At 57.7% G+C, this 104521-nt stretch carries 106 protein-coding genes and 7 riboswitches (1 of these 113 only partly in view); of the genes, 61 read left to right on the forward strand and 45 right to left on the reverse strand.

Annotated features, from left to right (window positions below; genetic code table 11):
• Nucleotides 1-686 carry the 5' portion of a tetratricopeptide repeat protein gene (locus A4E33_RS02935; RefSeq protein ID WP_292346186.1) on the reverse strand. Its footprint begins 94 nt before the window's first position, so 686 of the gene's 780 nt are visible here — the first part of the coding sequence; its start codon is at nucleotides 684-686; the stop codon falls past the left edge of the window.
• Between the two features lie 172 nt (nucleotides 687-858).
• Between A4E33_RS02935 and A4E33_RS02940 the strand changes: the two genes are divergently transcribed.
• From A4E33_RS02940 to A4E33_RS02965, 6 genes are read left to right on the forward strand one after another with little or no spacing between them, the layout of a single operon-like run.
• The gene (locus tag A4E33_RS02940) at nucleotides 859-2439 is read left to right on the forward strand and encodes a CTP synthase (RefSeq protein ID WP_292346187.1); all 1581 of its coding nucleotides are present in this window, start codon (nucleotides 859-861) and stop codon (nucleotides 2437-2439) included.
• A gap of 36 nt (nucleotides 2440-2475) precedes the next feature.
• Entirely contained in the window at nucleotides 2476-3393 is a 918-nt protein-coding gene (gene guaA, locus A4E33_RS02945; RefSeq protein ID WP_292346288.1) for a glutamine-hydrolyzing GMP synthase, read from the forward strand.
• Nucleotides 3394-3433: 40 nt separating this feature from the next.
• Nucleotides 3434-4576, forward strand: a complete 1143-nt coding sequence (locus A4E33_RS02950) for an aspartate aminotransferase family protein (protein WP_292346188.1) — start codon at nucleotides 3434-3436, stop codon at nucleotides 4574-4576.
• The gene (gene hisC / locus A4E33_RS02955) at nucleotides 4548-5606 is read left to right on the forward strand and encodes a histidinol-phosphate transaminase (RefSeq protein ID WP_292346189.1); all 1059 of its coding nucleotides are present in this window, start codon (nucleotides 4548-4550) and stop codon (nucleotides 5604-5606) included. Before A4E33_RS02950 ends, hisC begins: the two co-directional genes overlap by 29 nt.
• Nucleotides 5603-6115: an adenylate kinase family protein gene (locus A4E33_RS02960; protein ID WP_292346190.1), complete on the forward strand. Its 513-nt coding sequence runs from the start codon at nucleotides 5603-5605 to the stop codon at nucleotides 6113-6115. The genes hisC and A4E33_RS02960 overlap by 4 nt, the downstream gene beginning before the upstream one ends.
• On the forward strand, nucleotides 6112-6708 hold the full coding sequence (locus A4E33_RS02965; protein WP_292346191.1) for a CDP-alcohol phosphatidyltransferase family protein: 597 nt from the start codon (nucleotides 6112-6114) through the stop codon (nucleotides 6706-6708). The genes A4E33_RS02960 and A4E33_RS02965 overlap by 4 nt, the downstream gene beginning before the upstream one ends.
• Nucleotides 6709-6745: 37 nt before the next feature.
• Here the strand turns inward: A4E33_RS02965 and A4E33_RS02970 are convergent, their stop codons facing one another.
• From A4E33_RS02970 to A4E33_RS02980, 3 genes are read right to left on the reverse strand one after another with little or no spacing between them, the layout of a single operon-like run.
• Complete coding sequence (locus A4E33_RS02970; RefSeq protein ID WP_292346192.1) at nucleotides 6746-8539, reverse strand: sensor histidine kinase; 1794 nt, start codon at nucleotides 8537-8539, stop codon at nucleotides 6746-6748.
• Nucleotides 8540-8576: 37 nt separating this feature from the next.
• A complete protein-coding gene (locus A4E33_RS02975) occupies nucleotides 8577-9233 on the reverse strand; it encodes a TfuA-related McrA-glycine thioamidation protein (protein WP_292346193.1) in 657 nt (218 codons plus the stop codon).
• Nucleotides 9196-10407: a YcaO-related McrA-glycine thioamidation protein gene (locus A4E33_RS02980; protein WP_292346289.1), complete on the reverse strand. Its 1212-nt coding sequence runs from the start codon at nucleotides 10405-10407 to the stop codon at nucleotides 9196-9198. Before A4E33_RS02980 ends, A4E33_RS02975 begins: the two co-directional genes overlap by 38 nt.
• A gap of 278 nt (nucleotides 10408-10685) precedes the next feature.
• On the opposite strand from A4E33_RS02980, the gene A4E33_RS02985 reads away from it, so the two are divergent.
• Both A4E33_RS02985 and A4E33_RS02990 read left to right on the forward strand, forming a co-directional pair.
• Complete coding sequence (locus A4E33_RS02985; RefSeq protein ID WP_292346194.1) at nucleotides 10686-11030, forward strand: hypothetical protein; 345 nt, start codon at nucleotides 10686-10688, stop codon at nucleotides 11028-11030.
• Nucleotides 11031-11116: 86 nt separating this feature from the next.
• Complete coding sequence (locus A4E33_RS02990; RefSeq protein WP_292346195.1) at nucleotides 11117-11479, forward strand: heavy metal-binding domain-containing protein; 363 nt, start codon at nucleotides 11117-11119, stop codon at nucleotides 11477-11479.
• Nucleotides 11480-11881: 402 nt separating this feature from the next.
• On the opposite strand, the gene fen is transcribed toward A4E33_RS02990, so the two are convergent.
• Both fen and A4E33_RS03000 read right to left on the reverse strand, forming a co-directional pair.
• The gene (gene fen, locus A4E33_RS02995) at nucleotides 11882-12883 is read right to left on the reverse strand and encodes a flap endonuclease-1 (RefSeq protein ID WP_292346196.1); all 1002 of its coding nucleotides are present in this window, start codon (nucleotides 12881-12883) and stop codon (nucleotides 11882-11884) included.
• A 22-nt stretch (nucleotides 12884-12905) separates the two neighbouring features.
• On the reverse strand, nucleotides 12906-13220 hold the full coding sequence (locus tag A4E33_RS03000) for a hypothetical protein (protein ID WP_292346197.1): 315 nt from the start codon (nucleotides 13218-13220) through the stop codon (nucleotides 12906-12908).
• Nucleotides 13221-13276: 56 nt separating this feature from the next.
• On the opposite strand from A4E33_RS03000, the gene A4E33_RS03005 reads away from it, so the two are divergent.
• On the forward strand, nucleotides 13277-14185 hold the full coding sequence (locus A4E33_RS03005; RefSeq protein ID WP_292346290.1) for a presenilin family intramembrane aspartyl protease PSH: 909 nt from the start codon (nucleotides 13277-13279) through the stop codon (nucleotides 14183-14185).
• A gap of 308 nt (nucleotides 14186-14493) precedes the next feature.
• Here A4E33_RS03005 and A4E33_RS03010 read toward each other — a convergent pair whose 3' ends face one another.
• Nucleotides 14494-14910: a hypothetical protein gene (locus A4E33_RS03010; RefSeq protein WP_292346198.1), complete on the reverse strand. Its 417-nt coding sequence runs from the start codon at nucleotides 14908-14910 to the stop codon at nucleotides 14494-14496.
• Nucleotides 14858-15127, reverse strand: coding sequence for a hypothetical protein (locus A4E33_RS03015; RefSeq protein ID WP_292346199.1), 270 nt, complete (start codon nucleotides 15125-15127; stop codon nucleotides 14858-14860). Before A4E33_RS03015 ends, A4E33_RS03010 begins: the two co-directional genes overlap by 53 nt.
• Before the next feature lie 741 nt (nucleotides 15128-15868).
• A riboswitch (Fluoride riboswitch) is annotated at nucleotides 15869-15930 on the forward strand.
• Between the two features lie 8 nt (nucleotides 15931-15938).
• Between A4E33_RS03015 and A4E33_RS03020 the strand changes: the two genes are divergently transcribed.
• The 3 genes from A4E33_RS03020 to A4E33_RS03030 are packed head-to-tail and all read left to right on the forward strand — an operon-like array spanning nucleotide 15939 to nucleotide 17847.
• A complete protein-coding gene (locus A4E33_RS03020) occupies nucleotides 15939-16826 on the forward strand; it encodes a prenyltransferase/squalene oxidase repeat-containing protein (RefSeq protein WP_292346200.1) in 888 nt (295 codons plus the stop codon).
• An 8-nt stretch (nucleotides 16827-16834) separates the two neighbouring features.
• Entirely contained in the window at nucleotides 16835-17230 is a 396-nt protein-coding gene (locus A4E33_RS03025; RefSeq protein WP_292346201.1) for a HEAT repeat domain-containing protein, read from the forward strand.
• Complete coding sequence (locus A4E33_RS03030) at nucleotides 17227-17847, forward strand: hypothetical protein (protein ID WP_292346202.1); 621 nt, start codon at nucleotides 17227-17229, stop codon at nucleotides 17845-17847. Before A4E33_RS03025 ends, A4E33_RS03030 begins: the two co-directional genes overlap by 4 nt.
• Before the next feature lie 76 nt (nucleotides 17848-17923).
• Here the strand turns inward: A4E33_RS03030 and ilvD are convergent, their stop codons facing one another.
• Nucleotides 17924-19573, reverse strand: a complete 1650-nt coding sequence (ilvD, locus tag A4E33_RS03035) for a dihydroxy-acid dehydratase (RefSeq protein ID WP_292346203.1) — start codon at nucleotides 19571-19573, stop codon at nucleotides 17924-17926.
• A gap of 107 nt (nucleotides 19574-19680) precedes the next feature.
• Nucleotides 19681-19743, forward strand: a riboswitch (Fluoride riboswitch).
• A 103-nt stretch (nucleotides 19744-19846) separates the two neighbouring features.
• Here ilvD and glnA point away from each other — a divergent pair.
• The 7 genes from glnA (at nucleotide 19847) to A4E33_RS03070 (ending at nucleotide 25927) form a co-directional block, all read left to right on the forward strand.
• Nucleotides 19847-21175 carry a type I glutamate--ammonia ligase gene (gene glnA, locus A4E33_RS03040; protein ID WP_292346204.1) on the forward strand — a complete coding sequence of 443 codons (1329 nt, stop codon included), beginning with the start codon at nucleotides 19847-19849 and terminating at the stop codon, nucleotides 21173-21175.
• 183 nt (nucleotides 21176-21358) lie between these two features.
• A riboswitch (Fluoride riboswitch) is annotated at nucleotides 21359-21420 on the forward strand.
• Between the two features lie 167 nt (nucleotides 21421-21587).
• Nucleotides 21588-22349, forward strand: a complete 762-nt coding sequence (locus A4E33_RS03045) for a coenzyme F420-0:L-glutamate ligase (protein WP_292346205.1) — start codon at nucleotides 21588-21590, stop codon at nucleotides 22347-22349.
• 32 nt (nucleotides 22350-22381) lie between these two features.
• A complete protein-coding gene (locus tag A4E33_RS03050; RefSeq protein ID WP_292346206.1) occupies nucleotides 22382-22627 on the forward strand; it encodes a hypothetical protein in 246 nt (81 codons plus the stop codon).
• A gap of 102 nt (nucleotides 22628-22729) precedes the next feature.
• Nucleotides 22730-22794: riboswitch (Fluoride riboswitch) on the forward strand.
• A gap of 132 nt (nucleotides 22795-22926) precedes the next feature.
• Nucleotides 22927-22993: riboswitch (Fluoride riboswitch) on the forward strand.
• Nucleotides 22994-23004: 11 nt separating this feature from the next.
• The gene (locus A4E33_RS03055; protein WP_292346207.1) at nucleotides 23005-24180 is read left to right on the forward strand and encodes a cation:proton antiporter; all 1176 of its coding nucleotides are present in this window, start codon (nucleotides 23005-23007) and stop codon (nucleotides 24178-24180) included.
• Nucleotides 24181-24242: 62 nt separating this feature from the next.
• Complete coding sequence (locus tag A4E33_RS03060) at nucleotides 24243-24422, forward strand: hypothetical protein (protein WP_292346208.1); 180 nt, start codon at nucleotides 24243-24245, stop codon at nucleotides 24420-24422.
• A gap of 56 nt (nucleotides 24423-24478) precedes the next feature.
• A riboswitch (Fluoride riboswitch) is annotated at nucleotides 24479-24541 on the forward strand.
• Nucleotides 24542-24549: 8 nt separating this feature from the next.
• Nucleotides 24550-25740, forward strand: coding sequence for an MFS transporter (locus A4E33_RS03065; protein ID WP_292346209.1), 1191 nt, complete (start codon nucleotides 24550-24552; stop codon nucleotides 25738-25740).
• The gene (locus tag A4E33_RS03070; RefSeq protein ID WP_292346210.1) at nucleotides 25733-25927 is read left to right on the forward strand and encodes a hypothetical protein; all 195 of its coding nucleotides are present in this window, start codon (nucleotides 25733-25735) and stop codon (nucleotides 25925-25927) included. Before A4E33_RS03065 ends, A4E33_RS03070 begins: the two co-directional genes overlap by 8 nt.
• 130 nt (nucleotides 25928-26057) lie before the next feature.
• Here A4E33_RS03070 and thsA read toward each other — a convergent pair whose 3' ends face one another.
• Nucleotides 26058-27719 carry a thermosome subunit alpha gene (gene thsA, locus A4E33_RS03075; RefSeq protein WP_292346211.1) on the reverse strand — a complete coding sequence of 554 codons (1662 nt, stop codon included), beginning with the start codon at nucleotides 27717-27719 and terminating at the stop codon, nucleotides 26058-26060.
• 39 nt (nucleotides 27720-27758) lie between these two features.
• Nucleotides 27759-27823: riboswitch (Fluoride riboswitch) on the reverse strand.
• An 87-nt stretch (nucleotides 27824-27910) separates the two neighbouring features.
• Nucleotides 27911-29062, reverse strand: coding sequence for an alpha/beta fold hydrolase (locus A4E33_RS03080; RefSeq protein ID WP_292346212.1), 1152 nt, complete (start codon nucleotides 29060-29062; stop codon nucleotides 27911-27913).
• A 104-nt stretch (nucleotides 29063-29166) separates the two neighbouring features.
• Between A4E33_RS03080 and A4E33_RS03085 the strand changes: the two genes are divergently transcribed.
• Both A4E33_RS03085 and A4E33_RS03090 read left to right on the forward strand, forming a co-directional pair.
• Nucleotides 29167-29820 (forward strand): helix-turn-helix domain-containing protein, encoded by a 654-nt coding sequence (locus tag A4E33_RS03085; RefSeq protein ID WP_292346213.1) that lies wholly within the window; start codon nucleotides 29167-29169, stop codon nucleotides 29818-29820.
• A 47-nt stretch (nucleotides 29821-29867) separates the two neighbouring features.
• Nucleotides 29868-30077 carry a hypothetical protein gene (locus A4E33_RS03090; RefSeq protein WP_292346214.1) on the forward strand — a complete coding sequence of 70 codons (210 nt, stop codon included), beginning with the start codon at nucleotides 29868-29870 and terminating at the stop codon, nucleotides 30075-30077.
• 2 nt (nucleotides 30078-30079) lie between these two features.
• Here A4E33_RS03090 and A4E33_RS03095 read toward each other — a convergent pair whose 3' ends face one another.
• Both A4E33_RS03095 and A4E33_RS03100 read right to left on the reverse strand, forming a co-directional pair.
• On the reverse strand, nucleotides 30080-30844 hold the full coding sequence (locus tag A4E33_RS03095) for a YkgJ family cysteine cluster protein (RefSeq protein ID WP_292346215.1): 765 nt from the start codon (nucleotides 30842-30844) through the stop codon (nucleotides 30080-30082).
• A 13-nt stretch (nucleotides 30845-30857) separates the two neighbouring features.
• A complete protein-coding gene (locus A4E33_RS03100) occupies nucleotides 30858-31982 on the reverse strand; it encodes a KamA family radical SAM protein (protein WP_292346216.1) in 1125 nt (374 codons plus the stop codon).
• Nucleotides 31983-32288: 306 nt separating this feature from the next.
• Between A4E33_RS03100 and A4E33_RS03105 the strand changes: the two genes are divergently transcribed.
• Nucleotides 32289-32675, forward strand: a complete 387-nt coding sequence (locus tag A4E33_RS03105) for a hypothetical protein (protein WP_292346217.1) — start codon at nucleotides 32289-32291, stop codon at nucleotides 32673-32675.
• A gap of 42 nt (nucleotides 32676-32717) precedes the next feature.
• Here the strand turns inward: A4E33_RS03105 and A4E33_RS03110 are convergent, their stop codons facing one another.
• The 13 genes from A4E33_RS03110 to A4E33_RS03170 form a co-directional block, all read right to left on the reverse strand.
• Nucleotides 32718-33236 carry a DUF6653 family protein gene (locus A4E33_RS03110; protein ID WP_292346218.1) on the reverse strand — a complete coding sequence of 173 codons (519 nt, stop codon included), beginning with the start codon at nucleotides 33234-33236 and terminating at the stop codon, nucleotides 32718-32720.
• A gap of 52 nt (nucleotides 33237-33288) precedes the next feature.
• Nucleotides 33289-34704, reverse strand: a complete 1416-nt coding sequence (locus tag A4E33_RS03115; RefSeq protein ID WP_292346219.1) for a sodium-dependent transporter — start codon at nucleotides 34702-34704, stop codon at nucleotides 33289-33291.
• A 150-nt stretch (nucleotides 34705-34854) separates the two neighbouring features.
• The gene (locus tag A4E33_RS03120; protein WP_292346220.1) at nucleotides 34855-36378 is read right to left on the reverse strand and encodes a potassium/proton antiporter; all 1524 of its coding nucleotides are present in this window, start codon (nucleotides 36376-36378) and stop codon (nucleotides 34855-34857) included.
• Nucleotides 36379-36592: 214 nt separating this feature from the next.
• A complete protein-coding gene (locus A4E33_RS03125; RefSeq protein ID WP_292346221.1) occupies nucleotides 36593-37426 on the reverse strand; it encodes an NAD(P)H-dependent oxidoreductase in 834 nt (277 codons plus the stop codon).
• Nucleotides 37427-38078: 652 nt separating this feature from the next.
• The gene (locus A4E33_RS03130; RefSeq protein WP_292346222.1) at nucleotides 38079-38900 is read right to left on the reverse strand and encodes a mechanosensitive ion channel family protein; all 822 of its coding nucleotides are present in this window, start codon (nucleotides 38898-38900) and stop codon (nucleotides 38079-38081) included.
• A gap of 1 nt (nucleotide 38901) precedes the next feature.
• Nucleotides 38902-39615, reverse strand: coding sequence for a DUF432 domain-containing protein (locus A4E33_RS03135; RefSeq protein ID WP_292346291.1), 714 nt, complete (start codon nucleotides 39613-39615; stop codon nucleotides 38902-38904).
• A 103-nt stretch (nucleotides 39616-39718) separates the two neighbouring features.
• Nucleotides 39719-42232 carry an HAD-IC family P-type ATPase gene (locus tag A4E33_RS03140; protein ID WP_292346223.1) on the reverse strand — a complete coding sequence of 838 codons (2514 nt, stop codon included), beginning with the start codon at nucleotides 42230-42232 and terminating at the stop codon, nucleotides 39719-39721.
• Between the two features lie 111 nt (nucleotides 42233-42343).
• A complete protein-coding gene (locus tag A4E33_RS03145) occupies nucleotides 42344-43939 on the reverse strand; it encodes a Na/Pi cotransporter family protein (RefSeq protein ID WP_292346224.1) in 1596 nt (531 codons plus the stop codon).
• 50 nt (nucleotides 43940-43989) lie between these two features.
• The gene (locus A4E33_RS03150) at nucleotides 43990-44865 is read right to left on the reverse strand and encodes a universal stress protein (RefSeq protein ID WP_292346225.1); all 876 of its coding nucleotides are present in this window, start codon (nucleotides 44863-44865) and stop codon (nucleotides 43990-43992) included.
• Nucleotides 44866-44989: 124 nt separating this feature from the next.
• Complete coding sequence (locus tag A4E33_RS03155) at nucleotides 44990-46408, reverse strand: DASS family sodium-coupled anion symporter (protein ID WP_292346226.1); 1419 nt, start codon at nucleotides 46406-46408, stop codon at nucleotides 44990-44992.
• A gap of 284 nt (nucleotides 46409-46692) precedes the next feature.
• A complete protein-coding gene (locus A4E33_RS03160) occupies nucleotides 46693-47907 on the reverse strand; it encodes a cation:proton antiporter (protein WP_292346227.1) in 1215 nt (404 codons plus the stop codon).
• A 156-nt stretch (nucleotides 47908-48063) separates the two neighbouring features.
• The gene (locus tag A4E33_RS03165) at nucleotides 48064-48597 is read right to left on the reverse strand and encodes an NYN domain-containing protein (RefSeq protein ID WP_292346228.1); all 534 of its coding nucleotides are present in this window, start codon (nucleotides 48595-48597) and stop codon (nucleotides 48064-48066) included.
• A gap of 198 nt (nucleotides 48598-48795) precedes the next feature.
• Entirely contained in the window at nucleotides 48796-49845 is a 1050-nt protein-coding gene (locus A4E33_RS03170) for a GTPase (protein ID WP_292346229.1), read from the reverse strand.
• A 61-nt stretch (nucleotides 49846-49906) separates the two neighbouring features.
• Here A4E33_RS03170 and A4E33_RS03175 point away from each other — a divergent pair, with 61 nt between their 5' ends.
• The 3 genes from A4E33_RS03175 (at nucleotide 49907) to A4E33_RS03185 (ending at nucleotide 51742) form a co-directional block, all read left to right on the forward strand.
• Nucleotides 49907-50785, forward strand: coding sequence for a CBS domain-containing protein (locus A4E33_RS03175; RefSeq protein ID WP_292346230.1), 879 nt, complete (start codon nucleotides 49907-49909; stop codon nucleotides 50783-50785).
• Nucleotides 50786-51174: 389 nt separating this feature from the next.
• On the forward strand, nucleotides 51175-51402 hold the full coding sequence (locus A4E33_RS03180; RefSeq protein WP_363053692.1) for a histone: 228 nt from the start codon (nucleotides 51175-51177) through the stop codon (nucleotides 51400-51402).
• Between the two features lie 85 nt (nucleotides 51403-51487).
• Nucleotides 51488-51742 carry a PRC-barrel domain-containing protein gene (locus A4E33_RS03185; protein WP_292346231.1) on the forward strand — a complete coding sequence of 85 codons (255 nt, stop codon included), beginning with the start codon at nucleotides 51488-51490 and terminating at the stop codon, nucleotides 51740-51742.
• Here the strand turns inward: A4E33_RS03185 and A4E33_RS03190 are convergent.
• From A4E33_RS03190 to A4E33_RS03205, 4 genes are all read right to left on the reverse strand, one after another.
• A complete protein-coding gene (locus A4E33_RS03190) occupies nucleotides 51724-52422 on the reverse strand; it encodes a phosphoglycolate phosphatase (protein WP_292346232.1) in 699 nt (232 codons plus the stop codon). The two genes, A4E33_RS03185 and A4E33_RS03190, sit on opposite strands and share 19 nt — an antisense overlap.
• On the reverse strand, nucleotides 52416-53393 hold the full coding sequence (gene radA / locus A4E33_RS03195) for a DNA repair and recombination protein RadA (protein WP_292346233.1): 978 nt from the start codon (nucleotides 53391-53393) through the stop codon (nucleotides 52416-52418). Before radA ends, A4E33_RS03190 begins: the two co-directional genes overlap by 7 nt.
• Before the next feature lie 80 nt (nucleotides 53394-53473).
• Nucleotides 53474-54763, reverse strand: coding sequence for a nucleic acid-binding protein (locus tag A4E33_RS03200; protein WP_292346234.1), 1290 nt, complete (start codon nucleotides 54761-54763; stop codon nucleotides 53474-53476).
• Between the two features lie 110 nt (nucleotides 54764-54873).
• Complete coding sequence (locus A4E33_RS03205; RefSeq protein WP_292346235.1) at nucleotides 54874-56022, reverse strand: LL-diaminopimelate aminotransferase; 1149 nt, start codon at nucleotides 56020-56022, stop codon at nucleotides 54874-54876.
• Nucleotides 56023-56117: 95 nt separating this feature from the next.
• On the opposite strand from A4E33_RS03205, the gene cutA reads away from it, so the two are divergent.
• The 6 genes from cutA to A4E33_RS03235 all read left to right on the forward strand — a co-directional run bounded on the left by cutA (nucleotide 56118) and on the right by A4E33_RS03235 (nucleotide 58539).
• Nucleotides 56118-56462, forward strand: coding sequence for a divalent-cation tolerance protein CutA (gene cutA / locus A4E33_RS03210; protein ID WP_292346236.1), 345 nt, complete (start codon nucleotides 56118-56120; stop codon nucleotides 56460-56462).
• Nucleotides 56459-56626, forward strand: coding sequence for a hypothetical protein (locus A4E33_RS03215; RefSeq protein WP_292346237.1), 168 nt, complete (start codon nucleotides 56459-56461; stop codon nucleotides 56624-56626). The genes cutA and A4E33_RS03215 overlap by 4 nt, the downstream gene beginning before the upstream one ends.
• A gap of 200 nt (nucleotides 56627-56826) precedes the next feature.
• Complete coding sequence (locus A4E33_RS14695; protein ID WP_363053720.1) at nucleotides 56827-57276, forward strand: formate dehydrogenase accessory sulfurtransferase FdhD; 450 nt, start codon at nucleotides 56827-56829, stop codon at nucleotides 57274-57276.
• On the forward strand, nucleotides 57273-57746 hold the full coding sequence (locus A4E33_RS03225) for a DUF1890 domain-containing protein (RefSeq protein WP_292346239.1): 474 nt from the start codon (nucleotides 57273-57275) through the stop codon (nucleotides 57744-57746). The genes A4E33_RS14695 and A4E33_RS03225 overlap by 4 nt, the downstream gene beginning before the upstream one ends.
• Complete coding sequence (locus A4E33_RS03230; RefSeq protein WP_292346240.1) at nucleotides 57734-58009, forward strand: DUF1894 domain-containing protein; 276 nt, start codon at nucleotides 57734-57736, stop codon at nucleotides 58007-58009. Before A4E33_RS03225 ends, A4E33_RS03230 begins: the two co-directional genes overlap by 13 nt.
• A gap of 131 nt (nucleotides 58010-58140) precedes the next feature.
• Nucleotides 58141-58539 (forward strand): response regulator, encoded by a 399-nt coding sequence (locus tag A4E33_RS03235; RefSeq protein WP_292346241.1) that lies wholly within the window; start codon nucleotides 58141-58143, stop codon nucleotides 58537-58539.
• Nucleotides 58540-58568: 29 nt separating this feature from the next.
• Here the strand turns inward: A4E33_RS03235 and A4E33_RS03240 are convergent, their stop codons facing one another.
• A complete protein-coding gene (locus A4E33_RS03240) occupies nucleotides 58569-59540 on the reverse strand; it encodes a HEAT repeat domain-containing protein (RefSeq protein ID WP_292346242.1) in 972 nt (323 codons plus the stop codon).
• 225 nt (nucleotides 59541-59765) lie between these two features.
• Between A4E33_RS03240 and A4E33_RS03245 the strand changes: the two genes are divergently transcribed.
• The 16 genes from A4E33_RS03245 (at nucleotide 59766) to A4E33_RS03320 (ending at nucleotide 74428) form a co-directional block, all read left to right on the forward strand.
• Nucleotides 59766-61418: a 2-oxoacid:acceptor oxidoreductase subunit alpha gene (locus A4E33_RS03245; RefSeq protein ID WP_292346243.1), complete on the forward strand. Its 1653-nt coding sequence runs from the start codon at nucleotides 59766-59768 to the stop codon at nucleotides 61416-61418.
• Complete coding sequence (locus A4E33_RS03250) at nucleotides 61415-62266, forward strand: thiamine pyrophosphate-dependent enzyme (RefSeq protein ID WP_292346244.1); 852 nt, start codon at nucleotides 61415-61417, stop codon at nucleotides 62264-62266. Before A4E33_RS03245 ends, A4E33_RS03250 begins: the two co-directional genes overlap by 4 nt.
• Nucleotides 62267-62387: 121 nt before the next feature.
• Nucleotides 62388-63200 (forward strand): hypothetical protein, encoded by an 813-nt coding sequence (locus tag A4E33_RS03255; protein WP_292346245.1) that lies wholly within the window; start codon nucleotides 62388-62390, stop codon nucleotides 63198-63200.
• 90 nt (nucleotides 63201-63290) lie between these two features.
• Nucleotides 63291-64283: an IPT/TIG domain-containing protein gene (locus tag A4E33_RS03260; RefSeq protein ID WP_292346246.1), complete on the forward strand. Its 993-nt coding sequence runs from the start codon at nucleotides 63291-63293 to the stop codon at nucleotides 64281-64283.
• Between the two features lie 117 nt (nucleotides 64284-64400).
• Nucleotides 64401-65000 (forward strand): DUF2179 domain-containing protein, encoded by a 600-nt coding sequence (locus A4E33_RS03265; RefSeq protein ID WP_292346247.1) that lies wholly within the window; start codon nucleotides 64401-64403, stop codon nucleotides 64998-65000.
• Nucleotides 65001-65088: 88 nt separating this feature from the next.
• Entirely contained in the window at nucleotides 65089-65595 is a 507-nt protein-coding gene (locus tag A4E33_RS03270; protein WP_292346248.1) for a TspO/MBR family protein, read from the forward strand.
• 66 nt (nucleotides 65596-65661) lie between these two features.
• On the forward strand, nucleotides 65662-66927 hold the full coding sequence (locus tag A4E33_RS03275; RefSeq protein ID WP_292346249.1) for an AAA family ATPase: 1266 nt from the start codon (nucleotides 65662-65664) through the stop codon (nucleotides 66925-66927).
• 3 nt (nucleotides 66928-66930) lie between these two features.
• A complete protein-coding gene (locus tag A4E33_RS03280; protein WP_292346250.1) occupies nucleotides 66931-67485 on the forward strand; it encodes a hypothetical protein in 555 nt (184 codons plus the stop codon).
• Between the two features lie 105 nt (nucleotides 67486-67590).
• On the forward strand, nucleotides 67591-67731 hold the full coding sequence (locus tag A4E33_RS03285; protein ID WP_363053722.1) for a rubredoxin: 141 nt from the start codon (nucleotides 67591-67593) through the stop codon (nucleotides 67729-67731).
• A 12-nt stretch (nucleotides 67732-67743) separates the two neighbouring features.
• Nucleotides 67744-68928: an FprA family A-type flavoprotein gene (locus tag A4E33_RS03290; protein WP_292346252.1), complete on the forward strand. Its 1185-nt coding sequence runs from the start codon at nucleotides 67744-67746 to the stop codon at nucleotides 68926-68928.
• Between the two features lie 18 nt (nucleotides 68929-68946).
• Nucleotides 68947-69327, forward strand: a complete 381-nt coding sequence (locus A4E33_RS03295) for a desulfoferrodoxin (RefSeq protein ID WP_292346253.1) — start codon at nucleotides 68947-68949, stop codon at nucleotides 69325-69327.
• Nucleotides 69328-69420: 93 nt separating this feature from the next.
• Nucleotides 69421-70878: a TrkH family potassium uptake protein gene (locus tag A4E33_RS03300; RefSeq protein ID WP_292346254.1), complete on the forward strand. Its 1458-nt coding sequence runs from the start codon at nucleotides 69421-69423 to the stop codon at nucleotides 70876-70878.
• Between the two features lie 87 nt (nucleotides 70879-70965).
• Nucleotides 70966-71778: a Ni-sirohydrochlorin a,c-diamide reductive cyclase ATP-dependent reductase subunit gene (cfbC, locus tag A4E33_RS03305; RefSeq protein ID WP_292346255.1), complete on the forward strand. Its 813-nt coding sequence runs from the start codon at nucleotides 70966-70968 to the stop codon at nucleotides 71776-71778.
• Nucleotides 71744-72784 carry a nitrogenase component 1 gene (locus tag A4E33_RS03310; protein WP_292346256.1) on the forward strand — a complete coding sequence of 347 codons (1041 nt, stop codon included), beginning with the start codon at nucleotides 71744-71746 and terminating at the stop codon, nucleotides 72782-72784. The genes cfbC and A4E33_RS03310 overlap by 35 nt, the downstream gene beginning before the upstream one ends.
• Complete coding sequence (locus tag A4E33_RS03315; protein WP_292346257.1) at nucleotides 72777-73907, forward strand: nitrogenase component 1; 1131 nt, start codon at nucleotides 72777-72779, stop codon at nucleotides 73905-73907. The genes A4E33_RS03310 and A4E33_RS03315 overlap by 8 nt, the downstream gene beginning before the upstream one ends.
• A gap of 110 nt (nucleotides 73908-74017) precedes the next feature.
• Nucleotides 74018-74428, forward strand: a complete 411-nt coding sequence (locus A4E33_RS03320) for a hypothetical protein (RefSeq protein WP_292346258.1) — start codon at nucleotides 74018-74020, stop codon at nucleotides 74426-74428.
• Nucleotides 74429-74483: 55 nt separating this feature from the next.
• Here A4E33_RS03320 and A4E33_RS03325 read toward each other — a convergent pair whose 3' ends face one another.
• On the reverse strand, nucleotides 74484-75269 hold the full coding sequence (locus A4E33_RS03325; protein ID WP_292346259.1) for a 4'-phosphopantetheinyl transferase superfamily protein: 786 nt from the start codon (nucleotides 75267-75269) through the stop codon (nucleotides 74484-74486).
• Nucleotides 75253-77946, reverse strand: a complete 2694-nt coding sequence (locus tag A4E33_RS03330; RefSeq protein ID WP_292346260.1) for an AMP-binding protein — start codon at nucleotides 77944-77946, stop codon at nucleotides 75253-75255. Before A4E33_RS03330 ends, A4E33_RS03325 begins: the two co-directional genes overlap by 17 nt.
• Nucleotides 77947-78216: 270 nt before the next feature.
• On the opposite strand from A4E33_RS03330, the gene A4E33_RS03335 reads away from it, so the two are divergent.
• The 3 genes from A4E33_RS03335 to A4E33_RS03345 are packed head-to-tail and all read left to right on the forward strand — an operon-like array spanning nucleotide 78217 to nucleotide 80781.
• Entirely contained in the window at nucleotides 78217-79224 is a 1008-nt protein-coding gene (locus A4E33_RS03335; protein WP_292346261.1) for an ABC transporter substrate-binding protein, read from the forward strand.
• Entirely contained in the window at nucleotides 79221-80009 is a 789-nt protein-coding gene (locus A4E33_RS03340) for an ABC transporter ATP-binding protein (RefSeq protein WP_292346262.1), read from the forward strand. Before A4E33_RS03335 ends, A4E33_RS03340 begins: the two co-directional genes overlap by 4 nt.
• Nucleotides 79993-80781, forward strand: coding sequence for an ABC transporter permease (locus tag A4E33_RS03345; RefSeq protein WP_292346263.1), 789 nt, complete (start codon nucleotides 79993-79995; stop codon nucleotides 80779-80781). The genes A4E33_RS03340 and A4E33_RS03345 overlap by 17 nt, the downstream gene beginning before the upstream one ends.
• 33 nt (nucleotides 80782-80814) lie before the next feature.
• On the opposite strand, the gene A4E33_RS03350 is transcribed toward A4E33_RS03345, so the two are convergent.
• Nucleotides 80815-82341, reverse strand: coding sequence for an AMP-binding protein (locus A4E33_RS03350; protein ID WP_292346264.1), 1527 nt, complete (start codon nucleotides 82339-82341; stop codon nucleotides 80815-80817).
• Between the two features lie 198 nt (nucleotides 82342-82539).
• On the opposite strand from A4E33_RS03350, the gene A4E33_RS03355 reads away from it, so the two are divergent.
• Nucleotides 82540-83421, forward strand: coding sequence for a PAS domain-containing protein (locus tag A4E33_RS03355; RefSeq protein ID WP_292346265.1), 882 nt, complete (start codon nucleotides 82540-82542; stop codon nucleotides 83419-83421).
• 233 nt (nucleotides 83422-83654) lie between these two features.
• On the opposite strand, the gene A4E33_RS03360 is transcribed toward A4E33_RS03355, so the two are convergent.
• Genes A4E33_RS03360 through A4E33_RS03370 form a run of 3 tightly spaced genes read right to left on the reverse strand, consistent with a single transcriptional unit; the run spans nucleotide 83655 to nucleotide 86570 of the window.
• Nucleotides 83655-84776: an isocitrate/isopropylmalate dehydrogenase family protein gene (locus tag A4E33_RS03360; protein ID WP_292346266.1), complete on the reverse strand. Its 1122-nt coding sequence runs from the start codon at nucleotides 84774-84776 to the stop codon at nucleotides 83655-83657.
• Entirely contained in the window at nucleotides 84764-85282 is a 519-nt protein-coding gene (locus tag A4E33_RS03365; protein WP_292346293.1) for a 3-isopropylmalate dehydratase small subunit, read from the reverse strand. The genes A4E33_RS03360 and A4E33_RS03365 overlap by 13 nt, the downstream gene beginning before the upstream one ends.
• Nucleotides 85283-85319: 37 nt before the next feature.
• Entirely contained in the window at nucleotides 85320-86570 is a 1251-nt protein-coding gene (locus A4E33_RS03370; RefSeq protein WP_292346267.1) for a 3-isopropylmalate dehydratase large subunit, read from the reverse strand.
• 728 nt (nucleotides 86571-87298) lie between these two features.
• Between A4E33_RS03370 and A4E33_RS03375 the strand changes: the two genes are divergently transcribed.
• The 3 genes from A4E33_RS03375 (at nucleotide 87299) to hisE (ending at nucleotide 88925) form a co-directional block, all read left to right on the forward strand.
• Nucleotides 87299-88021 (forward strand): SIMPL domain-containing protein, encoded by a 723-nt coding sequence (locus A4E33_RS03375; protein ID WP_292346268.1) that lies wholly within the window; start codon nucleotides 87299-87301, stop codon nucleotides 88019-88021.
• A 161-nt stretch (nucleotides 88022-88182) separates the two neighbouring features.
• Complete coding sequence (locus tag A4E33_RS03380; RefSeq protein WP_292346269.1) at nucleotides 88183-88626, forward strand: NusA-like transcription termination signal-binding factor; 444 nt, start codon at nucleotides 88183-88185, stop codon at nucleotides 88624-88626.
• Complete coding sequence (gene hisE / locus A4E33_RS03385) at nucleotides 88623-88925, forward strand: phosphoribosyl-ATP diphosphatase (protein ID WP_292346270.1); 303 nt, start codon at nucleotides 88623-88625, stop codon at nucleotides 88923-88925. The genes A4E33_RS03380 and hisE overlap by 4 nt, the downstream gene beginning before the upstream one ends.
• Before the next feature lie 23 nt (nucleotides 88926-88948).
• On the opposite strand, the gene A4E33_RS03390 is transcribed toward hisE, so the two are convergent.
• From A4E33_RS03390 to A4E33_RS03410, 5 genes are all read right to left on the reverse strand, one after another.
• The gene (locus A4E33_RS03390) at nucleotides 88949-89401 is read right to left on the reverse strand and encodes a bifunctional nuclease family protein (protein ID WP_292346271.1); all 453 of its coding nucleotides are present in this window, start codon (nucleotides 89399-89401) and stop codon (nucleotides 88949-88951) included.
• Nucleotides 89402-89457: 56 nt separating this feature from the next.
• Nucleotides 89458-90477, reverse strand: coding sequence for a flippase-like domain-containing protein (locus A4E33_RS03395; RefSeq protein WP_292346272.1), 1020 nt, complete (start codon nucleotides 90475-90477; stop codon nucleotides 89458-89460).
• A 153-nt stretch (nucleotides 90478-90630) separates the two neighbouring features.
• Nucleotides 90631-91206, reverse strand: a complete 576-nt coding sequence (locus A4E33_RS03400; protein ID WP_292346273.1) for a DUF357 domain-containing protein — start codon at nucleotides 91204-91206, stop codon at nucleotides 90631-90633.
• Nucleotides 91203-91952: a diphthine synthase gene (dph5, locus tag A4E33_RS03405; protein WP_292346274.1), complete on the reverse strand. Its 750-nt coding sequence runs from the start codon at nucleotides 91950-91952 to the stop codon at nucleotides 91203-91205. The genes A4E33_RS03400 and dph5 overlap by 4 nt, the downstream gene beginning before the upstream one ends.
• A gap of 196 nt (nucleotides 91953-92148) precedes the next feature.
• The gene (locus A4E33_RS03410) at nucleotides 92149-92856 is read right to left on the reverse strand and encodes a hypothetical protein (RefSeq protein WP_292346275.1); all 708 of its coding nucleotides are present in this window, start codon (nucleotides 92854-92856) and stop codon (nucleotides 92149-92151) included.
• Between the two features lie 649 nt (nucleotides 92857-93505).
• Here A4E33_RS03410 and A4E33_RS03415 point away from each other — a divergent pair.
• The 3 genes from A4E33_RS03415 (at nucleotide 93506) to A4E33_RS03425 (ending at nucleotide 97151) form a co-directional block, all read left to right on the forward strand.
• Nucleotides 93506-94222 carry a metal-dependent transcriptional regulator gene (locus A4E33_RS03415; protein ID WP_292346276.1) on the forward strand — a complete coding sequence of 239 codons (717 nt, stop codon included), beginning with the start codon at nucleotides 93506-93508 and terminating at the stop codon, nucleotides 94220-94222.
• Nucleotides 94219-96201, forward strand: a complete 1983-nt coding sequence (feoB, locus tag A4E33_RS03420; protein ID WP_292346277.1) for a ferrous iron transport protein B — start codon at nucleotides 94219-94221, stop codon at nucleotides 96199-96201. Before A4E33_RS03415 ends, feoB begins: the two co-directional genes overlap by 4 nt.
• A 320-nt stretch (nucleotides 96202-96521) precedes the next feature.
• Nucleotides 96522-97151 carry an undecaprenyl diphosphate synthase family protein gene (locus tag A4E33_RS03425; RefSeq protein ID WP_292346278.1) on the forward strand — a complete coding sequence of 210 codons (630 nt, stop codon included), beginning with the start codon at nucleotides 96522-96524 and terminating at the stop codon, nucleotides 97149-97151.
• Between the two features lie 5 nt (nucleotides 97152-97156).
• Here the strand turns inward: A4E33_RS03425 and A4E33_RS03430 are convergent, their stop codons facing one another.
• The 3 genes from A4E33_RS03430 to A4E33_RS03440 are packed head-to-tail and all read right to left on the reverse strand — an operon-like array spanning nucleotide 97157 to nucleotide 99694.
• Nucleotides 97157-97867, reverse strand: a complete 711-nt coding sequence (locus tag A4E33_RS03430; RefSeq protein WP_292346279.1) for a hypothetical protein — start codon at nucleotides 97865-97867, stop codon at nucleotides 97157-97159.
• 55 nt (nucleotides 97868-97922) lie between these two features.
• Nucleotides 97923-98705 (reverse strand): polyprenyl diphosphate synthase, encoded by a 783-nt coding sequence (gene uppS, locus A4E33_RS03435; RefSeq protein ID WP_292346280.1) that lies wholly within the window; start codon nucleotides 98703-98705, stop codon nucleotides 97923-97925.
• Complete coding sequence (locus tag A4E33_RS03440) at nucleotides 98702-99694, reverse strand: radical SAM protein (RefSeq protein WP_292346281.1); 993 nt, start codon at nucleotides 99692-99694, stop codon at nucleotides 98702-98704. The genes uppS and A4E33_RS03440 overlap by 4 nt, the downstream gene beginning before the upstream one ends.
• 233 nt (nucleotides 99695-99927) lie before the next feature.
• On the opposite strand from A4E33_RS03440, the gene A4E33_RS03445 reads away from it, so the two are divergent.
• The 4 genes from A4E33_RS03445 to A4E33_RS03460 form a co-directional block, all read left to right on the forward strand.
• Nucleotides 99928-101400 carry a hypothetical protein gene (locus A4E33_RS03445; RefSeq protein ID WP_292346282.1) on the forward strand — a complete coding sequence of 491 codons (1473 nt, stop codon included), beginning with the start codon at nucleotides 99928-99930 and terminating at the stop codon, nucleotides 101398-101400.
• Entirely contained in the window at nucleotides 101393-102919 is a 1527-nt protein-coding gene (locus tag A4E33_RS03450) for a PKD domain-containing protein (RefSeq protein ID WP_292346283.1), read from the forward strand. Before A4E33_RS03445 ends, A4E33_RS03450 begins: the two co-directional genes overlap by 8 nt.
• A gap of 90 nt (nucleotides 102920-103009) precedes the next feature.
• Nucleotides 103010-104080, forward strand: a complete 1071-nt coding sequence (locus A4E33_RS03455) for a type IV pilin N-terminal domain-containing protein (protein WP_292346284.1) — start codon at nucleotides 103010-103012, stop codon at nucleotides 104078-104080.
• A gap of 18 nt (nucleotides 104081-104098) precedes the next feature.
• Nucleotides 104099-104521, forward strand: a 423-nt coding sequence (locus A4E33_RS03460; RefSeq protein WP_292346285.1) for a SusD/RagB family nutrient-binding outer membrane lipoprotein, incomplete at its 3' end; no start/stop codon positions are given.

Raw genomic sequence — 104521 nt, forward strand, 5'->3', positions numbered from 1 at the left:
ACAAGGATGATTCCCATGAGGATGCTCATGGTCCGGGATGAGTCTGCCTCACCTTTCCGTGCCACATCGAGGCCGTCAGCGGCAGCAACATTGAAAGGATCGGTCTCATTTGCCCGGATGAACGCTGCTGATGCTTCCTTGTATTTTCCCATCCCGGCCAGGAGATTTCCCTGGTTGATAAGGGCGTTGGTGTAATTCCCGTCGAAGGATACTGCCTTGTCGTACGCTGCCAGGGCATCCTGTTTCCTCCCGAGCTGCTCGAGGGCCCAGCCCTTGTTGTTCCAGAGCATGGGATCCTTTGGATACACGGCAAGACCGGCTTCAGCAGTTGTAACTGCTCCGGTAAAATTCTTCATCTGGATCAGGGCGTAGGTTTTTCCCTGGTAGAGGTACTGGAGACCGTCTGTTTTTTTCAGCATCGTGAGGTTCTCAGAAAGGGCCCGGTCATACAGGGAAATTATACCGGGATAATCGCAGGTATCGCCGCACCCGGCAAGCTGGCGCTGTGCGTAATTGAAATATTTCGTTGCCACATCCTGTTCAAGATCTGCTGTCTGGTTCGTGACGCTGGTCACGTTTTTGCCGGTAATGAATTCTGTCACGTTTGCTTCTGACAGGACCGGTTGAACGAGGAGGACGGCAAGGAGAAGGATAACCGGAAGTATGCGATATCGCCTGAAATTCATGGTATATCGTTTCCCGGCCGGTCACATTAAGATTCCTTATCCGGGGGTTATCCGGCATTTCCGGCCTGGTGGGTAAACGGGACAGCCGGATCCGGCCGGTCTCCCGGTTCCGACGTTAAGATACAACTAATAGGGATTGTGAGCAAGATATAGACCAACGGGGAGATCTCCAGTGAAGTACATCATTGTTACCGGCGGCGTGATGAGCGGCCTTGGGAAAGGCATCACCGCTGCGTCAGTAGGACGGATCCTGAAAAACCGCGGTTACCGGGTTACCGCTGTCAAGATCGACCCTTACCTGAACATCGATGCCGGCACCATGAACCCCGCCCAGCACGGCGAAGTGTTCGTGCTCAAGGACGGAAGCGAGGTCGACCTTGACCTCGGGAACTACGAGCGCTTCCTTGACATCGAGCTGACGGCCTCCCACAACATCACGACCGGAAAGGTGTACCGCACGGTCATCCAGAAGGAACGCCGCGGGGATTTCCTTGGCGAAACCGTCCAGATCATCCCCCACATCACCGACCAGATCAAGACCTGCATCCGGCAGGCCGCCGAGGAGGAGTTCCCGGACGGGACCCGGGCCGATATCTGCCTTGTCGAGGTCGGCGGTACCGTGGGCGACATCGAGAGCATGCCGTTCCTCGAGGCCATCCGGCAGATGCGTGGCGAGCTCCCCCCGCACGACTACGTCCTGATCCATGTCACCCTGATCCCGCAGGACACAATGGGTGACATGAAGACCAAGCCCACGCAGCACTCGGTCAAGGCACTGCGGGAGCTGGGACTCCACGCGGATATCATCGTCGGCCGGAGCCCAAACCCCATCGGTGCCGGTACAAAACGGAAGATCTCCGCGTTCTGCGATCTCCCGCAGAGCGCGGTCATCTCGGCGGCCACGGCACCGGATACGTACGCTGTCCCGATGGAGATGGAGAAGGAAGGGATCGCAGACGTGCTCTCCGCCCATCTCGGCCTTGACAAAAAAGAGGCCGACACGACGTGGTACCGGATCGTCAACAGGGAATACACGAACCGGGTGACGGTTGCCATCGTGAGCAAGTACGGCATCGAGGACGTGTACATCAGTATCAAGGAGTCCCTCAAGCACGCGGGCCGGGCGCTCTCGACGGAGGTCAAGATCGCGTGGCTCGATGCGGAGCGCTACGAGCGGTGTTCCCTCAAGGATTACGACGGGATCCTCATACCGGGCGGCTTCGGCAAGCGGGGGATCGAGGGGAAGATCGAAGCGATTAAGTTCGCCCGCGAAAACAAGGTCCCCTTCCTTGGTCTCTGCCTCGGGTTCCAGCTGGCGACCATTGAATTTGCCCGGCACAAGGCAGGAATTACGGACGCCACGAGTGAGGAGTTCGGCGAAGGTACGCATGTGATAGCGCTCCTCCCCGAGCAGGAAGGCCTCAACCAGCTCGGCGGCACGATGCGCCTCGGGAACTACACGGCAGACATCCGGGAGGGAACGCTCGCGAACAAACTCTACGGGACGAAACAAATTGTCGAGCGCCACCGGCACCGGTATGAAGTGAACCCGGTCCACATCGAGAGGCTGGAGAAGGCCGGACTCGTCTTCTCGGCAACGAACCGGAACAGAATGGAGTGCCTCGAGCTGACGGATCACCCGTTCTTCTTTGCCACCCAGTTCCACCCGGAGTTCAAGTCCCGGCCCACGAAACCGTCGCCGCCGTATCTCGGTTTTGTTGAGGCGTGCAGGGCGAACAAGCGGACAAAATAAGAAACGAACGACAGGATCAGACGATTGGAGAATACCATGGTCAATACGAAAAAATTCATTGAAAAAGCAATAGACGAGATAAAAACAGCGGCAGGAAACGAGAAGGTTGTCATGGCCCTTTCAGGGGGGGTCGACAGCTCGGTCTGCGCTGCGCTTGCAGCACGGGCTGTCGGCGACAACCTGATCCCGATCTATATCGATACCGGCCTGATGCGGAAAGGCGAGACCGAGAGGATCCGCACCATCTTTTCGGATATCCGCCTTGACGTTGTGCATGCGGAGGACGAGTTCCTCGGATCCCTGAAGGGCATTGTTGATCCCGAAGCGAAAAGGAAAGCGATCGGTGAACGATTCATCCGTGTCTTCGAGCGGGAGGCAAAGAAGAACGGGGCGAAATGCCTGCTGCAGGGAACCATCTACCCCGACCGGATCGAGAGCGAGGGCGGGATAAAAAGCCACCACAACGTCGGCGGCATGCCGCTCCACATGGAGTTTTCGAAGGTGATCGAGCCGATCCGGGACCTGTACAAGGATGAAGTGCGGGACGTTGCGGGTGCGCTCGGGCTTCCGAAGGAGATCCAGCACCGGATGCCGTTTCCGGGTCCCGGCCTTGCCGTCAGGGTGCTCGGCGAGGTAACAAAGGAGAAGGTCGCGGTTGTCCGGGAAGCGAACTGGATTGTCGAGGACGAGATCGTCGAGAAATACCGGCCGTGGCAGTGTTTCGCGGCGCTTCTCGGGCTCGGGACGGGTGTCAAGGGCGACAACCGCATCCATGGCTGGATCGTTGCCGTGAGAGCCGTGAACTCGCGGGATGCCATGACCGCCGACCCCATCGACATCCCCTTCGCGCACCTGACCAGAATCGGGTCGAGAATCACTGCAGACATCCCGAGCGTTGCCCGGGTTGTCTACGATATCACGGCGAAACCGCCGGCAACGATCGAATATGAATAACCGGAAAACTACAAAACCAGACGAAACAACGTGATACACAATGGAAAAAACGAGCATCTACAAGCAACTCGATGAACAATACTTCATGCCCGCGTTCACCCGTGAAATTGCCCTCGTCAAGGGCAAGGGAACGAAAGTCTGGGACGCGGAAGGGAAGGAATACCTCGACTGCGTTGCCGGTATCGCCGTCTGCAGCACCGGCCACTGCCACCCCGCTGTCGTGAAGGCGATCTGCAGCCAGGCCCGCGAGCTCATCCACTGCTCGAACCTGTACTATGTCCCGCACCAGGGTGACCTTGCAAAGAAACTCGTGGAGATCACCGGGATGCACAAGGCCTTCTTCTCCAACTCCGGCGCCGAATCGACTGACGGGGCGCTCAAGCTTGCCCGCGTCAGGACCGGGAAGAAGAAATTTGTTGCCTTCACCCACGGGTTCCACGGGCGTACTGTCGGCTCACTCGCCGTTACCCACAAGCCCCCCATCCGTGAGCCGTTCGAACCGCTCGGCATGGTGAAGACCTTTGTGGAGTACGGTGACGTGGACGGGCTCCGGAAGGCGGTTGACAGCGACACGGCCGGTGTCATCGTTGAACCCATCCAGGGCGAGGCCGGCGTCATCATCCCGCCTGACAGTTTCCTCGAAGGCATCCGCGATGTCTGTGACAAAACAGGAGCCCTCATGATCGTCGATGAGGTGCAGACCGGCATGGGCCGCACCGGGAAATGGCTCGCCATGCAGCACACAAAAGTGCAGCCCGATATCGTCACGCTGGCAAAGGGGATAGCGAGCGGTTTCCCCATGGGCGCCCTTGTAGCCCGCGAAGGGCTCGAGTTCAAAAAGAGCGAGCACGGCAGCACCTTTGCCGGCGGCCCGCTTGCATGCGCAGCAGCGCTTGCAACCATCGGGGTCATCGAAAAGATCCTCCCCGACATCAGCCGGAAAGGCGAACGCTTCCGCACGGGGCTCGCGAAGCACAACCCGCGGGTACGCGGGCTGATGATCGGCGTGACTGTCGGAGACAAGTGCCCGGAGATCCAGAAGAAATGCGCGGAAGAGGGCGTTTTGGTCAACTGTGCGGCTGACGGGAACCTGCGGCTCGTCCCCCCGCTCACCATCACCAATGCCGAGATCGACCGTGTCGTGAAGGTTGTCAATGGAGCGATTGGTCAGGTCGTGCTATAAGCAAAAGAGCGGCTACGCTTTTGCGAAGAAAGCGGAGGATATTGCGCGCGAGTACGGCATCGACCGTGTCGCCCGCCTGGCGAGCAACGAGAACCCGGAACCCCTTTCCCCCCTTGCGCTGAAGGCCGCTGAGGAAGCCCTCCGGACCGTGAACCGCTATCCCGACGAGCGGGTGAACGTGCTGATGAACGCCCTCCGTCAACACTACGGGGACTACCACTTCGTCACGGGCGTCGGCATGGACGGGGTCATCGAAACCCTCTTCCGGACGCTTGTGGAGCCCGGCGAGAAGGTTGCCGTATCCACGCCCACGTTCTCCTTCTATGCCCTTGCAGCCATGGGGCAGGGCGCCGAAGTCGTTACCGTCCCCCGCGAGCCGGACTTCTCGGTCGATCCGAAGAAACTTATCAGGGCCGCAAAAGAGTCGAAGGTGACTGTCCTCTGTTCCCCCAACAACCCGACGGGGAATGCAACCGGCACGGATGTTGTCCGGGAGATCCTCGAGGCGATCGAAGGTGTGCTCTTCCTTGACAATGCCTACGTGGAGTTCTCGGGCATCGACTATCTCCCGCTGATGAAGAAGCACGAGAACCTTGTCCTGGGCCGGACCTTCTCCAAGGTCTACTCCCTTGCCGGTCTCCGGATCGGGTACGCGTTCTCCCCGCGCTGGCTGCAGCCGTGGTACAACCGGGCCGGAACGCCTTTTACGGTGAATTCGGTCTCGATGGCCGCAGCCGCTGCGGCACTGTCCGACACGGGTCACGCGGATCGCTACATCGTCCAGGTAAAACGCTGGCGGAAGAAATTTGCAAAGGACGTCAGGTTCCCGGTCCTGCCTTCGGACGCGAATTTCGTCATGATCGATGTCGCACCCCGGAGCGGCGATGAAGTGGTCGGGGAGCTTGCGCGGAAGGGCGTTATCGTCCGGTCCTGCCGGAGTTTTGCCGGGCTCGAGGACCACTATATCCGTGTCAGTGTCGGCGAGGACTGGGAGAACGAGCGCTTCGTGCAGGAGATCAACGCGCTATGATGTGCGGCATCACGGGAACGCCCGGGACCGGCAAATCGCTGATCGGTGAGGAGCTCTCCCGCCGCGGGCACACGATTGTCCACCTGACAACCACGGTGGGTCCCTATGTCATTGACGAGGATGACGAGCGGAACGTGCAGGTCATCGATACCGACCGGTGGGTTGCGGAGTTCAGACCCGTGGACGGGTTTGTCGAGGGCCATATGGCCCATTACCTCCCCTGCGACAAAATTGTCGTGCTCCGCTGCCGGCCCGACGAGCTGAAAAAACGCCTTGCCCAGCGGAAATACCCGGAGAAGAAGATCCGGGAGAACGCTGATGCAGAAGCCCTCGACGTCATCCTGGTCGAGACCGTGGAGGCATTCGAACCCGGGCAGATCCTTGAACTGGACACGACAGGTCATGACGCGGCGTACGGCGCCGGCATCATCGAGGGATTTGCCCGCGGCGCGATCCCGGCAGACTTCGGCCATATCGACTGGTCGGGATATCTCGGGGTGCAGCCATGACCCTCGACCAGTACCGCTCGCAGGCAAAGGTGTTCATGGATCCGCTGGTCTCCGTCGCGATCCGCCTCCGCCTCACCCCGAACTTCTTCACCATCGCGGCCCTGCTGGCATCGGCAGCCGCAGGCATCCTGTTCTTCGGAAATATGCTCTTCTGGGGTGTCGTTGCCGTTGCCCTCAATGCCCTCTGCGATGCCCTTGACGGGGCGGTTGCCCGCGAGATGAAGATCCAGAGCAGACGCGGCGACTTCCTCGACCATGCCGTGGACCGGTATGCGGACATCTTCATCATCTGCGGGCTCTTTGCCGGTGGCATGGTTCCGTGGCCGATCGGCGTCTTTGCCCTCACGGGCGTCCTCATGTCCTCCTACCTCGGCACGCAGGCGCAGGCCGTCGGCGTCGGCCGGTATTACGGCGGGGTCCTCGGACGTGCGGACCGGCTGGTCATGATCATGGTTGTCGGGATCATCGATCTTGTTATGCCGATGAGCTGGTACGGGCTCACGTGGACGGGCTGGATGCTCGTCCTTTTTGGGGTCTTCGGGCATATCACCGCGTTCCAGCGGTTCGCGTACGTGTGGGCGAAGGTTGAGTAAACCCCTCCCGGCCGCGCCCTTTACCCGGAACGGGAATTCAGTCCTTTTTTCCGGCCCGGTAATTCTTTTTCGGGACCGTCATCTCGAACCGGGCTCCGGCGCCCGGCACCCCGGTCTCCCGGATGGTTATTTCCGTAATCGTGAGGATCTCCCGGGCAAGGAACAACCCGAAACCGGTATTTTTCCCAAATCCCTTGTCGAAGATACGCTCTTTTTCATCAGCAGCGATCCCTGTCCCGTCATCTTCGCAGACGATGACTGCTGCCTCCCCTGACTCTTCGCACAGGAACCGGATCCGGGTAATTTTTCCCCCGTAATGCACGGCGTTCTCCATGAGGTTGTAGAACACCTTGCCGATAAGCGGGTCGGCAAAGACTTCTGTTCCCTGCACAACCGTATTTTCGATCCATACGGGTCCGAGGGTGACCTGCTGTGCCGCAGTGCTGATAACCGCATGAAGGTCCTGCCACACAGGGGAACTGACACCGATCTCCTCGTACTCCCTGGTGAACTGTATCATGGCTGCGATGCGCCGGCTGGTCTCTGTGATACGGGAGAAATACTGCTCGACATCGGGGCTTGCGGTCTTCTTATGCAGGAATGCGATAAAGCTGTCCAGCACGAGGAGCTGGTTTTTGATGTCGTGGCGTGTGATGCCCGACAGAAGGTTCAGTTTCCTGTTCACTTCCCGCAGCGCAGCTTCGACACGTTTTCGTTCCGCAATGTCCTCTTCGAGATCCTGCCCGAGCTGACGCAGCTTCCTGTTCGCGATGGTGAGCCGTGCCGACAAGGCAACGAGGATGATGATGAGGATGGTTACTGCAACGATCCAGTACAGGTACTGGCGGACGAGCTCCCCGGGCGTGATCACCCCGTAATTCTCGTACGGGGGGGCCCGGATCTCCTTTAAGCAGTCCGCCACGGATTCGTAGTTGACGGGGATGGTCCACCTGCCCATCTTTGCAGCCTTCGCTGCCGGCATATCCGGGGTTATCGAGAGCAGGGCGAAGGCAACTGAGGAAGCGACCGTGTCATCGGTGCGGTTCAGCTTGGAAAACGCCCATTCCGGGTAAAGGCGGGTACTGTAAAGGTATGGGTAACCGGGACTGGCGAACTTGTCGTCCGGGGGGAAGATGTACAGGTCTGAAAGCGAGATCTTCCCTTCTTCCTGCATCTGTTCGAGGATCCCCGTGCGGACGATTCCTGCATCGGCCTTCCGGCTGATAACATCATCGACGACAACCGTGTGAGACTCGGAGAAGGTCAGGGACGCAAAATCGCGGTCCGGGTGAATCCCGTGTTCCAGGATCTCCCGGTATGCTGAATACCACCCTCCGAACGAATTGTTTCCTGCTGCGACAACACGTTTTCCTTTCAGGTCAAGGTAACTCCTGATATCCCCGCGATCGCTTCGTGCGATAATGACGCCGCCGAATTCCTTGATAAACTGTCCGTCATGGTAGGTGTTGAGCGTCAGCATCCGGCTCGTGCCATAGGTATCTTCAAGAGCTGCATCGATGCCGGGGTTACTCAGGACGAAATCCACGTCGCCCTCCGCGACAGCCGGAGTGATATTCTCAAAGGTGAGGGGGACGAGCTCGAAATGATACCGGGGGAGTGCCGTATTCAGGTAATCGATCGTGGGCTGCCACAGGACCCTGCAGGTTTCGATCCCCTGGTTGGCCAGTACCCCGATCCTTACATCCGTTGTAGCATTTTCCGCCGTGACCGGAACCATGCACCATGCCGTCAGCACCAGCAGCAGGAGAAGCGGACACCAGTATTTCCTCTGCAGGGTTATCGGGAGATGCCGTACGGTCAGATGTTTCATGATATCCATGCCTTGGTGCAGTGGCTTCATATACGTTTCAGCCAGGGAAAGAAACGGCTGTCTTCCGGATATACTCCAGCGCCGCAACCGCATCCTTCCGTTTCTGGTCAACGGCATGCTCCTTCACCCAGCCAAGGAACCGTTCGCGGGAGTCGGGAGGTATGGCATCACCCGCAGCCGCTACAATTTTCGCATACGTCCGCTGCGGGTAGAAGACCGATTGCGCTGCAGCAAGCAGGGCCGCGTGGTCCTGCGGGGTGAGAATTCCCTGCCGTTCCGCTTCCTTCAGCGTGAACCGGATATTCACGAGCGGCTCGGACAGTGCGAAGCCGGTCTCCGGGTCGAAGACCAGGGCCACCTCGTCGTCCGATACCAGTTCGCCGCTTTTGTACATCCGGTACACCTCCCCGATCCCGGTCATGCCGAGCGTGTCCATCTCGGCTGCCCGGAGAGCACCCATGCTGGATGACCCGACCACCGTAACGCCTTTTTTTATCGCAGCAAGGATCTCGCGGTGCGCCACCGCGGATTCCTGGTGGAAGACCCCGTCGATCAGGCCGATGACCGCGGCTCCGTCCTGCACGGCCTTCACCAGATCCCCCCGCTTTGCGGGCGGGCGGTATTCCGCAGGGACTATCCTCTCTGCCGCTTCCCGCTCAAGACTCGGTCCGAGAAAGACGATGATCCGCTGCATTGTCCGCCCGCTCTCCCCTGCGTTCCCGGTCCATGGCCCAGACCTCGAGGCCCGGCACGATGACCCGCACGACCGGCATCCCGATCTCCTCCCGGGTCAGGTCCACGATGATGACCCGGTCGAGACCCTGTTTGTCCAGCGCCGCGATGATATTCTCAATATCCTTTTTGAAATCGTCAGTGTCGGAAGACGTGAGGTTTTTGTAATCCTCAGTGCCGTTGTCCCGGAACCAGTAGCCGTTGATCCGTTTTGCCCGGTCGTACCCGATCTTCTTGCGCATCTCCGCAAGAACGGTGTCTTCCCGGGCGCCATGGATCTGGGTGAGCCGGCTCTGCGCCACCTCGGTCAGCGCCCGCATCACCGCGATCCGGGCGCTGGTGTGCGTGCCGATGCCGATGGTGAGGAGGAGAGGATCTTTCAGGAGTACGTCGTCAGCAACCGCGGCGATCGTGGGAATGCCGATGTCGCTCGTGATGTCCCGGACCGTCACCTCGACCTGCGCCTTTGCAAACTTCTCCAGCATGCCGGCGATTGCAGGATCGTCCATGCCGGTGATCGCAGGCCCCGTGTCACGGGAAGATTCCACCAGCGACCATGCGTCCCGCTCGATGACCTCCGCGAGGGCATGGAAGACCGCTTCCTCGAACGTGTTCCCCGAGGCGAGGCCGTTGGTGTTTGTCCGGAACGGCCCGCGGTGGTGGGGCGGGAGCGGGTGGAAGACAGCGTGGGCCGGGACAAAGACCTGTTCGTTGTTCACGATATCGAAACCCTCGTACCACGCGATCGGCCGGTCAGGATCAAAACCCTCCGGCACGATCAGGTCGCGGGGATCGATCGTCCGCCCCCTGGCAAACATCTCCTGGTAATTTGCCATGGGCAGTCGCCGGTCGTGCATCTCTGAGGAGTAGCGCTCGATGCCCTCCATGATCGCCGAGATCCTGGACTCCTCGACCGTTGCCCCCTTGCCATTGTACACAGTAATTGCCCCGTCCATTGCGGTCGGGCGTATGCAGGAGAAGACCGGGATGCCGATGCGGTCGAGGTTCGTGATGTCGGCAACGCGGGTGATACCTGCCGCCGGAACCAGGGGCTCGATCCGGGCAAGCGTTGCGTCAAGCGGAGAAGCCCGCTGCGTCTCGTTGTTGTAGGTCTTTTTGCAGGATGTGAGCTGCATGGAGTCACCGCATACCGTCCCGGCATCGTGCCGGTCCATTACTGATCATGTGAATCCTGCCGGTGTTTATACATGCCCATTTCCTGCCCGGCAGGGCGATCCCCGCAAGGGTACTGTCCTGTCCCGGCCGGCTTTTCTTCATGACGTCCGGATGTCCCGGAGGCAAATAAATCCATTAATACCGCTTGTCGCGAATATCAGAACAGAGGAATCATCTGTGAAACATCCTGGAACCATTGCCGGAGCGTGTGCGCTCCTGCTCATCGCCGCGCTCATCTGTGCTGGCTGCACCTCGCCTTCGGGGGGGGAACGTCAACCCCTCACCGGTTCCCACTCCTGCAGCCACAGTTGTCCCGGCAGGAACTCCCGTCCGGGGCAGCTGTGGGTTCACAACATGCCACGGGCTCGATCTTGCCTGCGGATCCGATGCACCGGAGATCTGCACCATGGAATACCGGATTGGCGACAAATGCCGGCAGTATGCGTCATGCGACACGAGCGGGGGCCAATGCACGCTCGTCACCGGCCCGGAATTTGCTGCCTGCAGATCCTGCGCTGAGCAGTGCCGGATTGCGGCCGGGCCCGACGGCCTCGCTGCATTCTCCTGCGAGGAGAAGTGCTGAACTGTCCCGGTCCGTACCCATCCCCCTTTTTATCCGGGCCAGCCGGAAATCCTTTATATCCGCCACGACAACCATGTGAAAATACCATGACAAACGAGATCATCATTGTCAGTACACCCTATGTGCCCGGCTATAAGATCACAAAGACCATCGGTGTCACCTGGGGACTGATTGTCAGGAGCCGGGGTCTCGGGCGGAACATTACGGCCGGCCTCCGGTCCATCGTGGGCGGAGAGATCCACGAATACACAGAACTGCTCAACCAGTCACGGGAAGAGGCACTCGACCGGTTGAAGGAGCACGCGAAGGCACTCGGGGCAAATGCGGTTGTCAGCATGCAGTTCGATTCGTCCGAGATGGGTGAGACCATGACCGAACTGCTCGCGTATGGGACTGCGGTCACGGTGGAGAAGGAGACCGCGCCGGCAAGCCCGGTGCGACTCGGGTAGATGGCGCCCTAACGACCTTCCTCAGTTCGTTCATGCACCGGAATGGAGCTGTCTTTCCTTTTTAAAGAGTGCTCCGCGGAGAAACGGGCATGAACCTGCTCCATCCACACAAGACCGATGAAGACCGGCCGGTTATCCTGAATTAATATGAGTCCTCCCCGCCTCAGGGCCGCTGCGCGGCACGGCGGGGCAAGAGCAGGGGAGGGAGGTGTTGATAATCATGACATTACGGAATGAGTCAGGTTTCCGGAAAGAGGTAATTGAAATCGCCCGCGGGGGCGCCCCGTCAGGGGCGGGCGACGTCTATCATAATGGGGGTATAGGGACATCAGCCCCCATCATTTGACATTTCCGGAATATCCCGCTAAAGATATTTTCCAGGCAGAGATTTCTCCCACCCGGTCAGAACCAGCTCTCGAGCGTCTTCTGCCCTGCCTTGACCGTGAACCCCTCGAGCGCCCTGTCCACGCGTTCCGGGGAAAAGTCATACCCGTCGCAGAGCATCCGCCGGATCCCTTCGGCATCCATGTGTCCCGCGGCAAGGGAGTAGTTATCGGTGACAGGCGGGTGGAGGAACATCTCCATGACCGGAGCTGGGTCGAAGTCCGGCTGCTTCTCCCTCAGTTTCTGTGCAAATTCCCCTTTCTGAACAATCTTCAGGCCGGTCTTCGCACCAACGCCTTCGATGCCCGGGTTGAAATCGGTCCCGACAAGGATACCGATCTCGATCAGCTGTTCGCGGGTGAGGTGGAGACCGGCAAGGGTATCGGCGAGCACGATCCGTTCCGGGTTCACGGTAATCTGACGGCCCCGGATCTTCCGTTTCCCGGAGACGGTCAGGTTCCGCACCAGCTGCGGGGCGCCGAAGAGCAGGGTGTCGTAGTCCTGCGAGACAACGTACCGGGCATCTCCCTTTGCCACCATGTGCGATGCCTGCGCCTCGCCCTCGCCGGGGGCCTGGACAATAGGGATCCCCATCAGCCGGAGCAGTTCCTTTGAGGTATCGATAATCGTGGAGTCGACCCGGGTTGAGGAACGGGCCTGCCTGTACGCCTCCTCCTCGTCGCCACGTTCGAGCGCCTCTTTCCACTTCTCCCCGGCTTCGGTCCGCAGTTTCCGGCGTTCGTCTATGGTTGCCTGCTTGAGCGCTGTCGGTTTCCCGTCAAAGACGAAGACCGGCTTTATCCCCTTCTCCATGAAACTGGAGACCCGGAAGAGGATCCCCGAAAGGTGTGACGTGACCCTTCCCTTCCGGTCCATCAGCGGTGTCCCGTCCGGCTGCCGGATGATGGTCAGGAACTGGTAGAGCGCGTTGTTGGCATCAATGGCCGCAACGCCCGGCAGCGCCTCCCAGGTTATTGGTGTCTTGTATTCTGCGATGATATCCCGTAATGCAACGCCCATGTGCGGTTCCCCCGCATAGGTATTATCGGTACGCCCGCCTTGAAAATTCACCGATCAGTTCGTCGAGATGGGAGAGCGCCATGTCGTATTTGTCCTGCATCCGGTTCGAGATCTCCTCGAGGTTGGTGCGGAGCATCCGTTCGCGGATCACCACGCTCCTCTCGAGGTGGCGCATCTTGATATTGAGGGAAAGGAGGAGGCCGCCAAGGGCAATGACCATCAGGCCGGCGGCAACCGCGATGATGGTGTCCTGCCAGAACCGGGTGACAAGCACGAGCGTCGAGCCAATCATTACGACGGTGAGGAGGATATCGACCAGGTATTCGCGAATATCCATGTTTTTAGATAATGAGAGCACACTAATTAAGCTAATTGGTCAGGAGTCGATGCCATCTGGAGACGAAAAACCTCATCCCGTTCCTTGCAATGCCGGTCCTGCTCCTTGCCGTGGAAGCCGGTGCCCTGCTGCTCTCGCTTCCCGTGCAGGCAGCCGGTGTCGTGGCATTCGAAGACCCCGAATCAATGGCGAATCCGGTCATCTTCATCGGCATCATGCTCGCCTTCACAGCGCTCATGCTGGTCCTGATCCGGTACGACCTCAAAAAAGTGATCGCGGCAGTCATCGGCATCTCGATCTTCCTGACGTTCGTCTATATCTACATGGCCATCGTGTATGCGCTGGCCGGTGCAACGGATGCTGCCACCATCATCGTCCTGGTCCTTGCCATCCTTTCCTCCATCCTCCTGTACAGGTTCCCGGAATGGTACGTCATTGACGGACTGGGTATTCTCATAGGTGCCGGCGTTGCCGCGATCTTCGGTGCATCGCTCGAGGTTCTGCCGGTCATTATCCTGCTCATCATCCTTGCAGTGTACGACGCGATCTCGGTGTACAAGACAAAGCACATGATCACGCTTGCGGAGGGTGTCGTGGACATGAAAACCCCGATCCTCTTCGTCATCCCGAAGAAGCGGGGCTATTCGTTCATCAAAGAGGGGATCGGGAAGATTAGTGGCGAGGAGGGTGCTGCCGGCGAGCGTGCGGCCTTCATCATCGGCATGGGCGACATGATCATGCCGTCGATCCTCGTGGTCTCTGCCAACGTCTTCATGCAGGGCACGCGGCTGGGGGGAATGATCAACCTGCCGGCGCTCGGTGCGATCATCGGTTCGCTCGCCGGGCTCGTTGTCCTGCTGTACTTTGTCATGTCCGGCAAGCCGCAGGCCGGCCTGCCGCCGCTGAACGGGGGGACGATCCTCGGGTTCCTGGCCGGGTGGGCGGCGATGACGGCGATGGGATAATAGCCATTCGTAAAAAAAATGCGGAGTGTTCATTGCTTATTGTAGGGAGTCAGTTTCGGGAATTTTTTCCGGAGGAATGAGCTCTGCAATTCTGGTGTTCACTCTTCCCTCCGCCATTAAAAGGACGGTTCCATGATCGTATTCCGGCGATTCTTCCCGACCACCCGGATCTTCTCATCCTCATGACCTTATCGTCAGTCGGATTTCGATGAATACTTGTGCAGGAGCGGGCATGGCAGTGCCACGGCGTTGCTGTTCAGGCCGGTAATGTTATATGATTACCTTTTTATAATGGATATCCTGCGATTTCATGGATATGGAACCCTTTTCGGGGAGTCCCAGATACTAATTACCGTTCTGTTGCCGGGATCCACGTAAACGTGGAGAGAACGCGATCGGGAATCGATTATGACATCGGGGGTCTTGAGAAAAATCTCTTCCCCGCCTCCTGCTATAGTCGTTGTCGCATTCATATTTACGTCCGCGATAGTCCATGGTTCGGTCAGGTAGGATTGAACCGTCGTGTTATTCAGCGCAATGCCAATAATGAGGGCTGTTGTATTTTCCGGGGGTATCGAATCCTGTATCCCTTCCGGAATGATGCATCCTGTCAGAATAACAAGAAAACCAATGCTGAAAAAAATGATAAGGAAATACAATTTGCTGCTCATGTTATGCCCATGTGGAAAATTTCCATGCATCTCCACACATCGTATGGCTTTCATATGGTGGATTGTCCGGCCTGAAGAATGTTAATGTTGTCAGGGAATCACTCCAGTACTGAATTCCTGAATTATAAAACAGATATTCATTTTTAAATATTGAATTAGTTGCATCCTGGGAAAATGGATTAGTACCATCAGCGAAGATTTCATTTGCACAATTATATTTTGTCTGGCGGTAATAAAGGTGTCCATCTCTGACCCACGTACCATCAATCATTATATGGTAGACATACCCGGCGGAATCAAGGGTATTCGTCACATAAATCCGGTACGACGTGGATTTTGAAGAAGTTGTAGTCCCATTGAATCTGTATTCACCTTCATCATTGTCATAGGTAAAGTATTGTCTGCTCAGATTATTGATGGATCTAATAACTCCCGCTTCTGTCCAATCATCCTGTCCATTTGGTTTAACCTTGCCAAACAGGACCGGCCGGGAGAGCCCTCCTGGTATACCCCCCTGCCGGTAAAAGACTCCCACAATGATCGGAGCGGGATAACGGGAGCGTCCGCTGGATCCGGTTCGCATACTCCAATTTCGCTGGTTTCCGTTACCGGAATATCTTCCGGCGTCACATCCACACCGGGACCCCCGCCGTCCGCTCTCCGTTTCATCCACGTTCTCTGTGCAGCGTGCGCTACACACACGAGAATCACCTGCATGAGCAGTAACCTCGCGAAGCACTGCGCCTCACGCGGCGGGTGTGTAATCCGCCGGATCTTTGTCATCACGAGGTGTCCGGATTCGCGTTGCATTGTGATTGGCTTATGTTGATATATTGAGGATAAATATTTGATGGTTGAATGTGAATTTTTTGTATACAGTCCCCGCACCCGGGAGCACGATGGCTGACGCATCGCAGGGCCGGAGATCATGATACGCCATTGCGAAGCGCGGAACTGAAAAGAATCACGTGCAACACTCATCGCAACCTTGAATGCTTCCCCTTTCTCATAGTACACTATTGGCGATGAAGTCCGCCATCAATTGCCCCTTCGGCTGATGACTTCTACCAGAATTCAGGTAGATGATGCCGATGATCCCCTCACGGGAAACCACAATCCGGTATATTCTGGAGCGGCGGTGCGAATCCGGCGGGTACTGCTTTTACCGGCTCGATGAGCCGAACGCCGGTGACACGTATTACGCGCTTGCAGCCCTCGCGATTCTTGATGCACGGCCTCATGAAGATGAAGCGACCCGACGGTATCTTCACGCATTCCAGCGCGGGGACAGTTCGTTCCCGAATGTCAATGTCGGTCATGCCGTGATCCGGAGCCTGGCCCTCCTTGGGGAACGACCGGCCATGGATCCGCGGGACTGGATCCTCAGCGCCATGGTACCCCCGGGGGATACGTCCCGGCCGGTCGAATCCTCGTCGCTCTTCGAGCCGTTGTACCATCTTACGGGGTTGTGCCGGCACCTGGGGATCGAAGTGCCCCCCGGCAAAAAGGACGAGTTGCTCAGGGCAATCCTCCGGTACCGCCATCCCGACGGCGGCTTCGGGGAGCCGTTTTCGACCATGATCGAGACCGCCCATGCGCTTTCTGTCCTTCAGGTTCTCGATCCGTCATCGCCCCAAAAAGAATCAGGAACCTTCCTTACACAATGCGAGGACCCGGAGTACGGTTTCCTGTCCGTACCAGGTGCCCGGCCCGCGTTCCTCGAACACATCCATGCCGGAATTCTTGCCTGTTCCCTGACCGGGTACCCCTCGCCAGCGTTCGGGCGCTGCAGGGAATTCATCGTGAAGTGCATCCGTGAGAATGGCGGGTATTGCCGGTCAGTCTTCGGGGGATCGGCAACGCTGGAGAATACCTGGCTTGCCGTGACGGCGATGAAGATGATGGATGATCTGGACCGGGGCGTGGCAGTGAATCTCGCCCGGAAACCTGCGGAACGGTGCTGCGACTGAGGTGCCGGATGAGCACAACGTTCTTCTGCCCGTTCTGCGGCATATCCGGCCAGGAGGCCGGCGAAGTCTGTACCAGGTGCGGGAAGTCGCTTGATTCCTGGAAAGAACATCCTTTCGAGGAACGATTGCTCCTCACCCTCCGGCATCCGATCACGGAACAGCGGATGCTGGCGATCCGGATCCTCGGCCAGCGGAGATACGAACGGGCCGTCCCCTTCTTTGCCGAAATGATCGCGGCGGGGCAGGATGTGTATACCCTGCGTGAAATTGTTTCGGCACTTGCACGGATCAACTCTCCGGAGAGCCGGGCGCTTGCAGACCGGCTCGGGAAGCATCCTTCTCCGGTTGTCCGGGAAGCCTGTGACCGCGCCGGAGTGGGGTCCGGAGAAGGAGGAGCACGATGAAATCGCCGGTCAAACCGAAACTCATGCGGATCCTTCTCGATGGCGGGCCGCACCGGGAGATCGATCTTGCGACCGGGGTTGGTTTCACCAGGATCGTGACAATCCGGAAACATATCGACTCTTTTGAGCGGGCCCGTTTTATTCTGCGGAAACGCGACGGGGAATCCGGCTGGATATGCCAGCTGAACCTCTCCCGCGATGCCGTGCTGAAGATCTACGGCTACCCGGAGTTCGTGCTTCTCCGCCCGGAGATCCGTGAACAATCCTGGTTCTCCCCGATGTTTACCGGGAATTATTCGTTCCTTCCGGATCCGCTTCCTGAAATGCTCCGCAGGATGATTGTGCAGTCCCACACGTTCTTTGAGACCATTTCCCGGTATGATACGCCGGAAAAACTCCGGGAAACCTTCGGGCCAGCCCTCCTCCTGAACCGTCTCGCCGGGGTGGAGGACCCGCTCTTCAATGACCGGTATCTCCTGTACCAGATCTTTGTTCACGCGGTCATCCGCGATATCGGGCACGGGGGCCTGGGCAGCGGGTTTGCACAGCTCCTCGACGAGAGCCAGGAATCGCTGAAAGCACAGTTCGAAAAGGCCGGCAGCCCGGATGGCAGTTGACGGCGGACCTCATCGCCCGTATACAAGAACTACGGGTGAAGGATGATTTATTGGTATTGTAAAAAAGGGGCCTTTTTCAGCCGTTCCGCAGCACCGCACCCTTATCCGCCTGGCTGACCAGCGCTGCATACCGGGCAAGGACACCGGTCACTGTTTTTTTCCGCAGTTTGGTCTCCTCCCGGCGTTTTTTGAGGATCGTTGGCGGAACAAGCAGATCCACGCTGTCGGCATACAGGTCGATCTGGATCATGTCGCCTTCCTTCACGAACCCGATCGGGCCTCCTGCTGCTGCTTCCGGTGCCACGTGACCGATGCACGGCCCCCGCGTGCCGCCCGAGAACCGCCCGTCCGTGATCAGGGCGACCCGGGTATACCCCTGCCCCATCAGTGCAGACGTTGGGGAGAGCATCTCCGGCATCCCGGGAGCACCCTTCGGCCCTTCGTACCGGATGACAATGACGTCGCCTTCGCGGATCTCCCGCTTCAGGATGGCACGCATGGCCTCCTGCTCGCCGTTGAAGACCCGGGCGGGACCCTTGTGTTTCCACATGGTATCGTCCACGGCACCGCACTTGATCACCGCCCCGTCCGGTGCAAGGGAACCCCGGAGTATTTTGAGGCCGCCGGCTTCGTGTACCGGCGCGTCAAGCCGGGTAATGACCCGCTCGTCCTTCACCGGGTGCTCGCGGGCTATGGCTTTCACCTTCTTCCCGGAAACCGTGATGGTATTGTCCAGCGATTTCACGAGCCTGTTCATAACCGCCGGGACGCCGCCGGCATGGAAGAGAGCCTCCATGGAGTGCGGGCCGGCAGGCTGCATGTGGCAGAGGTGCGGTGTTGAACGGGCGATATCGCGGAACGTATCAAGCGTGACCGGGACCTCTGCCTCCTGCGCAACTGCCATGAGATGGAGCACCGTGTTGGTGGAGCCGCCGAGCGCCATGTCCACCCTGATGGCATTGGCAAAACTCTGCGGTGTGAGGATCTGCCGGGGCAGGATCTGTTCCTGAACGAGCGGCACGATCCGTTCCCCTGTTGCGCGGGCAAGCCGGAGTTTTTCCGCGTGGACGGCCGGCGTTGCTGCGCAGCCGGGAAGGGACATGCCCAGCGCCTCGGTCATGCACGCCATGGTGTTCGCCGTATACAGTCCCTGGCACGACCCGCAGCCGGGCATGGCTGCACATTCGAGCGTGCACAGCTCCTTCTCTGTCATCTTCCCGCCGGCATGCCGGCCAACACCCTCAAACACATCGATGAGCGAGAGTTCTTTGCCGTCAAGGTGGCCGGAGAGCATCGGCCCGCCGGTGATGACGATGCTGGGAATATTGAGCCGGGCTGCCGCCATGAGCATCCCGGGGATGATCTTGTCGCAGGTGCCGACACAGACCAGCCCGTCGAAGCAGTGGGCGTTGGCCATCAGCTCGATGGAGTCCGCGATATTCTCGCGGGACGGGAGGGCGTTGCGCATCCCCTCGTGCCCCATCGCGATCCCGTCGCATATCCCGATGACCCCGAACTCGAACGGGACGCCGCCCGCTGCCGTGATGCCTTCCCGCACTTTCTGTGCGAGCGTGCGCAGGTGGACGTGGCCCGGCACGATATCGCTCCACGCATTGGCAATCCCGATGAACGGCAGGTCCATCTCGCGGTCGGTGACACCGAGCGACCGCAGCAGCGAACGGTTGGGCGCCCGCTGGTTCCCTTTTTTTACTTCATCGCTTCGCATATCACAACGATGTTGAACCGGCATGGTCATAATATGAATGATTGGCATGAATGGCAATAACACAAGAATTAAATATCATTTGTTGGAAATATACTTCTCGCAAAACCTACATGCACGGCGATGAAGTCCGCCGCATTCCCGCCGCTCAGGCTGATGACTTCTACCACACTGCGGAATATCCGGGTCCGGCAAACCGGGGGAAGATCGTCTGCTGACACATCCCGTGTCTCCTTCCATTGTTCCGGCCCTTTCATCCGCTTCCAGAGGTGTCCCATGCCAACTGCCGATGTTACCAAGATGCTCGAACGGATCAGGAAAGATGATGTGAAATTTGTCCGGCTCCAGTTCACCGATGTACTGGGCATGCCCAAGAATGCAGCAATCCCGGTCGCCCAGGCCGAGAAGTCATTGACCGAGGGGACATGGTTCGACGGGTCTTCCATTGAGGGATTCACCCGGATCGAGGAATCCGACATGCTCCTCAAGGCCGACCCGGCTTCGTACGCCGTCCTTCCCTGGCGCCCGGAAGAAGGAAAGGTTGCCCGCTTCATGTGCGATGTCTATACCTACGGCAACAAGCCGTTCGAGGGCGATCCCCGGTATGTCCTGAAACGGATGATGGCCGAGGCCGCAAAGTCCGGGTACACGTATTACACGGGTCCCGAGCTCGAGTTTTTCCTGTTCAATCTTGTCAATGGAAAACCATCAACGGAGTTCTCGGACACCGGAGCGTATTTCGATCTCGCACCGAACGATGCGTCCGAGAACGTCCGGCGCGAGATCGTTCTTTCCCTGACAAAGATGGGTTTCGAGATCGAGATGTCCCACCACGAGGTTGCAGCAAGCCAGCACGAGATCAACTTCAAGTACACGGATGCCGTCACGACGGCCGACCGTGTGATCACGCAGAAGTTCGCAACCAAGGCAATCGCTCTCAAGTACGGCCTCCATGCATCCTTCATGGCAAAGCCGATCGCCGGGATCAACGGCAGCGGCATGCATACCCACGCCTCCCTTTCAAAGAACGGGAAGAACGCGTTCTTCGATGCAAACGGCGAGAAGGGCCTTTCGGATACGGCTCTCTATTACATCGGCGGCATCCTCAAACACGCTAAAGCTATCACGCGCGTCGCGAACCCGACCATCAACTCCTACAAACGCCTCGTCCCCGGCTATGAGGCCCCGTGCTATATCTCGTGGAGCGCCACCAACCGCTCGGCCCTGATCCGCGTTCCCGCGGCACGAGGAAACGGGACCCGTGCGGAATTCCGCAGCCCGGACCCGATGTGCAACCCGTACCTCACATTTGCCTGCATGCTTGCCGCAGGTCTCGACGGGATCAGGAACAAGATTATGCCCCCGGACAGCACCGACCGCAATATTTACCACCTCAGCGATAAAGAGCGCAAGAAGCTGAAGATCGAGATGCTCCCCGGCAGCCTCGCCGAGTCCCACCATGAGCTTCTCAGGGACAAGGTCATCTGCGATGCCCTCGGGCCGCACATCGTCGACACCCTGACAAACATTGCTGTTGCCGAAACCGATGCATTCCGGCTCGCGGTCCACCCGTGGGAGATCGACCGGTACCTGGCAACCTACTGATCTCTTTTTGCGGTATGACTGGGAAGCGATGAAGGTATCTGCTGACATTCCGTTTTCAAATCATCGGTTCCCATGACCGTATTGCCGGAATCCCGGCGACGGTCAGCGCACCGGTATGATGGTTTGGTCATGGATAGAAAGCGAAATACATATCTCATGATGCCGGAAATTACTGTTCATCAGAAATAATCCGGCGATGAAGTCCGCCTTAACTGCCGTTTACGGCTGATGACTTCTGCCACGAACCGTATCATCATCCTCGCGGAATGGAGCGGAAGAACGTTTGTGTCGGGGATCCCGGACCGGTTTCCCGCTCTCTTCCAGCCTGTCGGGGATACGCTCGTGGCATGCAATCCTTTGCGCCGAACCCGGATGAAGGATGGAACAGCATTGAACAGGCAGCACGATCGTTATGAAGCTCACCATAGAACCGATTGAAGATCTCCCGCTGATCCATGCGGGAGATGACCTCCCTGCACTGATTGCCGGACGCGTTGCTCTTGACGATGGAGATATCGTGACCATCGCGTCATCGGTGTACTCGAAGGCGAAGGGGCATACCCGGCGGCTTGCCGACATAACACCCACGCCCCGGGCGGTACGGATCAGCAAGATGACCGGGGAAGACCCCCGGTTCCTCCAGTCCATCCTCGATGCCTCGGTTGATGTTCTGATCGAATTCCCGTTCATCCTTTCGGAAGTTGCAGGCGGCCATATCGGTGTCCGGGCCGGCGTGGACCAGAGCAACATCGAGGATGAGATGGTGATCCTCCTGCCCCCGGATCCAATGGCTGCGGCAGCGGAGGTCCGCGACGCTCTGAAGAAGATCACCGGCAGGGATGTTGGCGTCATCATCACCGACACCTGCGGGCGCGCGTTCCGCCGGGGCCAGACCGGCAATGCCATTGGCTGGAGCGGAATTTTTGCCATCCGGGACTTCCGGGGCGACACGGACCTCTTCGGCCACGTCCTGAAGATCACCGAGGAAGCCGTTGTCGATGAGATTGCCGGCATTGCCAACTTCGTCATGGGTGAGAGTAACAACGGCGTTCCGGCCGTGGTGGTGAAAGGGTGCGAGAAATGGACCGGGCACGACGACCTGTTCTTCAGCAGGAAGGAGGATTTCATCCGGCGGGCGCTGGCAGTCCCGGCACGGCCGAAGAAGAACACATAAGGAACCCGTGAGCAGGAGTATGGGCGGATTTCATGCCCGGCCACCAAAATAATGTGTTGATCGGAGGATTAGCCGGCGTTCTTGTACTTATTGCTGCCATTCTTGCAGTGAATGCTGTCATCCCGCCCCCGGATCATTCTGCCGGTCCTGTGCCGGGGGTATCAGGGCAGGATACCCGGGGCAATGTGATCCTGGGTCTGGCGATTCTCGGTATCCTAAGTACGTTCGGCCTGATCGCGTATTATTACACGAACATCAGTTTCGGCGCGGGAAAATAGGACAGAACCCGGGAACAACCCACGGAAAAAAACCGGGATTTTTGCTGGTTTTAGACAAAAGACCTGCCTCCACCGCAAGGAGTTTACATTCATCCATCACAGCAGTATGAAGGCGATGAAGTCCGCCTCCAACTGCACTGTCCGCGACTAATGACTTCTGTTCTCAAACTGCGGATGGAGGTTGAACGACATGAATCCTTTACCTGTTACTCTGGCGTGTGCCGGTGCGGTGACGGGTTTATGCGCGACCCTGCGTAAAAAGAACCTTCAAGTCAGATCCCGGCAAAGGAATACTACCAATCCGAACTGGTGATGGGGTTCCACCATGAACCGCTTTTTTCAAAAGCTGATGACTCCTGCAACATGCCGGTGATAGTGTGGAATCCGTCAGTGCAATTCCGCTCCTTATGGGGCTTTTGATCTTCTTTGCCAGCCTGATCTCGCTCCGGCTCGGGCTGTCTGTCGCTATTGTCGAAGTACTCCTGGGGGCGCTCATGGGCAACCTCGGTTTCGTCCACACGGAACCATGGATGCTCTACCTCGCCACCTTTGGCGGAATCATCCTCACGTTCCTTGCCGGAACCGAGATCGATACCGGCCTGATGCGGGAGAAATACCGTGAGAGTTTCCTTATGGGATTCTTCTCGTTCCTCTGCCCGTTCCTCCTGGTCTTCTGGTACACGTATTTCATCGACGGCTGGACCCTGCAGGCCGCTCTCATCGCCGGCACCGCCCTCTCGACAACATCGCTTGCCGTGGTTTATTCCGTCCTTGTCGAGAGCAATCTCTCGCGCCACGAATTCGGGAAGATCATCATGGCCTCGACCTTTGTCACGGATATGCTGACTGCGATCGCCCTGAGCGTGCTCTTCCTGAAGCCAACGGTCTATACCCTGCTCTTCGTCGTCATCTCTGTCGCGGTTATTGTCATAACCATTCGCTATTCCCACCTGCTCTTTGAGCACCCGATGATCCGGAACAAGGTCATCGAGCCGGAAGTGAAGTTCGTCTTCCTCCTGCTGCTCATCTTTATGTTCTTTGCGGGTCTTGGCGACGGGCAGGCTGTCCTTCCGGCATTCGTGCTCGGTCTTTTCATGGGTAAGACCTTCACGGCCGGACAGGGGTATGTCGAGATGGCCGGGATGAAGGCGATGAAGATGAAGCTCCGTACCGTTGCCTACGTCATCATCACCCCGGTCTTCTTCATTGTCAGTGGGCTGAACGTCTCGGTTCCGCTCATCACGAGCGCCGCAGGCCTTTTTGCCATGCTCCTCATCCTGAAGCTGATCGGAAAGTTTGCCGGGGTCTATGAGCTCTCGAAACGGTACTGCCACAAGGCTGAGATGTACACAACACTCCTCATGTCTACCGGCCTGACCTTCGGGACCATCGCCAGTGTCTTCGGGCTCCAGCAGGGATATATTACGCAGACCCAGTACTCGGTTCTGGTCGGTGTCGTGATAGCGACTGCCGTCATCCCGACCATCATTGCCGAGAAGTGGTTCCGGCCGGTCCATGCCGAGGATATGGGCGGGATGGAACCGATCCGTTAGAAGGAGTGGGGACAGTGCAACATGTTTTCCGGACAATGGTTCTCCAACAACCGGAGAACGTAATGGTATCGGCCATCGGGATACCTGAAGGACGGATTGCAGACCTGCCGGAAGCGGCCGGGCCGGAGATCCGGGCCGGCGGGGATAGTGACCGGGCAACGGATATGGCACCGGCGGACACAGGGACGTACGGGATGGCTGTTGTCCGGGATGTCCCGCGCCAGGTAAAATCCGGGCGGTAAGCAGGAATACCGTGCATCCTGCAGTATGTTATTGTCCCGGAACAGACAATCACCATTAAGAATGCGGCGATGAAGTCCGCCGTCATCCGCCCTCCGGGGATGATGACTTCTGGTGCAGGAGTTAGTCATGGAAAAAGAAGGGTGGCTCAACCGGACCGTCCTTGGCGCCGGCATTACGAGTTTCTTCTCTGACCTCGGCCATGAAGCGGTGACGGTCCTGCTCCCGTCATTCCTGATCGCGCTCGGGGCACCGGTGTACGCGCTCGGTATCATCGAGGGGATCAGCGACGGGGCATCGAGTTTCGTGAAATTGCTCTCCGGCTATCTCTCGGACAAGCTGGGGAAGCGGCGGGAATTCGCCCTTGCAGGGTATGTCGCAACCGGCATCTTCCCGGCAATCGTGGCAGTCGCAGCAGCCTGGCCGGTTGTCCTCCTCGGGAGAGTCGTCGGCTGGATGGGCCGGGGAACCCGTGGCCCTCCCCGGGATGCAATCCTCGCAAAGTCGGTGGAGGAGAAGGATCTCGGGAAGGCATTCGGGTTCCACCGGGCGGGGGACACGCTCGGCGCGATTGCCGGGCCGGCCGTGGCATTCCTGCTGGTCGCGTACATGGGGACACGCGAGATCTTCTGGCTGACCCTGATCCCGGGATTTCTCGCCATACTGACGTTCTGGTTCTTCGTGCAGGAAAAAGATCCGGCACCTTCCGGAGACACGCGTACGCTGGTCACGTCGCTGAAGGAACTGCCGGCCGGCTTCAGGAAATACCTTTCCGCGATCCTTGTCTTCGGGATTGCGGATTTCTCCCACACCCTGCTGATCGCATTTGCCGTGGTCATGCTCACCCCTTCGCTCGGGTTTGGGCAGGCCACGGCAGCAGGGGCGATCCTGTACATGATCCGGAACATTGTCTATGCCGCTGCGTGTTACCCGTTCGGGGCCCTGGGGGACAGGTTCGGCAGGAAGAAACTGCTCGTGGCCGGGTATGTGATCGCCGTCCTGACCTTCGCCGGGTTCGTGCTTGCCCCCCCGGATCCCATTGTCTATGGAATCCTCTTCGCGTTGTGCGGGATATTCATCGCTGCCGAGGATACGCTGGAGAGCGCTGTTGCCGGGGAGATGATTGAGGAGAAGCAGCGGGGTCTCGGATTCGGGGCGCTCGCGACCATGAATGGTATCGGGGATCTCTGCTCGAGCATTCTCATCGGGTTCATCTGGGCGTTCGTTGGCTATAGTGCCGGGTTCACGTTCGCGGCGATTGTAGCTGCGGCAGGCACGATCATGATGGCATTCTGGGCGAACGGGCACGGGCATGCATGAGAAAACGATGGGAAATGCATTGTTTCTCCGCGCTGAGAGAAAACCCAAAGGGGAGCGCACATTCCGGATGATCGGGGGCGAACCGCTGCAGACAGGTTTTGCCAGGGATCTCTACAACCAGATATTCCTCGGGATACCAACAGGTTCAGCACCGGCACAAGAACAGACAACCGGAGTATCCCGGTAAAAAATTCCCGGGCGGTCCGGTTTGCCAACCCCTTTTTTCACGGTCCGGGCATGAACGGTACCCTGAACTCAGAGAACCACCGGACGGGAGAACGTCACCGGTCTTCCCCTGCAACGAAAAAAGGGAGCCTTCAGTACCCGCCCATACCGGGTGGCATCCCGCCCATGCCCCCCATCCCGCCCGGCGGCATTCCGCCGGCACCGGGCGCCGGTTCAGGGGCCTTTGCCGATGCAACGATGTCGTCGATACGAAGGATCATCACGGCCGCTTCTGCCGCGCTGGAGATGGCCTGGGTCTTCACCCGCAGCGGTTCCACGACTCCGGCCCTGAGCATATCGGCAGGTTTCCCGGTATCGGCATTGATGCCGAAGGTCTTCTTCCCGGCCTCGTGGGCCGCCCGCATGTCGACAAGGAGGTCGATGGGATCGTGACCGGCGTTCTCGGCCAGGGTCCGGGGAATGATCTCCATCGCGGCTGCAAATGCCTCGATGGCGAGCTGGGCACGGCCACCGACCGTTGCCGCATACTCGCGAAGCCGGAGCGAGAGCTCGGTCTCGGGGGCCCCGCCTCCGGGAACGATCTTCTTACCTTCAATCACAACGGAAACCACCATGAGGGCATCGTGGACGGCCCGTTCGAGCTCATCGACAACATGTTCGGTTCCGCCGCGGATGACGATGGAGACCGCTTTCGGGTTTTTGCACTTTGATACATAGATCATCTCGTCGCCGGAGATCTTGCGCTCCTCCACGAGGCCGGCAGTACCGAGATCCTGTGCGGTTATTGCGTCGATGCTGTTGACGATGGTGGCACCCGTTGCCCGGGCAAGGTTCTCGCAGTCGCTCTTCTTGACCCGGCGGACGGCGAGGATACCAGCCTTTGCAAGGAAGTGCTGGGCAACGTCGTCAATTCCTTTCTGGCAGAAGATGACGCTGGCGCCGCTCGCAACCACCTTGTCCACCATTGCCCGGACCATGTGCTCCTCTTCGTCGAGGAACGCCTGCGCCTGCCCGGGGGTCGAGATCCGGATGGTTGCGGAAACCTCGGTCTTCTTAAATTCCAGCGCGGCATTGAGGACGAGGATCCGGGCATTCTTCACCGTCTTCGGCATAGCCGGGTGGGCCCGTTCCTTGTCGATGACCATGCCCTCGATGAGCTCGGTGTCGTCAACCGAGGCGCCGGCCTTCTTCTCCACGTTGATGTGGGCAAGATCGGCCTTCCCGTCCGGATCGGTGACCGATACAACGGCTTTCACGACCACATCGCAGAGCCAGTCTTTCTGGACCTCCGCGTTCTTGCCGGTCAGGGCAGTACCGGCGATATTTTTCAGCATCGCCGTGTCGGTGGGTTTTACCGCGATGGCGATCCCTCCGAGTATCTCAAGCGATTTCTCCGCCGCCATCCGGTACCCCTCTGCTATGACCGTCGGGTGCACCTTCTGCGCGATCAGTCCTTCGGCATTCTTCAGGAGTTCCCCGGCGATGACCACCGCGGATGTCGTACCGTCGCCGACTTCGTTGTCCTGGGTCTTTGCGATCTCGACCATCATCTTTGCCGCAGGGTGCTCGATATCCATCTCCTTGAGGATGGTGACACCATCGTTGGTTATCGTGATGTCGCCCATGCTGTCGATAAGCATCTTGTCCATGCCTTTCGGGCCGAGCGTTGACCGTACGGCCGATGCAACGGCTTTTGCGGCCGCGAAATTGTTGTTCCGGGCTTCCTCTTCCCGGCTCCGGGTTGCTCCTTCCTTGAGGATCAGTATGGGTTGTCCCCCGAGTTGTTGTGCCATGATTTACCTCATCTGATAATAATTGGTAATCCCTGTATCTGCAAAACAGAAGTCATCAGTCGGGATTCCGGCGGTTGACGGCGGACTTCATCGCCACGTGACTGAATATCGTTGACTGTCGTTCAAATAAAAGGTTTCTTTCACAGGATGTCAGAGGATTTCCGGCCGGGAATACCCTCCTCAACCCTGTATCATGGCCCGGTGATGCCATGTGCGGTCTTCTCTTCAATCCACTCCAGCATCACGCCCAGCGCAAGCCCGATGTTCCCGATCTGGCAGTGGTTCTGTGCCTGCGTCTCCCGCGTGAAGATCCTCGCAGTCACCGACCGGGCGTTCTTCAGGGCGTTCACCTGCAGCTCATGTATCTTCAGCGGGATGAAATGATCTTCAGCTCCCGTGAGGATCAGGACATCCTGCTTCACGAGCTCCGGGTGCTGGTTCGCGCCGTTGAATTGGAGGAGGACTTCCGATGCGCCTGTTGGCGAAGGGTTTTTCGTGATGTACATCAGGTTGCTGATCCCCCACCGCTCCTGGTAATTTGCGTTCATCTTGAGCCGGGCGAGCCGGTCCATCAGGCGGGGGAACCGGAGCAGGATCCCTGCCAGCCACCGGACCGGCCGGGGAGGGATGAGCATATAGTCGAACGCGATGCTGGACGCGATCACCCGCCTGATTCGCGGCTCGAACGCGGCTGCACGGAAACACAACCAGCCGCCCATCGAGATCCCGAGCAGGGTGACGTTCTCCAGCCGGAAATGATCGAGAACCGCTTTCACCGGCTTCTCCCACTCGTGCGTCAGCGGAAGACCGGATCGTTTCAACGCAGCGCCCTGCCCCGGTCCCTCAAACAGGATCACGTCATACCCGTGCGAAGCAAAGAACGTGGCGCAGGAATACCATTCCTCGATGAATGAGTCGAACCCGCCGTGGATGACGATCGATCCCTTCGCCGCACCCTGCATCGCGGGAACGCGGAGGGTGGGAAGGAATGTTCCCGCGTACGGGACCCGGTGCCGTTCGAACGGCTCGCCGGCGAATGCCCGGGTGTAGAACAGGCCGGAGAACCGGTCATAGAGGCGCTCCTTGTCCGGGTCTGACGGCAGCACAAAGAACTCGGCAGCACGATAATACAACGCGGCATTGATCCACCGATCTTCGGCTTCAGCTTCTTCCGCAAGGCCGGTCATGACACTTTTCCAGTCATCGAATGTCCGGACCTGTCGGCCGGCCTCCTGCATGTCTTCCAGCCGGGCATACCCCAGCGAATACCAGCGATTGAGCTGGTAATTGATGATCGTCACGGGACTGAACGCGAGGTACCCTGTCGGGAAAACGAACTGCATTACGGTTGTTCCTCCCGGGTGCATTGCACGGCCGGGATTACCAGCCTTGTTCCGTACATGTCCGAAACCTCATCATCTCCGGCATCGCACCTTCCGGCAGGAAGATGAGAAAACTAACAGTCTCGGTGACCCTGAACGCGGTATTCGCGGGCTTCATCAGGGCAACGGCCGGATTTTACGAGAAGATCGAGGTTCTCGAAATCCTGCGGGAGGATACCGCGAAAGGGTACACGCTCGGCATTGCCAGGATCCTGCTCACGGAAGAACAATCCCCTGATAAGGTCCGGTTCCCTCCGCATTTCCGGATTCTTGATACGTTCGAGTCCCACGGCCGCGAACATGTCTGCCTGGTGAAAGTCAGCATGCCGCCGCAGTTCCGGTCGATGCTGCACTGGACCGATGTCGACGTGGTCTGGGAACGCCCGCTCCATTTCACGCAGAAGTCGATCACGTTCAGCTGCACCGGCCCGGAACCGGCGCTCGAAAAGGTCATGCAGTTCGCCCGGTTCATCGGCACGGTCACGTCGGTCGCGTACGAGGCAGCTGATTACCGGGGGTACCGGATCCTCCCGCAGCTCACAGAGAAGGAACGGCTTGTCCTTATGGCAGCAATTGGTGACGGGTATTACGAATACCCGCGGCGGATCAGCGCAACGGAACTCGCGGAGAAGCTCGGCTACAGCAAGTCCACGCTGATCGAGTACCTTCGCAGGGCCGAGAACAAGGTCATCACAACGGCCTGCACGGGCGATCTCTGAACCGGCGGCCCGGAAAGGGTTTATAGGCGTCTTTCCCATCAGATTTCATGAAAAAGGGGAGAAAAACCGGGAAGGAAGATACCGGCAGCGGGAAGGCCGGTGATGACGATCCGGGATCCTTTAAAATCACCGGTGACATGATCGGGGCAAACCCGGACGGGATCGATGCTATCCGTCTTCTCCAGATAATTGCCGCGGGGATTGCAGCGGTTGTCCTTGGATGGGCGGTTCTCGACAGAATCCTGAATGTGATCTGACATTATCGCAGGTATCCGGAAGGATCCGCTTTTTTCCATGTTTCCAGGTCCCCGGCATGGTATACCCTGACGGTCACCTTCCCCCCATGCCGGAGCCGCTGCACCTGCTGCCGGTGCATGACCGGATCGTGCCGGAGATCATGGATCAGGAAATACTCGTGGATGGTTTCGAGGAACGCGATCTGCTGGGAGAGGTAGGCGTTCTCGTATTCCATCACCTGCCGGGCAAGGACCAGGCTTTCGTCCCCGGAGAGTTCCGCATCGTAATGCCCGTGCCGGTACTTCCGTGCAAATCCCCGCCACCGTACCGATCCTGAAGTATCGGCTGACCGGCGCGACATGTGGGGGTAAATCCGGCAGCCGGAGAACCGCTTGTCATAGATCCGGCACCGGCCATTGTCGAGGAACCAGCAGGAGCCGGTTGTATCGTCCCGCATGCGGAGGGCATAGCCGGAGACGTACAGCGTCCCGTCCTGGTCGCAGAATTCCGGATCGGGGGCCGGGACGTATGCGGCAGGGTCGATCGCTTGTACTGCCTCCACATCGCGGTCAAGGAGGAAGATATGGCTGCTGACCGCTTTTGTGCAGCATGCACCGCACCCGGCACACCGGAACCGCGATGCCCGGATGCCGGCAGCCAGGTGTTCCGGGGAACAGGAATAGAGCCGGTTCCGCTCCTGCATGAGGGCAATGATCCGGTACGGGACAGGAACGGATACAGGAGGAAGAAGTCCCGTATTCATTCCTGGTATGTCAGATGATGTCATGCACCCGCCCTGCTCAGAACAGCCACACCTTCTTCGGCTCGAAGTCCGTCAGCGCATGGGAATAATCGTCAAACCACCGGGCGATCGGGTTCGACCGGAAGACCATGAACTTCCCGATGTCCGCTCTCTCCGCCGCCTGGTGGTACCGCATGAAGACATGTTCCGCGGTCCTGCCAACAATCTCGATCTTGCCGGTAGCATGGGACATGACGAAACGGGCACGTTTCGCAAGCCCGGAGCAGGCCTGCCACGATTTCTGGAGGATCTCGTAGGACTCCTCGAGCGGCACCTGGAACAGGGAGTTACCGGTCGTGGGCCGGCACTGGAATACATAGTAGGGAGAGATGCCGGCAAAGGAGAGCGAGCGGAACAGCGTTGTCAGGGTCTCGGGGCTGTCGTTGATACCGCTGAGGATCGGGGTCTGGTTGACGACAACGACACCGGCCTTCTGCAGCGCTTCGGCAGCCCGGATCGATATGTCAGTCAGTTCGCGGGGATGGTTGAAATGCGCCATCAGGTAGATGCGTTTCTCCGGCGTGCTGTACCGCGAAAGAACGTACGTGAGGTCCGGGTCGTTGAGGATCCGGTACGGGTTGTAGGCAAGCATCTTGCTGCCAATCCGGATGATGCCCACGTGCGGGATCTCCCTGAGTTCGCGGAGGATCTTCTCGAGCCGCCGGGTTTCCAGCGTGAGCGGATCGCCACCGGTCAGGAGGACGTTGGTAATTTCCGGGTGATTTCGGATGTATTCGATATTTGCGGAAACGTCTTTCACTGTCTCGCGTTCGCAGGTCATGAAGAGGCGTTTCCGGAAACAGAAGCGGCAAATACCGCCGCAGACATCGGTGAGCAGGAGAAGGCCGGTCTGGTCATATTTATGCTGCAGGCCGGGTTGTTTTGTGTACTCTTTCTCGCAGGAAGGATCGGCAGATCCTCCTTTCCGGAGTTCCTGAGCATCAGGAACCACGATCCTCCGAAGAGGGTCGTGCCCGTCTTTCCAGTCGATCAGGGAGAGGTAGTACTCGTTGGAGCGGAACGGGAACAGGTCCGTCACGGTCTCCAGTTTCTCTCTCTCCTTGGGGGCGAGCCCGACAAGGTTGTCGAGTTCGGATACAGATGTGATATACTTTGGTATCATCGCTTTACCTCGTTTGGGGGGGTAGTGCTCTGCCCGTCAGAGGGCCAGGGGTTGAGCGGCGCGTAAAATCATGGATGATAGTAACAGAATTTCATTGAACCTGCTGCATCGCTCAGTGACCTTCCCTTGGGGCTCATGTTTTAAACCCTTTCTGTTTTTAACATCCGGAGGAGGGATACGGCAGGAAAACCTGTTCAGGCCCCATGGATTTTTTTCGGACAGTAATCCGGCCTGGAGTGCATCGGAAGGGTATTCACATCCCGGAACCGATACTTATCCGGATCCAACCAGGATGCGTTCAAGGCCATGCCCCCCTCCCGCCATCGTTCCGGTCAACCAGCCCCCCGGATACTTCCCGGCATTCTTGTCTCGGATGGAGGCATCCTTTTCGTCACTGCTCTCATCATGCTTACGGTCTACCTGCTCGATGCAGTCACACCGCTGGGCGAGCCGGTCTGGCTTCTCTATTTCATTCCCCTTGTCCTCTCCTTCTGGTCGGGAAGGTACTTCGCGATCCCCACGGTGTTTGCCGTCACGGTCCTGTTCCTTATCGCGGGCTTTTACCTGTCGCCGCAGGGGATCCCGGTCAATATCGCAATCCTCAACCGGTTCACCTTCTTTTTGCTCTTCTTCGTTGCAGCGCTCCTCCTCTGGTGGGCACGCGGGCGCCAGATCAGGAAAGAAAACCTGTGAATGCTGTACATTCACTCGAGGATTTGGGGATTCTTCAGGTTCTCATTCCCGATCGGGAAGAGACGCCAGCCGGGAATATGCAGGATTGTTTCTCATATCCTCCCAGAGCCACGCCATCCGGTCAAGGAACCAGAGTTTGCCTGCATAGACGAGCGCCATGCCAAAAAGGGTCGGCCAGGGATCGAACACGAGAATGCCCCAGAACACAAAAAGCATCCCGATGCCGGATACCGCCGACAGGACCTTCGGGACCTTCCGGTGATGCGCCGGCACGGGAACACTGTCGCGGTTCAGCCAGACCCTTTCCCCGAACACAGCCTTCGATGCCCAGTGGTCGAACGATGTCGGTTCCGGGAAGATCCGGGGGTTGTACCATATCCAGAGAATCGCGATGGCAAGCGGGATCAGGGCGTACCATCCCAGCCAGAGCCTGCTCCAGATCGCGAGAACGAGCAGCGGGAGGGCAGTGTTGCGCAGGGCAACGCTCCACGGGTTCGCGTGGCGGCGCCAGGTCATATCGTCCAGCGCGAAGGCTTTTGCTATGTTCCGCTCCAGGGTCATTTTATTCCGGTGAGGTCTGATAGTTTAATATCCTCATTGCGGAGGTGCAGATTTACCTTCGGATTCTTTCAATAATGAGGACCACAACGAGAATCCCCATGAGGAACGTTGCCAGCCCTCCGCTCTGGAGCCATGCATCCAGGAAATGCCTGCCGGCGATATATGTTGCATCGGGAATCTCAAAACCGGCGATGAGGTGGATGCCGATGGTTGCAAGGAGGACGGAGGGGATGACGTACCTGCAGAGAAGAAAAACCGCCCGGGTCAGGGAGGAATCCCGGCCGACCCCTGCCTCGAATATCCCGCGGGGCACAAACCACGTGAACGCTATTGCGACGATGGCTCCGGCAAGGTGGAGGCCGAGCGTCCCGATGGTCTCGTCCATGATATCCAGCACGGGAATCCCGTGCAGGCTCAGGTTCATGGCACTGTAACTGAGCGCAGGAGCGAGGCTGACGATGAGGAGGATGGCGGTCAGGATACCTGCAGTTTTTCTCCTGCCCCATTTGGCGGCTTCCTGCACCGAGGAGACAGCGACTTCCAGCATCGATACTGCAGAGGTGAACGCAGCGAAGAAGAGCACGATAAAGAATGCAACCGCGAAAAGGTGTCCTGCCGGCAGCAGGGAGAATGCCAGGGGCAGGGTCGTGAACGCCAGTTCCGTTCCGGCGGTCGGGGAGAGGCTGAAGGTGAAGACAACAGGAAAGATGACCAGCCCGGCAAGCAGCGCAACGGCAACGTCTGCGATGCAGATGACGATACTGGCCCGTGGAATATCCTGGTCTTTTGCCATGTACGCACCATAGGTAAGCAGAATCCCCTCCCCGACCGAGAGGGAAAAGAACGCCTGCCCGAACGCTGCAACCCATAGTCCGGCATGCGTGAGGACCGAGAAATCCGGTGTAAAGAGGAAACGGATCGCTTCGCCAAACCCGCTCAGCGTTGTGCAGAACAGGGTCATGATCGTAAGGAGGATGACGATGACCGGGACCATCAGGACCGAGACCCGTTCGATCCCCTCCCGGACACCAAGGGCAACAACCATCCCGGTCAGCACGATGGCAAGGGCCCCGTACCCAACCGGCAGGTACGACCCGGTAAATTCAGAAAAGGTGGTTGCGCTGCCCGTTGCGGAAAAGACGGAATATGCAAGGGTCCAGCCGGTGATGACGATGTAATAACTCAGAATCAGGAACAGGATGGCGACAAGCAGCCACCCGGCAATGCGGAACTCCGGGCGGAGCGCCCGGAACGCGCTGACCACCGTGCCGCGGTAGTGGCGCCCCATGGTGATCTCAAGGATCATGAGCGGGAGCGCAAACACAAAGACCGCGATAAGATACGGGATGAGGTAAGCACCCCCGCCGTTCTGGCCGAGCAGGGCCGGGAACCGCCAGATGTTCCCGATCCCGACCGCGGCTCCGACCGCTGCAAGGATGAACGCAACATGCGATGACCAGCGCTCCATGGAAAAGTGCCTCGTGTATCCTGTACTCCTTTAGAGGATACCTGCTCCATCATCCCATAAAAACATACAGGCATGAATCTTTCCGGGCCGGTATGCCCGGCGGGTTCCGCGGCGAGACTGCAGAAGGGCGGGTGACAGCACGCCTCCTGTTCACCGTTTCCCCCACGTGAACCACCATTCGGGGATATCAAGGGCGGGCTCTTTGCTTTTTCCCCCGGGACCGAGGAAGATGGTCCGCACCTGATCTGCATTCCCGGGCGGGGTCAGGATGAGCAGCGAGTCCCCCTCGACCAGTACGGTCGAACCGCGGGGACTGAACTGGTCGTCTCCCCGGGCAACGAGGATGATGAGGGTGCCGGCCGGAAGACCGGTATGGACAACCTGCTTACCGGCGGCCGGTGAAGCGGGCGGGATGACCAGCTCGATGAGTTCGCTGTTGCCGTTCCAATCCGGGTCCGGTTCCATCCCGAACCGCGATTTTTTCGGGAGCGGTGCAGAAAGACCGAGTACGCGGGCAACGAACGGGATCGATGTCCCGTGAAGGATGGCTGACGCGATCACCATGAAAAAGACCATGTTGAAGATGGTCTGCGACTCCGGGACCCCCGAAAGGAGCGGGAAGGTTGCCAGCACGATCGGGGCGGCACCGCGCAATCCCACCCACGAGATCATGAGTTTTTCGTTCCGTTCCATCCTCCACGGCATGAGCGCGAGGTACACCGCAACGGGCCGGGCAATGAAGATGAGGACGAATGCCAGGATTATCCCGGGGAGGATGACCGGCATCAGCCCGGAAGGGAAGACGAAAAGGCCGAGCGTGAGGAAGAGCGCGATCTGCATCAGCCAGGCAATACCTTCGTGGAACCGTATCAGACTCGTCCTGTGGACGATCGCGGCATTGCCGATGACCAGGCCGGCGATATACGCGGCAAGGAACCCGTTGCCTCCGACGATAACGGTCGTGCTGTAGATGAAAATGGCACAGGCAAGGGTCAGCACCGCGTAGAGCCCTTCGTACTCGAGCCGGACCGCATTGATGAGCCAGGCTGCAGCCCTGCCCATGCCGTACCCGAAAAGCCCCCCGACGGCCATCTGCTGGATAAAGAGGGGCACGAGGGAGAAGAACGAGGTGCCGGGGACCATGATCAGGGAGACAGCCCCGATCGTGAGGAAGATGGCCATGGGATCGTTGCTGCCGGACTCAAATTCAAGGAGCGGCCGGAGCCTGCCTTTCAGGCTTGCCCGGCGCGACCGCAGGATTGAGAAGACCGCGGCGGCATCGGTCGAGGAGACGATTGCGCCGAGCAGGAACCCTTCGAGTGGCGTGAACCCGAGCAGCAGGTCCGCGGCAATGCTGACGATCAGGGCCGTGAGGGCAACCCCCGCAGTGGAGAGCGCGAGCCCCTTTTTAAAGACCGGTTTCACTTCGGTCCACCGGGTGTCCAGCCCGCCCGAGAAGAGGATGAGGGCGAGGCCGACAACACCGATGGACTGGGCAGCCTGCGCATTGTCAAAGAAAATTCCCCCCGGTCCCTCGGAACCGGCAAGCATCCCCACGATGATGAATATCAGGAGTGCCGGCAGGCCGAGCCTGCCGGAGACCTTGTTTGCAATGATGCTGACGAGGATAAGAACGGCCGCACCGGCCAGGATGTACTCAACAACCGGGATCATGAGAACGGTACCTCGTGCGTGTAATCCGGCAGGGGATCTTCATGGCTGGCTGTCTTTCCCGGAACCCGTGGCTGCTGAAGGATGAGTGCGTGAAGGATATTCCTGCGTACCGGATTCCTCCAGGGTTTGCAGGACCTGTGAGCATTCCCATACCTTGTGAGGGCCCTGTCATGGCATGGGCGGCCGAAAGGTGATGATGCGGGCGCATTTCTGCCTATTCCGTGACCGGCACCAGCCGGCCCTTCAGGCGTTCCTCGAGGCCTTCCTTCATCAGCGCAATGACGTTGCCGGTAACGCCTTTTGCCTGCCGGACAATCAACCTGTCATTCCTGAAGAACTCCCGGTCCGTGCTGCTGTTGTATTCCGACCCGTGGGTCCGGAACCCGATGCCGAACGGCGCGAGAATATACCCCATCTGCTGGAAGTTCAGCCAGATGTCCATTGCGGTTTTGATGGCCCCGTCCTCGTGGCCGTTGATGAGGATGCCGGCAACCTTGCCCCCGGTCAGCCCGGGTTTGTTGAGGTGATAGAGGTTCTCCATGCAGGTAGTCCGGTCAAGGAAGGATTTGAGCCGCACCGACATCCCGTTCCAGTTGATCGGGGAAGCAACGATGACCGCCTTTGACGCGGCAAGCATCCGGTGGAATGCCGGCATATCGTCCTTTGCATTCCGGCAGGGATACGTGCAGGACTGCGCCCGCACCGCGTAACAGCACCAGCAGGGATCAATTCTGAACTCGCTCAGGTTATACCGGCGGTATGTCACGCCCAGCCCGCGGAGCTCCTCCTCCGCGAGATCGGCCATGTAACCGGTATTGCCGGCCCGGTGGGTGCTGCCGTTGATCAGCAGGACATCGAAGGGTTCGCCATCATAGGTGAGATGTTCCCCTGCAGTATCCGGGATGAATTCGGACGACGGGCTGTGGCAGACCGGGCAGCCTTTTGGCGGCTTCTCACCGGTAAAGATAAAACCGCAGACTGCGCATCGCCACGGTATCTTCTGGCCGGTGCCGGCGGGCAAATCAGGTGTCAGCTGGCTCTCGGGCATGGTTTCCTGTCTCCTGGATATTCCGGATAACAATAACATCCTGCCCTGAATCGAAAAACCTTGTTCCTGTGACATGTCCAAGTCCCCGGGTGTTGCCGGTCCGGATGGGGGGTCAGTGGGGATAAAATCAGATTCCGGCCGGAACTGCCCGCCCCTCCGTTCCATAACTGTATCAGGCAGGATTCATGACGAGACATTGCGGGCTCCCGGCCACGAACCGGCCATGGCGGTTGATGGCCCCATCACCAGCCGGGCCGGATTTATCCCCACTGACCCCCCCATATTTTACGCAGGGATATCCGGAATTTTCATAAGTGAACGTCGTAAAATCCCTCTCATGGACGGACATGGATAAAGGGGGGTCATTGGGGATAAAAACATCCGGCCAGCCCGCCGGCTTTTTCTTTCGTTGCCGTCCGGAACCTGTGGGACGGAGGGGTCATGGGTACGTGACGGCCGGGCGGATTACGCTCTGTTATGGCAGAAAGTCTTCATGCCAAAAAACGGGGAGATCACCGGACCTTTGCTGCATTCCCCAAAAAGAACGGGGGTCTCCTGTGCCGGACCAATACCGGAAACCGGGCGGTTGTTTTCCCGCAAGTACCGCAGAGAGTGGCCCGGGAAAAACTGAAATTTCCAAAAAAGGGGATCCTTATGCCTTTTTCCCCTCAGGAACACCGCCCTGCATCCATACCACCCGCTGCGGGAACGGGATCTGGAATCCTTCCTGCTCGAGCGCCTGCTTGATCGCCCAGAGCATCTCGGTCCGGACCGACCACCATTCCCGGGACGGCGCCCAGATCCTGACCATGATGATCACCCCGCTGTCGGCAAGCTCGTCCACGTATACGGAAGGGGGAGGGTTATACAGGACAAACGGGTGCGCAGCAAGGAGCCTGCTGATGATCCCGATGGCTTTTCCGGCATCGTCCGCGTAACGGATGGCGATTCGGTACTCGAACCGCCGGGCCTCGTTGGCAACGTAGTTGGTGATCGCGGAGTTGAAGACGGTCTCGTTCGGGATACGGATGTAGATCCCTTCAAAGGTCTTGAGGGTCGTGGAGAGAATCCTTATGTCTTCGATGGTCCCGGCAGTCTCGCCGATCTTCACGGTATCCCCGATCCTGACCGGCCGCTCCACCAGAAGGAATATCCCCGACCCGATATTGGTGACAAGACGCTGGCTTGCAAAGCCGATGATGATACCGGCCGTTCCGCCGATGAGGAGGAGCTCGCTGAACTCGACATGGAAACTCGGGAGGCTGAGGAATATGCCTGCAAGGATGATCACCGCCTGCGTGATCCTGACGATCTTGGCGAGTTCGTCCTTCCGGACCCGGTCGGAGAGGCTCTTTTTGATATACACGCCGGCAAGGTTCGCGATGATGAAGGACACGGCCACGATCAGCGCAAAGACGATCAGGTCAGAGACCGTCACGCTGCCGTAGACCGTTGCGGACAGGAACTCCAGCATCTCACGCCACCCCGTGTTCCATCAGAAAACTCTTCTTCTCGACATCCACGAGCAGAAGCTTCCGGGCCCTGATGGCAGGGATTGCAGGCGTCATCCCCGGCCGTGGCGGCTGTTCAAGGATCCGGGTCTCGGCAATCATCTTCGAAAAGAGGACCATCTCGCCGGTCATGGCCACCATCCGGTCGAAATAGATCGGCATGAAATAACATTCAAAGACCGCCCGGGATACTTCGACCCATCCCCGGCTCTTGTTCCGGATCGTGAGTTCCAGGACCCCTTCGCAGGCGGGATCCGGATTTGGCGGCGTGTCAGAAACCCGGCTCCGGTGGAAGCGGGTGATGACGCCGTTCTCGGGAGAGCCGTACAGGGAATACTTGGGCAGGCACCGGGAGAAAACGTCCAGAAGCTGGTATTCATCCTCCTTTGCCACAAAGACCCCGATCTCGAGCGGAAACGTGAGGTATACCTTCATGCCGGACTCCGGTTCGATAACCAGCGGATCAAAGACGATCTCGAGGAACCGGGTCACCTCCTTGGGGAGGTTGACCGGCTCCACCGGGTGAATGAACATGACGGGATCGGCGGATGCGATGATCTTTTCGACACGGGCCTTCCCGCATTCCCGCAGGTAGCGGTACGACTCACCCTCCCGCCCGATGCTGATGGAAAATTCTTTTCCGGTGTGCCTGCACGGGTACGTAAACCTGCCGAACATCACACTGCCCTCCTGCCGTAACCGGACATATGTATGTCTGGTCCTCCGGAACCAAAGGATGTTATCATGGGTAAAACCGGTATCATTGCCGCATGCCGCCCGTTCACTCTGCCGGGTGGCTCTCCCGGTACTCGAGCCATTTGATCGCCTCGACGATTGCAAATGCCGCCAGGACGGGCAGGGCAACGTATCCCCAGTGTGCGAAAGAGAGGGGGACAACGCCAAAGATCCCCGGAATTACATAGAGCGCACTGAGCTGGAGGATGATACCGGCACCGATACCAAAGAAAATGTACGGGTTGATCGTGAGGCTTTTCCTGATATCAAGCAGGAACGGCTCGTGCTCCTGCTGTGCCTGCAGGCCGTTGCACCACTGGAAGCAGACAAAGGCAGTGAACATGATCGTGACGGCCACCTCGTACGGGTACGTCCCGAGGAGGTGCCAGAACAGGACGGCTCCGATAACGCCCATCGAAATGCCGAAGGTGAGGATCCGGCGCATCTGCCGGCCGTCGAAGAACTGCTGTGCGGGATCCTTCGGGAGCCGTTTCATCACGTTTCCCTCCTCACGGATGAACGGGAAGGTCTTGTCCTGCACCCCGTCCGTGACAAGATTGATCCAGAGGATCTGGATCGGGAGGAGCGGCAGCGGGAGCCCGAAAAAGACCGTGGAACTGATCAGCACGATCTCGGATATCGATGTGGAGACAAGATAATAGATGACTTTCCGGATATTGTCCACGATGACCCGGGCGTTCCGGATCGCGTCCACGATGACCGAGAGGTTGTTGTCCACGATCACCATCTTTGCCGCGCTCTTGGCCGCCTCGGACCCGGAGCCCATGGCAATGCCGAGATCGGCAGCCCGGAGCGCCGGAACATCGTTCACACCGTCACCGGTGACGGTCACGATCTCACCGTGCTCCTGCAGGGTCTTCACGACCCGGTACTTGTGCTCGGGAAGGATCCGGGCAAGCACGGTCGCATGTTTCAGGGCAGTTGCGAGCTCGTCATCGTTCATGCCCTCGATCTCCGGGCCGGTCAGGAGCCGGTCGCCGTTGTTCCAGATATTGACGGACCGGGCAACCTCCCGTGCGGTGAGCGGGTGGTCGCCCGTGATCATGATGACCCGGATACCCGCCCGCTGCGCAACCCGTACCGCTTCCGCAGCGCTCTCCTTGGGAGGGTCGATGAATCCCACGATCCCGACAATGGAGAACCGCCACGCGGCCGGGTCCTCCGAGAGCCACTTCCCGGCGCCGAACGCAAGCACCCGGAGCCCCCGGCCGGCCATGGCCTCGATCTGCAGCTCGACCTCCCCGAGCGCAGAGGCATTGTCCGCATGCTTCTTCAGCTCCTCGTACGCACCCTTGACAGAGAAGCGCTCTTCCCCGTTCACCACGTTCGCCGTTGCCATGAGCCGGCGTTTCGTATCGAAGGGGTACACCCATCGGCGGGGATTGTGTGCCCGGATCTGCTCATATCCGTCGACCCATGCCGCCAGGGCAGCATCGACAGGGTCCCCGCCGCCGTCCCGGGAATCGTTGCAGAGGGCTGCGGCAGTCATGAGCGCCTCGCGATCCAGGGCGTAATAATCGTGGACCGCAAGCTTCCCTTCCGTGATCGTTCCCGTCTTGTCGGACGCGATCACCGTTGCGCTCCCCAGGGTTTCCACGGCCGGCAGGTACCGCACAAGGGTTTTCCTCTTCGAGAGCGCCAGAGCGCCGACCACCATGATGATGGTGACGACAATGGGCAGGCCTTCCGGCACCGCGGAGACCATCTGGGCAACGAGAAGGTACGCGATCTCCGGAAGCGGCCGGCCCTGCAGGAAGGCGATGGCCCCGACAACCGTGAAGATCCCGAGAAGGAGGAGGATATACCGGCGCGAGAAATGGGCGATCGCTTTCGTGAACGGGCTGTCAGGCGATCGTTCCTGCGCACGTGCGGCAATTCCCGCAAAATAGGTCTTTTTTCCGGTTGCCACCACGTATCCCTTTCCGGAACCCCGGACAATGGCAGTTCCCGAGAGGAGGGTGTTTTTCAGGTCATAGGGTGGTGCATCCTTTGGCACCTGTGCTGCATGATCTTTGAGCACCGGCAGCGATTCCCCGGTCAGTGATGATTCATCGACCGTGAGCGCAGCGCTGTCAGCGAGCCGGATATCTGCGGTGACAAGGTCGCCTTCCGACAGCGTCACATGGTCCCCGGGCACCAGGTCCTCGGACGGGATGATGCATTCTGCACCGGACCGGATAACGCAGACTCTGCTCTCGGTCAGTTTTTTCAGGGCCTCCAGCGACGCTTCTGCCTTCACCTCCTGCCAGAACCCGATGATGCTGTTGACCGCAATGATGAAGATGATGATGAAAAAGTCCTTGATATCGGACACGAAAAGCGAGATGACTGCGGCAATGATCAGAATATAGACAAGGATACTGTTGAACTGGCGCAGGAAGATGACGAGCCGGCCCGTTTTCTCCTCCTTCAGGGTGTTTTTCCCGAATTTTTCAAGACGGGCCTTTGCTTCTGCGTCTGTCAGCCCTTCAGGACCGGTTACGAGAATGCGGGAGACGTCCTTCGCAGAATGTGCGTGGGGGGCGTTTGGCAGATCCATACGTAAGCATGATACCGTCACCTGCAGGGTATAAAGTATTGCCGGTGGTTACAAGTCATTGCGAAGATCCCGTATCGGCAGGGTCTTCCGTGCCCCGCCCCCCAATGGGTTTCAGCTGCGATCCAGCAGCCGCGTGGATTTCCGGATCTCCCGTATGGTTCCTGCCATTCCCTCAATCTGGAAGAGGATGCGGGAGAACTCGCTTCCCGACGGCGTCCTGCCCGCAGCAAACCGCCGGAGATACTCGCGGTACTGGCTCGTGATGGTCCTCCGCAGCCGGTCGTCCTGTTTTCTCATCGATTCGTTGATGTCATCGCTGATAAGCGGGAATGCACCCTCAAGGGTTTTTAAGTTCATGCTGCAGGGAATGAGCGTGTCCTCGAGTGCGGCCCGTGACGCCGCTGAAAGGGCGATGCCTTTCTCCTGGACCGCGTGGAGGATCTCGACAAGTTCGCCGGTCTGGTCGGCGAGCACCTGCCCGAGTTTGGAGATGCGGACCAGTCCTGCAATCCGTTCCGTTTCCGCCGGGGAGAGGTCACGGCCTGACAGCCCGAGAGCAGCCTCGCTGATCTGGCCGTCGAGATAGGTCGCATAATCCCGGAGCTGGCGTACCTGCGGGGAATACTTCTTCGGGTCTGCAACCATGCCCTCCATCTCGGCAAGCAGCCTGCCCGGGATCGTCAGCATGTTCCAGATCTCCCGTTCCAGCATCGCGATCGCTTCCGGTGTTGCTGCGGGAAGGGGATGCCTGATGTGGGCCGGCATGAACACGACATCGTCCTCCCGGCCCGGGACCACCCGCATCACAAGACGGGTGAACGGCCCGAGCAGGACGAGGAAGATGATACAGCACACGAGGTTGAAGAGGAGGTGGGCGTTTGCAACCTGCCTTCCGGCATCGCCGCCAAGGCCAAGGATCAGCGCGGTGAAGGGTGCAAGGAACGGCAGGAAGATCAGGACGCCAAGGAAGTTGAAGAGGAAATGGGCTACGGCAGCACGTTTCGCCGAGGTGTTCATCCGGGTGGCAACCAGGAGCGAGGTGGTTGGTGTGCCAAGGTTTGCGCCCAGCAGAACAGGGATGGCAGCCCCGGGAGTGATGAGCCCGTTCTGGGACATGACAACGACAAGGCCGGTCGTGACCGAACTCGACTGGAAGATGTTGGTGATGAGGAACCCGAATGCGATCTGCAGGAAGACGGTGTCCATCATGCCCATCAGTTCCAGCAGCTGCGGGTCCGTGCGGTAGGGAGCCATCACACCGGAGATCAGCGAGAGCGAGAAGAAGACAAGGCCGAAATAGAAGACCGGCCTGCCGAAGATGCGGTACTTCCCGGGGATGATGCCGATCAGGAAGCCGGCAAGGATGAAGAGCGGCGCAAAGGCGGTCAGGTTGAAGGCCACGAGCTGCGAGGTCATCGTGGTGCCAAGGTTCGCGCCGAAGATGATGCCGAGCGATGCCGTGAAGGAGATGATGCCGGCATTCACGAGCCCGACCGTGATGACGGTTGTCGCAGTGCTGGACTGGACAATGGCGGTGACAACCGCACCGGCAGCGGTTCCCCGGACGGGCGTTTTTGTCAGGCGCTGTATGATGCCGCGCAGGTATTCCCCCGCTGCAACCTGCACCTCGCGGGAGAACTGCTCGATACCGTACAGGAAGAGGATGATGCCGGGGATGATGGCAAAGAACAGGGCCCACGAGTCCATGGTTTCACCAGACGTTCAGGGAATTTTTCACGGTATCTGGCAATCCCGGGCTATCCGGCCCTGTCGCCGGCGGTGATCAGGACCGGCCGGGAGGCACGCCGGACAACTGCATTCGTGGTGCTGCCCAGAAAGAGCGTCCGGAGTTCCCGGGCCCAGCCCTCGCCCTGCGGGCTCATCAGGATCATGGTGACATCTTCCCGATCGGCCGTTGCCACGATATCATCGGGAGGATACCCGACATGGACCAGGGACGTAACGGAAAGCCCGGCAAGCGCGGGATCCTTTTCCATGGCCGCAAGTTTTTCCCGGGCATCGCCAACCGCAGCCTGGATCTCGTCTTCGGACTCCCCCTTATCCACCACGTGGAGAAGTATGACCTTTTCAGGAACCGGATTTTTCGGAATATGGGAGAATGCATTGCGTGAAAGGTCCGAGAAGTCAACCGGAACAAGGATGCGGGAGAAGAGGCCCAAACGCGTTCCGGTGGCGGCAGTGCCCGGAGGAAACCGCATGAGCAGGACCGGTATCCGTGCACTGCGGACAACACCGGCTGATACGCTGCCGAGGAGGATCTCCCGGATTGTGTTCCTCCCCCGTGCCCCCATCATGATGAGCGAGACATGACAGGCTTCGGCCTTGTTCAGGATCGCCAGCGGGACCGTGCCCTGCGTGACGGGATCCACGATCACCTCGACAACGACATGTGCCTCTCTCCCGTCCCGTTCAAGGACCTGCCGGTTCTCGTCCAGGAGTATCTTCGCGTTCTCGATCTTCGGTCCGTGCTCCCATCCCCTCAGGGAAGGGCGGGTGGCATCGACCACGTGATACAGGACGACCTTTTTTGTGCCGGGAATATCTTTCACGTACGCGAGGACTTTCTGCGAATCCGGGGAAAAATCCGTTGGAAGCAATACGGTCTCAAACATACTCCATGCTCCTGAAAGATAGATGGAAGTCCGGTTATTTAAGGCAATGTTCACGGGCAGGAGGATGCCCTGCCATACCCTTCGCATACCGCCGCAGGATCCCTCCAATCGCGGGCCGGGATCTTCAGGATCGGCCGATGAACAGCGGGATGCAGATCATGAGGACCACGATACTTATCAGGTTCATCCAGAAGCCTGCCCGGACCATATGCGGCATGGTCACGTATCCCGATCCGTACACGATCGCGTTGGGCGGTGTCCCGACGGGCAGCATGAAGGCGAGCGAGGACGCGAGAGCTGCCGCCGCCATCAGGGAAAGAGGGTTGGATCCTGTGGCTGTGGCAAGGACTGCGGCAACCGGCATGAAGATCGTGGCAGTGGCTGTATTGGAGGTGACCTCGGTCAGGAACAGGATCATGACGATGACAAAGAACAGCAGGACCAGCGGGTCGACACCAACAAGCAGGTTCAGCCGGCCGGCCATCCACGATTCAAGGCCGGAGTCCACGAACCCCTTTGCAAGGGCAAACCCGCAGCCGAAGAGGAGGACGATGCTCCACGGGAGGCGGACAGCATCTTCCCAGACAAGGATCCGCCCGCCGCTGCCGGACGGCAGGAGAAACAGCAGGACGGCACCGAGCACGGCGATGCCGGCGTCCGTCACCATCGGGAAGTACGATCCCCAGAATGCCCGGGTTATCCAGAGCGCAACGGTCAGGAAAAAAACGCCCAGCACCCGGCGTTCTTCCGTGGAGACCGGCCCGATCTCCCGGATCTGGTTGTTGATACCGGTCGTTTCACCGCCCCTGATTTGGGGAAAGGCGGCAAACACGAGATAGATCCAGGTAAGGAGAAGCAGGATCCCGGCGATCGGCGTGGCAAAGGCTGACCATTCAAGGAACGAGATCCCGGAACCCGTGAGCGTGCTGTACATCCCGGCCATGATCATGTTCGGCGGGGACCCGACAAGGGTTGCAATCCCCCCGATGGAGGCCCCGTAGGCAACCGCGAGCATCAGTGCGGTCCGGAACTCCCCGTCACCTTCACCGGGGGAAAACCGTGTCGTAACGGCAGCAGCCACGGGCAGCATCATGAGAGCAGTCGCCGAGTTGCTGATCCACGCGGACATGAACGCGGTGGCTGCGAGGAACCCCCCGATAATTTGGCGCGGGCTGGTGCCGATCAGGCTGATGATTTGCAGGGCGATCCGGGTGTGGACCTTCCACTTCTCCAACGCTATCGCAATCAGGAACCCGCCGATGAACAGAAAGACGATTGGATTCCCGTATTCTGCGGTGACCGTGCCGGTTTCCATGACTCCGGAGAGCGGGAAGATGACGATCGGGAGGAGGGACGCTGCAGCGATCGGCACTGCTTCGGTGACCCACCAGACAATGATCCAGAGCGTGCCACCTGCAACGATCCGTGCCTCCCACGAAAGGATGCCGGATCCGGAGAACAGGATGAGGAGGAAGATGAGCGGCCCGCATATAAGGCCGGCAACCCGCCGGGACCGTTCTGACAGCAGCGGGGATTCCGTCACGATATCAGATCCGGAATGCGGGTACGGTCATTCTTCAATCCGTTTTTCAATATAATACCCTGCACAAGGATCAGACCTCCCCTTTATCCAGAGTACGGTGCGGTTCTGTGCAGGCCATGGGACATGGCTCTTTTCCTTCATCACTGTCGGGTCTCACTCAGGTATCTGTCGTGCATCTCCTGCCAATAAAACCATTGATCCGGATAGGTCAATCCGGGGATTTTCGGTGCAGGCGTTCCCGGCATCCGGCAGGTGAAACTGAAAGGAGCAAAAAAGGAACGGGATTATTTCCCCCCGTCGACACATTTCCCGCTGGCATCGTATGTGCAGTACTCGCCCCGGAAAAACCAGTTCCGGTACACGATCGGGGTGATGATGGTTGTGAGCAGGCTCATGAGCACGAGCACAACATAGACGCTCTGGTCAATCACCTTTGCTTCAAGCCCGATGAGGGCAACGATCATCGCAACTTCGCCGCGGGGCGCCATGCCGAAACCGACGATAAGCCCGTCCTTCCGGCACAGCCCCATCAGGGTGGCCGGCAGGCCGCAGCCGATGACCTTGGTGAGGATTGCAACAATGGTCAGGACCACGAGGAACAGGGCAATCTCCGGTGTGACGGTATGGATATCGGCGAGGATGCCAAGCGATACGAAGAAGATCGAGGCAAAGATGATCTGGAGGTACTCCGCCCCCTCCCTGAAGCTCCGGCTGTGGGACACTTCAACCCGCTCGAACGAGACGCCGGCAATGAACGCCCCGACAATCGCGGACAGCCCGACAGCTTCTGCGCACATCGCGTAGAGGAACGCCACCATCATCGCGAAGATGAAGATGAACTCCGGGAACTTTTTGCAGAACCCGGTCTCATCCAGCCTCCCGATGTATTTACTGACAACAAAGATGCCGAATGCCCCTCCGATGACAATAAACGCTACGGCTTTCGCAGCCACAAATGCAATCCCCGCAGCGGAGAGGGTGCCGCTCACCACATCGGTGCTGATCGCAAGAGCGAGCAGGCTGAGAACATCGTCGATGACTGCCGCGCCGATGATTGCCTTTGCCGCCCCGGTCTGGAGTTTTCCCATCTCCTTCAGCACGTTCGCCGTAATTGCGATGCTGGTTGCCGTAAGGGCAGTACCGATGAAGATTGCGCTTGCGGTACTGAACCCGAAGACCAGCGAGATCCAGTACCCCCCAATCCACGGTATAATAACGCCGACACCGGCAATCACGCCGTTCCGGAGCGAGAGGATCTCTTTGACATTGAACTCGAGGCCGATGACAAAGAGGAGGATGACTGCCCCGAGGTGGGCGAGGCCCCGGACGAAATCGGTATACGTGATCCAGCCCAGTGCGCTCGGGCCGACAATGAGGCCGACAAGGATCAGGCCGATGACAGCGGACTGGTTGATGCGCGATGCGATCAGGTATCCTCCGAGCGCCACGAAAAGGAGCAGGCTCATCTGGAACTCGGGAAGGGCGAAAATGCTTTCCATCGGCAATACCTTGGAAGGAAGAGTAAAAACCTTTTCCGGTTTTCCCAGAAAATTCTGAACCCTGATCATGAAACGGATAGTGACAGCGATACCTGGCAATGTAAGGGGGAAGGTAACTCACTCCCCATGTATTGGCTTGAGATAAACAGGGATAGATCAACTCTTCTTCGGAGTCAGACACCTGTTTAACAAATCATTCGTAAGAAGAATATGCCGGTCACTGCAGGCAAGCAGGTGCTTTGACTGACCGGAGGAAAAATGAGCGTACTCAACATGTTTCCCAAGATCCTTCACGGCATTAACCGCCTCGGAAAAATCACCGTCGCTGCTAATCAGGATTGCTACATCGTATGAATTGTTATAGGCATATTTCAGCATGTCAACAGCGAGGAAAATGTCAACACCCTTCTCAACAACCGAACCATCCCGGTGTTCCAGGCGTCCCAGTTTTTTTGTGAGGTATGGTGTTGCATCAAGACTGGCGAAGAACCGTTGCTGGTGTTTGTACATCTCCTCATCGTCTTCCTTGTTAACGGGTGCATTATAGTAGTATGTCCTGACCAGCATCCTGTCCGGACCGCAGAGTGACGTGCTCAGTTTGTAAAAATCGATATGGGTGTTACCAAAATTTTCTTTCAGACCATGGTAAAAATTACTCCCGTCAATGAAAACGCACACTTTCTGTGACAAGTTCAATACTTCCTGGTATTTACTCTATGGATGAATTATATGAGAATAGTAAAGTTCAGGGGGTTATAAAATAACCCCCCGGGGTTAATAGACCCACATTGCAGGGCAAGGTGGGGAAATAATACAATAACTAATTGTATACAACAGTATATAAGTTTTTTACTTGGGATAAAACGGATGCCGGTTGTGTTTTTTAACCTATTCCGTCTTCGTCCTCGGCTTCCTCGGCCTCCGGATCCTCTTCCGCTTAACCCTTCCCGTCACCGGATCGATCTCCGGCGCATCCTCCGCGTGAACGATGGGCGCCCGGATTTCCTTCAGCCGGTCCTCCTCGGTTCGTTTCGGCTGCTGGCTGAGAATGGATTCAAGCACCACATCGATCCCATCGCCCGACTGCGTGGACATGGCCGTGTACCCGTCCGCGGTTGTAAGGTCGGACTTGTTCGCGACAACGATGACGGGAGATCTCACCATGCCTTTCACGTCCTCGAGAAGCCGAAGCTGCATCTCCATCGGGTACCCGCAGTGTTCAGAAGGATCGAGGATGAAGAGCACGACGCTCGCGATGTTCATCATGGCCGACAGCGCCTGCTTCTCGATGGCGTTCCGCTCCTCCGCGGGCCGGTCGAGAATCCCGGGCGTGTCCACGAACTGGATCGTTCCCCGTCCGATATTCCGGTGCCCCACGATGATGCCCTTGGTTGTGAATGGGTAGGAAGCCACCTCCGGTTCCGCGGATGAGACACGGCGGATGAACGAGGATTTCCCGACATTGGGATACCCGGCGATGACGACCGTGAAGGCGTCCTCCACGTGCGGAAGCTGGCGCAGGGTGTTCCGGACCTCGTTGAGGAAATGCAGGTCCTTGTCGATCTGGTGGACCATCGAGGCGAGGCGGGCTACTGCACGCTTGCGGATGACCTGCGTATCCTCGGCCCTCCGCGACTGGAGCACGAGCTGGTTCCCCACCATCTTGGTGTGCTTCGCCGCCCAGCCGACGGCACCGAGCGACTGTTTTATCCGGTCGATCCCGAAGAGGATGTCGGCCATCTCCCGGTAGAACGGAGGAAGTTTCTCGAACTCGGGAAATCCCCGGATGATGTACACCATGCGGTCGTGGATCGCGGCACCCACGGCGCGGACGAATTCGGTGTTGGCCCGCTCCTTATTCTCCTTCTCCTGCATCTTCTTTGCCGCACGGCGGAAGCTCCGGTCAAGGATCTCGTCGGCTGTCGGCACCGTCGGCATTGTTTCGAATTCCACAAATCGCCTACCTATATATTGATGGACTGTCATACGGATTATCGTTATGGACCTCTCCCTCATCCAGCGCGATATCCTCATCACCCTCATCACTCTCTATCACCAGCATTCGCACTCGATCAAGGGAGAGGATATCGCAGAAAGGATCCAGCGGAACCCGGGAACCGTCCGCAACCAGATGCAGGCTTTGAAAGCGATCGGCCTTGTCGACGGTGTCCCGGGCCCGAAGGGCGGGTACATCCCCACCGCCCTTGCCTACAATGAGCTTAACCTGAACATATCGGGTGCCGATTACGATGTCCCCATCAGCAGGGACGGACAGGTCATCCAGGGGGCAAGCGCCCAGGAGATCGATTTTACCACGCTCTGCCACCCGGATATCTGCCATGCTGTCATCAAGCTCCGGGGCAGCGCCAAACTTTTCGAGATCGGAGACCAGATCACTATCGGCCCGACACCGGTCAACAAGCTCCTGATCCGGGGCGAGGTCTTCGGCAAGGACGAGGCAAAGCAGTCCCTCCTCATTGCGACATCGGAGATGATCTCCCTCCCCAAGCAGCCCATCCGGAATTACATGTCAACGCCCCTCAAGACCCTCCGGAGCCTCGATACCCTCCATGATGCACTGGTCTTCTTCAACCACGAACGCATTCATGGTGCCCCTGTCATCGAGGATGGTGTTCTCTCGGGGATCGTCACCATGAGCGATATCGCGAGTGCCATCGAGAATCATCTCCCCCTGACCACGCCGGTCTCGGAAGTGATGACTCCCGAAGTCGAAGAGATCTCCTCTGATGTGAAACTTTTTGAAGTCATACGAAGGTTCAAGGAACGGGAGATCGGCCGGCTGATCGTTGTCGAGGACAAAAAACCGGTTGGTATCCTCACCCAGTCGGACGTCATCCGGGTGTTTCCTTCGCTGTAGGACCGCGGAGGAATGACCGGTAATATTCGATCGAAATCCTATCAGTAAATTTCTGACGCTCTTGGGGGCGTCGCCAGGCGGCTCCGCCCCCGCCGCTGGGGCATCCCCTCATTGCGATAACGCCGTATTACCTGTACATAAAATCAGAGTGGTTGAATAACAGGTAATGAGCGGGCAATCCTAAGCGCCCCCGCCCCCGACGGGGGCAGGGCTGGCGCAAGGGGGGCGATCATATATTTGTCGTAAAAGAGCATTAACCGGGTTAATAATCACAGAATTTCGAAGTATTTGCGAAGGCTTCGCGGGTGAGAACCTTCCAGAGCCCCTCTCAGCCACTGCCAGCCTTCGGCAGCAAACGCAATATCTTTACATAATTTGAGTGAAATGGTATGGGAGGAATCAGGATCATGACCGAATTATCGCAGGCTGCCGTTGAGCGGATCATCAAAAAGGCTGGTGCGGACCGGGTCAGCGCTGACGCCACGGAGACCCTTGCCCAGCTGATGGAGGAGTACGGGATGTTCCTCGCCAAGGAGGCAAAGAAGATGTCCGATCATGCCGGCAGGAAGACCCTTCGCGGCGCAGACATCCGCATGGCCGCTGAAATGTTCAAATAACGTCCCGGCACATTTCAATTGAGAAAATACTCTTTTTCTTACGGTTTTAGAACAGTTTATATATTTATACGTCGCTCTTTTTTTTATGACTCGTGTATTTGCCCGCAGCCTTTCAAGAAAAAAGATCATGAGCAATGACGGGAAGCTCATCGGGACATTAAAGAACATCCGGGTTGATTTCGACTCCGGCCAGGTTCAGGAAATGATCATCCACCCGGACCAGTCCTTCTCCACGGAGGGCTACACCCTCGAGGACGACAAGCTCCTTCTTATCCCCTTCGAGGCAGTCAAGGACATCAAGGACTATATCGTCGTTGACCGCTACCTTGCCCGGAAATAAGAAGAATATTTTTCAACCGCTTCAACAAACCCGTCCCCATACGCTTTTTTTGCAACATACTGCGCTGCAGCTTTCGTATCCGGGTGTGCATTTGCCACGGTGATGCCGATGCCGGCAGTCTTCAGCATCTGGATGTCGTTCACCGAGTCGCCGATGGCAAGGAAGTCGGTTGGGGCAAGGCCCATCCTTCCCGCGAGGTCCACGAGTGCGGTCCCCTTGTTGATCCCCGGTACCTGCAGGTGGATTGCATACCCGGTATCGATGACCTGCACGGGATGATCCCGGAGCACCGATCGCACCTCGTCTGCGGACACTGTCCGTGCGAAAGCAAGGTCCGAGAAGCGGTACGTGGGACTGTAGAGATCGAGGGCAATTCCCTGCTCTGAAAAATGGTCCTGCACCGTCTTCAGCGCAGTCCTGACAACGACCTGGTTCCCCCGGATAACCGGCTGGCCGGTGTAACCGATCCGGAATACTCCCCCGTTCTCGGCAATGTACGTCCCTTTCGTACCGATCATTTTGCAGAGGGCATCCATAAAACAGGGGGTATTCCCGCTCGCCAGCACGACTTCGGTACCGCTGTCGATCAGGGATCGGATCAGTTCGATGGATCCGGTACATATCCTCCGGTCGGGTGTCGTTATTGTCCCGTCGATATCCGTGAGGAGCGCCTTCAGCACGATTTGAGACCAGCCTCTTCGACCATGAATGGTGCTTCTCCCTCGGGCAGGTTGGGGCTGTCCACGAGACGTGCGATGCGCTTGCCTCCCTTGCTCTTCCGGAGATAGAGTCGGAAGGTTGCCGTGTGGCCGACGATGTTGCCTCCGATGGGCTTCGTCGGATCACCGAAGAAGACGGCAGGGTTGGACATGACCTGGTTGGTAACAAGTCCGACAGCATTGTGCTCGTCGATGAGCTTGAAGAGCTCGTGCATGTGGCGGTTCAGTTTCTGCTGCCGGGCGGCAAGGGTTCCCCTGCCGGCATATTCTGCACGGAAGTGCGCGGTGAGGGAGTCGATGATGAAGAGCTTGACCGGCTTATCGCTTGTCCTGAGTTCGCCCGCAAGCTCGCGGGAGTTGTCGATGAGGAGCATCTGGTGGTCGGACGTATGCGCCCGGGCGATATGAATATTGTTCAAAAATTCCTGGACATCGGGCACGTCGTCAATACCAAGGCCGTTGACCATCTGCTCGATACGCTCGGGGCGGAACGTGTTCTCCGTGTCGATATAAATAGCGCTGCCCTCCAGCCCGCCATGCTCCGTTGGAAGCTGGACATTCACTGCCATCTGGTGGACGATCTGGCTCTTACCGGAACCGAATTCACCATATAGCTCCGTGATGGCCTGCGTCTCCATACCCCCGCCGAGCAGGGTGTCGAGCTCGGGAACGCGGAACGAGAGTTTCCTGACATCCTTGCGCTGTTCGAAGATGTCCTTGCCGGTCTTGAATCCGCCGACATCTGCCGCTTCGCGGGCAGCCTTGATGATCTTCTTGGCTGTGGATTCGGAGATCTCAGAAACCTCGGAGAGTTCCGCGGGTGATGCTGTTGCGATGCTCTCGACAGAGAGGTAACCGGCTTCCCGGAGCTTGTCTGCAGTGCTCGGGCCGACGCCCGGTAAATCTTCAATTTCGAGTGGTCCTTCAGCCATTTCTTATACACTCCTATGGCACAACAACATGTTAAAGACTGGGATATAAACCCCCGTTCTGCGCAGGGTGAAAGTGATGGTCAGGATTTCAGCTCTTCCCTGAACTTCCGGAGATCGGCAAGCACCGTAGCGGCATCGGGAACAACATGTTCCGTCTGCTCCGGGATGATCCTGCTGCCGGACAGGATGCCCCGGACCTTTATCTCGGTCCCGTGAACAAAGGTTCCTTCGATAAGGTACCGTTCGGACCCGTTATCGATGAAAACCGATCCCGGGCAGGCGATGATCGTACCGGAGAATTCAATCGGGCGGACCATCTCCCGGAGCACCCGGAATACACTCCCCCTTCCCACGCCCAGTTCGATCCCGCCGAACCGCCCGGCCTTTGCCGTGGCATGGTAGATCTCGACCTCGTCGCCAGCCACGACAGGAATCAGTGCCGTCTCCCCCCAGAGCACGACTCTCAGTTCTTCGTCCGTGTCATGGATCATAATGTTCCGCACCCAGGACTGAGATCCGTTCCGGGTGGTAAAGGATCGCGGCTGCTGGACCAGTTTTACCCTCCCTTTCACAGAGTATATTCCCTGATCTGGAACAGAATGGAGGGGTGTGAACGGCACAACAACCGCTGCATCTGTTGGAGCAACGCTGCTCTTCTCATCGATGCTGAAATTCCGGCCTTCCGGGCGGTTGCCGGGTTTCATGTTCACGATATGGACGGTCGTGCCGGCCGGAAAACCGGCAAGCAGGGCAGGCGCCCACGACACGAGCCGGGCAGTGCCTTCCCTGTCTCCGATAACTGCCTCCGTCATTTCGCCCGTGCTGCCGTCACGTTTCGTGAACGTCCGGGGTGGATCCACCGCCAGCAGGACCACATCCCGTTCCACCGGTTCTGTCGAGAGCCCGCCGGCACCGGCCGGTACCGTGCAGGTAATCTCACACCCGGCTTTCCGGAGGGCGAGAGCATAGATCTCATGCGTACTCTTCCCCGGGTGGCGCCCGATTACCTCGAGCACGTCCCCGATAGCGGTATCCAGCGCAGCCCCGGCCTTCTCATCCCAGAGAACAACGCGGGTGGTGCCTGTCTCGTCCCCGAGAAGGAGCGTGGCGACCCATCCTTTCTCACCATCGGCCCGATCGAACTCCTTCGGTTCGGTCTTGTCAAGGACTTTCCCGAAAAACGAGAAAAGGCTGGATTTTGCCGACAGCCCACGGATCTTCACGTGTTCCCGTCCGAGTTCGCCGACCACCATCATGGCGGCTGTCGGTTCGTCCACGAGATCCCCGCAGTCGTCGATCTTCTTCTCCACGCGCCGTTCGAACTCCTCCTTTGAGATGAGATCGTCGACCAGCGCGTAGTGGAAGTGCACGGGATATCCCTCCCTTCACGTCTTCCGGGGCAGACCTTCCATGGAAGCAACGCAGTCCGGCACGCCGGTATGCAGATTCCCGCTCTTGACGGCACGGTGGTGCGGAAGTCTCACAGGTTCATCCTCTGCATCCGGCCTATCGCTTCCTGTATCCGGGTGACATCGCGGGTAATCGCGAACCGCACATATCCTTCCCCGCTGGATCCGAAACCGACGCCCGGCGTTGCGACAATGGCCGCCTCCGTCAGGAGCCGCCCGGCAAAAGCCATGCAGTCCTTTACGGGGACCCAGACATAGAAGGTGGCTTTCGGCAGCGGGACATTGAATCCGAGGCCCTGCAGCCCTTTCACCAGCACGTCACGCCGCTCCTGGTAGATCCTGCAGGCGTCCTTCACGCAGTCCTGCGGTCCGCCAAGCGCGGTGATGGCCGCGTGCTGGACCGCGTCGAAGACCCCTGAATCGACGTTGGTCTTGACCCGCCCGAGCCCTGCAATGACATCCGCGTTGCCGACCGCCATCCCGATCCGCCAGCCGGTCATGTTGTACGTCTTGGAGAGCGAGTGCATCTCGATCCCGACCTCCATGGCGCCGGGGGTCTCGAGGAACGAGGGGGCGCGGTAGCCGTCATACGAGATCTCCGAGTACGCGTTGTCCGACACGACGATGATATCGTTCTCCCGGGCAAAGTCAACAACCTCCCTGTAGAACCCGTCCGGAGCAACTGCCGCTGTCGGGTTGTTCGGGTAGTTGATGTACAGGATCTTCGCCTTCTTTGCGACCTTCTTCGGGATATCTGCGAGCACGGGGATAAAGTTATTCTCCCTGAGAAGGGGCATTTCATGGACTTTTCCTTCGGCAAAGAGTGTGCCGGTGCGGTATACCGGGTAGCCGGGGCTCGGGGCGAGGACATAGTCGCCGGGGTTGACGAAGGCTTCCGCTATATGGGCGATGCCGTCCTTGGAGCCCATCAGGGCGAGGACCTCCTTTCCCGCATCGAGCGTGACGCCGAAGCGCTTTTTGTACCATCCGGCAACGGCGCTGCGATACGCCGGCATGCCGGCATAATCCGGGTAGTGGTGGTTCTTTGGGTCCCTGGCGGCAGTACAGAGTGCCTCCACAATATGGGCCGGCGTGGCGAGGTCGGGGTCGCCGACACCGAGGTCTATGAGGTCTGCACCTTTCTTCCGCTGTTCTGCTTTCATCTCGTCGATCCGTGCAAAAAGATACGGCGGGAGACTGCTCATTCTGCTCGCGTACATAGGCACATACTATTCGCGCCGGTATCTCTAGAAGTTTACCCACCGCGGGAACGGCGTGTATAATCTTATGACCCGGAAAGGGCAACACCAGTCATATGGAGATAGAAACCGATGCGGGAGGTGGGCAGGAGATCTGCGTGATCTTCTCCACGGTACCTCCCGACCAGTCCGCGGCAATCGCAGAAAAACTTCTTGGCAGCAGCCTTGTCGCATGCGTGAACATCGTCCCGGTCCGGTCCCTGTACCGGTGGAAGGGGGAGAACTGTAATGACGAGGAGCACCTGCTTATCATCAAGACCCGCCGGAGCCTTGCTGAGGAAGCCATCAGAGCGATCCGCATGGTGCACCCGTACGAGATACCGGAGATCATCGTCCTGCCGGTAACAGCAGGGTATGCCCCGTATATCGGCTGGGTATACGGGGAGACGTGCGGCACATGATCTCCACGCACCGCAGCACACGGGTCGATTGCGGGAATGCGCAGGAGAACGATGATGCAGTCGTTGTCGAAGACCGGTCCAATCTCCTGCTCAACGACAGGCCGCTAACGGAGATGGTGGCCAGCCGCGACCTGCTGCGGGAACCGGGCGCGGCCATCCGGTGAGCGATGGGGTCCTTCGCTGTGCCGACACGGTGAGGGGAGAGGGAGACCGTCTTCGCGTCTGGTGGGATACCGGCTGCGACCTGCGCCGGGCAAAGCGGGAAGTGGGATTATAAGGTGGCCTCAGTTTTGTTACAACGCCCGGCTGCGTTGTTTCGGATATCCGGCACTCTCCCGATGAGGTCATCGGGGTTACGAAGGAGATCGAGAGCGATCGCCGGATGAAGACCCTCGGGGTCCATTTCTCTGGGTTCTTCCAGGATGGCCGGTTGATCGCAAAGAGCAGCGATGTGAGGAGGCACAATGCCGTGGACAGTCTGGTGGGGGTATGCTGTGCTGAACGGAATCAACCTCTCCCGCAGTGTCATCAGCAGTACGGGCCGGCGGCCGGTATAGTCCGGAAGTCCGCCCCCGCGGGGACACCGGGGATCGTCTCGCGTGCCGCGTCAACCGGCAGGGTGATGGCGGCATCTGAATCCGCGGGGATTACGCTCATCGGTTCCTCGCGCGGGACCGGTTCACCATCTGTATCCGTCCTGAACGGATACCCGGAATCCCCGCTGTCCGAAAAAAATATCCGCTACGCAAGGTTATTTCCCAAGAACCGGTTAATGAGAGTGTACATGCAGCAGGGCAGGACTGATGAAGGGTGAATAGCGAAACGGCAGCCCGACAAAGAACAGCACTCCTTGTTTTAGGATGCCCGCAGGTGCCTGTGCAGACCTCCATTGCACTGTACCTGCTGAACCGGCTGAAAAAAGCTGGTATCACCCCGGTTGTTGCCGGCAACAAGGCAGCCAACACGCTGCTTGTGGTGGCCGACACGGAACGCCATTACCTGGGCGAGGTCATGGATCTTGATCGTGCGGTTGCCCTGATATCTGACGCGAAGAGGGACTTCGATCTCTGCTTTGTCTTCATCCACAACGATGCCGGTGTCAGCTATGCCGCGACCATGGGTGCCATCTCGAAGGCGAAGCTCTATACGCTTGTCTATGGCGAGCATTTTGAAGACCAGGTACATAAGATCGATTTCCCCTGCACGACCATTGCGGCAAAAGCCGTCCACAACCCCCTTCCCCTGAAAAAAGCGATCGACGAGGTGAAGCCATGGGATGCGTAGAATCAATGAATTACGAGATCGTCCTGCGTGATGCAACATTCAAAGAGTCCCGCGATTATATCAAATCCCATTTCAGGGAATATATTGATGTCCCGCCCGGGTTCAAGGTCTTCGATGTCCACGTTATCGGCCTGCCGCCAATCTCCATCGGCCTTGACGGGGATTTTATCATCTTCCCGTACACCAAACCCTGCCATGGGACATTCCTCCTGCGGGTTGAGGACCGGGAAGAAGCGGCACGACTCAGGGCCCGGAAAAAATAGGCTCTCCTGTCGGGAATGGGAATAACGGCAGCCGGTGACCGGGCAATGTGCAGCAGCAACTGGCCCTGCCGGTGCACCTGGTACAATATGCTATATATTTCCCTGCACCAAGAATAATCCAAGAAACCCGAATGGTGTGTATGACCGGCAAGGGAAAAGTCCTTCTCATGGATGATGAACAGATCATCCTCGACGTGACGCTCGAAGTGCTCAGGTACCTTGAGTACGAGGTCATGTTTGCACGGGACGGTGCCGCTGCATTTGCCCTGTATAAACGGGAAAAGGAGTCGGGCGTTCCATTTGACCTGGTGATCCTCGACCTGTCGGTCCCGGACGGCCTTGGCGGGAAGGACACGATTGCCCTGCTCAAATCCTATGATCCCTCGGTGAAGGCCATCATCTCAACCGGGTATTCCGGTGACCCGGCAGTACAGAACTACCAGCAGTACGGGTTCTCGGGAAAGCTCTCGAAACCCTATAAGATCAGCGATCTCAAGGAGATCCTTGAACAACAGATTCAGAAAAATTGACCGGGAATCCGGTACCGCAGCCGGCCTGCTCAGCTGTTTTTGCTCTCGATCTTCCGGATCGCGTCTTCTGCTGCCCTGCGGACATACTCGTCCTTGTCGTGGAGAAGTTTCCTGACCGGTTCGAGCGCCCGCTCATCGCCGATGTTCCCGAGGGCCTCAACGGCACCCCAGCGGACATACCAGTCGGAATTTTTCAGGGACTGGATGAGGGAATCCACCGGTGCGCCGCTCCCCAGCTTGCCAAGCGCCCAGATAGACGGGACCTGGACAAACGAGTCTGACTCCTTCAGTGCCTTGCCAAGACACATGGCCGCACGCTTGTCGCCGATCTTGCCGAGTGCATCCGCCGCGCTCCAGCGTACATACCAGTCCTGGTCGTTGACTGACTGGATCAGGGGTTCGACGGCCCGTTTGTCACGGATCTCCCCCAGCGCCCAGATCGCCCTGACCCTGACCCACCATTTCCGGCTTTTCAGGGAGGTGATAAGCGGTTCGACGGCAGGTTTCCCGATAAGCGAAAGGGCAAACGCACTCCTCCACTGGACATCACTGTCCTCTTCCTGCAGTGCAGCGATGAGGGGCTTGATCGCCGGTTCCCCGATCTCGGCAAGGACCCGCGTTGCATGCCACCGGACATCGTAATCGTTCTCAGACATGGCACGGATAAGCTGGGGGATGGCAGCAGCACCAATCCGTCCGAGAGCAAGGCCGGCGAGCCACCGGACATCCTGATCGGTCTCCTTGAGGGCACGGATCAGGGGTTTGACTGCGGGTTCCCCGATATCACCGAGGGCAAGCGCGGCTCTCCATCGGATACCGAGATTCGTATGGCGTATGGCCTTGATCAGGCCGTCCATATCCATGCCGCTGGTCGTATGTATGGAATATGCCCGTTTATCTGACATCAGGTCGTTCGTATACAGAGCTTCCCCCTCCTTTGCCGTAGCGTACAGTAAAATCCTTTGCTGTGCAGCCTGTTTTCCGTTCCTCGTTCCTGCCATACCGGGGCCCGGCTTCCACCGGTACTATCCGGCAGGGTGTAAAAAAGATAGAAGACGCCTCTCTATATCAATATAACCCGGTCCGGGATGGATTGGGTGGGTCGATTGGGAAGGGAAGGACGGACTGGAAATCACACCGCCCCGGTATCCGGAAACAGACGAGTATTGATACGATGACAATCTATTTACACGACCCGGCAGCACCAGAAGATGCGGAGCAATGGCATGAACGAGGTCTCGGTTCTGATTGGCGGGAAAGCAGGCGACGGTATCAACAGTGCGGGAGCGCTGGTTGCCCAGCTGCTCAACCATTCCGGTTACCGGATCTACCTGTACTTCGATTACCCCTCGCTCATCCGCGGGGGACATAACTATGCAATCGTCCGGGGGAGCGAAACGGCAGTCGGCACCTGCCGGCAGGCCGCGGATTTCATCCTCGCGCTGGACCAGGATACCCTGGAACAACACCGGGATGCCATGAATGCCGGTACCGCGGTCATCTTCAACCGGGATACCGTGAAGGCAGCGGGCCAGGGTGTCCCGGTCCGTGAGATCCTGTCAGGGGAACATGCCCCGGAGATCATGGGGAATTCGGCGATCATCGGCGGATTTGCAAAGGCTGCAGGGATCCCGTGGGCAACAGCAGAAGCAGTTCTCTCTGCCCATATCCCGAAAAAGACCGGGCAGAACCTCGACGTTGCCCGAAGGGCGTACGATATGCTCTCAACCGTCCGACCGCTTGCTCCGGGGAATAATCCTCCCGTACCGCTCCTCACGGGAAACGAGGCTGTCGGCATCGGCCTTGTCCGGGGAGGGCTTGAAGCCTATGTCTCCTATCCTATGACACCATCGTCCAGCCTTCTCCACTTCCTTGCAGAAGAACAGGAGACTCTCGGCATCACTGTTGTGCACCCGGAGAACGAGATTGCCGTTATCCTGATGGCGCTGGGTTTTGCCAGTGCCGGAAAACGGGCAGCGGTCGGTACATCCGGCGGCGGGTTCTGCCTGATGACCGAGGGGCTCTCCCTTGCCGGCATGGCCGAGCTGCCGGTTGTCCTGCTTGTCTCGCAGCGGACAGGGCCGTCCACCGGCCTGCCGACGTATACCGGCCAGGCCGATCTGCTCTTTGTCCGGCATGCCGGGCAGGGGGAGTTCCCCCGTTTTATCGTTGCACCCGCAACTGCCGGAGAGGCACTGTACTGGTCAGCCGTTGCCATGGATATCGCGTGGGAATTCCAGGTGCCCGCCTTCATCCTCTCCGATAAAACCCTGTCGGAGGGTACCTACAGCACCGACATGTCCCGTGTCCCGGATATCCCGAAAAGCAGCAGTTCCGTATGGGACAGGAGCGGCACCTACCACCGGTATTCCGATAGTCCTTCCGGTATATCACCAATGGCGTTTTTCGGCACATCGGGGGCGGTTGTCAAGGTAAACAGCTATGCCCATGATGAGGCGGGAATCACGACCGAAGAGGCCGGCCCCGTGGAGCGTATGGCACAAAAACGGATGCGTAAGGAGGACGGACTCCGGCAGGCGATGGACCGGTACCCGCAGGTGGCAGTTTCCGGAACCCCCGCGGCCCCTGTAGCACTGCTCTGCTGGGGGTCGACCGACGGGGTGTGCAGGGAAGTTGCCGGCCATCTTGGCCTGCAGGTTGTCCGGCCGGTTGTACTCTCCCCGTTCCCGGAAATTCCCCTCAAAAGGGCACTGGAGGGTGTGCATACGGTTATTGCCGTTGAAGAGAACGCAACCGCTCAGCTAGCAGCTCTCGCACTGCAGTACGGCATCACCTGCAACGAGAAAATACTCCGGTATGACGGGCGTCCCTTTACACCGGAGATACTTACGGAAAAGATCCGCGGGGTGCTCCCATGACGCCCCGCCAGCTTATCACGGATGCAAAAAACACGTGGTGCCCTGGCTGCGGCAACTTCACCATCCAGCACACGCTCAAGAACGTGCTGGCAGACCTGGAACGCGAAGGCACGTTGCTTGATAACGTTGTCCTGGTCTCCGGCATCGGCTGCCATGCCAAGATCGCCGACTATCTCAACATCAACTCCTTCTACACCCTGCATGGCAGGACGATCCCGGTGGCGACAGGGATCCGGCTTGCAAATCCCGGACTTTCTGTCATCTGCTGCTGTGGCGACGGCGACTGCTATGCAGAAGGGCTCGATCACCTGCTCTTTGCCGCCAAGCGGAATATTGACCTGACCGTCATCGTCCACAACAACCGGGTTTACGGCCTGACAACGGGGCAGTACACGCCCACGTCCCCCCTCGGGTTCAAAGGCAAATCCACCCCCCGCGGGACCCTTGAAAATCCCCTGAACCCTGTTGAACTGATGCTTGCAGCCGGGGCAACGTACGTGGCACGGGGATATACAAAGAAGATGGACCAGCTGCGGACACTGTTCCGGGAAGGGATCAGCCACCGGGGATTCGCCTTCATCGACGTCCTGCAGATTTGTGCGACCTTCTTCCCTGCTGCCGATTACTACACCCCTCGGGTCTATGACCTGAACGGGCACGATCCCTCACGGTTTGAGGATGCCTGCATGAAGGCGCGGGAATGGGACTACACGACCGATGCACCCATCGCACTCGGAACATTCTACCGGAGACAATCGCCGGTGTTTGAGGCGCACACGAAAGGTCCCGGACCTGGCACTGCAGGACGGGACAAGGCTGTGCGGGAACTCCTGGAAAAGAGGGGCTGAGTCGTTCCGTCTCCCTTATCATCCCGGGAAGCGAATCGGGATCTGACAGAAACCTTCCCTTCCCGTATCTTGTCTTGCGGACACTTCCGGGACACACCGGGACCGTTTCGCGGTGAGCAATGTGACCCCCACCCATGCTACAGCATCAAATCCCTATTCTCCCGCAGTCCGGCTCCTGGCTATTCCGCTTCTGGTTTATCTCGCGTGGCTCCTGGAGACATTCCTTCTTGCCGGTATGCCCCGCCTGCTGGAGGAACCGGATCCCGTGGCTTTTGCTGTTTATACAGGTATCAGTTGTATCTTCACCGGTATGATACTCCCCCTGCTCTGCATACGGAAGGCATTTCTTTCCGGTGCCGTCAATATGTTCCAGATCGGTTTTTCAAGTTCCCGCCGGACTCTCATCCTCTGTTCCCTCATCGGCATCGCCGGATATGCACTTGTCCTCCTGTTCAGTCCCTTTGGCCCGGATCGCCTGGCCTTTGCAGGAGCCTGCCTCCTCCTCCTTCCGACCGCGGCCGCGTCCGTAATGGTTTGCTGGGCTCTTTTTGGCACCCATATCCAGGCATTTTTCCGGGAAGGCGGAGCCGTGCTCTCGATCCCGACCGGGATTGTCACGACCAGCATCCTGTTTGCTGCAGCGATCGTTGCCGTGAATCCTGCGATCCGCATGGAAGGCTCGCTCTTCTGGCCGGTCTGCATTGGTATGGGCGCTGCTCTCTTTTTCTTTGCTGTCCGGGATGTCTGTGCAACGGTCATGGTTGTCACCGGTCTGCTGATACTGAGCGGGACGGTGATACCAGATTCGTTCTCGTGGCAGGCAATCTCCCCCGCAGTATGGCTTTCATCGCTCCTTGCCGGGGCAGCCCTCGGTGCCATCCCGGTATACCTGCACCGGAATTACACGACGATCGTAGTCCGGACTCAGGATTAACCTGCAGCAGGAGAAATCCCCCTCTCTGTTCCCCGCTGAAGGGGGTCATGGCGGCAAAAATCTTAACCCTCATGGCGCGAAAATAGGACTATGCGTGGAAATCCCCTGATTTTCGCTGGTTTTTCCGTTTTCATCATTATCAGTGCCATCATCTGCGGGTGCCTTGATGATTCATCACCCGGTGAAACGCCGGCCGCAACCCCCTCCCTGCCGGTTCCCCGGTACACTGAGGGCGACATCATCGCAACACCAGCCTCGTCCGGCTCATCATCGCTTTACATGATCCTCAGATACGATGCAGCCACGGACCAGTACACGCGTGCTATCATCGAGAAGAATGCTGATGGCTCATGGGGCCACCGGACCAGCGACAGGATGGAAAAGAGCTCCCGGGCAGCTCTTGAGAAGACATATACCGTCAAAGCCGGCCATGTTGCCGTCTCGATCGTTCCGATCATAACACCGACCCTTGGCCAGGATTTGCCGGAAGATATCTCCGGCAATGCACCGGTTATTGCGAGGATTTCACCATCCTCGGCAGTCAGGGATTCCATCGTAACCCTCACCATCTCCGGTTCCAACTTCCGGAACGGCGCAATGGTAAAATTATACCGGGCCGGCCTCCATCCCGTCAATGGCACCGTGACATCGGTGACGGCATTCGATATCTCCTGTTTTTTCGATCTCCATGGAAAACCCGAGGGCAGTTATAATCTCATCGTAACGAATCCGGACGGGAAATCCGATTCGCTGCCGGCAGCGTTCACCATCGGAAACGTTGCACCCATCATTGCCGGTATGTATCCCGTGAACGGCACCATGAACCGGAAAGTCCCCCTGACCATCAGTGGCCAGAACTTTCGCAACGAAGTGAAGGTGAGTTTTGCAAACAACCAGACGGAACTGGTCTGTGACAACCCCCTCTCGATGGACTCTTCCAAGGTCGTCTGCACCCTCGATCTGTCAAAGAGCCGGGGGGCGTTTCCGGGCGAGTGGACGGTCACCGTCCTTAATATCAGGGACGGGATGAAGGGAACCTGGGTAAAAAAATTCACCGTTACCAACGCGACTGACAGTTCATGAGACGGAAGAGATAAGACAGCCGGAGTCCGCTCAAGGGATACCTCCCTGTATTCCGGGCAGGGTATCGGGCGTTATCACAAACTATTAACGGCGGGAACCGGTACACAATACCTGATCATGGACTGGTCGTTCCTGACACCGGAAATCTTTACCTACGTGATCCTGCCGGTCATGATATTCTGTGCACGTATCTGCGATGTCACGATGGGCACCATCCGCGTCATCTTCATCTCCAAGGGGATCCGCTACCTGGCTCCTGTCATCGGTTTTTTCGAGGTTATCATCTGGCTTCTGGCCATCGGGCAGGTCATGAACAACCTGACAAACGCGGTGTCGTATGTTGCCTACGGGGCCGGTTTTGCCGCGGGGACATTCATCGGGATGTATATCGAGGAGAAGATCTCGATCGGCCTTTCCAGCGTCAGGATTATCACAAAAGAGGACCCCTCGGAGCTCATGCAGTACCTGCGATCCCATAAATACGGCGTGACAAGCATCGACGGGGAGGGGGCGACCGGCCGGGTAAAAATGATCTTCACCATCATCCAGCGTCAGGATCTCCCGCACGTTGTCAGGATTATCAAGGAGTACCATCCCAATGCCTTTTACTCGGTAGAAGAGGTCAAGTCCGTGGCCGAAGGCGTATTCCCCGACAGGCCGGCGCGCGGTGTCTTCTCATGGATCGATTCGCTCCGGTTTTACCGGAAAGGAAAATAACCTCAATTTATTTTCATTTTGGTAAATACAACCCGCAAGTTCAAGAAAATATATATTCTCCCGTATCGAAAACGATATTCGTGAACAAATGAACATTAAACGCCTTTCAAAAACGTTTATCACGTTCGTGGCCTCCCTTGCAGTCTGCCTGCTTGCAGGATACATTGGCTGGTACCCGGCCCTCCCGAGCATGCCGATCTGGTATGGCAGTCTCATAAAACCGATCTTTTCACCACCGGCATGGGTATTCCCGCAGGTCTGGATCATCTCCTTTGCCCTGATGGGCATCGTCCTCTTCCTGATCCTGCAGCATGGTATCGGTGACAGCGATGTCACGATGGCCCTGCTCCTCTTCGGCCTGCAATTGATCTTCGCAATTGCATGGGCATATACCTTTTTTGGCATCCATTCCGTCTTTTTTGCATTCATGTTCATGATCGCATACTGGGCTGCACTCGCATGCACGGTGATTCAGGTATTCCGGTTCTCGACCTATGGCGGATTGCTGCTGATCCCGTACTTCCTCTGGGTCTGTTACCTTGCATGGATCAACTACGGTATCATGGCCCTCAACAACCTTGCCTTTAAAATCTGACCATTTTTTAAAAAGACCAATACCTTCTTTTTGTCGGAAAAGAGACGATGACTACTAGGAGCAGGTATGCCGATCAAACAGATCCATATCGAGAATTTCAAAAGTTTTTCCTCTCTTGACGTGGAGTTGTCCCGGTTCAACGTTATTATCGGATCCAATGCTGCGGGAAAATCCAATTTCATCAGTGCGTTCAGGTTCCTGCGGGATATAGCCCGGCATGGCATTATCAACGCGATCGCGATGCAGGGAGGTGCGGATTATATCAGGAACACCAAGATCGGTACCGGCCGTGACCTTGTCGTCAGGGTCACGTATGAGCCGGATCGCCGTGAGGATGCCCTTGACCGGACCGGCATGGGTGGAACCATGCTCGAGATACGCTCCTGTGAATCATCGTACGAGTTCTCCCTGCGTTTCGATGCAACCGGCGACGGATTCTCCATAACCGGCGACAGGCTTACCATCGGGTGCGAAATCTCGTCCTGCGGCGTGGATCGAAACAATAAAGACACAAACCGGGTTATCGGCAGGGGATCAATCCAGGTTTCGAGCGAGAATGGCGTGGTCAGGTATGCTGTGAATATTCCTCCCGGTTGTCCGCTCACAGAGAACGACATCATCCCGATCTTTTTCCAGGGAAAAAAGCTCCCGGAACGAACCCTCCTGCTCGAAACATTCTACGGGTACCCGCTCCCGCATTTCGAAAAATTTTTCGATCGTATCGCGATTTACGATATTGACCCGAAGCTCCCGAAGCGGGGCGTGGTCATCACCGGCAAACGCGAACTCGAGGAGAATGCCGGTAATCTTGCCCTTGTCGTAAAAACCATTCTCGAAAACCCGGAAAAGAAACGGAAATTCGCCAACCTGCTCCGTGATGTCCTGCCGTTTGTCGAGGATTTCTCTGTCCAGAAATTCATGGACATCTCCCTGATCCTTACCATGCGCGAGCGGTACGCAAAGAGCAGGGACCTCCCTGCGTCGTCATTGTCCGACGGGACAATCGCGATCTTTGCCATGATAATCGCGCTGTATTTCGAGGACCGGCCATTCATTATCATCGAGGAACCGGTCAGCCATATCCACCCGTTCCTCGTTGCACGGCTGATGAAGATGATGAAAGAGGCCTCGGAGAAGAAGCAGGTTATGATTACCACCCACAGTTCCGAGGTGGTCCGGCATACAGCCCTTGACGACATCCTCCTCATCACGCGGGACAGCGAGGGGTTCTCCGTGATTTCCCGCCCCGGTGACAAGGAGGAGGTGAGGACATTCCTTGCCAATGAGATCGGAATCGAAGAGTTGTACGTCCAGAACCTGCTGGGACTCTGATCCATGAAGAACCGGCTCTATATCCTAGTCGAGGGCGAGGACGATGTCCGCTTCTTCGGCCGGGTCATGAAACCGCTGTTTACTTCACGTTACGACTCTGTCGAGCTGCTTCCGTATGCCAGTATCAAGCGCGTGAAAGTCAACAATTTTTTAAAAAGCCTCTCGCAGATGAAGACCGATTACATCTTTGTTGCCGATATCGATACAGAGCGATCGGTGAGGGACAAGAAACAGATCCTGTACCACTGGTATTCCAATATCAGCGGCAGCAATATCGTCATCGTCATCATGGAGATCGAGAGCTGGTATTATGCCGGCCTTCCCGATGATTCCCTGCAGAGGTTCGGCCTTCCGCTCATGCCCTCAACCGATGAGATGACGAAAGAGGATTTCAACGCACTTATCCCGCCGGCGTTCGATTCCCGGATCGATTTCATGTTCGAGATCCTCAAGTCGTTTTCCCCTTCAGCGGCAGCCCGGCATAACCGTTCGTTCAAGTATTTTTTCGATCACTATCGTCTTGAGGACCCGGCAGTTTTTCCGGATCCCCGTTCATGATCGACGGATATAGTGTTCAATCGAAATCATTAATGCAATACCCTGCGCTACTGATGTACTATTCAGCATTTTCAGGAGTTTTACCCTATGGGAAAATACGTTTGCATGATATGCGGGCATGAATATGATCCGGAGAAAGGTGAGCCAAAACAGAACATCCCGGCAGGGTTACAATTTACTGCATTGCCGGGTGACTGGACCTGCCCGGTCTGCGGTGCAGAAAAGCGGCTGTTTAAAGAGGCCTAGGCGGGATTGTGTATGGTTTCCCGTGAAATTGTTCCCGGTGTGCTGTGGGTGGGAGCGCTGGATTTTGACCGGCGGATCTTCGATGAACTGATCCCCCTTCCCAGCGGCACCAGTTATAACGCGTACCTCATCCGCGGCAGCGAAAAGACTGCGCTCATCGACACGGTTGATCCCACAAAAGAGTACGACCTCATCTCGAACCTTGTGAAACTGGGGATCGAACGTATTGACTATATCATCATCAACCATGCAGAGCAGGACCATGCCGGCTCCCTGCCCATGGTCCTCGAGTTCTTCCCGGATGCCAGGGTCGTGACAAACGAGAAATGTCGCGACCTGCTGATCGCACTCCTCCACCTCACGGAAGACCGGTTCATGATCATAAAGGACCGCGAAACCCTTCCTCTCGGTGACCGGACGCTCGAATTCATCCTTACTCCCTGGACTCACTGGCCGGAGACCCAGGTCACCTACCTGAGGGAAGACCGGATCCTCTTCCCCTGCGACCTGTTCGGGCACCACACAGCGACCACCGATCTCTTTGTAACGGAAAAGTCTGAGTTCTACGTTCCTGCGAAACGGTATTTTGCCGAGATCATGATGCCGTTCCGGAGCAGTATCAAAGGGCATCTTGAAAAGATCCGTCCGCTGAAGATCGACCTGATCGCACCGAGCCACGGCCCGATCCATAAGAAACCCCAGCTGATACTGGACTCCTACGCGGAGTGGGTATCCGATGCAGTGAAGAACGAAGTCGTGATTCCCTATGTATCGATGCACGGGAGTACGCAGAAGATGGTGGACCACTTCACCGATGCCCTGATGGCCCGGGGGGTTACGGTCAAGCCCTTCAACCTGACCCGCACCGACATCGGGGAGCTCGCCATCGCTCTTGTCGATGCAGCTACCGTGGTTATAGCGACCCCGACCGTGCTCTTCGGCCCGCATCCCCAGGTAATTTACGCAACCTACCTTGCAAACCTCCTCAAACCCAAGACACGGTATGCATCGGTCATCGGCTCCTTCGGCTGGGGCGGGAAAGCGCCCGAGACGATTGTGAAGATGCTCGATCATCTCAAGGTCGAGGTCCTCGAGCCGGTGATGGTGAAGGGACTCCCGGATGAACAGACGCTTGCGGCCCTCGACCGGCTCGCAGATGAGATTGCACGGAAGCATAAGGAGAACAATATCGTCTGATATCAGGAGGGACGGTGTATGACAAAACTCCTGGAAGTGTACAAATGCGACGTGTGCGGGAACATGACAAAAGTCGTCCACGCCTCTGGCGGGACCATGGTCTGCTGCGGCAAACCGATGATATCCCAGCAGGAGAAGACGACCGACCCGGGTAAGGAAAAGCATGTGCCTGTTATCGAAAGATCTGCCAATGGCATCATCGTAAAACTTGGATCTGTTCCCCACCCGATGGAGGAGAAACATTCTATCGAGTGGATCGAGGTGCAGGACGCAAATGGTGAAACCACCCGATGGTTGTCCCCCGGTGGAAAACCCGAGGCCGGGTTCTGCCTTTCTGATACAAACGTGAAGGCCAGGGCGTACTGCAATGTCCACGGGCTCTGGACCAACCGCCCGTAATCTCACGCCCCTTTTTTTCTGCCGGCCTTCGCAGCTGACGGACCTCTCCATCAGAGCAAACACTAATAGTATGCCCATGGCAACCGGATAGTGATGCGGCGGTTCAGGCATCTTTCCACAATCGTTGCCGATCTCGGGGATATTTTTGTCTTTGTCGCCCCGGTGACCTGCGTTCCGCTCATCATCGCTGTGCTCTATGCCGAATGGAATATGCTCATCCCCATGGCGGCCGTCCCGCTCATCTTTTTCATTCTCGGGATTATCCTCCGGAGTGTTCCCCGCAGCGAACGGGGGGTCCGTCTCTCGATGGCCCTGAGTTCGGTAGCGCTCTTCTGGTTCTTCTGCGCCATCATCAGCGGCATCCCGTTCATGATCGGTCTGGGCATGAATTTTACCGATGCACTCTTCGAGGGGATGGCCGGCTGGACCGGTACGGCGTTCTCAATGATAGCATCTGTTGACACGGCACCAAAGACGCTTCTCTTCTGGCGGTCGTATATGCAGTGGATTGGCGGGATCGGGATCGTTGCATTTGCCATTACGACGGCAAGCAGTACCGGGCTTTTCCCGTCCCGCATCTTCCGTTCAGAGGGCCGCGATGAACCACTGATGCCGAGCGTGCTTGCCACCGGGCGGTCACTGTGGAAGATCTACCTCTTTCTGACCTTCATGGCGATCGGTCTCATCCTGTTTGCCGGGCTCTCGCTCTGGGAATCGGTGAACCTTGCCCTCGCGGCGATCTCCAGCGGCGGGTTCTGTCTCCATGCGCAGGGGATTTCCTACTACAACAGCCCCCTGCTCGAATTGCTGCTCATTCCCGTTATGATCGCCGGGGCCCTGCCTTTCAGGGTTTATTACCTTGTCCTTGAAAACCGGCGCCTCAGCCTCTTTGGCGATGAGCAGGTCAAGCTCTTCCTTGTCTTCCTCGGGATCGGCATTGCTGTCCTTACCTATGACCTTATGTTCTTCGAGGACCTCGGGTTCTCCCGTGCAATTTTTCAGGCGCTGTTCATGACCGTTTCAGCAATAACAACGACCGGTTTCCAGACTGCCAACCCGCATACATGGGCCAGCGTGACGCTGCTCTTCCTGACCATGATAGCGTTTATCGGCGGCTGCTCAGGGAGTACAGCCGGGGGAATCAAACTGAACCGGATCGCGCTTGCCATACGTGCGCTCGTCTGGTGGTTCCGTCGCCTCTTTGTCAGCGGCAAGGTTCTGCTCCCGTTCCGGATCGAGGGCCGGACGATCCCCAGGGCAACGGCGGAACTGGAGGCAGCCAAGAACATGCTGGTCATCATCCTCTCTGTCATCACAATCTTCATCGCAACACTCGCCATACTCCAGTGCCATCTCACTTCGTTCTCACTGACCGAAGTGGTGTTCGAGGTGGTATCCGCATTCTCCACCAGTGGGATGTCGATCGGGTATGTATCGCCGGAGATGCCGGTCATCTCGAAATGGATCTTTATCGGCGTGATGTGGATCGGGCGCCTGGAAGTGATACCGGTTGTGATGCTCTTCATTGCCCTTGTCCGCGAACCCGAATAGTGGTACGGCACGGATTGATGTCCAACGCAACTTTACTTTTGTTAACATCAGGAAATCTCATATAAACAGCCGCCCCATAGTATGCTCATGAAGCAGATCGCCCTGTATGGCAAGGGAGGCATCGGGAAATCCACGACCTCGGCCAACCTTTCCGCTGCCTTGTCCGGCATGGGGCTGGATATCCTGCAGATCGGGTGCGATCCCAAGCGGGACAGCACCCGAATGCTGATGCACGGGACATTCATACCGACTGTTATGGATCTTGTCCGTGAGAGGGGCGATGCAGCGCTCTCGCTTGACGATATTGTTTTCCGGGGATACAATGGCGTCCGGTGCGTTGAAGCAGGCGGGCCGGAGCCCGGTGTCGGATGTGCCGGCAGGGGCATCATCGCCACCTTCCAGCTGCTCGAAAAATTCGGCGCCCTCAAAGGGGATGTCATCGTCTATGATGTGCTCGGAGACGTTGTCTGCGGGGGTTTTGCCATGCCCATGCGGGAAGGGTATGCACAGGAGATCTACCTGGTCACTTCGGGGGAACTCATGTCGCTGTACGCGGCAAACAATATCTGCAAAGCAATAAAGCGGCTGGCGTCGCGGGCAAAAAGCAAGTGCCGGCTCGCCGGCGTTATCTGTAACGCAAAGGGTCAGCCGAAAGAGGAGGAACTGGTTGCCGAATTCGCCCGCCGGGTCAACAGTGATCTCGTGGAATTCATCCCCCGCGACCGTATCGTGCAGCTTGCCGAACTGAACCGGAAGACGGTAATCGAACATGAACCGGCATCCCCGCAGGCTGACCGCTACCGCTCGCTCGCCGCCCGTATAATGGAGAATACCCGACTCACCATCCCGACACCCCTCGAGATCGATGTGCTTGAAACCCTCGCCTACGCATACATCTAGATCCGGCGGCTGCACCCTCACGGGAGCACTCTCGGTAACGACGCATATCCGGAATGCAGCCAGCGTCATCCATGGTCCCCGCGGGTGCGCACATCACAACTTCTCTCTCCTTCACGCAACGCAGCTCGATAACGAGAAAGTCTCCGTCCCTGATATTGTCTCATCTGCCCTTGGGGAAGGCGATATTGTCTTCGGGGGGGAAGAGGCGCTCGCACGGACCCTGGAGGTTGTCTGCGACAGGGACGTTGCAGCAGTTTTCGTTCTCTCGACCTGTGTTGTCGCTACTATTGGCGATGATATCGCAGAGGTCTGCAGCAGGGACTGGGGGGTGCAGGTCATCCCTGTCCCGACCGCGGGTTTTCTCGGGGGAACATTTCAGGACGGGGTCAACAATGCTCTTCTTTCACTCGCTGACAGTGCAGAACCATGTGAGAAAACCATGTCCGTGAATATCATCGGTGAAAAAAATCTCGAGTACGAGGTCGGGGAGAATTATGCCGAAGTTGCCCGCCTGCTTTCGCTCCTTGGTCTTCCCGTGGGGATCCGCTTCGTGCATGACCTATCTTCTGACAAGATTCGGCTCCTGGGCGCTGCCCGGCTCAACATCCTCCGTGATCCGGCCCTGGTACCGGTTGGCAATCACCTCCTGCAGCGTTTCGGAACCCCGTATATCGAGTCTTTCCCTGCAGGCTTCTCGGACACCCTTGCGTTCATCAGTGCGGTTGCAGCATCCTGCGGCAGGAATCCGGAACGGGCGCTTGAGATCGAACAGTCCCTGCAGGCAGAAATACTTTCGGATTTTGCAGATATCCACGATGCAAAGGGTGTATTTACCTCGCCGGTCATGGATTCCGGGAGTGTCCGGGCAGCGCAGGAAGCAGCCGATGCCCTGAACATCCGGGTCGGGCCGGACGAGCAGGCCCGGCCCCTTCCGGTCCAGCCTGTCGTGGGAACAAGCGGGATCCGGCGGATGCTCCACCGGTGGAGGAGGGCTATCCATGCCTGAATGTGATAATCCTCTCTGGCCCTGTGCCATGACCGGTGCAGCTGCATGCCTTGCGGGATTCGACGGCATGAGCGTTGTTATTCACGGATCCAGCGGATGTTACTATTATCCCACGACACTCCTGCATGCCCCTCTTCATGGCACATTCATCCTGGAGAATGAGGTCATATTCGGATCAGAGGACCGGCTGCGCGAAGTGATCGGCGGGCTTGCCGGGAATGGCAACCGCATCGCCGTTATAACGACCTGCGTCCCTGCGATTCTCGGGGAGGATATCCAGGCCCTCCTGGCAGAGCACGATGTTCTCCTCGTTGACAGTCCGGGATTTGCGGGTGATGCGGAGGCCGGATACACAAAGGCCCTTTCACTGCTCTTGCCAAGGACGGATGCCGCAACTGAAGGAGTCAATATCGACGGGATCTGCCTGCTCGATCCGTTTTATAAAGGCAACCTGCAGGAGATCCGGCGGCTGCTTGCGATGGCATCGATCCCGGTTGCAACGGTATTCTGCCGTGATTCGCTCCCGAAGATTGATACAGCCGCGGCCTGCACAATCGGCACGAACGGGGATTACCCGGCGCATGTCGGGGAATTCCTCGGGGGAACCCTCGGGCCTGGAACGTTACGGGCAACGTTTGAACGGCTGGGGAATACCTTCGAGGGAGCGAATATCGATCCGGTTCTCCGGGACCTGTCGCACCAGGAGGAGGAGATTGTCCGCATCTGCGATAAGTACCTTCGCCGGTTCGATCCGCCATCTGTGGTTATCTTCTCAGGTGCATCCTATGCAGAGTTCGCTGCACAGGCTCTCGTGCAGTACCTGGATGCCGACATCCGTTTCATAGCCTTCAGGAATACTGGCGGGACCTCCCGCTTTCCTGGCGGGATGGTCCGGGGACTGAATGAAGCCCGGTCATGTATCGGACAGCATGATCCCGATCTGGTGATCGGGTCATCCTTTGAACGATCCATAACCGGCAGGAGGGCTTTTCTCGGTATGACGCCGCCCCTGAGGGGTTCCGTGAGGCTCTGCCCGGTACCCCTTGCTGGTATCAACGGGACGCTTTTCTTCATCGAGCAGGTCCTGAACGCCTGCATGGACAATTCACATTCGGAATCCTAATGGAATCGAGAGAACGGGAAAAGATACCCCCGTGTTCACTTTCACCCTGCGCACGCTGACGGATTAAATACCCTTGTCATCAACGTGATGTTGCAGAAACGTGGTAACGTATGATGGAAAAAGCAGGGTATCTCCAGAGGACCGGGTGCAGGGCTGCGGACAGCGAAGGAATGGTCCACGAGGTCGTGGATGTTCATATCCGCGGCGAACGGTTCGCCATCCGCCGCTCCGATCTGGTGCGGGCAATCTCCGGCGGAATGATTGTTCAGGTCGAGGAGCTCACCCGCAATTATTCCTGTTACCTGGGAGTAACCCGCGGGCTTGCACAGATCTCCCATTCCGGAAAGGCCCTGAACATCGAGCTCTTTAACGGCGGAAATTTCACGGTCTCGCTGAATTCCCTTCGGTCAATCCTCTTCGGGAGGGAACGGACTGCACCGATCGCACGCATTCCCGAGCAGACCGGCTCCAGGTTCCGCCGTATTGTAGAAGGGCAGCAGACGATCGGCGCACTTGTATAATATCGTTGATCCCGGCAGTCAGCCGGAAACTAAAAAATATCATAGCGGCCGGGAATTAAACCCGACCCATATTATTGTGCCTCTCGCACGCAGCAATAGCGCAGTAATGCCCGTTTCCTGCCGGGGACACGGAGACGAAAAAACAATGTCCTGAGATCCGGCAGCGGACCGGATCCTGATGTCCCTCTGCAAAAAAACCGATGATTTCGGAAATGTCTGTCTCCCTCATCATCATGGCAGTGCCGCCCCATGCCTTGAGGAGCGCCTCTTTCAGCGCCCACACCTTGAAAAACATCTCGCGCTGCCTCTCTTCGGGGATCTTCCGCATCTCCGTGCGTTCTTCCGGGCTCCAGAGATAATCCATCATTTCCTGAACCGGGTACCGCTCATCCGGCTGCACGATATCGATCCCGACACCCGGCCGTGCTGCAACTGCCAGGGCAACCATCTCCCGCGAGTGGGAGAAGCTGAAGGACAGCGGGGGGGTGTCCTCAGGCAAACGGATTCCAGGCTTTCCGTTCTCACCGGTCACGAGCGGCACAAGAGCCGGGTCGATATGGAGATAGCGGCCGAGCACGAGCCGGAGATACCCGTGACGGAGTGAATAATCCCGGGCATCGGTTGTTTTTTTGAATTGCGAAGCGATCTGCCGTTCATCGTGGCTGATGATTGTTGAAAGGGTTTCATAGTCATCGTAAAGATCCCGGTAAAGAACGGTCCATTCATGGATCTCCCGGCCTTCAGGAATGGAGGTTTTTGCGGATACCGTGTCCGGGAACGGGTATCGTGTGGCTATCGTGCGGATAACCAGCATGATGTCCTGTTCATTCGCCATGGTCATCAGCCTTGCTCAGGCTCTCATTGAACCGCATCCCCAGTATTCCGAGGTTGGGCTCATCGAACAGGGTGCTGTGGTTCCCCGGGACCGCGACAACTGTTACGTTTCTAAGTGTACAGGAACCCCAGCCGCGGGTCTCGTCCCTGGGAAAGAGGACGGGATCCGGCCCGGTAGAGAACAGAAATACATCACCAGAATATTTCCGGGGCAGGTATGTCTGCGAAGCTTTCAGCTGTGTTTTCATATGGGCATGGCTGGCTTCCGGATAAGGTTTTAAAAGGTTCTCATCAAAGTTCGCGGAAAACTGGGCATCGGAAACCTCAGGGGGAAGGGATTTGGTTCCCGGCCGGGAAAGTACCTTGTTAAAAACGGTCTGTGCGGTTTTTGATACGAGGTAGTACAATCCGCTGTCCGGATTTGCCTTGAGCCGGGACTCAAAAAAAGCCGGTATCTTCCCCAGTATCCTGCCGGGGAACAGCCTTGCAGCAAGTGTTTTCAGATACCGGACTTCCGTTGCAGGAGCGGACTGGTCAATAATACCGAGGAAATCTACGCTCTCCCCCCGTTCTGTCAGCTGGCATGCGAGTTCAAAGGCAAGAATACCCCCGTTGGAAAATCCCGCAATAAGGTACGGCCCGTTCCTTCTCACGCTCCTGAGCGCTTCCACCAGTTCTCCTGCAGTCTCTTCCACGGTCAGGGGAGTTGTTTCTTCAGGTTCCAGGCCCCTTGCGCGTATCCCAAAAACCGGCCGGGCCGGATCGATAAAAGGTGCGAGCATGGTATAATGGTCTACCCACCCGCCCAGTGCATGGATGCAGAATAGGGGGCGCAGGCTCCCCCCTTCGCGGATAGGGACAACCAGCGGATGGTATACCGGTGCTTTTCTCTCCTTTTCCGCGATCAGGGATGCCAGTTGCCGTATCGTCGGGTAGCGGTAGACGGTATCCGGCGGGAAGTTTGTATGATATTCGCGCTGGATCCTGATGAGCAGTTCTATGGCAGTCAGCGAATTCCCTCCGCACCGGAAAAAATCATCGTCAGGAGAAATCGCCGGAAGGTCAAGGATCTCTTCCCAGATCTTCTGTAGCCTCTTTTCGACAGGAGTCAGGCCTGTACTGTTGTCTGTGCTGTTGGCTGCCGGTCTTCCGGATGTCCCGATCACCGATTGCATGATCTCTGTTCCCTTTTCCCGCAATGGCTTGCCAAGCGTGTTCTTCGGGATTGAACCGGTGAAAAAGATACGGCGGGGCACCTTGAACGGAACGAGCCTGTCAACACAGAAACGGATCAGGTCTTCTTCAGCAACAAGTGCGCCATCTTTTTTCACAACTGCCGCGGCAATGTCATCGCCCAGCACCGGATCAGCGATGCGGAATGCCATGGCATCCGCGACCGCAGGATGTGAGATCATGACTGCATCGATCTCCACGGGGCTGATCTTCCTCCCTCCCTTGTTGATGATCTCTTTTTTACGGCCGGTCAGGAAGAGGTATCCTTCATCGTCCAGATACCCGGTATCCCCGGTCCTGAGCCACCCTCCGGCAAACGCAGCCGCATTCTCTTCCGGGGAATCCAGGTACCCGCTGATGGCAAGGTCTCCCCGGACAACGATCTCGCCCACTTCGCCTTGCCGGAGAGGATGGTTTTCGTCATCACGGATCTCGAGTTCCGAAATAAAGGGGATTCCCACGGATCCCCGTTTATACGGCACATTCATCGCAATATACGCTTCCGACATCACGTAAATATCGATAACCCGGACTCCAAGCCTTTCTTCGAGTTCCTGATGGACTGCGGGATTCATGGCTGCCGATCCGGAGATTATCAGCCGGAGTGTGTGGTTTCCGGGCCAGGGGCGGGGATCTTTTTTCAGTTCCTGGACAATCGCGTGGTGATGCGCCGGCCCTCCCCAGAAATAGGTGGGCTTCCAGGCGCTCAGGGCCTGGATGAAATCAGACGGGACGAACTCCCGGAGACAGACAAGGGTTCCTCCCGTGAGAAGCGTTCCACCCAGGGCAGTCTCGAAGCCAAATCCCGTGTCGAGCGGGAGGAAGTGGAGGTTCCTGTCCCGGCTGGTGATGCCGGCTTTTTCGTTCAGGATCCCGACGCCCCTGAAGAAGCGTGCCTGCGTCAGCGGGATCGCTTTTGGCCTTCCCGTCGTACCCGCCGTCAGCTTGATAGCCGCGAGATCCGAAGGTTCCGCATACCGGGGAGATGTCCCTGTGGTACTGGATCCCGGCGTGAGGGTGAACGTTCCGGCTGTTTTTCCGGAACACCGGACCGTAAAAACAGGGATCTTCTGCATTCCTGCCGCAACAGCAGCCGGCGTATCACGGTCCCGGACCACGACCGCCCTGATCCCCAGGAACGAATAGAAATCGGAAAAATCCGTTTCTTTCATCTGATGGTTCAGGGGAACGACGGTGAACCCGGCCATGACCGCCAGGATTGCAACCGCGGTCTCCGGGCCGTTTGGCATGACAACCGCGATCCGGTCGTTAGGCCGGAAGCCCTGTTCGTTCAGGGATCGGACGACACAGGCTATCTGCTCACGAAGGTCCCGGTAGGTGAGCGGTTCAAGACCCGGCGATTCGATCGCGGGCGCGTCAGGGTCCTGGCTCCCGCTGATGATCATTCCCCTGACGCAGAGCTGCGATTCGTCTTTCACGGCGGTTTCCATACAGGATTGTCGATGGAAATTATTCAATGTGCGCTTTCTGGTTCCGGACACCGGGGACTGCGGAAACCGGTCCGGTTCTGAATGCAGGACCGTGATGTACAGGTTCCGGAGAACCTGGCACGGGATTTTACCGTGGAAAGGAACCCCTTTATGATAATACAACCGAACCCGTTCCGGTTGTATCGGACCAGAATGCCTACACCCCTGCACTGAATGAAAACCACCGTTTATATATAAGATTCCGTTGAAATCTCTGGAAGTGCAATTGCCATGAAGCCCGCATCAGTCCTGATCCTGATACTCGTTTTTAGCATCCTTTCCTGCGGCTGTACGAGCCCTCCCCCTGCCATGAAAACGGTCAGGGTTGCATACCTGCCGACGAGCGATTATGCACCTCTCCATATCGCGAATGAGGAAGGATTCTTTGCCGAACAGGGGATCAGCGTTGAGTTCGTGAAAGTGCAGAGTTCTGCAGCAGCACTTCCCCTCGTACTGAACGGTGATATCGGAGTGTACGCGGGACCCATGAAGATCGGCCTGGTGAATGCGATCACGAAAGGCGAGCATGTCAGGATCGTTGCCGATAAGGGAAGGGTGGCCCGTGGACCCTGCACCGCATATGCCCTGATGGTACGCAAAGACCTGTCCGATTCGGGAGCCGTCAGGAACGTCTCGGATCTCAAGGGTCGGAAGGTTGCGGAGCGGGACTCGGATTACGATCTCTACCATGCACTGGCACTCGGGAACCTGTCGGCGGACGATGTCGACACCATCGACATGGCATTCCCGATGGTCATCCCCGCATTCGCGAACGGGGCGATCGATGCGGGCCTGGTTACCGAGCCCTACCTCACAGAGGCAGTGAACAACGGCACTGCAGTCGTCCTTGCGCCTGCCGAGGATTTCATTCCTGACTACCCGTTTATCCTCTTTTATGGCCCGGCGATCCTCGACAAGGATCCGGAACTCGGCAGGAGGTTCATGGTCGCGTACCTCAAAGGGGTGCGGCAGTATAACGAAGGGAAGACGGAACGGAACCTGCGGATTATCAGCAATTACACGGGTCTGGACCGTGACCTTCTGAACCGGACATGCTGGTTCCCTATACGGGAAGACGGGTACGTGCCCCGGGGCCCGGTCCGGGATTATATGGACTGGATGTACGACCATAAGAAAATCACCCTGAACCTGGACGACGACCAGCTCTTCGATATGAGTTTCGCAGAGTACGCGAACGGTGTTCTCAATAATACCGAAAGAACCCCGGGAAAACAATGAAACTGGAATGCCGGAATATTTGCAAACTCTATGGTGAGGGAACAACCGCATCACGGGCGCTTGATACTATCAGTTTTGAAACCGGCGAGGGTGAATTCCTCTCCGTCATCGGTCCCAGCGGTTGCGGCAAATCCACGCTCCTGAAGATAATCGCCGGCCTTCTTCCTCCGACGGAGGGAACTGTCACGTATACGGGCGATAACCCGGGAACACCCCTGAATTCCATGGTCTTCCAGGAACACGGCGTCTTTCCCTGGATGAATGTCATCGACAATGTGGCATTCGGCCTTGAAATGAGGCACGTTCCCCGGAAAGAACGCTATGCGCAGTCAATGGAATTTCTCAAAAAGGTCGGGCTGGCCAGCTATGCGACGAGAAACCCTCACGAGTTGTCCGTGGGGATGCGGCAGAGGATTGCTATAGCACGGGCATTCGTGAACAACCCGGCAATCCTTCTGATGGATGAGCCGTTCGGTTCGCTCGATGCCCAGACGCGGCTTATCCTGCAGGACGAGCTTCTGAATATCTGGAGCGAGCACAGGAAAACCGTCATCTTTGTCACGCATGATATCGATGAAGCAATCCTGCTCGGGGATCGCGTGATGGTAATGTCCGGCAGTCCCGGGAAGATTCAGGAAATCATTGATATTGACTTTCAACGCCCCCGCGATCTCCGGATCGAGAGCACACGGGAATTTATCGATATAAGGATACGAATCTGGAATATCCTGCGGGCCGAAGTGGGGAGATCGATCGGAGGAGACAATCATGGTGCAGGGAACTGACCGGGCCCGGTATACTGTTCTTCCGCTGCTGTCATTAACCGGCATACTGGTACTCTGGGAGATTTGCGGGCGTATGGGATTCCTGAATCCCCTCTTCTTTCCGGTTCCCTCCCGCATCATCGCATCCGGCATATCCATGCTCCTTGACGGCGAAATGCAGGAAAACCTGTCTGTTACCCTTTTCCGCGTATTTGCAGGGTTCCTTCTGGGAACGATTCCCGGGATTCTCCTCGGCCTCTTTATGGGTGCGTCGGAAAGAACCCGGCTGCTTCTTGATCCTGTTGTTGCTGCATTGTACCCGATCCCCAAGCTGGCGATCTTCCCGCTCCTGATGATTATCTTCGGCATCGGCGAAACCTCCAGGATAGCTGCGGTTGCGATCGGGTGTTTCTTCCTGGTCCTGATCAATTCCATGGCCGGTGTCAGGAACATCAGCAGGGTATACTTCGAGGTTGCAGAGAACTACGGTGCATCACAGTGGCAGCTGCTGACACGGATCATCCTGCCGGCAAGCCTTCCCCTGATCTTTACCGGTATCCGGCTCGCCCTTGGCACATCACTGATCGTTGTTGTCGGCGTTGAGTTTGTCTCGGCAAATTACGGGATTGGCGCGATGATCTGGAACTCCTGGGAGACGTTTGAGATCGAAAAACTGTACGTCGGTATTTTCCTGTGCGCCCTCCTGGGCCTCCTCTTTACGGTTGTCCTGAAAAAAGCCGAAGAGCGGATAACGCCCTGGTTCGGGCACCAGGTATTCCCTGATCAGGAATGATCATACGGGTGCCGGCTCTTCCATCCGGCATGATCAGCCGTCTGCAGAATATTTTTCTGTACCGGCCCTGCGCAAGGGTTTTCCTGTCGGATTCCGCGGGACCGCGTCCACAAAATGGATCTTCCGGGGAACCTTGAACGGCGCGATACGGTCGAGAAGATATGCCCGGAGTTCCAGTTCTGTCAGATCCGGGCTGTTCCTGACAACCAGCGCTGCGATATCCTCGCCTAGTGCCGGGTCCGGGATCTTGAAACACATGGCCTCTTTCACCAGAGGATGTGACGACAGAACATCGTCCACTTCAACAGGAGCGATCTTCTCCCCGCCCTTGTTGATCAATTCCTTTTTCCGCCCGGTCAGGTAGAGGTATCCCTCGGCGTCGAGGTATCCGATATCGCCGGTCCTGAACCAGCCATTGGTGAACACGGAAGCATTCTCATCCGCTGCATCATCGTACCCCTGGAAGACAACCTCCCCTTTCACGACAATCTCTCCCTCGGTATCCTGCGGCAGGATTATCCCGTTCTCATCCATGATTGCCAGGTGAGGCACGACCGGTTTGCCGACAGATCCCCTCTTTGCGGGAGGGAGATTGGTGGTGATTGCACCGCCGACTTCGGACATGCCGTATGTTTCTATCAGCGGTACCCCGAGGATCGTCTCGAGCTCGTCGCGGATCCTGTCGGGAAGGGCGGCTGACGCGGACCTGATGAACCGGAGCGAGTTCGGCTTCAGATCGCCGGGAGGGCATTTCTTCAGCTCCCGGAGAATAGCCTGGTGTACTGCCGGCCCGGCAGAATAGAATGTCGGACGGTATTGTCTGAGGTACATGACAATATCAGGAGCAATAAAGTCCCGCGTGCAGATAACGGTGCCGCCGGCACAGAGGGGTGCGATGAAATTACCGAAAATCCCCATCGTATGGTAATACGGTGCAATATGAAGACAGCGGTCGGTTTGAGAGAACCGGAATGTTGCACAGACCCTTCTGGCTACCGTGCAGATGAGCCGGTGCTGCAGGGGCACGATTTTCGGCGCAGCAGTGGTTCCGGAGGTCTGGATGAGGATGGCGATATCATCGGGACCAGCAAAAACTGCCGGCTTATCCGAAGGTGCAGCGGGAACCAGGGAAAATCTCCCTGCCCTGACGCCTTCCGGTATCATCTCGATAACAGGAATTCCTTCCTGTTCCGCTGCCTCACGGGCCGGTGTTGCATCCCCGCGCCGGATAATGACCGCATTGATCCGGAACTTCCGGAAATACTGCCGGTATTCCCCGGCCCTGAACTGGGGATTCAGGGTAGCTCCGGTGAAACCGGTCATGACTGATATAATCAGTACACCGGTTTCCGGGCCGCCCGAAGTAACGATAGCGATCCGGTCCTTCCGGGACAGCCCCTGTCCGGCGAGCGATTTCACAACATACCGGATCTGGTCCTGGAGTTCCCGGTAGGTGAGAGGAGTGTATCCCGGGGACTCTATTGCCGTGCCGGATGGATCCTGATTGCTGTTATGGAAGAAAAGGTCTTCAAGGCAAAGGATATCAGATACAGATCTCATCGTGCGATGAATAATTGACTTTCACGGCTCTTGAAGATATTGAATGCCTGGATCTCTGGCCTTGTACCGTACCATACCGCCATACGATAATCGTACAACATTAATAGTTCCAGAGCAGATGACTGAGTGTGGAGAAATTCCCTCCCCTTTTATGCGGAACCGCGGATGTGATCCGCTAAGGAAGACGAGGCCGTAACCATGGATACTTCGGATGAAACCTACCGGGATCTTGTGGAACAGCAGCAGGATCTCATTGTCAAGATCAGTCTGGAAGGCCGGCTCCTTTTTACCAACTCCGCATACAGCGAGCTGCTCGGGAAGACCCGGGAAGATCTTGCAGGCAGTGTCTTCATGCCCGTATCGGGAGAAAAGTATTCCGATGTTATCGCGACCCAGATGACCAAGCTCTTCCGCCCCCCGTATACCTGCATCGTGGAACAGTGGCTCCAGACCCCGAAAGGGATGCGGTGCATCAGCTGGTCAATACGATCCATCCTCGACGGGAACAAGGCCCCCGTTGCCCTTGTCGCGACCGGCCGTGACATGACGCCGGTCAAGAATGACCAGAAGGCGATGAGAAAGCGGGACGAGGAGCTGATGCTCCTTCTTGAAAGCGGGAGCCAGATGTACTACACCCACACACCCGATCACCGTCTCCTCTATGTCAGTCCGCGTATCCGTGCCCTACTCAGGTGCAGCCGGGGCTCAAAGAAAAGAGCATGGACCGATTACCTGACCGATAACCCGGTCAACGCCGCCGGCCTCGAACGGACGCTCCGGGCAGTATCGTGCGGGAAGAGGGAACCCCCGTACCGGCTCGAGATGGAAAGGGGAGACGGGGAACGGATCTGGGTCGAAGTGAACGAGATCCCGGTGGTGAAGAACGGGAAGACCGTTGCCATTGCAGGCTCTATGGTCGATATCACCGAGAAGATGCATGTCGACGAAGGAGCTGCCGAAGCCGAGATCCTGTTCAAGGGAGTGCGTCCGAAGGAACCCCGGGTGTCGGCCCGTTCGCCCCTGAAGGCTATCCGCTCCATCTTCGCCCGCGATGAGGGGGCGGAAGAGGAATCGGTCTGATCGTTACACCGGTTCATCTTCCCGTCCGCTTTGAATGACAGGTGCTGCCTGAGAGACACGTGTGCCCTGTGAGTTCTTTCGTTCCCGAAGAAACCGGGTGGACTGTTCCCGTTCGCACACCAATACCGCGACCTGTTTTTGCATGGATGCGGACGGAACGCTCTCCCCTCCTGGCAGTATCCGCTGCACCAGAGAATTCACGGACAGTATCCTGATTCTCGTACGAAGAAGGATCACGTGCCCTTCTTCACGCATTCGGCGATATACGACCCGGCTTTGGAGGTACTGACTCCCTTGCCGCCAAGATCCTTTGTCACGACACCGTCTTTGATGCTCTTCTCGATGGCCCTGACAACAGCGGCAGCAGCTTCGCGTTCGCCAAGGTGATCGAGCAGGAGCGAGCCCGCCCATATCGTTGCGATGGGATTGGCAACGCCCATGCCCTTGTATTTCGGGGCGGAGCCGTGGATGGGCTCGAACATGGACGTACCCTTCGGGTTGATGTTGCCGCCCGGGGCAAGGCCGAGCCCGCCCTGGATCATGGCGCCAAGATCGGTGATAATGTCCCCGAACATGTTGGGGGTGACCACGACATCGAACCATTCGGGGTTCTTGACAAACCACATGGTGACCGCGTCAACGAAGTTGAACTCGGTCGTTACATCAGGATATTTCTTCGCAGTCTCTGTGAATACATCCCGCCAGAGGCCGTACACGTCGGAGAGAACGTTGGCCTTGTCCACCGACGTCAGCTTCTTCCTCCGCTGCATCGCGAGGTCGAACGCATACGTCTGGACCCTTTGGGCCCCCTCGCGGGTGATAACCCCGATCTGGTATGCCAGTTCATCGGCATCGCTCTGTACATCCAGGCCGAACTTCACATTGTAGATATCGCGGACGACATCGAGTTCAATCGTCTGGTGTTTTTTGAACCGGGATCCGATTCCGACGTAGAAGTCCTCCGTGTTCTCGCGGACAACGATGAAGTCGATATCCTTTGGCCCCTTATTGGCCAGCGGGGTCTCGACACCTTCGAGAAGGCGGATGGGGCGGAGGTTGATGTACAGGTCGAAATGAAATCGCAGAGCGAGGAGGATGCCTTTCTCCAGGATCCCGGGTTTCACACGCTCGTCTCCGATGGCCCCGAAATAAATCGCCCTGAACTTCTTCAGTTCCTTTAAGTCCTCTTCTGTGAGAAGTTCCCCGGAGGAAAGGTAGCGGTCGGCACCGATATCGAAATCAGTCCAACGGATATCGAAGTTGTACTTCTCCCCGGCAGCCTCGAGTACCTTTTTCCCCTCGGCCACGATCTCCGGCCCGATCCCGTCCCCGCCGATTGCGGCTACCGTGTACATGCCGGCACCTCCTGTAACGATTTTGCGTACTCCACGAGTCCGCCGGCATCGATGATGCCCTGCATGAACTCCGGTACCGGCTCGATGGTATATCTCTTCCCGTCCGCCTCAAGGTACCCCTTTTTGATATGCAGGGCGATCTTCGCACCGTCGGATATCCTGTCTGCATCGGGGCATACCACCGGAAGCACGCCGACGTTGATCGAATTCCGGAAGAAAATCCTGGCAAACGAGCGGGCAATGACAACCTTCACGCCGGCTCCCATCAGGGCGAGCGGGGCGTGTTCGCGCGAGGAGCCGCAGCCGAAGTTGCGCCCCCCGACGATGACATCTCCTTCCTTCACCTTCTTTGCAAATTCGTCCCTGGTCCCTTCGAACGCGTGCTTTGCCAGCTCGTCCGGGTTGTTGATGGTGAGGAACCTGCCGGGGATGATGGCATCGGTATCGATATCGTCGCCGAACTTCCAGACCCGTGCATTCTTCAAAACCTGCGTTTCCGGGAGCATGACCCTTTTTACCGGGACCGTCTTTTTTGCTGCCATGTCACACCTCCCTCGGGTCGGTAATCTCGCCTCTCATCGCGCTCGCAGCAGCCGTTGCCGGGGAGCAGAGGTAGACCTTGCCCTCCGTGCTACCCTGCCGGCCCTTGAAGTTCCGGTTCGATGTTGCAAGCGACACTTCGCCGGGAGCGATCAGCCCGAAGGCCCCGCCCATGCACGGCCCGCAGCACGGTGCTTCGACAAGTGCGCCTGCCCTCACGAACCGCTCAATGAGCCCCGCTTTCAGGGTCTTGAGGTACTCGTCGCGGGAGGCCGGGATGATGATCACGCGGCATTTCGGGCTGAACTTCTTCTTTCCCAGCACCTCAGCAGCTTCCGCAAGGTCCTCAAAGCGCCCGTTGGTGCACGAGCCGATGAATACCTGGTCGACATGCGTCCCGGCGACTTTGCTGACCGGGACACCGGTATCGACGTTGTGCGGGACTGCGACCTGCGGTTCAAGATCGGAAACATTGTATGATCGTCTCTCTGCAAACTGTGCACCGTCGTCGCTGTCCAGCGTGAACGGTTTCATATTCCGCCGGCCCTTCATGTACTCCCATGTCACTTTATCGGGGGCAACGATGCCGGCCTTGCCCCCCATTTCGATAGCCATGTTGCACAATGTCATCCGTCCCGCCATGCCCATCCTGCGCACGGTCTTTCCCGTGAACTCGATGGCCTTGTAGGTCGCCCCATCGGCACCGATATCGTGGGCGATCGCGAGGATCAGGTCCTTTGCCCCGACGCGGTCCGAAAACTTCCCCGATACCTCGGCACGGATGGTCTCGGGCACCCTGAAGTAGAGTGCACCGAATTTCAGCACAAATCCCATATCGGTCGATCCGATGCCGGTTGCAAAGGCCCCGGCCGCCCCGTACATGCAGGTGTGGGAATCAGCTCCGACAACGATCTCGCCCGGCGCGGCCCTGCCCTTCTCGATCGTCACCTGGTGGCAGACACCTTCGTTGATGTCGTAGTTGAAGATATCCTGCTCGGCGGCGAACTTCCTCATGTAGACGTGGTTGCTTGCCGCCTCAATGGAATCAGCCGGTATCTGGTGGTCGAAGAGCATGATGACACGCTTCGGGTCAAAGACCTTCCTGCCGCCCATCTCGTAGAACTTCTGGATGGCAAGCGGGCCGGTGATATCGTGGATCATCGCCCCGTCAATCGGGGCCATGACCACGTCGCCTGCCTTCACGTCGCTGCCGCATTTTTTCGAGAATATCTTCTCTACGATAGTTGCTGTCATGCTCGTTCGTCTGTAGTATTGGGCGTACGGGATAATCTATCTTTACAGTGGTGCACCTTGATTGCGTGACATTCGCGACGGATCGCTTTATGCAGAAATGATCGCCCCCGTTGCACCAGCCCTTCCCCCGTTGGGGGCGGAGGCGCTTAGGATTCCGCAGCATTACCGGTTATCAACCTTCCCGATTTGTGTACAGGTAATGCGGCGTCATTGCAACGGGGTGCGCGAGCGACAGCAGTGGAACCCCCTTGGAATGGACGGGAGTTCACACCCGATGTATAAAAAACCAGATACTCTCCGGATATTTGCGAGGGCTCCCTGCCTCATGGCCTCTCCGGGTTGTCGAATCCCAAAGGGATTCAACGCGAGAAGAACCTTTCTGGTTCTTCAAGCAATGACGGGACCAGAGCAGGTTCCGGGAAACCAGTTATTGAAAGCCGCCGCGGGGCGCCCTTCGGGGCGGCGGCAGTAATCAAAAAGGGGGTATGGGGGCATCAGCCCCCATCATCTATTTTTTTAAGCGCGATTTTCAGGAGAAACCCTATCAGCAAGTCTGACTCCCTTTGAAGCATCATGTGCATTTCTACAAGCAGTATGTCACAAGACGGCGGTTTTTTTAAAGAAGCGCCCTTCGTGACTGCTCAGAGGAACTCTCGGCATAACTGCGACTGGATTCGCACCTAAAGCAACCTTTAATCCAGATTCCGAAGAAGATTATGCGAAATACCATGAAAGGAACTATCCGAATCCTTACGCTGGGCCTCATCGTTGCCCTTGCTCTCGTCGGCTGTGCATCTGCAGCCTCTGAAACGACAAACGAGCATGTTATACAGACCACCGGTACCGGCAATGTTATTACAACTCCCGACCGGGCACAGGTCACGTTTGCAGTCCAGACGGAAAACCAGGACGTCAAACTGGCCCAGACGGAGAATGCCGTGAAGATGTCAAAGGTGCGTGATGTACTCCTTGCATCGGGAATACCCAGGGATGCGCTCAAGACAACCGGCTACAACATCTACCCGATCTATGAGGACTCCGTCGGACTCTTAAAACCGAAGATCAAGACGTACCAGGTCACCAACCGGCTGACCGTTACGCTCCATGACATCAACAAGACCGGAGAGGTCATCGATACTGCCGTGGCAAGCGGCATCAACCAGGCAGACTCTATCCAGTTCATGCTCTCCGATGAAAAGTCACAGCAGGTGCGGACCGAGGCCCTCAAAGAAGCGGTTGCCCGGGCAAAATCCGATGCTGACACCATCTCCGCTGCCATGGGGACTGTCATCCGGGGTGTCCAGCGTGCGGAGACCGGCAGCAGCTATTCCCCGGTCTACTTCCAGAACTATGCTCTCGATAATGCAGCGCCGCGGGCTGTAGCGGAGACGCCTATCCAGTCGGGAGACATCACTGTCTCGGCGTCGGTGACCATCACCTACCTGATCTGACCGGCTGACGTCCCGGTCAGTTTCACAACTTTTTTAAAATAGCAGCGTGATCATTTGATAAAAACCACCTGCATATTGTCCATGCATCCGGGCACACTATCTGCGCGAATACAAATTTCGAATATCCCAAAAACAGCGGATACAATAGGATTGATTTTATCATGGAGCGGAATATCGGGTTCAAGGAACGAAGGTACATTGAGGAGTTGAGGATCCTGACAAAAGCAACCGCGCTCGACTGCGTCATCGATGACCGTTTCGACCGGGTCATCTATGTCATCCGGCAGGGTGACATGGGGCTTGCGATCGGTAAAAAAGGCGAGAATATCCGGCGGCTCCAGAACGTGCTCGGCAAGAGGATCGAGATGGTCGAACACGCGGAAAAGCCCGAAGAGTTCGTTGTGAATATCTTCAAGCCGGCGGAAGTGACCGGCATCGAACGCGGGGCAGACGACGCGCCGGTGAACGTGTTCGTGCGCCAGCGCAGTGATCTCGGCATCGCAATCGGGAAAGCGGGATGTAATATCGAGAAAGCACGGATCCTCTGCCGGCGGTTCTGCGGATTCGAGATCGGGGAAGTGCTCCTCCCCCGGGAGACCGCATGAAGAAGAAGGTGGATCCGAAGATACTCGCAGAGATCTGGGAGGTCATCTGCAGCCGGGCAGAGAACCCGACGCCGGACTCCTATACGAGCCGGCTCCTGACCGACAAGAAAGGTATCGACAAGGTGCTCGAAAAGGTGGGCGAGGAGTCGACAGAGTTCATCATTGCCGTAAAAAACGGCGTCCCGGAACGGACGGTCGAGGAGACCTCCGATCTCCTCTTCCACATTCTCGTTGCGCTCCGGGCTGCGGATGTCGACTTTGACGACGTCATCGCTGAACTGGAACGGCGGCGCACCTGATTCTTCTCTCTTCATTTCCCCGCTTATTTCTGCAGAAATGTAGCAAGATCCATGATATTCGGGAGATCGGTGTTCTTCTGCCCGGCAGCCGCAAATACATTCTCGTCAACGAATATCGGGATATCCGCCCTGAGGGCAAGGGCAATCCCGTCGCTGGGCCGGCAGTCGAGGTATTCCTCGTGCTGATCCGAAACAAGGACCAGCTGGGCATAATAGACGCCGTTGTCGATGCTGTCGATCTGCAGGGACCGCATGCTGATGTTGAATTTGGCGCACAGGTCCAGGAAGAGGTCGTGCGTGAAAGGACGGGGAAGCACCTCCTTTATCCTGGCGCTGTTGATGGATACCGCCTCCCAGATGCCGATAAAAATAGGAAGGATGCGGCCATCTCCGTCATTAAGGATGACCAGCGGTACGGTTGAGGCATCGTTGAAGGCGACGAACACGCCCTGGACTTCGCACCGTACCTGTGTCATACCGTGCACAGTGATTGCCCTTCTCCCAGATAATGGTTAAGGTCGGGGCCGGAATTTTACTGGCATTTCCTTGCTTCCCGGCGCACGATGATGAGGCTGGACATGATACCCAGCGCGATGTTGAAGTAATACAGCACGACCCGCCAGAGAACCACAAAGACGCCGACGATCGAGGCCGGGATGAAGAGGGCGTACATGGACGTGGCACCGACCTCGGCAATACCGGAACTGCCCGGAGTCAGCGGCATCATCATCAGGATGGCGAGGATGAGCTGGATGACAAACGACTCGAGGACAAGGGGCGGCTGCCCGAGCCCGACGAGGATGAGGGAGGCGGTTACGATCTCGGATACCCAGTAGAGGAGGGTGAACAGAAATCCCCAGATCAGCCCTCCCTTGGCGGTATGGACAAAGCGGATGGTTGCGCTCTGAAAGTTATCGATCTCCTTGTCGGCCCGGGCAAGGAGTGCTTCGACACGTTTGCTCTCCCAGGTCCTGGTGAAAAACTGCGTGCACCAGGAAACAACTTTTTTTACCATATCGGGACGCTGCACAGCGAGATAGAATAAAAAGAGGCATCCTGCTACAAAAATGCCGGTAATATAGACCATGATCTCCGAGATCATGCTCAGGCTCTTCCACTGGCTGGTGAGGAAGATCATGGAAAAGGCTGCAAGAACTGCAAGGGCAATCCCGTCAAGAACCCTCTCCATGATGACGATGGCGGTCGCGTCGCCGAGCGGGACATTCGCTTTGTAGAGCTCATGGATGCGGACGGGCTCTCCCCCGGCCTGTGCCGGCGTGATTGCTGCCGCGAGAAGGTTGGCAAAGACAAGGTTGAGGCTGTAGAAGAACCCGATCCGGTACCCGAGGGACAGTGTCATCTTCTGGACCCGCCATGCCCAGAAACACATCGTCAGGATATGGGTCAGGAACGCGAGGATGAGAAACAGCGGGTTTATCTCCCGGAGATATGTGATGGTTTTTTCATTGATGGTGAGGAACAGGATGATGACAAGGACGAGCAGTGAAAACCCGACCGAGATGAACAACCATTTCCGCTGCGATGAATCCATGCCGGTTGACCCCCTGAAAAAACCCTGGTTGTGTCAGGTATTTCTAGAAATTATAATGCAAAGTATAAACGCTTTTACTCCTGATCCCACAGAATGCAACGGGATAATCCTGCCCGCCTGCGACCAAAAAACCTGTGCCAGTCATTGGTATTGTCAGACCGTGAAGAGATCGTGATGATCCGAGATCGTGAACAGGCCGGCCGTGACCCCTGCATCCAGCCACCCGTGCCCGTAACTGAAGCAGGCAAGGGCGTCTTCGGATTTTCCGGCCATGAGATATCTCCCTCCCTGGAGAGCGTACAGCGAGGTTATGAAGAGTACCTGATCTGCAAACCTGGAATGGATTGTTGCGGGCTCCCCGGCAGTTTTCACCGATGCCTGCGCCGTATCAAGGAGTCTCTGATAGCGGCGGGTCTTTTCATCAAGCTTACCGGTACACTGCGGGGGAATGATCTCGCAGGGAGACAGGAACGGGCAGCCGGCCGGGATGCCCGTCTCCAGCAGGCCGTACGAGATGCCGAAGTGGAGCCAGCCGGAACCGTACCATGCGCAGGCGAGGGCGTTGACGGGATCGCCCGACACAAGGAATGTCCTCCCGTCACGTTCGTATGCCCGGGCCATGACAAGGACCGCATCGGCACTCCGGTGAAGGGGGGTACCCTCCGGCGCCATCACGGATGCCGTGTCAGCCAGCGTGGCGAGGAGATCCAGGCAATTCCCGGTTTTCATAAGCCGGCAAACATCTCCAGGTACCGCCGTTCCATATCGTGCAGCTCAGCGGGAATTACGAGGATATGCAGCGGCGGGCCGAAATCCTGCGAGCGTATCTTTTCTGCAGATCCGGCCCGGACCATGACATCATCCGAGCCTGCACGTGCGATGCCGACGTAGAGCGGGATCTCTGCCTGCCGATCGTGAGCCATGTGCTCCAGAAGCCCGACGGCCTCGGGAATCGTCATGAACCGGTCCGTCCGGATGTCAAGGTACACGATGGTGTGGAGGCGGGATGCGAGGTTTGCGGTGATAACGTCGAAAGGTGTCGTGGGGAACCAGTTCTTCTGCGGGAAGGGCAGGGAGCAGGACTTGCCGAAGCGGTAATTCTGGAGGCCGGAGAGACCGCAGACCGCGCTCGCGATGGAAGCGGCGTGGATGATAGCAGTCCTGATCCCGCGTTCGGCTGCCCGGATCCGAAGATCTGCGTGGGTTGTCGAGACCATCGGGTCACCTGCACAGAGGAAGACGACCTGGTCCTCCTGTGCGAGGTCAAGGAGGTGGTCCGGGTGCTGCTCGACATCCTCCCGGAAAAGGCGGTGGACCGGCTTGTTGTAATATGCAGCAAGATCGTCTGCCGACGATCCCATCAGGCAGGACGTGTAACTCTCGAGGAAGACATGGTCAGCCTGCCTGATACAGGCAAGGCCTTTTACCGAGACATCTGTTTTGTCAAAAAGGCCGAGCCCGACAAATGTCAGCATGATGACGCTCTCTGGAATGAGGGAACAGTCAGCCGGTTCGTAAACATTCTTCCACCCGTCAGCAGGTGAACTTCGTGATGTGCCGGCACAATGAACAGCCGGCCGCCGGCTTCCGGTTCCATGCTGTATCCCACCGGACTTTTTTGAGGAATTCTCCCGCCCGGTATAGCATCGATGAGCGTGATTCCCGACGATATCATGGGATGATGGTCACCCGGCCTTTGGCAACCGAAAATTTCAGCCACTCGCTCGTGACACCGCGGATGCCCAGAATCCGGAGGTAACTTATGTTATTCTCGATCTTGACTTCGATGACGCAGTTCATCAGCTGCTTGATCATCGAGAGCGTCTTGTCGTCAAATGATTCACTGTTCAGCAGGTAGATTCCCACACCCTCGATCTTCTTGAGTTTGGCCGTGAGCACGTGGAGGAACTGGTACAGGACCTCGAGACGACGGTACATCAGGAGCGTTGAGATGGAGTTGACGCAGAACCGGATCGGCGGGGGGAAAAGGCCTGCCTCCCCCTCCGAGAACTCGCCTTCGAATATGGTCTCGATCATGTTGGAGAACTTGATGCCGATGCCGGTCAGGTCTGTGGGGCTTGAGACAAATACGAGGCGCTGGGTATCCGCAATGGAGGGAGTGGAACTCTTGGTGATGGCGTCGATGACTCCGATAAACCGCTTGTCCGCACCGGTGAGCCGGAACGCATCGACAACCTCGGCAGCCCGTTCGTTGGTGGAGAGGATGATGGCATATTCCCCATCAAGGGGCCTGATCAGGGCATAGGCAAGGACATCTGCAAAACTCATCGGGGGCGCAAGAATAAGGATATTGGTCCCGGCCTCAAATCCTCCGGTGACGTCATCAATCTGGGAGATTCCTGTTTTATAAGAGTACATTGATCGTTTGATCATTTCATGAGAATGTTTATAATTGCTCCTATTGCCACGGCCGGATATACGGCAGAGAATGGTGGGCAGAATGGTGGGCCAGAATCCCGGCGCGTCCGGCCGGCCCGGCCATGCAGCGCCCCTGCCAGCCCGTAAACCCGGCAGGGGGATCATTCCGGTACCAGGAACCGGCAGAAGCGTATGTGAAAAAAGTGACCGGATTGTCAGGTGCATGGGGGGGGTCGGATTTATTTTTTTTCGATTGTGTAAAAACAGGAGCCGGAACCTGCCGGAAAATTCCGACGAACGTTCAGTTCCCTGCCGGGTGCAGGGCCAGTACCTTCCATGGAATAATGAGAAAAATAAATTCGACCCCCCTCAGGAAAATCCCATGGAGTGCCAAAGAACATAGAACCCGGGCCTGTTTTTCTGACGTAAGGTTGATACACTGCTGCCTGTTGAAAGAGCGGAGTATCCGGAGGGGGTCGGATTTATTTTCCACCGGGTCAGCATCATCATCTGCCGCACGTGCGGATCGGATCCGCGATCCGTGAGGTCCCGAACATCCTGTTCTGCCGGTTTCTTCGTACCGGCGCGGACTGGAAAAATTTAGGGCTTCCGAAATATTCTTAATTTAGGTAGACCTAAAAATAATGGAATGGCATCGGAGCAGCTGGAAGAGTACCTCGAGAGCATCCTGGATATCGAGGAGAAGGAAGGGGTGGCAAAAACCTCGGCGATTGCAAAGTGCATGAAAGTTGCGCCTGCAAGCGTGACCGGGGCACTCCAGGCACTCGCCGACAAGGGTTTTATCGAGTATCAGCCGTACAAGGGTGCAACGCTGACCGGCCAGGGACGCGAGATGGCACGGAAGGTCAAGCGCCGCCACCGCCTTCTCGAGGTTTTTCTCACCGACGTGCTCCATATCAGCACAAAGAACGTCCACGACGAGGCCTGCAAAATGGAGCATACCCTGTCCGACGAAACGGAATGCGCCCTCTGCAAGATGCTCAACGCACCGTCCCGGTGTCCGCACGGGAGCCTGATCGGGGCATGCAACCGGGACGTTGAGAGCTGTTCTGCCTGCCTTGAGGAGAACGCACCCCCCTCCACCACCCCCCGGGACGAACCCCTGGTCCCGGTTACGTCCATCCAGCCCGGCCAGAAGGCAACCATCGCGTTTATCCGGGGCGACAGCAGCGTTGTCCAGCGCCTCGCGGATCTCGGTCTTACCCTCCGGGCTGAGATCCAGCTGATCAGGAAAGCCCCGCTTTCAGGCCCGATCGAGATCGGCGTGCGGAAGACACGGCTTGCTATCGACCGCGCTATCGCAGACCACATTTTTGTCTCGGTATGCCGGGAGAAGGCTTCATGATCGGTGCGGGAGACGGCATGAACAACCGCCCGGGAACCCGCGCCCCGGGCGACCGGCGCGAATATGTTGTCGCCCTTGCCGGCAATGCCAATGTCGGCAAGAGCGCAACCTTCAACCAGCTGACGGGCGTTGACCAGGAGATCGGCAACTGGCCGGGAAAAACGGTCGAGCGGGCGGAAGGCATCCTTGAATACCAGGGACAGCGGATCCGGGTGATCGACCTCCCTGGCATCTACTCCATCACAGCTCTCTCGACCGAGGAGCAGGTCTCCCTCGAGTTCATCGCCCACGATCATCCCGATGTTGTCGTGAATATCGTGGATGCATCGGCACTTGAGCGGAACCTCTTTTTTACGCTCCAGCTCGCGGAGCTGGGAAGCCCGATGATCCTGGCGCTCAACCAGATGGATCTTGCCCGGAAAAAAGGGATCACCATCGATACCGGCAGATTATCGAATCTGCTGGGCGTTCCGGTCATCCCGACAATTGCGGTCCAGGGCAAGGGAATTGCCGGACTCTCGGATGCGATCATCAGGGCGGTTCAGGACCGCCCGGAGCCTCACACGATCCTGTACGGAAAGGAGGTGGAAGACTGTATCGCGAGGATTCTGCAGCAGATTCCGGACGGGGCAGGCGGGTACCCCCCGCGATGGACTGCCATCAAGCTGCTGGAAGGCGACCCGGATACTCTCTGGGTTGTGAGAAAACAGGCGCCCGGCGCTGTGGATCTGGCGCGGGAGTGTGCCCGGGAACTGGAGACGATCCACGGGGAACCGGCAGGCACAGTACTGAGCGGCGAGCGCTACCATGCTGCAGAGAGGATTGTCCGTGACGTGATGGAGATCCATACGCCCCGCGATCATGAGGCCGGCCTCACGGAACGGATCGACCGGCTGGCACTCCACCCGGTGCTCGGGTATCTCCTGCTCATCATGACCATCGGCGGCCTCCTGGTCTGGACCTTCGTTATCGGCGCATGGATCTCCGGAATCCTTCTCTTCTGGCTCTCTCTCATCGCCCCTGTAGAACCCCTCATCACCGGGTCGTTGGCGGATATCGTCCTGAACGGTGCCTGGACCGGTCTTGTCGCCGCCCTGACGCTCATCATCCCGTACGTCATTCCCTTCTATCTCTTCCTTGCGCTGATCGAGGACTCCGGGTTCCTGACCCGGTTCTCGCTGATGCTGGACCGGGGCATGCATAAGATGGGGCTCCACGGCAAGGCGATCATCCCGCTCGTGCTGGGGTTCGGCTGCACCGTGCCGGCATGCCTCTCGTGCCGGATCATCGAGTCCCCCAAGCAGAAGTTCCTCGCAGCATTTCTTGTCACCCTCGTTCCCTGCTCGGCGCGGACTATCGTCATCCTCGGAATCGTTGCTGCCTTCGTGAATATCTGGTGGGCGCTGGCGCTCTACCTCTTCGATTTCATCGTTCTCGTGGTTCTCGGCAGGATCGCGTTCCGTGCACTTCCCGGCGAGTCCGTGGGGATGATCATGGAGATGCCCGATTACCATTTCCCCCGCATTCCCGGCGTGATCGGGCAGACATGGAAGAGGACAAAATCCCTGCTTGGCATCGTGATGCCGTCCTATATCCTCGGGAGCATCGTGATCACGGCCGCATATGCCCTGGGATACCTCGGCCCGGTCAATGCCCTTCTCTCGCCAATAACCGTGGCCCTCCTCGGCCTGCCGCTGATGACGGGCGTCGTATTCATTTTCGGCATTGTCCGCAAGGAGATGACCATCCTGGCGCTTGCTGCTATCTTCGGGACCACGGTCTTCTCAACCATCATGACCCCTGCCCAGCTGATCGTCTTTGCCCTCGTGACTATGTTCTATGTTCCCTGCATCTCCACGATCCTGGCGCTTGCCCGCGAGTTCGGCTGGCGCCGGGCTCTTGGGATCACCCTCCTTGAGACCGCCCTTGCCATCGCCTTCGGGGCAGCGGCGATCCGGCTCCTTGGTCTGTTCCTGTGATGATTCCGGAACCGCACGGCAGCGATCACGTTCCCGGCATACGGCTCTGTAGAAATCCTTAAACAAACACTCAGAGGAATTTACGAAGGTGACCCCCTCTCTCCCCCGGAGGGGGAGGCAGCCCACGGGGGCAGGCCCCCTTGACCCCCATATTCGTTTTTTTAAGATGTCCGGAAAAGGTAGTGTTCCACGGGACGGGGGTCGGCAGACCCCGGGCGCCCGAGGCTGTATTATACGTTTAAGCGATATCTCAGGAGGTTTTCTCCACAGCGCGGCATCCTTAACGCTCTTTAACTTCAAACACCATACTTTTGGAAGAGATGTTGTACTGGCTGTATGCCCGCCTGCTCAAACGGCAGATTACCGTTCTGCCGGGACAGGTCTGTTTCATGATCGGTGCAAAGGACATGGCGGATGCGCCGGATCACCTGTACCGCGTGACATCATGGTGCAATGAGATCTCGTCATCCGTGGCAAAGCGCACCCCTCCGGGATCCGCGGGGATCCGCGGCCTCACGTTCCATATCGCAACGCCGGAACCCTGCGATCCTGAACGTTTTTTGCCGGCAATCCGGAGAATTGGGACCATAGCCCGGCTCAGCCTCCATTACGGAGATCGCAAGGAGGTGACGGGGACCGGCATGGACGTCGTGGTTGCCATCGGCAAGAGCGGGAGGGAGGAGATCACCGAATGCATCCGGCGCATGGCACGCGATCACGTCCCGCCGGAGAACGTGGACGAACAGCTTCTTGATTCCTATCTCACGTTCCGCTATACGCCGGATATCGTGATCAAGAGCGGCGGCGATCACCTGACCGATTTCCTCATCTGGCAGTCGGTCTATTCCGAGCTCTTCTTCTCCGACGTGAACTGGAAGTTCTTCCGCTCCGTCGACTTCCTCCGGATCCTCCGGGACTACCAGTCCCGCATCCGCCGGTTCGGGAAATGAGACGGTTACTTCAGCCGGATCCCGGTCCAGCACGGGACGCCGTCGATATTCTCTTCTGAAAGCGCGAACTGGTTCTTGAGGGCGATGGTGACGGTTCTCCGGTCCGGGACCGTCGTGACCTGGTGCTCGCGGCAGAACCGGGTGAATACCCCGTACAGTTCGTCCTTGCTGACGGTCGCTTTCGGATCGTCCGTGCGGGCGATCTTCTGGGAGAAGAAGACCTTCATCCGGTCCCCTTTCGGCTGTTTCTTTGCGGTGCCTGCACGCCCTTTGCGGGAAGCAGGCTTTTTCTCAGCGGGGGAGGGTGCCGCGATCGTCTCGTCGGCCGGAGAGGGAACAGGCCTGGCGGCGGGAACGGTAACCGGCTCCTGCGATTCCTCCGGGGCCCGTTTCACCGGGGTCTTTGCCAGAGCGACCCTGGCAGGGGCAGCCGGATCATCGGCATTGATGACCGGGTGCAGTTTTTTTGCCGGGCCTTTCCCGGTTCCGTCTGGTGCCCGGGGCAGGGATCCGTTGCGGGCGATGATAACCGGCCGGGGCAGGTTATTTGCACCGGCCTCCTTCGCGGGGTATTCAGCCCCCGTGAGGACGGCGAGAGCCCGGTTGCACGCATCGCTGATATCGATCCCCTTTTCAGCCGCCAGCCGGCAGATATCTGCCCGCAGGACAACCACCGTCTCGTGCCAGGCTTCCCGTCCCCCCTTCTTTCCCGTCATATCCGATCAATTCCAGATCTGTCGCTGGGATGCAATATAGTACGCGATCCGATTCTTACCCCCCGTGATTTCCCGCGTTCTTTGCCGCCACCCGCTGGTCGTGGATCCGCATGGCACGCAGGAAATCGATCTTCCGGAACATCGGCCAGTACGGGGCGCAGAAACAGACCGCGGATTCGTGGCCGCCCGCAAGCCAGGGCAGGAAATTGGAGGTCCGGTAATCGTTGCCGGTCCGGATGATCAGGTCAACGGGAGGTATGCCTTTGCCGCCGTGAAGGTGTTGCTCGACCGTGTGAACACCGATGGCATCCGGCGCAAGCCTGCCGGCGGCAACCTCGGTCAGGATCTCCCGGGCGGCGAGCACGATCTCGTTCCGCCCTCCATAGGCAAGCGCGATGTTCAGGAAGAAACCGTCATGGTCGCGGGTCAGGTTTTCGGCATCATCGACCGCTTTGCGGAGATCGTCCGGGAGGAGCGAACGGTCGCCGACCATCTGGATCCGGATCCGGTACTTCTTCAGTCGCTCGTCCTGCACGACCTGGTTCAGTTTCTCCTTGAACAGGTCGAAGAGGTGCCGGACCTCGTTTTTATCACGCGAGAAATTCTCGGTTGAGAAGGTGTAGAGCGTGATATGCCGGATGCCGAGCTCGTGCGCCCAGTCCAGGATCTCCTCGGTCTTGTCCGCTCCCGCACGGTGGCCGCTCGCGGTATCGATACCCACCATCTTCGCGTAGCGCCGGTTGCCGTCCTGGATGATGGCGACGTGGTTGGGGACGTGCCTGCACTGGAAACGGAGGAACCGTTCGTAGAGCGGTTCGATCAGGCTCCTGAAGTTCACAGGGGGGTCACCTCGACGATCATGCCATTGTTGGGATACCGCTCGATCACCAGTTTTTTCCCGTCGAGCTCGTCTGCATATTTCTCCAGCAGCCACCATGCCGTCTCGACCCGGTCGGGGAAGACTTCGTAGCTGTCCGGCTCGAACCGCTCCCGGAAGAACGGCGCGATGGGGCCTGTGCTGCCCGATCCGGGTTTGTAAATCCCGTACACGATGGTCCCGTCATCCGTGATCTCATCAAACGGCCGGGCCGTGTTCCCGGCGATCCGCTTCAGCCGCTCCCGGAGCTGGACGGAGTCCTTGAAGGCCGAGGAGCACCAGTGGACCTTGTCGTGACGGCAGATCTCCTCTGCCCATCCCCTCGCCCCTTCGATGGCATTATGCAGCGGATCGGCAAGATCGTAGCAACGTTCCCGCATGTGGAAGGCATTGCTCTCCCCCCATTCGAGCTCGTTGATGTTCAGGAAGTCAAGGAACGGGAGTGCCGGTATGAGGTGTTCGAGCCCCGGCAGGGCCGGGACCTCGATCCCGGTATCGAACCCCATCTCCTTCGCATGCCGGGCCGAGACCATGAACGGGGAGTCCAGGATATCCTTCCAGTCCTCCGGTGGCGGATGGAGCCGGATCTCGTCCACGAGCCCCTGCATCTGCGCCAGTTCTTCCACGGACGGGGCTTTTGCCGTGTACAGGTGGATCTGGTGCCCGGGGCCGAAATGCTCCTTGAGCATCCGGCAGTATTCCGTGACCTTGTCAAGGCAGAGGAGCGGTTCGCCGCCGGTGATCCCGGTCCCGAGGGCGCTCATGGACTCCGCCTCCTCGATGATCTGTGCAGGTATGTCAACCGGACGCTCGTTTGCAAAGACCGTGTCCGTCCCCTTGCGTTCAGAGGAGAGCGGGCAGTACCAGCACGTCCGGTGGCAGCGTCCCGTAACAAAGAGCACCATCTTTGCGCCCTGGTGGCAGAGAACACAGCCTTGGGAAAGGGACATGGGTTTCCTGAATACGATCCGGAGATATTGGGATTGTACCCTATTTTTTCGCGAGCTGAGCAGAAAACCCTTCTGAAAGGAACCACCTCCAAAGGAACCGGGATTCGTGCCCGTTCCTGCGATCACCCTGCAGCCTCCGGACCGGAACCGGTCTGGCGTCTTTTATAGACCCCGGAGATATTTTTCCGGCGAACAACATTTATATGCGCCATAACTAAACGCATCACTAGATTATGATGCCCTCCTGCCGGGATCGCCGGCCAGCTGATCGTGCCCTCTCCGAAGTCATCGGTTTTGTCCTCATTCTCGGGGTTCTTGTCCTCGTCTTCTCGCTGTACCTGACGTACGGGATCCCGGCACAGGGCCGCGAAAACGAGATCCTCCACATGAACGAGGTGAAGGACCAGTTCGTGGCCTACAAGATCAGCCTCGACTCCCTCTTCAATAACAACAAGGTCGGGACAACGCTCGGCAGCTCTTTCTACCTCGGTACCGGTGGCGGGTATACCCAGGGCATGGTGAGTTTCATACCGATCATGAACCCGGTCAGCTCCGGCGGAATCATCGCCATCAACCAGCGGACTCCCGTCCACGAGACCCTGAATATCTCGTCGCACTCGCTTGTGCTGAATGATACGTACCGGATGTCGGTTCATTTCGGGGAAGGTGTCCCGCTGGTCCCCAATTATCCTCCTGACCACCTGTATGTCAATATCTCCGGGGTCCAACCGGTTGATTTGGGCCCCTCGGGGACATTCGGCGCGAACATTACCGGACGGGACTGGGTGGCCTATATCAACATCACCCCGAGACTGACCTATTACCAGAATTATACTCTGAATCCCCCGCCCATGGCCGGAGGCCAGTATACCCTGAGCCTTGTGGATGCGTATAACTATAACCGGTCGGACATCGCAATCTCGGTGAAAAAGGGAGGCGTCCCAATCCTTCAGGATTTTACAGTATACACCAATATCTCGTCGAATACAGTCTATCCGGTAGATTTGATGGACGAGGCCTATGGTCTCAAAACCCTGATCCGCCCCCATGAAATGGTCAACCTGAGTGTGGGAAAGCCCCTGAATGCGGTTTCAGCATCCGGCAACGCGACCTACGACTTTGTCGACATGAACCCGTACACGATCACCCCCATCGCCCTCGGATCCATCGAGTACAGGGCCCAGAACAACTACTGGATCCCCCAGGATTACTATTACCAGATGGGGGGCGTCTTCCTTTCGCAGGCCGAGGGGAATGTCTCGTACAAGCTGCCACCGGAGATCTCGTTTACCAACGATTCGGCCCGCAACCTGATATCCGTCAATATCAACGCTCTCTCGTTCAACCCGGACAACCGCGGTCTCATCGGCGGCAACAGCCCCGTCCAGGTCAGGACGAAACTGGAATCGGTCTATCCGATCCCCTACGTGAAGGGAGACGAGATCACCGGCAATACAAAGCGCGTCTGGATCGGTGTCAACACGAGCGATCCCAAGGCCAACGCCATGTGGGAGAGCTTCTTTGACAGCACCGCGAAGGGCAGCGGGATCCCCGCGGGCGAATATAATGTCAGCAGGGTCAGGAACGAGAGCTATATCGAGATCTTCGGGCCTTCAGCCGATCCAGATGTGAACGATATCCGGCTCACGGTGACCAATGCAACCTATTCAACCTGGGTCCACGGAGTAGGCGGAGTCTATGAATGACCGGAGCAAAAGAGACGCCGGCCTGTCCGATGCCCTCGGCGCCGTTATCCTGATATCGGTGGTTGCGCTGGGGATCACGGTCGCCAGCGTTGCGATCCTTTCGAGCCCTGTCCCGCAAAAGGTGCCGGCGATCAGCGTTGATGTCTTCAACACGAGCGACACGGTCTTCCTCCGGCACAGCGGCGGGGATACCCTGGCCCGGGGGGAGTACCGGATCCTTGCTGACGATATTGACCGGACTTCTGAGTTTCTGATGCAGGGTATTCAGCCCTCCCGGTGGTCCCTTGGCGATACACTGGAATACCATGTCGCTTCCCCAAATGATATCCCCGGTTCGATACAGATCATTGCATTCAACGGCAGGAGCGAACAGGTCATCCTGCAGGTACATCTGCTGCCGCCCACCCTCGCACCCACCCATACGGTTACACCCACGGGGACAGCAACAACCTCTCCCACGGCAACAACATCCACGACGACAACTCTTCCGGCACCCTCTGCCGGGTTCTCCGGCATCCCGCTCTCTGGCACCCGGCCCCTGACGGTCCAGTTCACGGATATGTCAACCGGTTCGCCGACATCCTGGTCGTGGGACTTTGGCGACGGCGGGAGTTCCTCCCTGCAGAATCCGTCACATGTATATCTCACGACCGGGACGTATACAGTGACCCTTACCGCAACGAATGCCGGCGGAAGCGATACCGAGACCAAGACCGGGTATATCACAGTGACGGATGCAGCACCGGTTGCCGAATTCAACGGAACCCCGAGGTCAGGCACCCGGCCCCTGACGGTCCAGTTCACGGATATGTCAACCGGTTCGCCGACATCCTGGTCGTGGAACTTTGGCGATGGCGGAACCTCGACCGTGCGGAACGCATCTCACACCTATACTGCAGCCGGGAACTACACGGTCAGCCTCACCGCAACGAATGCCTGGGGAAGCGATACCGAGATGAAGGTCGGGTATATCAACGTCACCAGCCCCGTGACAACAACAACGACAACTCCTGTCCCGGTGCATCAGGTGACGCTCAACACGGACCGGCAGGGCGATCTTGTCGAGGGAACCTACATGCAGTTCCGGGTGACGGGATTGTACTCATCAATCCGGCACGGGTCTACAACCTACAACCTCAATCCGGGCGATACGGTCCGCCTCACGGTTGGTAATGATGGCAAAGGACTCCTGTATGCAACATCAACGCAGATCAGTACCTTTGACTTCAACGGGGTCCGGCTTTCAATAAACGGAGTGGACTACGGTACTGCCAACCTGAACAGTATCTGGATCAGCGGCTTTGACAGCTATGTTTCGACCCTGACAGTGGATGTCCCGTCACACAGCGCATGGACACAATTGGTTGTCGACGGGACAACCATCATCAGTGGCACGAATTCATCTCACATCGTGGTCGTGGGCCTGACGCCCCTGTCTTCAGGAGGAACGATGAACCTCGACACAACCTCGGGACGCGTTTATTATGTGGGCGGGGCAGCCTCGTATTCAATAACCTGATCCGTATATAAATTCCCGGCAATCCCAATGTATTAGAACAAGTGTGCAGATACGCTATCCATCTCAGGAGTATTCACGGGGAACTTATCTATGACTTGCAGGAGACGGGATTCGGGCGATGTGGCAGCATCGGAAGTACTGGGTGGGGTCATGCTCATCTCCGTTGTTGTCATGGCCGTAGCCATTATCGGTGTTGTCCTGACCTCGCAGGGAACCCCGCAGAAACTTCCGGCAGTGAGTGCCGTTATCTCCAGCACCGGCGATCGGATCACCATTTACCACGACGGCGGGGATTCGCTGAAGAGCGACGAGATCTCGATCCTTGTCAACGGCGTTGCAATCCCGTTCAGCAGGGGCGGGAGCCCTGCTCCGTGGACGTGGACGGTCGGCGATACCCTTGTCAACGCCACCCCGATCGCCGGGACACCCCAGACGGTCCGGGTCATCTACGTGCCCGGTGCATACACGCTGGCATCTGCCAATTTCGGCGAGATTGGGCCCGGCCCGTCCCATACCATCATCACTCCCCCGACAACATCCCCCGCACCCGTCGTCACCGGCATCACGCCTTCCGCGGGCGTTACCGGAAGCACGGTATCCGGCGCAAGCGTCACCGGTGCAAATTTCCAGAGCGGGGCAACCGTGCGGCTGACCCGTTCAGGATATCCCGATATCCCGGGAACCGCAGTTGGCTTCGTATCATCAACCCAGCTCACCGCAACGTTCAGCCTTGCAGGGGCAGCAGCCGGACAGTATACGGTTGTCGTCAGAAACCCGGACGGGCAGACCGGAACACCTCTCGCGAACGGCTTTACCGTCAGCAACGCGGCCCCCACGGTCACCGCGATCTCCCCGGCTGTCGCGTACAGCGGGGTGCCGGTTCAGATTGACAGTATCACAGGAACGAATTTCCTTTCCGGGGCGACCGTCAGGCTCAGCCGTGGCACGTCCACGATCACTGCAACGAACGTGACCGTGGTATCCCCGACGCGGATCTCCTGCACGGCTGACCTGCTCGGTGCAGCAACCGGCCAGTGGAACGTGACCGTCAGCAACCCTGATCTCCAGTCAGGTACCGGCACCAACCTCTTCAGCGGTATTGAAGCAGGAGCTTTCCCGATGACACGTACGCTGGGTGTGAACCTGAAACTCTCGTTCTAAACTTAAAACAGGCAACAAATGAAAAAACTAAGAATATTGATCATCTGCGGGCTTGTTCTCGGATCACTCTGGTCATGTACCGGTAATTTTGAGGAGATCAACACCAACCCGAACAGGACCCTGGTAGGCATGATACAGCCTTCCGGCATGTTCGAACCCATACTATACAACTCGGCCAACCAGTGGCTGAACCGCACCTGGTACTACAACAATGAGCTGATCCAGTTCACGGCACATACCGGTGGCGTTACCAGAAGGGAGCATCTTTACTTCCTGGAAGACTCAAGGGACTGGTACGGATTCTGGAACCATTACGCCACCTACGGCAAGAACATCATTCATATGTATGACCTGGCACAGAAGGAGGACGACCCTTCGCTTGAGGCCATTGCGCTGACCTTCAAGGTTCTGTTCATGTCAAACATGACTGATATGTTCGGT

This window comes from Methanoregula sp. PtaB.Bin085, from assembly GCF_002067035.1.
Lineage (GTDB): Archaea > Halobacteriota > Methanomicrobia > Methanomicrobiales > Methanospirillaceae > Methanoregula.

Excerpts from the sequence above, each read along its gene's own strand:
- guaA (WP_292346288.1), top strand. The coding sequence starts at position 2,476 with ATGGTCAATACGAAAAAATTCATTGAAAAAGCAATAGACGAGATAAAA.
- A4E33_RS02950 (WP_292346188.1), top strand. The coding sequence starts at position 3,434 with ATGGAAAAAACGAGCATCTACAAGCAACTCGATGAACAATACTTCATG.
- hisC (WP_292346189.1), top strand. The coding sequence starts at position 4,548 with ATGGAGCGATTGGTCAGGTCGTGCTATAAGCAAAAGAGCGGCTACGCT.
- A4E33_RS02960 (WP_292346190.1), top strand. The coding sequence starts at position 5,603 with ATGATGTGCGGCATCACGGGAACGCCCGGGACCGGCAAATCGCTGATC.
- A4E33_RS02965 (WP_292346191.1), top strand. The coding sequence starts at position 6,112 with ATGACCCTCGACCAGTACCGCTCGCAGGCAAAGGTGTTCATGGATCCG.
- A4E33_RS02970 (WP_292346192.1), bottom strand. The coding sequence starts at position 8,539 with ATGAAACATCTGACCGTACGGCATCTCCCGATAACCCTGCAGAGGAAA.
- A4E33_RS02975 (WP_292346193.1), bottom strand. The coding sequence starts at position 9,233 with ATGCAGCGGATCATCGTCTTTCTCGGACCGAGTCTTGAGCGGGAAGCG.
- A4E33_RS02980 (WP_292346289.1), bottom strand. The coding sequence starts at position 10,407 with ATGCAGCTCACATCCTGCAAAAAGACCTACAACAACGAGACGCAGCGG.
- A4E33_RS02990 (WP_292346195.1), top strand. The coding sequence starts at position 11,117 with ATGACAAACGAGATCATCATTGTCAGTACACCCTATGTGCCCGGCTAT.
- fen (WP_292346196.1), bottom strand. The coding sequence starts at position 12,883 with ATGGGCGTTGCATTACGGGATATCATCGCAGAATACAAGACACCAATA.
- A4E33_RS03000 (WP_292346197.1), bottom strand. The coding sequence starts at position 13,220 with ATGGATATTCGCGAATACCTGGTCGATATCCTCCTCACCGTCGTAATG.
- A4E33_RS03010 (WP_292346198.1), bottom strand. The coding sequence starts at position 14,910 with ATGAAAGCCATACGATGTGTGGAGATGCATGGAAATTTTCCACATGGG.
- A4E33_RS03015 (WP_292346199.1), bottom strand. The coding sequence starts at position 15,127 with ATGATTGATGGTACGTGGGTCAGAGATGGACACCTTTATTACCGCCAG.
- A4E33_RS03020 (WP_292346200.1), top strand. The coding sequence starts at position 15,939 with ATGATGCCGATGATCCCCTCACGGGAAACCACAATCCGGTATATTCTG.
- A4E33_RS03025 (WP_292346201.1), top strand. The coding sequence starts at position 16,835 with ATGAGCACAACGTTCTTCTGCCCGTTCTGCGGCATATCCGGCCAGGAG.
- A4E33_RS03030 (WP_292346202.1), top strand. The coding sequence starts at position 17,227 with ATGAAATCGCCGGTCAAACCGAAACTCATGCGGATCCTTCTCGATGGC.
- ilvD (WP_292346203.1), bottom strand. The coding sequence starts at position 19,573 with ATGCGAAGCGATGAAGTAAAAAAAGGGAACCAGCGGGCGCCCAACCGT.
- glnA (WP_292346204.1), top strand. The coding sequence starts at position 19,847 with ATGCCAACTGCCGATGTTACCAAGATGCTCGAACGGATCAGGAAAGAT.
- A4E33_RS03045 (WP_292346205.1), top strand. The coding sequence starts at position 21,588 with ATGAAGCTCACCATAGAACCGATTGAAGATCTCCCGCTGATCCATGCG.
- A4E33_RS03050 (WP_292346206.1), top strand. The coding sequence starts at position 22,382 with ATGCCCGGCCACCAAAATAATGTGTTGATCGGAGGATTAGCCGGCGTT.
- A4E33_RS03060 (WP_292346208.1), top strand. The coding sequence starts at position 24,243 with ATGGTATCGGCCATCGGGATACCTGAAGGACGGATTGCAGACCTGCCG.
- A4E33_RS03065 (WP_292346209.1), top strand. The coding sequence starts at position 24,550 with ATGGAAAAAGAAGGGTGGCTCAACCGGACCGTCCTTGGCGCCGGCATT.
- A4E33_RS03070 (WP_292346210.1), top strand. The coding sequence starts at position 25,733 with ATGCATGAGAAAACGATGGGAAATGCATTGTTTCTCCGCGCTGAGAGA.
- thsA (WP_292346211.1), bottom strand. The coding sequence starts at position 27,719 with ATGGCACAACAACTCGGGGGACAACCCATACTGATCCTCAAGGAAGGA.
- A4E33_RS03080 (WP_292346212.1), bottom strand. The coding sequence starts at position 29,062 with ATGCAGTTCGTTTTCCCGACAGGGTACCTCGCGTTCAGTCCCGTGACG.
- A4E33_RS03085 (WP_292346213.1), top strand. The coding sequence starts at position 29,167 with ATGAGAAAACTAACAGTCTCGGTGACCCTGAACGCGGTATTCGCGGGC.
- A4E33_RS03090 (WP_292346214.1), top strand. The coding sequence starts at position 29,868 with ATGAAAAAGGGGAGAAAAACCGGGAAGGAAGATACCGGCAGCGGGAAG.
- A4E33_RS03095 (WP_292346215.1), bottom strand. The coding sequence starts at position 30,844 with ATGACATCATCTGACATACCAGGAATGAATACGGGACTTCTTCCTCCT.
- A4E33_RS03100 (WP_292346216.1), bottom strand. The coding sequence starts at position 31,982 with ATGATACCAAAGTATATCACATCTGTATCCGAACTCGACAACCTTGTC.
- A4E33_RS03105 (WP_292346217.1), top strand. The coding sequence starts at position 32,289 with ATGCCCCCCTCCCGCCATCGTTCCGGTCAACCAGCCCCCCGGATACTT.
- A4E33_RS03110 (WP_292346218.1), bottom strand. The coding sequence starts at position 33,236 with ATGACCCTGGAGCGGAACATAGCAAAAGCCTTCGCGCTGGACGATATG.
- A4E33_RS03115 (WP_292346219.1), bottom strand. The coding sequence starts at position 34,704 with ATGGAGCGCTGGTCATCGCATGTTGCGTTCATCCTTGCAGCGGTCGGA.
- A4E33_RS03120 (WP_292346220.1), bottom strand. The coding sequence starts at position 36,378 with ATGATCCCGGTTGTTGAGTACATCCTGGCCGGTGCGGCCGTTCTTATC.
- A4E33_RS03125 (WP_292346221.1), bottom strand. The coding sequence starts at position 37,426 with ATGCCCGAGAGCCAGCTGACACCTGATTTGCCCGCCGGCACCGGCCAG.
- A4E33_RS03130 (WP_292346222.1), bottom strand. The coding sequence starts at position 38,900 with ATGCTGGAGTTCCTGTCCGCAACGGTCTACGGCAGCGTGACGGTCTCT.
- A4E33_RS03135 (WP_292346291.1), bottom strand. The coding sequence starts at position 39,615 with ATGTTCGGCAGGTTTACGTACCCGTGCAGGCACACCGGAAAAGAATTT.
- A4E33_RS03140 (WP_292346223.1), bottom strand. The coding sequence starts at position 42,232 with ATGGATCTGCCAAACGCCCCCCACGCACATTCTGCGAAGGACGTCTCC.
- A4E33_RS03145 (WP_292346224.1), bottom strand. The coding sequence starts at position 43,939 with ATGGACTCGTGGGCCCTGTTCTTTGCCATCATCCCCGGCATCATCCTC.
- A4E33_RS03150 (WP_292346225.1), bottom strand. The coding sequence starts at position 44,865 with ATGTTTGAGACCGTATTGCTTCCAACGGATTTTTCCCCGGATTCGCAG.
- A4E33_RS03160 (WP_292346227.1), bottom strand. The coding sequence starts at position 47,907 with ATGGAAAGCATTTTCGCCCTTCCCGAGTTCCAGATGAGCCTGCTCCTT.
- A4E33_RS03170 (WP_292346229.1), bottom strand. The coding sequence starts at position 49,845 with ATGCCGACGGTGCCGACAGCCGACGAGATCCTTGACCGGAGCTTCCGC.
- A4E33_RS03175 (WP_292346230.1), top strand. The coding sequence starts at position 49,907 with ATGGACCTCTCCCTCATCCAGCGCGATATCCTCATCACCCTCATCACT.
- A4E33_RS03180 (WP_363053692.1), top strand. The coding sequence starts at position 51,175 with ATGGGAGGAATCAGGATCATGACCGAATTATCGCAGGCTGCCGTTGAG.
- A4E33_RS03185 (WP_292346231.1), top strand. The coding sequence starts at position 51,488 with ATGACTCGTGTATTTGCCCGCAGCCTTTCAAGAAAAAAGATCATGAGC.
- radA (WP_292346233.1), bottom strand. The coding sequence starts at position 53,393 with ATGGCTGAAGGACCACTCGAAATTGAAGATTTACCGGGCGTCGGCCCG.
- A4E33_RS03205 (WP_292346235.1), bottom strand. The coding sequence starts at position 56,022 with ATGTACGCGAGCAGAATGAGCAGTCTCCCGCCGTATCTTTTTGCACGG.
- cutA (WP_292346236.1), top strand. The coding sequence starts at position 56,118 with ATGGAGATAGAAACCGATGCGGGAGGTGGGCAGGAGATCTGCGTGATC.
- A4E33_RS03215 (WP_292346237.1), top strand. The coding sequence starts at position 56,459 with ATGATCTCCACGCACCGCAGCACACGGGTCGATTGCGGGAATGCGCAG.
- A4E33_RS03230 (WP_292346240.1), top strand. The coding sequence starts at position 57,734 with ATGGGATGCGTAGAATCAATGAATTACGAGATCGTCCTGCGTGATGCA.
- A4E33_RS03235 (WP_292346241.1), top strand. The coding sequence starts at position 58,141 with ATGGTGTGTATGACCGGCAAGGGAAAAGTCCTTCTCATGGATGATGAA.
- A4E33_RS03240 (WP_292346242.1), bottom strand. The coding sequence starts at position 59,540 with ATGGCAGGAACGAGGAACGGAAAACAGGCTGCACAGCAAAGGATTTTA.
- A4E33_RS03245 (WP_292346243.1), top strand. The coding sequence starts at position 59,766 with ATGAACGAGGTCTCGGTTCTGATTGGCGGGAAAGCAGGCGACGGTATC.
- A4E33_RS03250 (WP_292346244.1), top strand. The coding sequence starts at position 61,415 with ATGACGCCCCGCCAGCTTATCACGGATGCAAAAAACACGTGGTGCCCT.
- A4E33_RS03260 (WP_292346246.1), top strand. The coding sequence starts at position 63,291 with ATGCGTGGAAATCCCCTGATTTTCGCTGGTTTTTCCGTTTTCATCATT.
- A4E33_RS03265 (WP_292346247.1), top strand. The coding sequence starts at position 64,401 with ATGGACTGGTCGTTCCTGACACCGGAAATCTTTACCTACGTGATCCTG.
- A4E33_RS03270 (WP_292346248.1), top strand. The coding sequence starts at position 65,089 with ATGAACATTAAACGCCTTTCAAAAACGTTTATCACGTTCGTGGCCTCC.
- A4E33_RS03275 (WP_292346249.1), top strand. The coding sequence starts at position 65,662 with ATGCCGATCAAACAGATCCATATCGAGAATTTCAAAAGTTTTTCCTCT.
- A4E33_RS03280 (WP_292346250.1), top strand. The coding sequence starts at position 66,931 with ATGAAGAACCGGCTCTATATCCTAGTCGAGGGCGAGGACGATGTCCGC.
- A4E33_RS03285 (WP_363053722.1), top strand. The coding sequence starts at position 67,591 with ATGATATGCGGGCATGAATATGATCCGGAGAAAGGTGAGCCAAAACAG.
- A4E33_RS03290 (WP_292346252.1), top strand. The coding sequence starts at position 67,744 with ATGGTTTCCCGTGAAATTGTTCCCGGTGTGCTGTGGGTGGGAGCGCTG.
- A4E33_RS03295 (WP_292346253.1), top strand. The coding sequence starts at position 68,947 with ATGACAAAACTCCTGGAAGTGTACAAATGCGACGTGTGCGGGAACATG.
- A4E33_RS03300 (WP_292346254.1), top strand. The coding sequence starts at position 69,421 with ATGCGGCGGTTCAGGCATCTTTCCACAATCGTTGCCGATCTCGGGGAT.
- cfbC (WP_292346255.1), top strand. The coding sequence starts at position 70,966 with ATGAAGCAGATCGCCCTGTATGGCAAGGGAGGCATCGGGAAATCCACG.
- A4E33_RS03310 (WP_292346256.1), top strand. The coding sequence starts at position 71,744 with ATGTGCTTGAAACCCTCGCCTACGCATACATCTAGATCCGGCGGCTGC.
- A4E33_RS03315 (WP_292346257.1), top strand. The coding sequence starts at position 72,777 with ATGCCTGAATGTGATAATCCTCTCTGGCCCTGTGCCATGACCGGTGCA.
- A4E33_RS03320 (WP_292346258.1), top strand. The coding sequence starts at position 74,018 with ATGATGGAAAAAGCAGGGTATCTCCAGAGGACCGGGTGCAGGGCTGCG.
- A4E33_RS03325 (WP_292346259.1), bottom strand. The coding sequence starts at position 75,269 with ATGACCATGGCGAATGAACAGGACATCATGCTGGTTATCCGCACGATA.
- A4E33_RS03330 (WP_292346260.1), bottom strand. The coding sequence starts at position 77,946 with ATGGAAACCGCCGTGAAAGACGAATCGCAGCTCTGCGTCAGGGGAATG.
- A4E33_RS03335 (WP_292346261.1), top strand. The coding sequence starts at position 78,217 with ATGAAGCCCGCATCAGTCCTGATCCTGATACTCGTTTTTAGCATCCTT.
- A4E33_RS03340 (WP_292346262.1), top strand. The coding sequence starts at position 79,221 with ATGAAACTGGAATGCCGGAATATTTGCAAACTCTATGGTGAGGGAACA.
- A4E33_RS03345 (WP_292346263.1), top strand. The coding sequence starts at position 79,993 with ATGGTGCAGGGAACTGACCGGGCCCGGTATACTGTTCTTCCGCTGCTG.
- A4E33_RS03350 (WP_292346264.1), bottom strand. The coding sequence starts at position 82,341 with ATGAGATCTGTATCTGATATCCTTTGCCTTGAAGACCTTTTCTTCCAT.
- A4E33_RS03355 (WP_292346265.1), top strand. The coding sequence starts at position 82,540 with ATGGATACTTCGGATGAAACCTACCGGGATCTTGTGGAACAGCAGCAG.
- A4E33_RS03360 (WP_292346266.1), bottom strand. The coding sequence starts at position 84,776 with ATGTACACGGTAGCCGCAATCGGCGGGGACGGGATCGGGCCGGAGATC.
- A4E33_RS03365 (WP_292346293.1), bottom strand. The coding sequence starts at position 85,282 with ATGCTCCCGGAAACGCAGGTTTTGAAGAATGCACGGGTCTGGAAGTTC.
- A4E33_RS03370 (WP_292346267.1), bottom strand. The coding sequence starts at position 86,570 with ATGACAGCAACTATCGTAGAGAAGATATTCTCGAAAAAATGCGGCAGC.
- A4E33_RS03375 (WP_292346268.1), top strand. The coding sequence starts at position 87,299 with ATGAAAGGAACTATCCGAATCCTTACGCTGGGCCTCATCGTTGCCCTT.
- A4E33_RS03380 (WP_292346269.1), top strand. The coding sequence starts at position 88,183 with ATGGAGCGGAATATCGGGTTCAAGGAACGAAGGTACATTGAGGAGTTG.
- hisE (WP_292346270.1), top strand. The coding sequence starts at position 88,623 with ATGAAGAAGAAGGTGGATCCGAAGATACTCGCAGAGATCTGGGAGGTC.
- A4E33_RS03390 (WP_292346271.1), bottom strand. The coding sequence starts at position 89,401 with ATGACACAGGTACGGTGCGAAGTCCAGGGCGTGTTCGTCGCCTTCAAC.
- A4E33_RS03395 (WP_292346272.1), bottom strand. The coding sequence starts at position 90,477 with ATGGATTCATCGCAGCGGAAATGGTTGTTCATCTCGGTCGGGTTTTCA.
- A4E33_RS03400 (WP_292346273.1), bottom strand. The coding sequence starts at position 91,206 with ATGAAAACCGGGAATTGCCTGGATCTCCTCGCCACGCTGGCTGACACG.
- dph5 (WP_292346274.1), bottom strand. The coding sequence starts at position 91,952 with ATGCTGACATTTGTCGGGCTCGGCCTTTTTGACAAAACAGATGTCTCG.
- A4E33_RS03410 (WP_292346275.1), bottom strand. The coding sequence starts at position 92,856 with ATGTACTCTTATAAAACAGGAATCTCCCAGATTGATGACGTCACCGGA.
- A4E33_RS03415 (WP_292346276.1), top strand. The coding sequence starts at position 93,506 with ATGGCATCGGAGCAGCTGGAAGAGTACCTCGAGAGCATCCTGGATATC.
- feoB (WP_292346277.1), top strand. The coding sequence starts at position 94,219 with ATGATCGGTGCGGGAGACGGCATGAACAACCGCCCGGGAACCCGCGCC.
- A4E33_RS03425 (WP_292346278.1), top strand. The coding sequence starts at position 96,522 with ATGTTGTACTGGCTGTATGCCCGCCTGCTCAAACGGCAGATTACCGTT.
- A4E33_RS03430 (WP_292346279.1), bottom strand. The coding sequence starts at position 97,867 with ATGACGGGAAAGAAGGGGGGACGGGAAGCCTGGCACGAGACGGTGGTT.
- A4E33_RS03440 (WP_292346281.1), bottom strand. The coding sequence starts at position 99,694 with ATGTCCCTTTCCCAAGGCTGTGTTCTCTGCCACCAGGGCGCAAAGATG.
- A4E33_RS03445 (WP_292346282.1), top strand. The coding sequence starts at position 99,928 with ATGATGCCCTCCTGCCGGGATCGCCGGCCAGCTGATCGTGCCCTCTCC.
- A4E33_RS03450 (WP_292346283.1), top strand. The coding sequence starts at position 101,393 with ATGAATGACCGGAGCAAAAGAGACGCCGGCCTGTCCGATGCCCTCGGC.
- A4E33_RS03455 (WP_292346284.1), top strand. The coding sequence starts at position 103,010 with ATGACTTGCAGGAGACGGGATTCGGGCGATGTGGCAGCATCGGAAGTA.